Source organism: Pseudomonas sp. RIT357, assembly GCF_000632245.1.
Lineage (GTDB): Bacteria > Pseudomonadota > Gammaproteobacteria > Pseudomonadales > Pseudomonadaceae > Aquipseudomonas > Aquipseudomonas sivasensis.
Window position 1 is genome coordinate 341,228 of the sequence record NZ_JFYX01000023.1, and the last position, 101,648, is coordinate 442,875.

General features: G+C 61.5%; 82 protein-coding genes and 1 pseudogene (1 of these 83 cut by a window edge). 36 read left to right on the top strand and 47 right to left on the bottom strand.

Annotated features, from left to right (window positions below):
• Window positions 1-207 carry the 3' portion of a chemotaxis protein CheV gene (locus BW43_RS11035; RefSeq protein WP_032887940.1) on the top strand. It extends 729 nt beyond the left edge of the window, so the window shows 207 of its 936 coding nt (coding positions 730-936); the start codon falls outside the window, past its left edge; it ends in the stop codon at window positions 205-207.
• A 39-nt stretch (window positions 208-246) separates the two neighbouring features.
• Window positions 247-1,053, top strand: coding sequence for an MOSC domain-containing protein (locus BW43_RS11030; protein WP_032887942.1), 807 nt, complete (start codon window positions 247-249; stop codon window positions 1,051-1,053).
• Window positions 1,054-1,118: 65 nt separating this feature from the next.
• On the opposite strand, the gene BW43_RS11025 is transcribed toward BW43_RS11030, so the two are convergent.
• The 8 genes from BW43_RS11025 to BW43_RS10990 form a co-directional block, all read right to left on the bottom strand.
• Window positions 1,119-1,403 (bottom strand): pyrimidine/purine nucleoside phosphorylase, encoded by a 285-nt coding sequence (locus tag BW43_RS11025; RefSeq protein WP_032887944.1) that lies wholly within the window; start codon window positions 1,401-1,403, stop codon window positions 1,119-1,121.
• Between the two features lie 64 nt (window positions 1,404-1,467).
• Entirely contained in the window at window positions 1,468-2,010 is a 543-nt protein-coding gene (locus tag BW43_RS11020) for an exonuclease domain-containing protein (RefSeq protein ID WP_032887946.1), read from the bottom strand.
• 73 nt (window positions 2,011-2,083) lie between these two features.
• A complete protein-coding gene (locus BW43_RS11015; protein WP_032887948.1) occupies window positions 2,084-3,967 on the bottom strand; it encodes an acetyl/propionyl/methylcrotonyl-CoA carboxylase subunit alpha in 1,884 nt (627 codons plus the stop codon).
• 524 nt (window positions 3,968-4,491) lie between these two features.
• Window positions 4,492-5,253 carry an enoyl-CoA hydratase/isomerase family protein gene (locus BW43_RS11010; RefSeq protein WP_032887950.1) on the bottom strand — a complete coding sequence of 254 codons (762 nt, stop codon included), beginning with the start codon at window positions 5,251-5,253 and terminating at the stop codon, window positions 4,492-4,494.
• A complete protein-coding gene (gene atuD / locus BW43_RS11005; protein ID WP_032887952.1) occupies window positions 5,250-6,407 on the bottom strand; it encodes a citronellyl-CoA dehydrogenase in 1,158 nt (385 codons plus the stop codon). The genes BW43_RS11010 and atuD overlap by 4 nt, the downstream gene beginning before the upstream one ends.
• A 16-nt stretch (window positions 6,408-6,423) precedes the next feature.
• Complete coding sequence (gene atuC / locus BW43_RS11000) at window positions 6,424-8,040, bottom strand: geranyl-CoA carboxylase subunit beta (protein ID WP_032887954.1); 1,617 nt, start codon at window positions 8,038-8,040, stop codon at window positions 6,424-6,426.
• A 3-nt stretch (window positions 8,041-8,043) separates the two neighbouring features.
• A complete protein-coding gene (locus tag BW43_RS10995; RefSeq protein ID WP_032887956.1) occupies window positions 8,044-8,916 on the bottom strand; it encodes an SDR family oxidoreductase in 873 nt (290 codons plus the stop codon).
• A gap of 13 nt (window positions 8,917-8,929) precedes the next feature.
• Complete coding sequence (locus BW43_RS10990; protein WP_032887958.1) at window positions 8,930-10,708, bottom strand: acyclic terpene utilization AtuA family protein; 1,779 nt, start codon at window positions 10,706-10,708, stop codon at window positions 8,930-8,932.
• 153 nt (window positions 10,709-10,861) lie between these two features.
• Between BW43_RS10990 and BW43_RS10985 the strand changes: the two genes are divergently transcribed.
• The 3 genes from BW43_RS10985 to BW43_RS10975 all read left to right on the top strand — a co-directional run bounded on the left by BW43_RS10985 (window position 10,862) and on the right by BW43_RS10975 (window position 13,449).
• A complete protein-coding gene (locus BW43_RS10985; RefSeq protein WP_032887960.1) occupies window positions 10,862-11,485 on the top strand; it encodes a TetR/AcrR family transcriptional regulator in 624 nt (207 codons plus the stop codon).
• A 93-nt stretch (window positions 11,486-11,578) separates the two neighbouring features.
• Window positions 11,579-12,367, top strand: a complete 789-nt coding sequence (locus BW43_RS10980; protein ID WP_032887962.1) for an ABC transporter substrate-binding protein — start codon at window positions 11,579-11,581, stop codon at window positions 12,365-12,367.
• A gap of 68 nt (window positions 12,368-12,435) precedes the next feature.
• Window positions 12,436-13,449, top strand: coding sequence for a GNAT family N-acetyltransferase (locus tag BW43_RS10975; protein WP_032887964.1), 1,014 nt, complete (start codon window positions 12,436-12,438; stop codon window positions 13,447-13,449).
• 49 nt (window positions 13,450-13,498) lie between these two features.
• On the opposite strand, the gene BW43_RS10970 is transcribed toward BW43_RS10975, so the two are convergent.
• On the bottom strand, window positions 13,499-14,050 hold the full coding sequence (locus BW43_RS10970) for an RNA polymerase factor sigma-70 (protein ID WP_005789991.1): 552 nt from the start codon (window positions 14,048-14,050) through the stop codon (window positions 13,499-13,501).
• 299 nt (window positions 14,051-14,349) lie between these two features.
• On the opposite strand from BW43_RS10970, the gene BW43_RS10965 reads away from it, so the two are divergent.
• Window positions 14,350-15,102, top strand: a complete 753-nt coding sequence (locus tag BW43_RS10965; protein WP_032887966.1) for a thioesterase II family protein — start codon at window positions 14,350-14,352, stop codon at window positions 15,100-15,102.
• A gap of 51 nt (window positions 15,103-15,153) precedes the next feature.
• On the top strand, window positions 15,154-28,065 hold the full coding sequence (locus tag BW43_RS10960) for a non-ribosomal peptide synthetase (RefSeq protein WP_032887968.1): 12,912 nt from the start codon (window positions 15,154-15,156) through the stop codon (window positions 28,063-28,065).
• 336 nt (window positions 28,066-28,401) lie between these two features.
• Here the strand turns inward: BW43_RS10960 and dsbG are convergent, their stop codons facing one another.
• The 3 genes from dsbG to dsbD are packed head-to-tail and all read right to left on the bottom strand — an operon-like array spanning window position 28,402 to window position 31,717.
• Window positions 28,402-29,163 (bottom strand): thiol:disulfide interchange protein DsbG, encoded by a 762-nt coding sequence (dsbG, locus tag BW43_RS10955; RefSeq protein WP_032887970.1) that lies wholly within the window; start codon window positions 29,161-29,163, stop codon window positions 28,402-28,404.
• The gene (locus BW43_RS10950) at window positions 29,139-29,990 is read right to left on the bottom strand and encodes a TlpA disulfide reductase family protein (RefSeq protein WP_032887972.1); all 852 of its coding nucleotides are present in this window, start codon (window positions 29,988-29,990) and stop codon (window positions 29,139-29,141) included. Before BW43_RS10950 ends, dsbG begins: the two co-directional genes overlap by 25 nt.
• Window positions 29,990-31,717, bottom strand: a complete 1,728-nt coding sequence (gene dsbD, locus BW43_RS10945) for a protein-disulfide reductase DsbD (RefSeq protein ID WP_032887973.1) — start codon at window positions 31,715-31,717, stop codon at window positions 29,990-29,992. The genes BW43_RS10950 and dsbD overlap by 1 nt, the downstream gene beginning before the upstream one ends.
• A gap of 176 nt (window positions 31,718-31,893) precedes the next feature.
• Between dsbD and BW43_RS10940 the strand changes: the two genes are divergently transcribed.
• From BW43_RS10940 to BW43_RS10920, 5 genes are all read left to right on the top strand, one after another.
• Window positions 31,894-32,574 (top strand): response regulator, encoded by a 681-nt coding sequence (locus tag BW43_RS10940; protein WP_032887975.1) that lies wholly within the window; start codon window positions 31,894-31,896, stop codon window positions 32,572-32,574.
• The gene (locus tag BW43_RS10935) at window positions 32,571-33,893 is read left to right on the top strand and encodes an ATP-binding protein (RefSeq protein WP_032887977.1); all 1,323 of its coding nucleotides are present in this window, start codon (window positions 32,571-32,573) and stop codon (window positions 33,891-33,893) included. The genes BW43_RS10940 and BW43_RS10935 overlap by 4 nt, the downstream gene beginning before the upstream one ends.
• A gap of 120 nt (window positions 33,894-34,013) precedes the next feature.
• Complete coding sequence (locus BW43_RS10930; RefSeq protein WP_032887979.1) at window positions 34,014-34,781, top strand: N-acetylmuramoyl-L-alanine amidase; 768 nt, start codon at window positions 34,014-34,016, stop codon at window positions 34,779-34,781.
• A 161-nt stretch (window positions 34,782-34,942) separates the two neighbouring features.
• Window positions 34,943-36,355 carry an aspartate aminotransferase family protein gene (locus tag BW43_RS10925; RefSeq protein WP_032887981.1) on the top strand — a complete coding sequence of 471 codons (1,413 nt, stop codon included), beginning with the start codon at window positions 34,943-34,945 and terminating at the stop codon, window positions 36,353-36,355.
• Window positions 36,356-36,436: 81 nt separating this feature from the next.
• Entirely contained in the window at window positions 36,437-36,658 is a 222-nt protein-coding gene (locus BW43_RS10920; RefSeq protein ID WP_032887983.1) for an MbtH family protein, read from the top strand.
• 236 nt (window positions 36,659-36,894) lie between these two features.
• On the opposite strand, the gene BW43_RS10915 is transcribed toward BW43_RS10920, so the two are convergent.
• From BW43_RS10915 to minC, 7 genes are all read right to left on the bottom strand, one after another.
• Complete coding sequence (locus BW43_RS10915) at window positions 36,895-39,063, bottom strand: mechanosensitive ion channel family protein (protein ID WP_032887985.1); 2,169 nt, start codon at window positions 39,061-39,063, stop codon at window positions 36,895-36,897.
• 52 nt (window positions 39,064-39,115) lie between these two features.
• Window positions 39,116-39,292, bottom strand: a complete 177-nt coding sequence (locus BW43_RS28990) for a hypothetical protein (RefSeq protein WP_010208820.1) — start codon at window positions 39,290-39,292, stop codon at window positions 39,116-39,118.
• Window positions 39,293-39,498: 206 nt separating this feature from the next.
• Window positions 39,499-40,788: a M18 family aminopeptidase gene (locus tag BW43_RS10910; protein WP_032887987.1), complete on the bottom strand. Its 1,290-nt coding sequence runs from the start codon at window positions 40,786-40,788 to the stop codon at window positions 39,499-39,501.
• A 172-nt stretch (window positions 40,789-40,960) separates the two neighbouring features.
• Window positions 40,961-41,596 (bottom strand): RluA family pseudouridine synthase, encoded by a 636-nt coding sequence (locus BW43_RS10905; protein ID WP_032887988.1) that lies wholly within the window; start codon window positions 41,594-41,596, stop codon window positions 40,961-40,963.
• Between the two features lie 96 nt (window positions 41,597-41,692).
• Window positions 41,693-41,947 carry a cell division topological specificity factor MinE gene (gene minE, locus BW43_RS10900; protein ID WP_003175252.1) on the bottom strand — a complete coding sequence of 85 codons (255 nt, stop codon included), beginning with the start codon at window positions 41,945-41,947 and terminating at the stop codon, window positions 41,693-41,695.
• Between the two features lie 3 nt (window positions 41,948-41,950).
• Complete coding sequence (minD, locus tag BW43_RS10895; RefSeq protein ID WP_017737535.1) at window positions 41,951-42,763, bottom strand: septum site-determining protein MinD; 813 nt, start codon at window positions 42,761-42,763, stop codon at window positions 41,951-41,953.
• A 200-nt stretch (window positions 42,764-42,963) separates the two neighbouring features.
• Window positions 42,964-43,701, bottom strand: a complete 738-nt coding sequence (gene minC, locus BW43_RS10890; RefSeq protein ID WP_032888096.1) for a septum site-determining protein MinC — start codon at window positions 43,699-43,701, stop codon at window positions 42,964-42,966.
• 119 nt (window positions 43,702-43,820) lie between these two features.
• Between minC and BW43_RS10885 the strand changes: the two genes are divergently transcribed.
• Together BW43_RS10885 and BW43_RS10880 are read left to right on the top strand one after the other, a co-directional pair.
• Window positions 43,821-44,756, top strand: a complete 936-nt coding sequence (locus BW43_RS10885; RefSeq protein WP_032887990.1) for a lipid A biosynthesis lauroyl acyltransferase — start codon at window positions 43,821-43,823, stop codon at window positions 44,754-44,756.
• A 30-nt stretch (window positions 44,757-44,786) separates the two neighbouring features.
• A complete protein-coding gene (locus tag BW43_RS10880; RefSeq protein ID WP_032887992.1) occupies window positions 44,787-45,935 on the top strand; it encodes a patatin-like phospholipase family protein in 1,149 nt (382 codons plus the stop codon).
• 109 nt (window positions 45,936-46,044) lie between these two features.
• Here BW43_RS10880 and BW43_RS10875 read toward each other — a convergent pair whose 3' ends face one another.
• The 9 genes from BW43_RS10875 to BW43_RS28825 all read right to left on the bottom strand — a co-directional run bounded on the left by BW43_RS10875 (window position 46,045) and on the right by BW43_RS28825 (window position 53,699).
• Window positions 46,045-46,830, bottom strand: a complete 786-nt coding sequence (locus tag BW43_RS10875; RefSeq protein ID WP_032887994.1) for an outer membrane protein OmpK — start codon at window positions 46,828-46,830, stop codon at window positions 46,045-46,047.
• Entirely contained in the window at window positions 46,827-47,222 is a 396-nt protein-coding gene (locus BW43_RS10870) for a hypothetical protein (protein WP_032887996.1), read from the bottom strand. Before BW43_RS10870 ends, BW43_RS10875 begins: the two co-directional genes overlap by 4 nt.
• A 47-nt stretch (window positions 47,223-47,269) precedes the next feature.
• Window positions 47,270-48,616, bottom strand: a complete 1,347-nt coding sequence (locus BW43_RS10865; protein ID WP_032887997.1) for a nucleobase:cation symporter-2 family protein — start codon at window positions 48,614-48,616, stop codon at window positions 47,270-47,272.
• Window positions 48,617-48,792: 176 nt separating this feature from the next.
• Window positions 48,793-50,076, bottom strand: a complete 1,284-nt coding sequence (locus BW43_RS10860; protein ID WP_032887999.1) for a urate hydroxylase PuuD — start codon at window positions 50,074-50,076, stop codon at window positions 48,793-48,795.
• A gap of 51 nt (window positions 50,077-50,127) precedes the next feature.
• Entirely contained in the window at window positions 50,128-50,631 is a 504-nt protein-coding gene (locus BW43_RS10855; protein ID WP_027603915.1) for an ureidoglycolate lyase, read from the bottom strand.
• Window positions 50,632-50,856: 225 nt separating this feature from the next.
• Window positions 50,857-51,852 carry an allantoicase gene (alc, locus tag BW43_RS10850; RefSeq protein ID WP_032888001.1) on the bottom strand — a complete coding sequence of 332 codons (996 nt, stop codon included), beginning with the start codon at window positions 51,850-51,852 and terminating at the stop codon, window positions 50,857-50,859.
• Window positions 51,853-51,893: 41 nt separating this feature from the next.
• Window positions 51,894-52,409, bottom strand: coding sequence for a 2-oxo-4-hydroxy-4-carboxy-5-ureidoimidazoline decarboxylase (gene uraD, locus BW43_RS10845; RefSeq protein WP_032888003.1), 516 nt, complete (start codon window positions 52,407-52,409; stop codon window positions 51,894-51,896).
• Window positions 52,406-53,332 carry an allantoinase PuuE gene (puuE, locus tag BW43_RS10840; protein WP_032888005.1) on the bottom strand — a complete coding sequence of 309 codons (927 nt, stop codon included), beginning with the start codon at window positions 53,330-53,332 and terminating at the stop codon, window positions 52,406-52,408. Before puuE ends, uraD begins: the two co-directional genes overlap by 4 nt.
• A gap of 148 nt (window positions 53,333-53,480) precedes the next feature.
• Window positions 53,481-53,699 (bottom strand): hypothetical protein, encoded by a 219-nt coding sequence (locus tag BW43_RS28825; protein ID WP_155989972.1) that lies wholly within the window; start codon window positions 53,697-53,699, stop codon window positions 53,481-53,483.
• 14 nt (window positions 53,700-53,713) lie between these two features.
• On the opposite strand from BW43_RS28825, the gene uraH reads away from it, so the two are divergent.
• Together uraH and BW43_RS10830 are read left to right on the top strand one after the other, a co-directional pair.
• Window positions 53,714-54,067: a hydroxyisourate hydrolase gene (uraH, locus tag BW43_RS10835; RefSeq protein ID WP_032888007.1), complete on the top strand. Its 354-nt coding sequence runs from the start codon at window positions 53,714-53,716 to the stop codon at window positions 54,065-54,067.
• Window positions 54,068-54,221: 154 nt separating this feature from the next.
• Window positions 54,222-59,399, top strand: a complete 5,178-nt coding sequence (locus BW43_RS10830) for a dermonecrotic toxin domain-containing protein (RefSeq protein ID WP_032888010.1) — start codon at window positions 54,222-54,224, stop codon at window positions 59,397-59,399.
• On the opposite strand, the gene BW43_RS10825 is transcribed toward BW43_RS10830, so the two are convergent.
• From BW43_RS10825 to BW43_RS10815, 3 genes are all read right to left on the bottom strand, one after another.
• Window positions 59,374-60,015, bottom strand: a complete 642-nt coding sequence (locus BW43_RS10825; RefSeq protein WP_032888012.1) for a LysE family translocator — start codon at window positions 60,013-60,015, stop codon at window positions 59,374-59,376. The two genes, BW43_RS10830 and BW43_RS10825, sit on opposite strands and share 26 nt — an antisense overlap.
• Before the next feature lie 13 nt (window positions 60,016-60,028).
• A complete protein-coding gene (locus BW43_RS10820; protein ID WP_032888014.1) occupies window positions 60,029-61,375 on the bottom strand; it encodes an NCS2 family permease in 1,347 nt (448 codons plus the stop codon).
• A gap of 237 nt (window positions 61,376-61,612) precedes the next feature.
• Entirely contained in the window at window positions 61,613-62,047 is a 435-nt protein-coding gene (locus BW43_RS10815) for a MarR family winged helix-turn-helix transcriptional regulator (RefSeq protein WP_032888098.1), read from the bottom strand.
• A gap of 82 nt (window positions 62,048-62,129) precedes the next feature.
• On the opposite strand from BW43_RS10815, the gene BW43_RS10810 reads away from it, so the two are divergent.
• The gene (locus BW43_RS10810) at window positions 62,130-63,296 is read left to right on the top strand and encodes a PLP-dependent aminotransferase family protein (protein ID WP_032888016.1); all 1,167 of its coding nucleotides are present in this window, start codon (window positions 62,130-62,132) and stop codon (window positions 63,294-63,296) included.
• Between the two features lie 10 nt (window positions 63,297-63,306).
• Window positions 63,307-63,909, top strand: coding sequence for a glutathione S-transferase family protein (locus BW43_RS10805; protein ID WP_032888018.1), 603 nt, complete (start codon window positions 63,307-63,309; stop codon window positions 63,907-63,909).
• 4 nt (window positions 63,910-63,913) lie between these two features.
• On the opposite strand, the gene idi is transcribed toward BW43_RS10805, so the two are convergent.
• Together idi and BW43_RS10800 are read right to left on the bottom strand one after the other, a co-directional pair.
• Window positions 63,914-65,488 (bottom strand): isopentenyl-diphosphate Delta-isomerase, encoded by a 1,575-nt coding sequence (gene idi, locus BW43_RS0127575; RefSeq protein WP_256226540.1) that lies wholly within the window; start codon window positions 65,486-65,488, stop codon window positions 63,914-63,916.
• Between the two features lie 100 nt (window positions 65,489-65,588).
• Window positions 65,589-66,473 (bottom strand): LysR family transcriptional regulator, encoded by an 885-nt coding sequence (locus BW43_RS10800; protein ID WP_032888020.1) that lies wholly within the window; start codon window positions 66,471-66,473, stop codon window positions 65,589-65,591.
• Window positions 66,474-66,598: 125 nt separating this feature from the next.
• Here BW43_RS10800 and BW43_RS10795 point away from each other — a divergent pair, with 125 nt between their 5' ends.
• Genes BW43_RS10795 through BW43_RS10785 form a run of 3 tightly spaced genes read left to right on the top strand, consistent with a single transcriptional unit; the run spans window position 66,599 to window position 69,535 of the window.
• Window positions 66,599-67,891, top strand: a complete 1,293-nt coding sequence (locus BW43_RS10795) for a CitMHS family transporter (protein WP_032888022.1) — start codon at window positions 66,599-66,601, stop codon at window positions 67,889-67,891.
• A gap of 1 nt (window position 67,892) precedes the next feature.
• Window positions 67,893-69,218: an acyclic terpene utilization AtuA family protein gene (locus BW43_RS10790; RefSeq protein WP_032888023.1), complete on the top strand. Its 1,326-nt coding sequence runs from the start codon at window positions 67,893-67,895 to the stop codon at window positions 69,216-69,218.
• Window positions 69,215-69,535 (top strand): hypothetical protein, encoded by a 321-nt coding sequence (locus BW43_RS10785; protein WP_032888025.1) that lies wholly within the window; start codon window positions 69,215-69,217, stop codon window positions 69,533-69,535. Before BW43_RS10790 ends, BW43_RS10785 begins: the two co-directional genes overlap by 4 nt.
• A 110-nt stretch (window positions 69,536-69,645) precedes the next feature.
• On the opposite strand, the gene BW43_RS10780 is transcribed toward BW43_RS10785, so the two are convergent.
• The 5 genes from BW43_RS10780 to BW43_RS10760 all read right to left on the bottom strand — a co-directional run bounded on the left by BW43_RS10780 (window position 69,646) and on the right by BW43_RS10760 (window position 72,428).
• The gene (locus tag BW43_RS10780) at window positions 69,646-70,017 is read right to left on the bottom strand and encodes a glutathione S-transferase N-terminal domain-containing protein (RefSeq protein ID WP_032888027.1); all 372 of its coding nucleotides are present in this window, start codon (window positions 70,015-70,017) and stop codon (window positions 69,646-69,648) included.
• A 101-nt stretch (window positions 70,018-70,118) separates the two neighbouring features.
• Window positions 70,119-70,664 carry a GTP cyclohydrolase I FolE gene (gene folE / locus BW43_RS10775; RefSeq protein ID WP_003442011.1) on the bottom strand — a complete coding sequence of 182 codons (546 nt, stop codon included), beginning with the start codon at window positions 70,662-70,664 and terminating at the stop codon, window positions 70,119-70,121.
• A gap of 78 nt (window positions 70,665-70,742) precedes the next feature.
• Window positions 70,743-71,300: a Smr/MutS family protein gene (locus BW43_RS10770; RefSeq protein WP_032888029.1), complete on the bottom strand. Its 558-nt coding sequence runs from the start codon at window positions 71,298-71,300 to the stop codon at window positions 70,743-70,745.
• Between the two features lie 74 nt (window positions 71,301-71,374).
• Window positions 71,375-71,695, bottom strand: coding sequence for a hypothetical protein (locus BW43_RS10765; protein WP_032888031.1), 321 nt, complete (start codon window positions 71,693-71,695; stop codon window positions 71,375-71,377).
• Window positions 71,696-71,837: 142 nt separating this feature from the next.
• The gene (locus BW43_RS10760) at window positions 71,838-72,428 is read right to left on the bottom strand and encodes a cysteine hydrolase family protein (RefSeq protein ID WP_032888033.1); all 591 of its coding nucleotides are present in this window, start codon (window positions 72,426-72,428) and stop codon (window positions 71,838-71,840) included.
• Window positions 72,429-72,667: 239 nt separating this feature from the next.
• Between BW43_RS10760 and prmB the strand changes: the two genes are divergently transcribed.
• On the top strand, window positions 72,668-73,576 hold the full coding sequence (gene prmB / locus BW43_RS10755; RefSeq protein ID WP_032888035.1) for a 50S ribosomal protein L3 N(5)-glutamine methyltransferase: 909 nt from the start codon (window positions 72,668-72,670) through the stop codon (window positions 73,574-73,576).
• 128 nt (window positions 73,577-73,704) lie between these two features.
• On the opposite strand, the gene BW43_RS10750 is transcribed toward prmB, so the two are convergent.
• Both BW43_RS10750 and BW43_RS10745 read right to left on the bottom strand, forming a co-directional pair.
• Complete coding sequence (locus tag BW43_RS10750) at window positions 73,705-74,511, bottom strand: hypothetical protein (protein ID WP_032888036.1); 807 nt, start codon at window positions 74,509-74,511, stop codon at window positions 73,705-73,707.
• A gap of 99 nt (window positions 74,512-74,610) precedes the next feature.
• Window positions 74,611-75,573 (bottom strand): alpha/beta hydrolase, encoded by a 963-nt coding sequence (locus tag BW43_RS10745; protein WP_032888038.1) that lies wholly within the window; start codon window positions 75,571-75,573, stop codon window positions 74,611-74,613.
• 142 nt (window positions 75,574-75,715) lie between these two features.
• Between BW43_RS10745 and aroC the strand changes: the two genes are divergently transcribed.
• The 4 genes from aroC to BW43_RS10725 all read left to right on the top strand — a co-directional run bounded on the left by aroC (window position 75,716) and on the right by BW43_RS10725 (window position 78,982).
• Window positions 75,716-76,807: a chorismate synthase gene (aroC, locus tag BW43_RS10740; RefSeq protein ID WP_032888040.1), complete on the top strand. Its 1,092-nt coding sequence runs from the start codon at window positions 75,716-75,718 to the stop codon at window positions 76,805-76,807.
• A 4-nt stretch (window positions 76,808-76,811) separates the two neighbouring features.
• Entirely contained in the window at window positions 76,812-77,978 is a 1,167-nt protein-coding gene (locus BW43_RS10735) for an MFS transporter (RefSeq protein ID WP_177326446.1), read from the top strand.
• On the top strand, window positions 77,975-78,505 hold the full coding sequence (locus tag BW43_RS10730; RefSeq protein ID WP_032888044.1) for an acireductone dioxygenase: 531 nt from the start codon (window positions 77,975-77,977) through the stop codon (window positions 78,503-78,505). The genes BW43_RS10735 and BW43_RS10730 overlap by 4 nt, the downstream gene beginning before the upstream one ends.
• Window positions 78,506-78,712: 207 nt before the next feature.
• Complete coding sequence (locus BW43_RS10725) at window positions 78,713-78,982, top strand: response regulator transcription factor (protein WP_032888046.1); 270 nt, start codon at window positions 78,713-78,715, stop codon at window positions 78,980-78,982.
• Between the two features lie 60 nt (window positions 78,983-79,042).
• Here BW43_RS10725 and BW43_RS10720 read toward each other — a convergent pair whose 3' ends face one another.
• On the bottom strand, window positions 79,043-79,321 hold the full coding sequence (locus BW43_RS10720) for a DUF3509 domain-containing protein (protein ID WP_032888048.1): 279 nt from the start codon (window positions 79,319-79,321) through the stop codon (window positions 79,043-79,045).
• Between the two features lie 395 nt (window positions 79,322-79,716).
• On the opposite strand from BW43_RS10720, the gene BW43_RS10715 reads away from it, so the two are divergent.
• From BW43_RS10715 to BW43_RS10695, 5 genes are all read left to right on the top strand, one after another.
• Window positions 79,717-81,543 (top strand): long-chain-acyl-CoA synthetase, encoded by a 1,827-nt coding sequence (locus BW43_RS10715; protein WP_032888049.1) that lies wholly within the window; start codon window positions 79,717-79,719, stop codon window positions 81,541-81,543.
• Between the two features lie 94 nt (window positions 81,544-81,637).
• On the top strand, window positions 81,638-82,153 hold the full coding sequence (locus tag BW43_RS10710; protein ID WP_032888051.1) for an ankyrin repeat domain-containing protein: 516 nt from the start codon (window positions 81,638-81,640) through the stop codon (window positions 82,151-82,153).
• Window positions 82,154-82,194: 41 nt separating this feature from the next.
• The gene (locus BW43_RS10705) at window positions 82,195-82,725 is read left to right on the top strand and encodes a hypothetical protein (protein ID WP_032888053.1); all 531 of its coding nucleotides are present in this window, start codon (window positions 82,195-82,197) and stop codon (window positions 82,723-82,725) included.
• Window positions 82,726-82,792: 67 nt separating this feature from the next.
• A complete protein-coding gene (locus BW43_RS10700; RefSeq protein ID WP_003172956.1) occupies window positions 82,793-82,984 on the top strand; it encodes a PLDc N-terminal domain-containing protein in 192 nt (63 codons plus the stop codon).
• 339 nt (window positions 82,985-83,323) lie between these two features.
• Window positions 83,324-85,411 (top strand): LTA synthase family protein, encoded by a 2,088-nt coding sequence (locus BW43_RS10695; protein WP_032888055.1) that lies wholly within the window; start codon window positions 83,324-83,326, stop codon window positions 85,409-85,411.
• Window positions 85,412-85,463: 52 nt separating this feature from the next.
• Here BW43_RS10695 and BW43_RS28415 read toward each other — a convergent pair whose 3' ends face one another.
• Window positions 85,464-85,616 carry a DUF3309 family protein gene (locus BW43_RS28415; protein ID WP_015885095.1) on the bottom strand — a complete coding sequence of 51 codons (153 nt, stop codon included), beginning with the start codon at window positions 85,614-85,616 and terminating at the stop codon, window positions 85,464-85,466.
• A 330-nt stretch (window positions 85,617-85,946) separates the two neighbouring features.
• Here BW43_RS28415 and BW43_RS10685 point away from each other — a divergent pair, with 330 nt between their 5' ends.
• Window positions 85,947-86,762: an SDR family oxidoreductase gene (locus BW43_RS10685; RefSeq protein WP_032888057.1), complete on the top strand. Its 816-nt coding sequence runs from the start codon at window positions 85,947-85,949 to the stop codon at window positions 86,760-86,762.
• A gap of 127 nt (window positions 86,763-86,889) precedes the next feature.
• Complete coding sequence (gene csrA, locus BW43_RS10680) at window positions 86,890-87,087, top strand: carbon storage regulator CsrA (RefSeq protein WP_032888058.1); 198 nt, start codon at window positions 86,890-86,892, stop codon at window positions 87,085-87,087.
• A 7-nt stretch (window positions 87,088-87,094) separates the two neighbouring features.
• Here the strand turns inward: csrA and BW43_RS10675 are convergent, their stop codons facing one another.
• From BW43_RS10675 to BW43_RS10660, 4 genes are all read right to left on the bottom strand, one after another.
• Entirely contained in the window at window positions 87,095-87,322 is a 228-nt protein-coding gene (locus BW43_RS10675) for a YheU family protein (protein WP_003192759.1), read from the bottom strand.
• Between the two features lie 66 nt (window positions 87,323-87,388).
• Entirely contained in the window at window positions 87,389-88,582 is a 1,194-nt protein-coding gene (locus tag BW43_RS10670) for an osmoprotectant NAGGN system M42 family peptidase (RefSeq protein WP_032888060.1), read from the bottom strand.
• Window positions 88,583-88,775: 193 nt separating this feature from the next.
• Window positions 88,776-90,524 carry an N-acetylglutaminylglutamine synthetase gene (ngg, locus tag BW43_RS10665; protein ID WP_032888062.1) on the bottom strand — a complete coding sequence of 583 codons (1,749 nt, stop codon included), beginning with the start codon at window positions 90,522-90,524 and terminating at the stop codon, window positions 88,776-88,778.
• 3 nt (window positions 90,525-90,527) lie between these two features.
• Window positions 90,528-92,300 carry an N-acetylglutaminylglutamine amidotransferase gene (locus tag BW43_RS10660; RefSeq protein ID WP_032888064.1) on the bottom strand — a complete coding sequence of 591 codons (1,773 nt, stop codon included), beginning with the start codon at window positions 92,298-92,300 and terminating at the stop codon, window positions 90,528-90,530.
• 236 nt (window positions 92,301-92,536) lie between these two features.
• On the opposite strand from BW43_RS10660, the pseudogene BW43_RS29610 reads away from it, so the two are divergent.
• Window positions 92,537-92,758, top strand: a pseudogene (locus tag BW43_RS29610) (NEL-type E3 ubiquitin ligase domain-containing protein); the annotation flags it as partial.
• Between the two features lie 31 nt (window positions 92,759-92,789).
• Here BW43_RS29610 and mnmC read toward each other — a convergent pair.
• Window positions 92,790-94,787, bottom strand: a complete 1,998-nt coding sequence (gene mnmC, locus BW43_RS10655) for a bifunctional tRNA (5-methylaminomethyl-2-thiouridine)(34)-methyltransferase MnmD/FAD-dependent 5-carboxymethylaminomethyl-2-thiouridine(34) oxidoreductase MnmC (protein WP_032888066.1) — start codon at window positions 94,785-94,787, stop codon at window positions 92,790-92,792.
• Window positions 94,788-94,995: 208 nt separating this feature from the next.
• Between mnmC and BW43_RS10650 the strand changes: the two genes are divergently transcribed.
• Together BW43_RS10650 and pap are read left to right on the top strand one after the other, a co-directional pair.
• Complete coding sequence (locus BW43_RS10650) at window positions 94,996-99,834, top strand: NEL-type E3 ubiquitin ligase domain-containing protein (protein WP_032888068.1); 4,839 nt, start codon at window positions 94,996-94,998, stop codon at window positions 99,832-99,834.
• Window positions 99,835-99,936: 102 nt separating this feature from the next.
• On the top strand, window positions 99,937-101,451 hold the full coding sequence (gene pap / locus BW43_RS10645) for a polyphosphate:AMP phosphotransferase (RefSeq protein WP_032888070.1): 1,515 nt from the start codon (window positions 99,937-99,939) through the stop codon (window positions 101,449-101,451).
• The last annotated feature ends 197 nt before the right edge of the window (window positions 101,452-101,648 follow it).

Here is a 101,648-nt window from a genome sequence, read left to right on the forward strand (position 1 = left end):
ATGGACGGCTACCGCCTCACCACCGAAATTCGCAACGATCCACGCCTGCGCAAGCTCTACGTGGTGCTGCACACCTCGCTGTCGGGCAGCTTCAACGACTCGATGGTGAAGAAGGTTGGGTGCGACAACTTCCTGTCCAAATTCCAGCCCGACAAACTGGTGGATGTGGTGCGCCAGCGACTGATGCTGGACGAAGCCACCGCTTGACCTTAGGGTTGCATCTTTGCCCCTCAGGAATGCAGGCCCATGCTTCGTCTCAGCGCGTTGTACCGTTACCCCTTGAAGTCCGGCAAGGCCGAAACCTTGCAGCACATCGGCCTGGATAAACTCGGGTTGAATGGGGATCGACGCTGGATGCTGGTGGACGAGGCCAGCGGGCGTTTCCTCACGCAGCGGGCGGTGGCGAAGATGAGCCAACTCTCTGCGCTGTGGAACCGCACGGGCGGCCTGACCTTGAGTTCGCCTGGCTATGCGCCGCTGGACGTGGCGCTGCCCGGCAGCGACGCCGAGTTGCGCGGCGTGACCATCTGGCGCGACACCTTGCGCGTACCGGACGCCGGTGATGAAGCTGCCGCCTGGGTCAGCGACTTTATCGGCAAGCCGACACGGCTGGTGCAGATGCCCTTGGACCGCGCCCGCACCACCCAGGCCGGTTTCGGGCGTGATGATGATCAGGTGGCGTTTGCCGATGGTTATCCGTTGCTGCTGATCGGGCAAGCGTCGCTCGACGACCTCTCGCAAAAAATCGGCCGCCCCATGGAGATGCTCCGCTTTCGCCCGAACCTCGTGATCGAGGGCGGCGAAGCTTTCGCGGAAGATGGCTGGAAGCGTCTGCGCATTGGTGATGTGGAGTTTCGCGCCGTGAAACCCTGCTCACGTTGCATTCTCACCACCATCGACCCGCAAACCGGTGAACGCAGCGCCGACCGTGAACCGTTTGTCACGTTGGAGGCTTATCGCAAGACGGAAGACGGCGCGATGTTCGGCCAGAACCTGGTCAACGATGGTAATGGACGCCTGGAAGTGGGCATGCCAGTGACCATTCTCGAATAGCCTTCGGCGCCCATAAAAAATGCCCGTCTCCCACGAGACGGGCATTTTTTTGACCGGGCGAATGCTTAGCCGCGGTACTCGCACAGGTAAGCAGTATCCACGGCGACCTTCAGTTGGAACTTGCTGTTGGCCGGTACGTGGAACTGGCTGCCGGCGGCGAAGGTTTCCCACTCGCTGGCGTCAGGCAGTTTAACGGTCAGGGCGCCGGAGACTACGTGCATGATTTCACGCTGGGCGGTGCCGAATTCGTATTCACCCGGGGCCATCACGCCGATGGTCGCCGGACCTTCTGCGGTGCCGAAAGCGATCGACTTGACGGTGCCGTCGAAGTACTCGTTGACTTTGAACATGGGCGAATCCTCGGAAAAAGGGTCTGGAAAGGTCGGCCAGTATGCCCAAGGGCAGGGGAGCTGCCTAGACCGGTAAAATCAGCGGCAACAGGCGCGCGGTATTGCGTGCATCTTCCAGCGCCCGATGTTGCTGGCCATGGAACTGCATTCCCGCCAATTGAAGGGCGCCATTGAGGCCCAAGGGCTTGTCCAGGCGCCGGGCCTTGGCGAAGCGCTGCTTGAGGTTCACATGGGGTGTCTTGGCGAGAGCACTCACCAGGCTGTTGCGCTGCCATTCGAGCTCAAGCTGCGCACGGTCATAGTCACCCCAACTCGCCCAGCCTTCCAGGCGCGGTTGATGCTGGCCCAGCCAGCGTTCGAACAGCGGCCACACTTCGGTGATGGGCGCGGCGGTGTCGATATTGGCCTGGGTGATATGGGTCAGCTGGCGGCAAAAGGGCGTCAGCAATGGGCGCCGCAATGGCCGCACAAAGCGCTGGAAGTGGTCCAGTTCGCGGCCCTGGCGGTTAACCAGGCTCGCGCCGATCTCGATGACTTCCATCTCCGTCACGGGCCAGCCGCCTTCATCCGTTGTGGCTTCAAGGTCAATAATCAGCCAATGAGGCATTGTGCAGGTTCCCGTACTCGTCCCTTCCTGATGGGGATAGAGCGTAGCCCGGCCCTGTAGTTCCGCCTAGGGACTATTCGATCTCCAGCAATACCTGCCGATTGCGCACCTGATCGCCTGCCATTACCTGCACGGCCTTGATCACACCGTCGATGCCCGCCGTGAGCGGGTGCTCCATTTTCATGGCTTCAAGCACCAGCAGCAGTTGGCCTTTGCCGACACGCTCACCTGCACGGACCCGCACATCGACAATGGCGCCATCCATCGGCGCCTTGACCGTGCCGCTGCTGGCGTCGGCCTGGCGGCTGGCGACCTGTTGGGTGCGGTTGGTCACGGTCAGGCCAGGTAGCCGTAACTGGTCGCCGTCGAGGTGGTAAGCGATACGGCGCCGGATCCCGTTGAGCACGCGCGTGGCGTAGCGGCCGTCGGTGCTGAGTTGCAGGTCGTCAACGGTGACCGTTTGAAGGTCGCCGTTGACCTCCAGGCGGTATGTCCAGGGGATGCTTGCGTTATTGCGCCATCCCGCCAGACCCAGGGCGTGCTGGTCGGCGCTGTGGTGATAAAACAGCGCGGCGGCCAGGGCAAGCTGTTCTTTTGACGCGGCGGGCGCCGGGATTTCGCGAAAGTGCTCGGCGATAAACCCGGTGCTGAAATGGCCGTCGATAAAGTCCGGTTGCTTGAGCAGATCGGCCAGCAGTTGCTGGTTGGTATTGACGCCCAGCAGCACGGTGTCTTCCACGGCGCGCAGCAGCTTGCGCCTCGCCTCTTCGCGGGTGGCGCCGTGGGCGATGATCTTGGCTTGCATGGCGTCATAGAACGGGCTGATTGTTTGGCCTTCGCTGACGCCATGGTCAATACGTACGCCTGCGGCCGGCTCCCAGCGCAGCACCTCACCGGTTTGCGGCAGGAAGCCTTGGGTCGGGTCTTCGGCGTACAGGCGCACTTCCATGGCATGGCCGCTCAGGGTCACCTCTTTTTGGCTCAATGGCAGTGGGTGGCCGGCGGCGACCAGCAGTTGCCAGGCCACCAAGTCCAGGCCGGTGATCAACTCGGTGACCGGGTGCTCCACTTGCAGGCGCGTGTTCATTTCCAGGAAGTAGAACTGACCGTTGCGGTCGAGCAGAAATTCCACGGTGCCGGCGCCGACGTAATTCACCGCGCGCCCGGCCTTGAGCGCCGCCTCGCCCATGGCCTGGCGCAGTTCCGGGGTCATGACGGGGCAGGGCGCTTCTTCGATGATTTTTTGGTGGCGACGCTGGATCGAGCAGTCGCGTTCGCCGAGGTAGATCAGATTGCCGTGGCTGTCGCCGAACAGTTGGATTTCGACGTGACGCGGGTCGATCAGTGCCTGTTCGAGGATCAGTTCGTCACTGCCGAAGGCGTTCTGCGCTTCGGAGCGGGCGGTGCGCAGTTGTTCCAGCAAGTGCTCGGGTTTGTGCACCAGGCGCATGCCTCGGCCACCGCCGCCGGCGCTGGCCTTGATCATCAACGGGTAGCCGATGCGGTCGGCCTGGTGTTGCAGGGTGGTGTCGTCCTGGGCGCTGCCCTGGTAGCCGGCGATGCAAGGCACTTCGGCTTTCAGCATGGCGAGTTTGGAGAGGCGCTTGCTGCCCATCAGTTCGATGGCTTCGGGGCTGGGGCCGATAAAGGTGATGCCGGCGGCGATGCAGGCGTTGGCGAACTCGGGGTTTTCGGAGAGGAAACCGTAGCCGGGATGGATAGCGTCGGCGCCTGTGCACTTGGCCGCTTGAAGGATGGCAGGGATGTTGAGGTACGACTGCTGCACGGGGGGCGGGCCAATGTGGACGGATTCGTCGGCCATTTGGACGTGCGCGGCATTGGCGTCGGCGTCGCTGTAGACAGCTACGGTGCGGTAGCCCAGGGCTTGGGCGGTGCGCTGGATGCGGCAGGCGATTTCACCGCGGTTGGCGATCAGGATCTTGTTGAACTGCGGCATAGGTGTTTTCCCTGGGACTGAGTACATATCCGTTTCTTCGGTAACGGCAATCTATGGTTCCGCGCTTACAAAGGGTGGCCTTCGCCCCAACACTCGGTACCCGGCCGAGGCTCGGTGTGCCAGCTTGTTTGACTGGGCGATCGCAGTTCGAATGTGGGAGGGGGCTTGCTCCCGATAGCAGTGGTTCAGTTACACATCTGTTGGCTGATACACCGCCATCGGGAGCAAGCCCCCTCCCACATTTGGATCTCCACCTATCAGATAGGTCTCACCCTGCTTTTGACCTGCTTTTGATCTGACCCTTACATCCTTTTTGCTGACGAAGTCAGCGGTCTTTTGATCTTGATCTCAGGCGCCCCGTTAAACACGCTGGCCGCACACCGAGCCTGGGCGAGGTGCCGAGTGTTGGGACAAGAGCCTTTTGCTTGTGTTTGGCTGGGCTGGCCTTCCGGCTCTTCCAAAGTGAGTCGCCGTAAGGGCCAAACCATAGGCAGCCGTTACCCAAATAACGGATATACCCCCAATCAACGAGCCCACTCAGGCCGACGCCTCTGCAAAAAAGCCCGAGTCCCCTCAACCCCCTCCGCCCCGCTGACCGCCTCGGCAAACCACTGCGCCCCGCGATCCAACACAACCCCAATCGGCTCATCCACGCTGGCCAACAACAACGCCTTGGTGCGCGCGTTGGCGCCTGGTGCGCAGCGCAGCACCTGCCCCAGGACTTCATCCAAACGCTCCGCCAACGCCTGCGGATCGCGCTCGGTGAAGTGCACCAGCCCCAGCCGTTCAGCTTCCTGCCCATCAAATCGCGCGGCGGTCAGTGCCAGTCTCCGCGCCTGGGTCAGGCCGATCCGCTTGACCACAAACGGCGCAATCTGCGCCGGCAGCAACCCCAGGCTGGTCTCCGGCAAACCGAACTGCGCCTGGTGATCGGCAATCGCGATGTCGCTCACACAGGCCAAGCCAAACCCGCCGCCGAGCACCGCGCCTTGCAGCACCACGATGACCACTTGCGACACGGCTTCAACCTCTTGCAGCAACGTGCCAAAGGCCCGGTTCAGCGCCTGCAATTGATCGCCTGCGCTGACCAAGTCCTTCACGTCGGCTCCCGCGCAGAAATGCCCGCCGGCGCCGCTCAGAACCACCGCGCGGACTTGGTCGTCGAGTTGGGCCACTACCGCTCGCAGTTCGTTGACCATCTCCAGGCTCATGGCGTTGCGGCATTCGGGCCGATTGAGGGTGATGTGCAGCACGCCGTTATGGGGCTCCAGCAGCAAGGTGCTCATGGTTTTTTCCCCGGTAGCGTGCCCATCAATTTGCAGATGATGCCCAGCATGATTTCGTCGGCACCGCCGCCAATCGATACCAGACGCACATCGCGATAAGCACGGGCTACGGGGTTGTCCCACATAAAACCCATGCCGCCCCAGTATTGCAGGCAACTGTCGCTGACTTCACGGCCCAGGCGTCCGGCCTTGAGTTTGGCCATGGAGGCCAGGCGGGTCACGTCCTGGCCTTTGATGTATTGCTCGGTGGCCTGGTAAACCAGCGCCCGCAGGCATTCGATTTCGGTGGCCAGTTCGGCCAGGCGAAAGTGGATCACCTGGTTGTCGATCAGCGCTTTGCCGAAGGTCTGGCGTTCCTTGCAGTACTCGATGGTGCTGTCGATGCAGTACTCCAGGCCCTTGATCATATTGGCTGCGCCGAACAGGCGTTCTTCCTGGAATTGCAGCATCTGCATCATGAAGCCCGCGCCTTCGTGGCCGATACGGTTGCGCTGGGGGATGCGTACGTTGTCGAAGAACACCTGGGCGGTCTCGGAGCTGTGCATGCCGAGTTTTTCCAGGGGCGGGCTGACGCTGATGCCGGGGGTGTTCATCGGCAGCATGATCAGCGATTTGTTGATGTGCGGCTTGTCGTCCGAGGTGTTGGCCAGCAGGCACATGAAGTCCGCGCTGGGCGAGTTGGTGATCCACATTTTGCTGCCGTTGATCACGTAGTCATCGCCGTCCTTGCGCGCGTAGGTCTTGAGCCCGGCCACGTCGGAGCCGGCGCCGGTTTCCGAGACGCCGATGCAACCGACTTGCTCGCCGCTGATGGCCGGGCGCAGGAATTCGTCGCGCAGTGCATCGCAGCCGAAGCGGGCGAGGGCGGGGGTGCACATATCGGTCTGCACGCCGATGGACATGGGAATGCCGCCGCAGCGAATGGTGCCGAATTCTTCGGCGGCGACGATCGAGTAGCTGTAGTCCAGGCCCATGCCGCCGAATTGTTCGGGTTTGGAAATGCCCAGCAGCCCGAGGTCGCCGGCCTTGCGCAAGATCGCGTGGATGGGAAAGCGCCCGGCTTTTTCCCATTCGTCCACGTAGGGGTTGATCTCGCGATCGACGAAGGCGCGGACGGTGCGGCGCAGTTCCTGATGTTCCTGGGTGAAGATCATTGTTCTTGTTCTCCTGTTAGAAACGCGCCACACCGAAGCTGTTGGGCTGCAATTGCCGCACCTCGGCGTCATGGCAAATATCCAGCAAAAAGCCGAGCAACGTGCGGGTATCCCGGGGATCAATCAGCCCGTCATCCCACAGGTTTGCGCTGCCGTACAGCGCGGTGGATTGGCTGTCGAGCTTCTGCGCGGTGACCTGTTCCAGCATGTCCAGCACTTTGGGGTCGGGCACCAAGCCGTCTTTGAGCTGCTTGGCCTCGGTGACGATGCGCAGCACCTTGCCCGCCTGCGCGCCGCCCATCACCGCCGTGCGGCTGTTGGGCCAGGCGAAGATAAAGCGTGGGTCCAGACCCCGGCCACACATCGCATAGTTGCCCGCACCGTAGGAGCCGCCGACCACCACGGTGAGTTTAGGCACCCGCGCATTGGCCACCGCCTGGATCATCTTCGCGCCGTGCTTGATTACGCCTTGTTGCTCTGACTCGGTGCCGACCATAAAGCCAGTGGTGTTGTGCAAAAACAGCAGCGGCGTGCGGCTCTGGTCGCACAGCTGGATAAACTGCGCAGCCTTGCTCGCGCCTTTGGGCGTGATGGGGCCGTTGTTGCCGATCACACCAATGGCGCGGCCCTGGATATGCAGGTGGCCGCAGACGGTGTGGGCATCGAACTCGCCCTTGAATTCAAGGAATTGGGAACCGTCAGCCAGCCGCGCCAGGATCTCGCGCACGTCGTAGGGTTTTTTCGGGTCATCGGGGATCAGCCCCAACAGTTCCTCGGCGCAGTACAGCGGTTCTTTGTAGGTGCGTTTTGGCGCAGACGGCAGGCGGTCATCCCAGGGCAGCAGGCTGACGATCTCACGCACGATACGCACGCCATCGGCGTCGTTTTCCGCCAGGTATTCGGCGGTGCCGGCCGTTTGCGCGTGCATCTCGGCGCCGCCCAGTTCTTCATCGGTGGCCACTTCGCCCGTCGCCGCCTTGAGCAGCGGCGGCCCGGCCAGGAACAGCTTGGTCTTGCCGCGCACCACCACCACGTAATCCGACAACCCCGGTTGGTACGCGCCACCCGCCGTGGCCGAGCCGTGCACCACGGTGATCTGCGGCAGGCCCATGGCTGACATGCGCGCCTGGTTGGCGAAGCTGCGTGCGCCTTCGACAAAAATCTCGGCGGCATAGTTGAGGTTGGCGCCGCCGCTTTCGGCCAGGGTCACCACCGGCAATTTGTTCTCCAGCGCGATCTGCTGCAGGCGCAGGGATTTTTTCAGCCCGGTAGGAGAAATGGTGCCGCCCTTGATCGCGCTGTTATTGGCCACCACCAACATGCGCACGCCGCTGACGTGGCCGATTCCTGCGATCAACCCACCCCCGGCGGCGCTGCCGTCCTTGTCGTCGTGGAGTTTGTAGCCGGCCAGGCTGGCCAATTCCAGGAACGGCGCACCGGGGTCCAGCAGCAAGTTGAGGCGCTCGCGGGGCAACAATTGGCCCCGTTTGTCGAACTTGGGCTTGGCTTCCTGGGCCTTGCTCAGCAGGTTTTGCTCCAGTTGGCGCAGGTGCTGAATGCTGTCCAGCATGGCCTCACGGTTGCGTGCGAACGCTGCGCTGTGGGCGTCGATCAGGCTTTCAATCACCGGCATGATTTATTTCCCTTCCTTGAGCACGTCCGGCAGGTAAGCGCGGTGAAAACCATTGAACGGTTCGCTCGGCGGCTGGGCCTTGTGCAGCGGCCAGGCACGGCTGCCGAGGCTGGCGGCGCCGTCGATGCGCAGGGTGCTGCCGCTGATAAATGCGGCGGCGGGGCTGAGCAGGAACACAATGGCGGCGCTGACTTCCGATTCGGTGCCGATACGCTTGAGCGGCACGTGTTCACGCAGGGTGGGGATCACCGCCTTGAACGCGCCCTCGTAGGTGTCCATGCCGCTGGAGGCGATCCAGCCCGGCGCCACGGCGTTGACCCGAACCCCGGCGCAGCCCCATTCGAAGGCGGCGGTTTTGGTGAAGTTGTCCATGCCGGCACGGGCGGCGCCGGAGTGGCCCATGCCGGGCATGCCGCCCCACATGTCGGCGAGCATATTGACGATGGCGCCACCGTGTTTGCTCATGGATTGGTTGAACACTTCGCGGGCCATCAGGAAACCGCCCACCAGGTTGGTGCGCAGCACGGTTTCAAAGCCTTTCTGATTGATCGACGCGAGCGGTGATGGGTACTGGCCGCCAGCGTTATTCACCAAACCGTGGACCTGGCCGTGGTCATTCAGGATTTGGCTGACCAGCGTCTTCACCGCCTCTTCATCGCGAATATCGCAGGCGCTGCAATGGGCGATGCCGCCATCTTCGGCAATTTCCGCCGCGACCGCTGCGAGCTTGTCCGGCTTGCGTCCGACCAGGATCACCTGGGCGCCGAGCGCTGCCAGCTCATGGGCGGTGCAGCGGCCAATGCCACTGCCGCCACCGGTGACAATCACGGTGTGACCCTGGAATAGGTCGGCTTTGAAGATCGAGTCGAAGGCCACGGCAACGCTCCTGTTATTGGCATTGATCGGCAATGTGTTGCGGCACCGCAATGGGAATTTCCAGCAGTTGCTGGGCGAAAGCCTTGCCTTGGGGGTCGATGCGCAGGCTGGCAATGCCGCCGCCGCCCAACGCGTTTTCCAGCAGGAAATTCAGGCTGTGGCTGCCGGGCAGATACCAGCGCTCGACGCGGCCGTGCAGCGGGTCGAGCACGTGGCTCATCCAGTCGACGATCACCGCGGGCGTCAGCGCTTCGGCGATCCATGGCAGGTACTCGGGATCACGGGCGATCACGCCGATATTGCTGTGATTGCCCTTGTCACCGGAGCGTGCCACGGCGAGTTTCACGAGGGGCACGCTGGCGTCGGCGCGACCTTGGGGCTTGGGTGGATCCATCGGCGCGGCGGGCAGGGTTGGGGCGTCGGTGATGGGTAGCGCGCAAGCGTGGCGTTCACCTTGGAAGTCGATCAGTAACTCACATGACGACTTGTCGATCAGAAACGAAAACAACCGAATCAACGGATACACCGTCGGGCGACCCCCTACGATTCCGGTCAACCCCGGCGCCATCCCGGTAGCGGCCTGGGCGATCTCGCGCGCGAACAGCACCAGCGCCTGCTTGCTCGGGTGTCGCACCGCCAACTTGACCACCACTTCACGACAGTCATGACGCATCGCATGTGCGCCATAGGTTGCTTCGCTGCCCAGCAGCTCGATATTCACCTCGGTGTACGGCGCCCAGCCGCGTTGGCTGAACAGTTGCGAGGTCTTGTTGATGATCGCCTGGCTGACCCGCTCGGCCTTGGCCACCGCGTCGATCCCGGCAATCAGGCAACTGGCGGTGCAACGCGAGCCATCGGGATACGTGGCGCTGACCTTGTACTGGTCGGTGGGTGGCGAACCCTTGGCGCCGTGCAGGTGCACGCGGTTTTTTCCTTGCTGCTGCAGTTTGACTTGGCTGAAATCGCAGATCACGTCGGGCAACAGATAGGCGCATGGGTCGCCGATTTCATACAGCAACTGTTCGGCCACGCTGAGTTCGCTGATCAACCCGCCGGTGCCGTCGACCTTGGTTACCGTGAACTGGCCGTCGGCGCTGACCTCGACGATGGGGAAACCGACGTGTTCGTAGTCCGGCACATCGCGCCAATCGGTGAAGTTACCGCCGGTGCACTGGGCGCCGCATTCGATGATATGCCCGGCCAGGGCCGCTTGGGCGAGGCGGTCGTAGTCGTGCCAGGACCAGTCGAATTCATGCACCAGCGCTGCGCTGACCACGGCGCTGTCGACCACGCGGCCGGTGATAACGACATCGGCGCCCAGCGCCAAGGCTTGGGTGATGCCCGGTGCGCCAAGGTAAGCGTTGGCGGACACGCACACCGGGGGCAGCGGTGTGCCGCTGAACATATCGGTCGTGCCCGTGAGGTTTTTCAATTGGGGTTGCAGGTCATCGCCCAGCAGAACGGCTATTTTCAGCGGTACCTGGGCTTTATCGCAGGCCGCTTGCAGGGCTGCGGCGCAGGCTTGGGGATTAATGCCGCCAGCGTTGCTGATTACGCGGATGCCCTGGCCCTGGATATCGGCCAGCAGCGGCGTCAGCACCTCGACAAAATCCGTGGCGTAACCGGCCTGAGGGTCTTTCATCCGTGCGCCGGCAAGGATCGACATCGTGACTTCCGCCAGGTAGTCGAACACCAGGTAATCCAGCTTACCGCCGTGCACCAACTGGGCGGCGGCAGTGCAGGTGTCGCCCCAGAAGGCGCTGGCACAGCCGATACGAACCGTCTTGCTCATGAGAAATCCTTCCTCGAATGGCTGCTGGCGAGACTACCAAGCAAGCGCTTGGTTTGTAAACTCCAGTCACAAGTTTTAGCCAAGCGCTTGCTTGGTTGGCGGCCACGGCCTAAATTGCCGGCCAAGACGTCAGTAGAAGTAGAGGAGAGCAGCATGGATGAGCACAAAGCCCTGCGGGTGATGCGCACCATGGTCGATGGCGGCCAATTGACCGATCCCGACAGCGCCCGGGGCAAGTTGCTGCAAACGGCGGCCCACCTGTTTCGCAACAAGGGTTTCGAGCGCACCACCGTGCGTGACCTGGCCAGTGCGGTGGGCATTCAGTCCGGCAGCATCTTTCATCACTTCAAGAGCAAGGACGACATCCTGCGGGCGGTGATGGAGGAAACCATCCACTACAACACGGCGCTGATGCGGGCTTCGCTGGAGGAGGCAACAAACGTGCGCGAACGTGTGCTGGCGCTGATTCGCTGCGAGTTGCAGTCGATCATGGGCGGCAGCGGCGAAGCCATGGCGGTGCTGGTATATGAATGGCGCTCACTGTCGGCGGACGGCCAGGCCCAGGTCCTGGCGCTGCGCGACGTGTATGAAGACCTCTGGCTGCAAGTGCTGGGCGAGGCCAAGGCTGCTGGCTACATCAAGGGCGATGTATTTATCGCGCGCCGCTTCCTCACAGGCGCATTGTCCTGGACGACCACCTGGTTTCGCGCCGAGGGCAGCATGACGCTGGAGCAGTTGGCCCAAGAAGCTTTGTTGATGGTTCTGAAAGCCGACTGAGGCGCAAGCTATTAATTTGCTGGCGGAAAGTTGTCTCGCCAGACAAAAACGCCTAGCTTATCGCCATCAGAGTTTTGAACGGTGTGTGCCTTGATGTTTTCGCCATGGCGGCTGGCTGCAGGACTTACCTTTTGGGCACTGGGCACTGCGTGGTGGATGCCGGCGTCGGCTGCGCAATTGGTGCGCATCGGCGCGGCGCATTTCCCTCCTTATACGGTGCGCCCGGAGCAGGGCGCCGACACGGGATTGCTGCCGCAACTGGTGGAGGCCCTGAACGCCTCGCAAACCGACTACCAATTTGTGCTGGTGCCGACTTCCATTCCTCGACGTTTCCGCGATTTCGAGCAGGGCCGGATCGACATGGCCATCTTCGAAAACCCCGCGTGGGGCTGGCAGAAAATTCCCCATACCAGCGTCGACATGGGGCTGGAGGACGCGGAAATCTTCGTCGCCCAGCGTGAACCCGGTCGCGGCCAGGACTATTTCGCCGACCTTGCGGGCAAACGCCTGGCGGTGTTCAGCGGTTATCACTACGCCTTCGCCAGCTTCAACCCCGACCCCAAGAACATGGCCGAGCACTTCAACGCCACCTTGACCTATTCCCACGACAGCAACCTGCTGATGGTTGCGCGCGGGCGTGCGGACATTGCCTTGGTGACCCGTTCGTACCTGAGTGACTTCATGGTGCGCAATGCGGATATGGCCGCGCAGTTCCTGGTGTCTGAGCGTATCGATCAGGTCTATCACCATTACGCCTTGCTGCGGCCGAAGGCGCCGATCACGGGCCAGGCTTTTTCCGCGTTGCTCAAGCGTCTGCGCGATGACGGCGAGATGCTGAAGATTTTCGAGCCGTACCGCATCGACGTGATGCCGGTACCTTGATCGGCTAAATTTCCTCTCCCGGCTCACGTCACTTCTTTATCTGTCGACGGTTACCGTGAGCCCCTCCCATGTCCAATCTGAATGACCTGTCGGTCCTGCCGTTACCGGCCGGGCCTGCCTTGAATGCTGATGAAACCGAAAGCCACCTGAGCCTGACCCTGGAAGGCCAGCCGCTGGCGCTTTTGCGCCTGGAGCGTGGCGATGACCTGCAGGTGCATTTGCAGACGCCCGCCGAGGTGCCTTCCCCCCGCGCCTTGTGGGCTGCCTGCTACTGGTTGTTTACCAAGGAGCCGACTCGGCAACGTCTGACCTGGCACCTTGAGCATGCGCCCGAAGACGCCTTGCGCAGTGGTTTGCTGGTGGCTAGCGAGATCGCCGGGCAATACCGATGTGAGCGCACCCTGTTCTGGCAATTGCCCCAGCCGTGGTTGGGACTCTCGCCCAGTGGCAGCTACCCGCAGCAGATGATCATCAGTGCCGGCAAGCGCCACCCCGTCCGTGCGCCGAAGCCTCGGGGTGAGGTTTACCGGCGTTATGACGCACGTCTTGGGGCCTGGATTTCCCTGCGCACCGTTGAGGTCGATGTGGATTTGGCGCGCTTCAATCGCTGGCAGAACAGCACGCGCGTGGCGAGTTTCTGGCAGGAAACCGGCAGCCTGGAGCAGCACCGGGAATACCTGGATAAGCTCGCCGCCGATCCGCACACCCTCACGCTGATCGGCTGTTTTGATGACGAACCCTTTGCCTATTTCGAAGCCTACTGGGCCAAGGAAGACCGTATCGCACCGTTCTACGATGCCGCTGACTACGACCGTGGCATCCACATGCTGGTGGGGGAGGAACATCATCGCGGTCCGCACAAGGTCGCCAGTTGGCTATCGGCGCTGGTGCACTACCTGTTCCTGGATGACCCTCGCACCCAACGTGTGGTGGCAGAACCGCGCGCCGATAACGCGAAGATGATCGGCCATATGCACAACCAGTGTTTCCACTGTGAAAAGGAGTTCGATTTCCCGCACAAGCGCGCGGCGCTGATGATTCTGGGGCGGGAGCGGTTTTTTGAGCGGTGCGGGCTGGTGTGAACGGTGGGGGCGGGCGTGCTCGCCCCCATTATGGGCAGATCCGTGTCGATCAGACGCGTCGTGCAAACGTATCGCTATGGCTGCCCGACACCTTGCGGCAGTGCACCAGCGCATCGCGAATCATGAAGTTCACAAGCGTTGGTGACACCCCCAACTCCTTGGCGATGTCCTTTTGCGGCACGCCGTGCAGACGGTACATCTCGAACGCGTAACGGGTGCGCTGGGGCAGCTCAGTCAGGGCGTCGGCGATGTTTTCCAGGGTGTTGAAATTGATGTGGGAGGTTTCCGGTGAAGCGCCGTGAATAACCACATTCAAGCCTTCCTCTTCCGTCCCGGAGTATTTGAGCTCCAGGGCCTGCTTACGGTAGTGATCGATGGCCAGGTTACGGACGATCTGGAACAGGTAACTCAATTGGGCCTTGAACGAGGATGTGATCGTCGGCGCCGATTGCAGGCGGAAGTAGGCATCCTGCACGACGTCTTCGGCGCGGGAGCGGCAGCCGGTAATTCGTGCTGCGATCTTCACCAGAATCAGTCGGTTGTCGACGAATGCCTGGAGAAGTGGTGAGTCGCACCTGCCTGTGGATACTTGTTCCGTCATGGAAATCACCTTGAAAAATAGGTTGGGGGAGGGCGTCCTTGCTGAGGCCTCCTACACATCGGGCAACAAATTAGGCTGAATGATAATGATTGTCAAATGAGAAGACGAACTAATCTTATGCTTTCTTGTTCGGCGTGAACCACGTCTCGCTCATGCCCGGCGACTAATTATTTGCCGGTGCCGTCCGTTCTTCTGGGTGAAAGGTCCGTTAGTCAGGCGGCCAAGGATCAGCACCCGCAGGAGGACGAGATGGGTTTTTATCGTGCATACAGCGTGTTTCAGTTTGGGGTCTTCGAGCGATGAGCGCGCCGACCCGACTGCGCCTGTTCTGCCTGCCCTATTCAGGCGCCAGCGCCATGGTCTATGCACGTTGGCGCCGGGTGTTGCCCGAGTGGCTGCAGGTATGCCCGCTGGAATTACCCGGTCGTGGCATGCGCATGGACGAGCCCTTGCAGCGCGATATCAAGGCCTTGGCTGCGCAACTGGCGGACGAAATCTGCCACGACTTGAGCGGCCCCTACGCGTTGTTCGGCCACAGCCTCGGCGGCCTGCTCGCCTTTGAATTGGCCCATGCGTTAAACGCACGCAACGTCCCTGCGCCGCTGGCGCTGTTCGCTTCCGGCACTGCCGGCCCGGCGCGTCGCGATGTCAGCGAATACGCCATCGAAAAGACTGATGAGCAACTGATCGCCCGTCTGCGCGAACTGCAGGGCACCGCCGAAGCGGCCCTGGCCAACCCCGAATTGATGCAACTGATGCTGCCGATCCTGCGCGCTGACTTCCTGCTGTGCGGCAGCTTCACCTACGGCGAGCGTGAGCCGCTGGGCATGCCGATCCATGTATTCGGTGGCAAGCAGGACAGCGTACGCGCCGACCAATTGCTCGACTGGCAACTCGATGCCGCCAGCGGCTTTTCCCTCGATATGTTCGACGGCCACCACTTCTTCCTCATGCAGCACGAAAGCACCGTATTGCGCTGCCTGCGGCGCTACGCCGACGAACACCTGGCCCGCTGGCGCAATGGCGCGGCGCGGCAGCTGGTCGCCGGCTGATAGCTACTCAATTTCCGAATTTCCCGTAAGCCGATTTCAGGCAGGAACCCCATGATGGACGCCTTCGAACTTCCCCGCACCCTGGTCCAGTCCCTTCAACGTCGCGCCGCGCAGACCCCGGACCAGGTGGCTCTGCGCTTCCTCGCCGAGTCCGCCGAGCACAGCGTTGTGCTCAGTTATCGCGACCTCGACCAACGCGCCCGCACCATTGCCAGCGCCCTGCAGGCCAATGCCGCGCTGGGCGACCGCGCAGTGCTGTTGTTCCCCAGCGGTCCGGATTACGTCGCGGCGTTTTTTGGCTGCCTGTACGCCGGGGTGATCGCAGTGCCGGCCTACCCGCCGGAGTCCACCCGCCGTCATCACCAAGAGCGTTTGCTGTCGATCATCAGCGACGCCGAACCGCGCCTGCTGCTGACCATTGCCAGTCTTGCCGATGGCCTGGCACAGATCGAAAATGCGCCGCCGGTGTTGAGTGTCGATACCCTCGATGCGCCAGTGGCCGATGCCTGGATCGCCCCTGACCTACAGCCCGACGACATCGCGTTCCTGCAATACACCTCCGGCTCCACAGCGCTGCCCAAAGGCGTGCAAGTCAGCCACGGCAATCTGGTGGCCAACGAAGTGCTGATCCGCCGTGGCTTTGGCATCGACCTCAACCCCGACGACGTGATTGTCAGCTGGCTACCGCTGTACCACGACATGGGTCTGATCGGCGGCCTGTTGCAACCGATCTTCAGTGGCGTGCCGTGCGTGCTGATGTCGCCTGCGTACTTCCTTGGCCGGCCATTGCGCTGGCTGGAAGCGATCAGCCAATACGGCGGCACCATCAGCGGCGGCCCGGATTTCGCCTACCGCCTATGCAGCGAACGGGTCAGTGAGTCAGCCCTGGAACGCCTGGACCTGAGCACGTGGCGCGTGGCCTATTCCGGCTCCGAGCCGATCCGGCTCGACACCCTGGACCGCTTCGCCGAGAAATTCGCCGCCTGTGGTTTTAGCTCAGACAATTTCTTTGCGTCCTACGGCCTCGCCGAGGCGACGCTGTTTGTCGCTGGCGGCACCCGGGGTCAGGGCATCCCGGCGCTGCGCGTCGACGAGACGGCGCTGGCCGCCAACCGCGCCGAACCGGGGCAGGGCAGTGCGATCATGAGTTGCGGCACCAGCCAGCCGGAACACGCGGTGCTGATCGTCGATCCCCACACCTTGAGTGAGCTGCCCGACAACCGCGTCGGCGAACTCTGGGCCACCGGTCCGAGCATCGCCCACGGCTACTGGCGCAACCCCGAAGCCACAGCCAAGACCTTCGTCCAGCATGCCGGGCGGACCTGGCTGCGCACCGGCGACCTGGGCTTTATTCGCTTTGGTGAGGTGTACATCACCGGCCGCCTGAAAGACCTGTTGATCGTGCGCGGTCATAACCTCTACCCGCAAGACATCGAGCAGACTATCGAGCGCGAAGTGGAAGTGGTGCGCAAAGGCCGGGTTGCGGCGTTTGCGGTGAATGACCAGGGCCTGGAAGGCATCGGCATCGCCGCTGAAATCAGCCGCAGCGTGCAGAAAATCCTGCCGCCCGAGGCGTTGATCAAAGCCATCCGCCAAGCCGTGGCCGAAGCCTACCAAGAAGCGCCGAGTGTGGTGGTGTTGCTCAACCCCGGCGCATTGCCCAAGACCTCCAGCGGCAAGGTGCAGCGTGCGGCCTGCGCGCTGCGTCACGCCGACGGCAGCCTCGACAGCTATGCGCAGTTCCCCGATCTGCAAGGGCTGGCGGGCGATGCTGCGCTGGAATCCGAACTGCAACAGCAGATCGCGGCGATCTGGTGCGAACAGTTGCAGGTCGCGACCGTTGCTGCCGACGATCACTTCTTCCTGCTCGGCGGTAACTCCATCACCGCTACCCAAGTGGTCGCACGTCTGCGAGAAACCCTCGGCCTGGAGCTGAACCTGCGCATGCTGTTCGAGGCGCCGACCCTGTCGACGTTTGCCGCCAATGTTGCGCAATTGCAGCAGGACGGCGGCGTGGCCCAAGGTGCAATTCATGCCTTGTCACGCCAGGACGAACTGCCTCAGTCCCTGGCCCAGAATCGGCTGTGGATCACCTGGCAACTGGACCCTCAGAGCAGCGCCTACACCATTCCCGGCGGCTTGCGCCTGCGTGGCGAGCTGGACGAAGACGCAGTGCGCCTGAGTTTCCAGCACCTGATCCAGCGCCACGAAGCCCTGCGCACCCGCTTCTACGAGCGCAACGGCCAGGCCTTCCAGCGTGTTGACGCCAACGTGGCGTTCGACCTGCAAGTCATCGACCTTAGCGACTTGCCCGCTGCCGAGCGCGAAACCCGCGCGCAGCAGATCCGCGAAGACGAAGCACGCACTCAATTTGATCTGGAAAAAGGCCCGCTGCTGTGGGTGACACTGGTGCGCCTGGACGACGAAGACCATCAACTGCTGGTGACGCTGCATCACATCATTGCCGATGGTTGGTCGCTCAACATCCTTATCGACGAGTTCTCGCGCCTCTACGCCGCGGCCTCCCAGGGACAATCCCTGGAACTGCCGGCCCTGGCCCTGCAATACGCCGACTACGGCAGTTGGCAACGTCAATGGCTGGCCGAAGGTGAAGGTCAGCGCCAACTGGCGTACTGGAAAAACCAACTGGGGGACGAGCACCCGACCCTGAGCCTGGCCACTGACCATCCGCGCTCCGCGCAGCACATCCGCAGTGCTTCGCGCCATAGCGTGCGCCTGAGCGCCGGCCTCAGCGAAGCGATTCGCCAGACCGCCCAGGCCAATGAGTCCACGCCATTCATGCTGTTGCTGGCGGCGTTCCAGACCTTGCTCTATCGCTACAGCGGCCAGCGCGATATCCGCATCGGCGTGCCCAATGCCAACCGCCCGCGCCAGGAAACCCAAGGCCTGATCGGCTTTTTCATCAACACCCTGGTGCTGCGCGCCGAACTGGACGGGCGCCTGCCGTTCAACCAGCTATTGGCCGCCACCCGCGAGACCGCACTGGGTGCCCAAGCCCATCAGGACCTGCCCTTCGAGCAACTGCTGGAAGCCTTCCCTCAGGCCCGCGAGCAGGGCTTGTTCCAGGTCATGTTCAACCACCAGCAACGCGACCTCAGCGCCTTGCGCCGCCTGCCGGGCATGCTCGCCGATGAGCTGCCGTGGCACAGCCGCGAAGCCAAGTTCGACCTGCAACTGCATACCGAAGAAGACCGCAACGGCCGCCTGAGCCTGGCGTTCGACTACGCCGATGAGGTGTTTGAAGGCGCAACCATCCAGCGCCTCGCCGAGCACTTCATCAACCTGCTGCACGCCATCTGCGAGCAACCCCAGCAAGCCCTCGGCGACCTGCGTTTGCTGCAAGCGGACGAACAGCAACCGTGGAGCCAAGCGCCGTGTGCGCCCGCCCAGCAATGGTTGCCCGAGCTGCTCAATCAGCAGACTTCGGACAACACCGCGTTGGTCTGGCAGGACGGCAGCCTGACCTTCGCCCAACTGCATGCCCAAGCCAACCGCCTGGCCCATTACCTGCGCGACAAAGGCGTGGGCCCGGACGTGTGCGTGGCTATCGCCGCCGAGCGTTCGCCACAACTGCTGATCGGCCTGCTGGCGATCATCAAGGCCGGTGGCGCCTACGTGCCGCTGGACCCGGATTACCCCGCTGAGCGCCTGGCCTACATGCTCAAGGACAGTGGCGTGCAACTGCTGCTGACCCAGACCGCAGTGTTGGAAAAACTGCCGAGCGCTGACGGCGTGTGTGTCATCGCCATGGACAGCCTGCATCTGGAAAGCTGGCCGACCCAGGCGCCGGGCCTGCACCTGCACGGCGATAACCTCGCCTACGTGATCTACACCTCCGGTTCCACCGGCCAGCCCAAAGGCGTCGGCAATACCCATGGGGCCCTGGCCGAGCGCTTGCAGTGGATGCAGGCCACTTACCAACTGAACGACACCGACGTGCTGATGCAAAAGGCACCGATCAGTTTCGACGTGTCGGTGTGGGAATGCTTCTGGCCGTTAATCACCGGCTGCCGCCTGGTGCTGGCCGGCCCTGGCGAACATCGCGACCCGCACCGCATCGCGCAGTTGGTGCAGGAACATGGCGTGACCACCCTGCACTTTGTGCCGCCGCTGTTGCAGTTGTTCATCGACGAGCCGCTGGTACCCGAATGCACCAGCCTGCGTCGCCTGTTCTCCGGCGGTGAGGCGTTACCAGCCGAGCTGCGCAACCGCGTCTTGGCTCAGTTGCCGGCGGTGCAGTTGCACAACCGCTATGGCCCGACCGAGACCGCGATCAACGTCACCCACTGGCACTGCACCGCTGAAGATGGCGAGCGCTCGCCGATTGGCCGACCGCTGGGCAATGTGATCTGCCGCGTATTGGACGATCACCTCAACCTGTTGCCAGCCGGTGTGCCGGGCGAACTGTGCATCGGTGGCATCGGCCTGGCGCGGGGGTATCTGGGGCGTGCCGGTTTGACCGCCGAACGGTTTATCGCCGACCCGCTGGGCGAGGCGGGCGCGCGCCTGTATCGCACTGGCGACCGTGTGCGCTGGAATGCTGACGGCGTGCTCGAATACCTGGGGCGTCTCGATCAGCAGGTCAAGCTGCGCGGCTTCCGCGTGGAGCCTGAAGAAATCGAAGCGCGCCTGCTGGCGCTGGACGGTATCGCCCAGGCCGTTGTGCTGGTGCGCAATGCCACACTGATCGGCTACTACACCGCAAGCAGAGCGCTGGACGAACAGGACGTGAAAGCCGCCCTGGCAGCCGAGCTGCCCGAGTACATGGTGCCTGCGCAACTGATGCGCCTGGACGCCATGCCCCTGAGCCCCAGCGGCAAGCTGGACCGCCGCGCATTGCCGGAGCCGGTGTGGCAAACCCGCGAACACATTGAACCCGAAACCCCGTTGCAACAGCAGATCGCCGCAATCTGGCGCGAAGTGCTCGGCCTGCCGCAAATCGGCCTGAGCGATGACTTCTTCGCCCTTGGCGGCCACTCATTGCTGGCCACGCAAATCATCTCCCGCACCCGCCAGGCCTGTGACGTTGAGCTGCCGCTGCGTACCTTGTTTGAAGCCAGTGAACTGGGCGCGTTTGCCGAGCAAGTCGGCCTGATCCAGGCCTCGGGCCAGCGCAACCAGCAAACCGCGATTGCCAAAGTTGACCGCAGCCAACCGGTGCCGCTGTCCTATTCCCAGCAGCGCATGTGGTTCCTCTGGCAGATGGAGCCGGACAGCCCGGCCTACAACGTCGGTGGCATGGCGCGCCTGCGGGGAGTGCTGGATGTGGGGCGTTTCGAGGCGGCGTTGCAGGCCTTGATTATGCGCCACGAAACCCTGCGCACCACGTTCCCCAGTGTCGACGGCGTGGCCTATCAAAAGGTCTCGCCGCAGACCGGCGTGCGCATGGACTGGCAGGATATTTCGGCGCTGAATGAAACCGAGCGCGAGCAGCGCTTGCAGCAGTTGGCCGATCACGAGGCCCACACGCCGTTCAACCTGGAAACCGGCCCGTTGCTGCGCGCGTGCCTGGTCAAGGCCGGCGAGCAGGAACACTACTTGGTGCTGACCCTGCACCACATCGTCACTGAAGGCTGGGCCATGGACATCTTTGCCCGTGAACTCAGCGCGCTGTACGAAGCCTTTATCGACGAGCGTCTGTCGCCACTGTCGCCGTTGCCGGTGCAATACCTCGACTACAGCGTGTGGCAGCGTCAGTGGCTGGAGTCCGGCGAGCGTCAACGCCAGTTGGATTACTGGACCGCGCAACTGGGCACCGAACACCCCTTGCTGGAACTGCCCGGCGACCGCCCACGACCACCGGTACAAAGCCACCAGGGCGAGCTGTACCGCTTCGATCTGAGCGACGCGTTGGCCGCCCGCGTGCGCGCCTTCAATGCTGAACGCGGCCTCACGCTGTTCATGACCATGACAGCGACCCTGGCCGTGTTGCTCTACCGCTACAGCGGCCAGACCGACCTGCGCATCGGCGCCCCCGTGGCCAACCGTATTCGCCCGGAAAGCGAAGGGCTGATCGGCGCATTCCTCAATACCCAGGTGCTGCGTTGCCAGCTCAATGGTCAGATGAATGTCGGCGAGTTGTTCGAGCAAGTACGCCACACCGTGATCGAGGGCCAATCCCACCAGGACCTGCCGTTCGACCATCTGGTGGAAGCCCTGCAACCTCCGCGCAGCGCCGCGTACAACCCGTTGTTCCAGGTGATGTGCAACGTGCAGCGCTGGGAATTCCAGCAGAGCCGTCAACTGGCCGGCATGACCGTCGAATACCTGGCCAACGATGCTCGCGCGACCAAGTTCGACCTCAACCTGGAAGTGACCGACCTCGACCATCGCCTGGGTTGCTGCCTGACTTACAGCACTGATCTGTTCGACGAACCGCGCATTGCGCGCATGGCTGAACATTGGCGCAACCTGCTGGAAGCGTTGATTGCAGACCCCGATCAACGCCTCAGCGAACTGCCGCTGCTAACCGCCACCGAACAACGCGCATTGCAGGACAGCCTGGGCGTCGAGGCCGGTTTGCATCGTCTCGACCAGTGCATTCATCAGCTGTTCAGCCAGCAGGCGCAAATGCGTGCGCAGGCTCCGGCGCTGACCTTTGCCGGCGTAACCCTCACTTACGCGGAACTCAATGCACGCGCCAATCGCCTGGCCTGGATGCTGCGCGAACGCGGCGTCGGCCCGCAGGTGCGGGTCGGCTTGGCGCTGCCACGCTCCCTGGAAATGGTCATTGGCCTGCTGGCGATCCTTAAGGCCGGCGGCGCCTATGTACCGCTGGACCCGGAATACCCGCTGGACCGCCTGCACTACATGATCGAAGACAGCGGCATCGGCCTGTTGCTCAGCGACGCGGCGATGTTCGAAGCCCTGGGTGAACTGCCGGCCTCGGTGGCGTGCTGGTGCCTGGAAGACGACTCGCCAGTGCTGGCGAATTACCCGGCCGATGAGCTGCCATTTATCAGCCTGCCGCAACACCAGGCGTACCTGATCTACACCTCCGGCTCCACCGGCAAACCGAAAGGTGTGGTGGTGTCCCACGGCGAAATCGCCATGCATTGCCAGGCTGTGATCGAGCGTTTCGGCATGCGCCCGGACGACTGCGAGCTGCATTTCTATTCGATCAACTTCGACGCCGCCACCGAGCGTTTGCTGGTGCCGTTGCTCAGCGGCGCGCAGGTGGTTTTGCGGGCCCAAGGCCAATGGGATGCGGAGGAAATCTGTGGGCTGATCCGCACCCATCGCATCAATATCCTCGGCTTCACCCCAAGCTATGGCAGCCAGTTGGCGCAGTGGCTGGCGACTCAACACCAGACCCTGCCCGTGCGCATGTGCATCACCGGCGGTGAAGCCCTGACCGGCGAACACCTGCAGCGCATTCGCGCAGCCTTCCAGCCAGAGGTGTTCTTCAACGCCTATGGCCCGACTGAAACCGTAGTGATGCCTTTGGCCAGCCTGGCGCCGGAGCACTTGGAGGAGGGCGCCGGCAGCGTGCCGATCGGCAGCATTATCGGCGACCGTGTGGCCTACATTCTCGACGCCGACCTGGCCTTGGTGCCCCAAGGCGCGACCGGCGAGTTGTATGTCGGCGGCGCGGGCCTGGCCCAGGGTTACCACGAGCGCCCGGGCATGACGGCGGAGCGTTTTGTCGCCGACCCGTTTGCCGCCAATGGTGGCCGCCTGTATCGCACCGGCGACCTAGTGCGCCAACGCGCCGATGGTCTGGTGGAGTACCTGGGGCGTATCGACCATCAAGTGAAAATCCGTGGTTTCCGTATAGAACTGGGCGAGATCGAAACCCGCCTGCTGGAGCACGAAGCTGTGCGCGAAGCGGTGGTGCTGGCGCTGGATTCGCCGAGCGGCAAACAGCTCGTGGCGTACCTGGTCAGCGACGCAGAGCACGGCCCATTGCGCGAGGCGCTGAAGGCGCATCTCAAGGCGCAACTGCCGGACTACATGGTGCCTGCGCACCTGATCGTGCTCGACAGCATGCCGTTGACCGCCAACGGCAAGCTCGACCGCCGTGCCTTGCCGCAACCGGACCCCGAGGCCAATCGCCAACAGTACGTAGCCCCGCGCAACGAACTGGAAAGCACCTTGGCCGCGATCTGGTGCGCGGTGTTGAACGTGCAGCAAGTCGGCCTGGACGATAATTTCTTTGAACTGGGCGGCGACTCCATCCTGTCGATCCAGGTGGTCAGCCGTGCGCGGCAGGCAGGAATTCATTTCAGCCCCCGCGACCTGTTCCAGCACCAGACGGTGCAAACCCTGGCCTCTGTGGCCACGCGCTCCGAGCAGGTCACGGCGGAGCAGGGCGTACTCACTGGCAGCTCGGGCCTCACGCCGATCCAGCATTGGTTCTTTGACACCGACATCCCGGCGCGTCAGCACTGGAATCAGGCGTTGGTCCTCAAGCCGCTGCAATTGCTCGAACCCCATCGCCTGGAGCAAGCGCTGCTGGCGGTGCTGGAACACCACGACGCCCTGCGCCTTAGCTTCACGCGGCGCAACGCGCAATGGCATGCCGAACATTTGACCGTGCCCCAGGGCGGCGTGCTGATGCAGGCGCAAGTGCGCGATATGGCCCAGTGCACCGCGTTGTTCACCGACACCCAACGCAGCCTCGACCTTGAACACGGCCCGCTGCTGCGCGCCTTGCTGGTGGATGGCCCCGAAGGCCAGCAACGCCTGCTGATCGCGATTCATCACCTGGTGGTGGACGGCGTGTCGTGGCGTGTGTTGCTCGAAGACCTGCAGAACGTGTATCGCCAACTGAGCGAGGGCGAGTCCGTCAGCCTGCCGGCCAAGACCAGCGCCTTGCGTGACTGGGCCGCGCGCTTGCAGGCTTATGCCAGCAGCGAATCCCTGCGTGAAGAATTGAGCGTGTGGCAGGACCACTTAGCGGGCCCGACGGTGGCGTTGCCGGTGGACCGTGCACAGGGCACGTTGCGCAATCGCGATGCCGACACGGTCAGCGTGCGCCTGGATGCCGAACACACCCGTCAGTTGTTGCAACAAGCCCCAAGCGCATACCGCACCCAAGTCAATGACCTGCTGCTGACCGCCTTGGCCCGCGTGCTGTGCCGCTGGAGCGGGCATGACTCGGCGCTGATCCAACTGGAAGGCCATGGCCGCGAAACCCTGTTCGATGAGATCGACCTGACCCGCAGTGTCGGCTGGTTCACCAGTGCCTATCCACTGCGCCTGACGCCCGTGCAAATCGAAGAAGCGGCCGGGCAGGGCGCCTCGATCAAGGCGATCAAGGAGCAACTGCGGGCGGTACCCCACAAAGGGTTGGGCTATGGCGTGCTGCGCTACCTGGCGGACGACCTGTGCAAGCAGGCCATGGCCGCGCTGCCAACCGCCGACATCACCTTCAACTACCTCGGCCAGTTCGACCAGAGCTTCGGCAGCGAGGCGCTGTTCCACCCGCTGGATGAGTCGGCGGGCCTGGCCCATGACCCGGATGCGCCGCTGCCCAACGCCCTGAGCGTCGACAGCCAGGTGTATGGCGGTGAGCTGGTGCTGCGCTGGACCTTCAGCCGTGAGCGCCACGATGCAGACACCATCCGCGAGTTGGCCGAGGCCTACGTCGCCGAGCTGTACAGCTTGATCGCCCATTGCCTCAAGGATGATGCCGGTGGTCTCACGCCGTCCGACTTCCCCCTGGCACAACTGACCCAGCCGCAACTCGACAGCTTGCCGGTCCCGGCCAGTGTCATCGAAGACGTGTACCCGCTGACTCCGATGCAAGAGGGCCTGTTGCTTCACACTTTGCTGGAGCCGGGCACCGGTCTGTACTACATGCAGGACCGCTACCGCATCAACAGTGCCCTGGACCCTGAGCGTTTCGCCCAGGCCTGGCAAGCGGTGATCGCCCGTCATGAAGCCTTGCGTGCCTCGTTCTGCTGGAACGTTGGCGAAGACATGCTGCAAGTGATCCACAAACCCGGCAGCACGCCGATTGAATACCTGGACTGGAGCAACGATCCCGAGGCTGAGCAAGAGCCGCGTCTGCAAGCGTTGCTCAAGGCCGAGCGTGAAGCCGGCTTCGATCTGCTCAACCAGGCGCCGTTCCACCTGCGCCTGATCCGCGTCGGCGAAGCACGCTACTGGTTCATGATGAGCAACCACCACATCCTTATCGATGCGTGGTGCCGTTCGCTGCTGATGAATGACTTTTTCGAGATCTACATGGCCCTGGGCGAAGGCCACGACGCGCAGTTGGCCACGGCGCCGCGTTATCGCGACTACATCGCCTGGCTGCAACGTCAGAACCTGAATGAAGCGCGCGAGTGGTGGCAACAGAACCTGCAAGGCTTTGAGCGCACCACGCCGATCCCGAGCGACCGCCCGTTCCTGCGCGAACATGCGGGCCACAGCGGCGGCATGGTGGTGGGCGACTGCTACACCCGTCTTGATGCCCGCGATGGCGCGCAACTGCGTGAACTGGCACAGGCCCACCAACTCACCGTCAACACCTTTGCCCAGGCGGCATGGGCCCTGGTGCTGCGCCGCTTGAGCGGCGATCGCGACGTGCTGTTCGGCGTTACCGTGGCCGGGCGTCCGGTGGAAATGCCGGAGATGCAACGCACCGTCGGCCTGTTTATCAACAGCATCGCGCTGCGGGTAAAGCTGCCGGAAGACGGTCAACGTTGCAGCGTGCGTCAGTGGTTGAGCGGCTTGCTCGACAGCAACATGCAATTGCGCGAGTACGAATACCTGCCACTGGTGACCATCCAGGAACACAGCGAATTGCCTAAAGGCCAACCGCTGTTCGACAGCCTTTTCGTGTTCGAAAACGCCCCGGTGGAAACCTCGGTGCTGGACCGTGCACAAAGCTTGAATGCCACCTCGGATTCCGGCCGCACCCACACTAACTTCCCGCTGACCGCCGTGTGCTACCCCGGCGATGACCTGGGCTTGCACCTGTCTTACGACCAGCGTTACTTCGACGAAACCACCGTGCAAAACATGCTCGGCGAGTTCAAGCGCCTGCTGTTGGCGCTGGTGCAGGGGTTCCATGGCGACATGGCCGACCTGCCGTTGATTGGCGAACAGGAGCGTGAATTCCTGGTTGAAGGCTGCAACCAGAGCGCACACACCTATCCGCTGGACCGTAGCTATATCGAGCTGTTCGAAGCGCAAGTGAGCGAGCATCCGCAGCGGATCGCCGCCAGTTACCTGGAACAGCAGTGGACCTATGACGAACTCAACCGCCGCAGCAACGGCTTGGGCCATGCATTGATCGCGGCGGGTGTCGGCCTGGATCAACCGGTGGCCTTGCTGGCCGAGCGTAACCTCGACCTGCTGGGCATGATCATCGGCAGCTTCAAGGCCGGTGCGGGTTACCTGCCGCTGGACCCGGGCCTGCCAAGCCAGCGCTTGAGCCGCATCATCGACATGAGCCGTACGCCGTTGCTGGTGTGCACCGAAGCGTGCCGCGAGCAGGCCATTGAGTTGCTCGACGGTTTTGACTGCCAGTTGCTGGTGTGGGAAGAAGTGCCGGCTCGTGGTGAGAACCCAGGCATCTACAGTGGCCCGGACAACCTCGCCTATGTGATCTACACCTCGGGCTCCACGGGCTTGCCCAAAGGCGTGATGGTCGAGCAGCGCGGCATGCTCAATAACCAACTGAGCAAACTGCCGTACTTGGACCTGAGCGCGGCGGACGTGATCGCGCAAACCGCGTCGCAAAGTTTCGACATTTCCGTATGGCAATTCCTCGCCGCGCCGCTGTTCGGTGCGCGGGTGGACATCGTGCCGAACACCATCGCCCACGATCCCCAAGGTTTGCTGGCCCACGTTGAGGCACAAGGCATTACCGTGCTGGAGAGCGTACCGTCGCTGATCCAGGGCATGCTGGCCCAGGACCGCATCAGCCTCGACGGCCTGCGCTGGATGCTGCCCACCGGTGAGGCGATGCCGCCGGAACTGGCGCACCAATGGTTGCTGCGTTACCCGCAGATCGGTTTGGTGAACGCTTATGGCCCTGCGGAATGCTCGGATGACGTGGCGTTCTTCCGCGTTGATTTGGCATCGACCCGTGGCACCTATCTGCCGATCGGCACGCCGACTGACAACAACCGCCTGTACCTGCTGGATGGCGCGCTGGAGTTGGTGCCCCAAGGGGCTGTCGGCGAGTTATGTGTAGCCGGCACGGGGGTGGGGCGTGGTTATGTCAGCGATCCGTTGCGCACCGCTCAAGTGTTTGTGCCGAACCCGTTCGGCGCACCGGGCGAGCGCTTGTATCGCACGGGCGACCTGGCGCGTCGGCGCAGCGATGGTGTCTTGGAGTACGTCGGGCGTATCGACCATCAAGTGAAGATTCGCGGCTACCGAATCGAACTGGGTGAAATCGAAGCGCGCCTGCACGAGCAACCGCAAGTGCGCGATGCAGCGGTGGGCGTGCAGGAAGGCGTCAACGGCAAGCATCTGGTGGGTTATCTGGTGGCCGCTGATGAAACCCTCAACCCAAGCGAGCGCCTGGACCGCATCAAGCAACGCCTGCGCGCCGAGCTGCCGGAATACATGGTCCCGCTGCACTGGCTATGGCTCGACCGCCTGCCGCTCAACGCCAACGGCAAACTCGACCGCAAGGCCTTGCCGGAACTGGAAATCGGCCAGTTGCACAGCCAGGATTACCTGGCACCGCGAAACGAACTGGAAACCACCTTGGCCGCGATCTGGGCCGAGGTGCTGAAAGTCGAAAGGGTAGGGGTACAGGACAACTTCTTCGAACTGGGCGGGCACTCGTTGCTGGCCACGCAGATTGCCTCACGGGTGCAGAAGACCTTGCAGCGCGATGTGCCACTGCGGGCGATGTTCGAGTGCAGCACGGTAGCGGAGTTGGCCGAGTACATCGAGGGGCTGGCGGCCAATGAGATCAGCGCGGAGAAGGTGGATCGGTTGAGTGATTTGATGGCGGAGTTGGAGGGGCTTTAATCTTCGCTGGGTTTGAGGGCCTCATCGGTATCTACACAACTTTCAGTGGTCTGTGCCCCAACACTTGGCACCTCGCTTAGGCTCGGTGTGCCCGAACGAAGGCTCTGGAGCCGACCGGAGTTGGGTCTGGTGTACTGGGTTAAAAATGTGGGAGGGGGCTTGCCCCCGATGAGGGAGTGTCAGTTGATGCATCTTTGGCTGACCCACTGCTATCGGGGGCAAGCCCCCTCCCACACTTGAATGTATTCACCAATAGAAATGTGTGAACCCAAACCACTGTGGGAGGGACGGTGCGACGATTCGACTTGCCCCCGATGGCGTCAGACCAGGCGCCGCTTACTTCGGCCCCATGATCTTCACCAACTTATCCGGCGACGGCGCACCCTGCTGTTGCTGCAGCCCACCCTTTTCATCCAGGTAGAAAATCGCCGGGGTGGCAGACAGTTCCAGTTCATCCATCAACTTCATATTGGCATCGAGCTTGGCTTCGATATCGGCCGGGATTTTCGGCAGTGCCTGCAATTTGCTGCTCTTGCCGGCGGCTTCGTGTTCTTCCAGGGCTTTTTGCGGGTCTTTGGCGGCGAACAGGGCGGCCGATTTCGCGGCGCTGTCTTCGCGGATGATGCCGACCATGATGTGGCGCAACTGCACCTTGCCGGCTTTGACCCACGGCCGGGCCTGTTCCCAGAACATGTTGCAGTACGGGCAATTGGGGTCGCTGAAGAGGTAGACGATACGCGGTGCGTTTTTGTCGCCGTCCTGGATCCAGCTGCTTTTTTCCATCTTGGCCCAGACTTCCTTGGCCATCGGCGCGTACACCAGTTTTTCCAGCGGCGCGGTGCTCAGGTCATCGCCCTGGGCGTCGTACAGGTTGCCGGCGATCACGTGTTTGCCGTCGGCGGTCAGGTACAGCGCCATGCCGCGATTCTGGTATTGCGCGGCATAGCCGGTGAGGCCGCTGGGGGCGTCGAACTTGCCGATGATCTTGGCGCCCTTGGCTTCGATCTGTTTGATCGGTGCCGGCCAGTCATCGGCGTGGGCCAGGTTGGCTGCCAGCGTCAGTGGTAAGAGGCTCAACAGGTGGCGGAGGCTTCGCATGTCGGTTTCCTTGTGGCAGCAGGGGCGGTGTCGAAGGGTTCCATGGCACGGGCCAGGCTGGCCTGGGACAACTCGCCCAAGTGGCTGTTGATGAGGCGTCCATCAGCTTGGTAGAACAAGGTGGTCGGCAGGGCCATGGAGCCCACGGCCTGGCCGAGGCGACCGCTGGCGTCAAACAGCACGTTGTCCAGGTTCAGGCCTTGAGTGGCCAGGTAGGTGCTGACGCTTTGCATGCTTTCGGCTTGGTTGACGAACAGGAAGGTCACGTCAGGGCGCATGCGCTGGGCGCTTTCCAGCACCGGCATTTCCCGGCGGCATGGCGGGCACCAGGTGGCCCACAGGTTGATGACCAGCGGTCCGCCCTGGTAGTCCGCCAGTTGCACCACTTCGCCACTGGCGTTGCGCAAGGTGATGTCTGGCAGGCGTGTGCCTTTTTCATACACGCTCAAGGACAGGCTGGTCATGCCCCAGAACAGCAGACCGGTGATGACCCCGGCGCTCAACGGCTTGCGCAGCGCCGGTCGCCGCCAGCCGTAGAGCACTGCGCCGATGAGCAGGGCGATGATGCCTGGCCAGGCGAGAAAGCCGCCGTCGCGCAGGTCGACCATCTGCAGCCAGTCGCTGCTGTAGTAACTCCAGTACATCAGCACAAAGCTGACGCGGGCCGCGAGCATGCCCAGCAGAAACAGGCTGAACAGCACTGACTCCGGGTTTTCACCACCACGCTTGGCCACGCGCCAGCCCACCAGGGTGGCGAGAATCAACGCGCTGATCAGCAGGATGTGATTCAGCGCGATGGCGAAGGTGCCGATGGTCAGGGTCAGCATCAGAGGGCGTCCCGGGTTTGCGTCCAGCGTTGCAGGAAGGCATCGGCATTCACTTCGCCGGTGATGCGTTGTGCGCGGCGCTCTTCACCGTCGGGGCCGATCCAGACAAAGCTCGGTGGCCCCGGCACCTTGTAGCGGCCCAGCAGTTCGCGGCTGGCGGCATTGTCGGCGGTGACGTCCAGGCGCAGCAGGCGCACGTCTTTCAGGGCGTCGAGAACTGCGGGTTTGCCGAACACCTGTTTTTCCATGATCTTGCACGACACGCACCAGTCGGCGTAGTAATCCACCAGCACCCATTGGCCCTGGGCCTTGGCGCTGTCGAGTTGGTTTTGCAGCACGGCGGGGTCATTGATGGTCATGAAGGCGTCATGGGCGGAGGGCGCCCCGGCGACCTTCGCGCCGCTGTACACCTTCAGCGGTTGCCACAGATCGTCGCTGCCACCGGCCGCACCCACCACCAGCACCGCGCCCCACAGGCCCAGCACCAGGGAGCCGGCGCCGAATACCTTGGCCGCCAGGCCGTACTCGCGGGCGAGGGTCCAACCGCAGTAGGCCATCACCAGGGCCAATGCACCCCACAGGCCGACCCACAGGCTTTCGCCAACTACCGGGCGAATCATTAGCACGGCGGTGCCCAGGAACAGGAAGCCGAAGATGCCCTTGAGCACGTTCATCCAAGTGCCCGGCTTGGGCAGGAAGCGGTTGCCGACGGTCACCAGCAGCAACAACGGGATGCCGATGCCGATGCCCATGGCGAACAGGATCAAACCACCGTGCAGGGCGTTGCCGCTTTGGGCGATATACAGCAGGGCGCCAGCCAGGGGCGCGGTCATGCACGGACCGACCAGCAGGCCGGACAGCGCGCCAAGCACACCGGCACCGATCAGGCTGCCACCGCTTTGCTGGCGGCTGACGTTGTCCAGTCGGTCGCGCAGGAAGGCGGGCAGTTGCAGTTCAAAGAAGCCGAACATCGGCAGGGCGAGCAGCACAAACAGAGCGGCGAAACTGCCCAATATCCACGGCGTTTGCAGCAGGGCGGCGAGGTTGGCGCCGAGCAACGCAGCCAGTACGCCCAGCGCGGCATACACCAGCGCCATGCACACTACGTAGCTGCTGGCCAAGGCAAAACCACGGCGAGGGCTGGCGCCGCTGCCCACCACCAGACCGGCGAGGATCGGCAGCATCGGCAACGAACACGGTGCAAACGCCAACAGCAGGCCCAGGCCGAAGAACACCAGCAGGCTCCAACCCAGGCTGCGCTGTTGCAGGCCGCTGGCCAGGCTCTGGTCCTGGGCTTGAGCGGTGGCCGCTACGGCAGGATTGCCACCCAGGTCCACGGTGATCGACTGCGGTGGGTAGCACAGGCCAGCATCGGCGCAGCCCTGCCAGCCCAGCTTGATCTGGCCGGTGGCGCCAGCAGGGAGCTTCACTTCCAGGCCCTGGCGGTACACTTCCTGCTCGCCGAAGAACTCATCGCTATGGGCTTCACCTTGCGGCAGTGCCGGCTGTGCGGTCAGGCCCTCGAACTTCATGCGCTGCTTGTACAGGTAATAACCGTCGGCAATCTGCCAATACAGCTGGGTCTCGCCACTTTCAAGACGTTCGGAGGTAAAGGTGAAAGCTTTGCCCACCGGGAGGAAATCGGGTTTGGTCTCAAACGGGTTGCCCGACGCGGCTTGGGCCAACCCGGCGAACAACACCAGCAGAAAGGTAAAAAGATGCCGCATGGTCAAGCCTTAGTCCGATACAAGTGAGGCACACAATGTGTGGCGTTGATTAACCGATGATTAACCGGCGCTATTCTAAAGTGTAGGGATTATCTGAGCTTGCCTCTTTTCACGGCATAATCTGCGCTTAATCCGCTGCACCTTTAATCTCTCCCATCTTTTATGAAGGGTTCACCATGCACGTACTGGTCTGTGAAGACGACGAACTGATCGCCAGCGGCATCGTGGCCGGCCTCACCGCCCAGGGTTTTACCGTCGAGCGCGTGGCTACGGCCGCGGCTGCTCGGGCGATGCTCAAAGCGGCGACTTTCGACATCATGGTGCTCGACCTCGGCCTGCCCGACGAAGACGGCCTCAAGCTGTTGCAGCAACTGCGCAGCCAGGGCCTGGAGATTCCGGTGCTGATCCTCACCGCGCGGGACTCGGTGACCAACCGCGTCGACGGCCTGCAAGCCGGCGCCGATGACTACCTGCTCAAACCCTTCGACTTGCGCGAATTAGCTGCCCGCCTGCAAACCCTGCTGCGCCGGATGGCAGGGCGCAGCGTCAACTTGATCGAACACGGCCGGTTGACCTATGACCCCAGCAGCCGTGAAACGCTGTTGGGTGGCCAGCCGGTGGATTTGTCCCGGCGTGAGCAGGCGCTGTTGCAGGCCCTGCTGCACAACAAGGGCCGTGTGCTGTCCAGTGAGCAGCTCAAGGACAGCGTCTACGGCTTTAACGATGAGCTGGAAAGCAACGCACTCAACGTGCATATCCACCACCTGCGGCGCAAATTGGGCAACGGCATTGTCGAGACCGTGCGTGGTCTGGGCTATCGCCTGGGCCCGGCGGATGATGGAGAGAACGTTTCGTGAAGAGCCTGCGCCTGCGCCTGACGTTCAAGCTCGGCGCCGCATTCGTGTTGATCTGGGCCCTGGCAGCGGCCTGGATGCTCAACGACCTGCGCAACCAGATGATGTTCTCTCTCGACCAGCGCCTGGTAGCGTCGGCGCGCATGGTGGCGGGGCTGACCGAGCAGATGCCGGGCCTGGCCAGTGTCAGCGGCGGCGCGCATTTCAGTGCCGAGCAACTGCATGTGCCGGGCGGCATGGCCTGCCAGGTCAGCTCCTTGCGCGGGGAAATCCTCGCGCGCAGCCACACCACGCCGGATCAGGGCCTGGAGTCCCAACGCAGCGGTTTTCGCGACCAGGAGATCGACGGCGTGGGCTGGCGCAGCTTTACCCTGTCCCGTGGCGATCTGCTGATCACCACCGCCGACCGCCAAGTGGAGCGCGAGGCGTTGAATATGTCGATCCTGCTGGCGGCATCGGTGCCGGTGGGCGTGGCCATGCTCGGTTGCCTGTGCCTGCTGTGGTTGGGCATCGGCCAGAGCCTGCTGCCGCTCAACCGTATGCGCGATGCGCTGATGCGGCGCAGTGCGGACTCTCTCGAACCCCTTCAGATCCACCCGCTGCCCAGCGAACTCAAACCGCTGCTCGACACCCAGAACCAACTGTTGCAGCGTATCGCCAAGACCATTGAGCGCGAACGTCGCCTCACTGGCGACGCGGCCCACGAACTGCGCAGCCCGCTGACGGCGATCAAGACCCACCTGCAAGTGGCGCGCATGACCGAAGGCGTGGCGCGCGACCAGTCCCTGGCCCATGCCGAGGAGGGCGCCGATCGCCTGCATCGCACCCTGGAACAATTGCTGTTGCTGGCGCGAGTGGAAGGCAGCCTGTCGTTTGACGATGGCGTGCAGTCCAGTGCCGAAGACGTCGCACGGCTGGCGATCCAGGATGCCAATGCTGGCGATAACTCACGCATCGACCTGATCCTGCCGGACAACCTTTCCAGCGCTCCGGTGGAAATGCCCGTTGGCCTGGCGGTTGCCGCCCTGCGCAACCTGCTGGACAACGCCTTGCGCCACACCCCGGCGGACACTCGCGTGGAACTCAGTCTGTTCACCCAGGCAGGCAACGTGGTGTTTCGCGTGCGTGACCACGGCAAGCAGATTTCCAGCGAAGACCTGCAGTACTTGACCCAACGCTTCTGGCGTAATGGCAACAGCGAAGGCTGCGGCCTGGGCTTGGCAATCGTGCAAGCGATTGTGCAGCGCTGTTCCTGCTCGTTGACGTTCGACAGCCAGGCGGATGGCCTGCGCGTCGAGCTGGGTATGCCGTTGCGGCGCTGATCTTTTTTCATCTGCCAAATAGTTACCGCCCTCTTGAAGTTCAGCGCTTCAGGATGGCGGTAATTTTTTTGCACTTGAACGGGCCGAAGGACTCGGCCTGTACTGAAAAGGACAGTTCTTATGTTAGTCATCGATACCACTTTTCCTGCCAAAGGCTTCAATGAACGCAACGGTGAAACCGTGCGGCAGTTGATCCTGCATTACACCGCAGCTCCCTTCACATCCTCCTTGCAGACGCTGACGCAGGAGGGGGTCAGCGCTCACTATCTTTTGCCCGACCCGGATGAGCCTGGTTACCGCGCTGCCGGGTATGACGAACTGCGCGCGTTTCGCCTGGTGGATGAAACCAAGTCTGCGTGGCATGCAGGTGCGAGCCAATGGGCAGGGTGGGACAACCTCAATAGCCGCTCCATTGGCATCGAGATCGTCAACCTGGCACGGGACGATGCGGGTGTCTTTACCTTTCCTGAGTACTCGCACGAACAGATTGAAGTGTTGAGTGCATTGGTGCGCGACATCCTCGGACGCTACCCGCAGATCGGCCCGACCGACATTCTCGGGCATTCGGACGTGGCCTATTGGCGCAAGAGTGATCCAGGGCCTCGACTGCCTTGGCGGTGCTTGTACGACGCCGGTGTAGGTGCCTGGTTCGATGAGGCGGCGCGGGCGATGTATCAACGCCGATTTTGTGTAGGGCTGCCGCCGGAAGTGGAAGTGGAGCGTGCGTTTCAGCGATATGGGTATAAACCGGCGCAGAATCGACAGGCGTTTGAGCAGCGCACGCGGGCGTTTCAGATGCACTTTCGGCCGGGGGATTATCGTGGCGTATTGGATGCCGAGACGTGCGCGATCCTGTATGCCTTGAATGAGAAATATCGAGGACTTTGACGCAAAGCACCGTTCAACGGCATCAGTTAACGATCACCAGCCCTAAATCCCTCAGCCGCTGATGCGTTTCCAGAACAGGAAATCCGTGCGCATGCCCTTGGGCCAGACGCCAACGGATTGGCAGTTTGGTCACCATCATCAGCGTATTGAGGGATAGAGAGATGTCTGTCGCTACCAGCCGTATCGAAAGCGCCCCAGTGCATGTCTGCCCGGCGCCTGTGGAAACGCTCTACCAGTTCGACGAAACACCGCTGCTGGCCCGTCAGCGCCAGCAGGAATCCAATGCGCGCAGTTATCCGCGGCGTATCCCTTTGGCGCTCAAACGCGCCAAGGGCATCTACGTGGAAGACGTGGAAGGCCGCCAGTTCATCGACTGCCTGGCCGGGGCCGGCACCCTGGCGCTGGGGCATAACCACCCGGTGGTGATCGAAGCTATCCAGCAAGTGCTGAGTGATGAGCTGCCGTTGCACACCCTCGACCTGACTACGCCGGTCAAGGATCAATTCGTGCAGGACTTGTTCGGTCTGTTGCCGGCCGAGTTGGCGCGGGAAGCCAAGATCCAGTTTTGCGGGCCCACTGGCACTGATGCGGTGGAAGCCGCGCTGAAACTGGTCCGTACCGCCACCGGGCGCTGCACCGTGCTGTCGTTCCAGGGCGGTTATCACGGCATGAGCCAAGGCGCTTTGAGCCTGATGGGCAGCCTGGGGCCGAAGAAGCCCTTGGGGGCGTTGCTTGGCAATGGCGTGCAGTTCCTGCCGTATCCCTACGATTACCGCTGCCCGTTTGGTCTGGGCGGTGCGGAAGGTGTGCGGGTCAACCTGCACTACCTGGAAAACCTGCTTAACGACCCGGAAGCTGGCGTGTTGCTGCCGGCGGCGGTGATTGTTGAAGTGGTGCAGGGTGAAGGCGGCGTAATCCCGGCCGACCTCGACTGGCTGCGCGGCCTGCGACGCATCACCGAGCAGGCGGGTGTGGCGTTGATTGTCGACGAAATCCAGAGCGGTTTTGGCCGCACCGGCAAGATGTTCGCCTTCGAACACGCGGGCATCATTCCGGATGTGGTGGTGATGTCCAAGGCCATCGGCGGCAGCTTGCCGTTGGCGGTGGTGGTGTACCGCGACTGGCTCGACACCTGGCTGCCGGGCGCCCATGCCGGCACGTTCCGTGGCAATCAAATGGCTATGGCGGCGGGTTCGGCGGTGATGCGCTACCTCAAGGAACACGACCTGCCCGGCCACGCAACAGTTATGGGCGAGCGCCTCGGCGAACACCTGCGCATCCTGCAACGCGACTTCCCGCAGTTGGGGGATATTCGCGGTCGCGGGCTGATGCTCGGTGTGGAACTGGTCGACCCGGACGGCACCCTCGATACCCAGGGCCACCCTCCGGTGCACCGCCAACTGGCGCCGCTGGTACAGCGCGAGTGCCTCAAGCGCGGGCTGATCCTGGAACTGGGTGGTCGCCATGGCAGCGTGGTGCGCTTCCTGCCGCCGCTGGTGATCACCGCCGCTGAAGTCGACCGTGTGGCCGAGATCTTCGGGCGTGCCCTGGCAGCCGCCGTGGACAGCCTCTAATTTTTCGACGGCTTGGTACGTTTCTACAGATATCAGTGCTGCGCGTGGTGCGCAGCCAGCTTTTTGCGATGGAGAACAGCAATGACCTCAGTATTTGACCGCGACGACATCCTGTTTCAGGTAGTGGTCAACCATGAAGAACAGTATTCCATCTGGCCAGACTACAAGGTCGTGCCGGAAGGCTGGCGCACCGTGGGCAAGAGCGGCATGAAGAAAGAGTGCCTGGCCTACATCGAAGAAACCTGGACTGATATGCGCCCGTTGAGCTTGCGCCAGAAGATGGATGGAGCAGCGCTCGTTTAAACATGGCGGTTTGTGTCTGGTAATCAGGCTCTATGGGGTGAGCGCGCTTATTGTGGCAAGCGGGCCTGGTGCGGTGAGCGGGCTTGCCCCGCGCTGGGCTGCAAAGCAGCCCCACTCCAGCCACTGAGTTGTATCAGATACACCGCATTCCACCCGTTCAGGACCGCTTCGCGCTCCAGCGCGCGGCAAGCCCGCTCACCACAACAAGCCGCTCGGCAAAGGTGGGCGCGACGACTTCAAGCGTCCTTCTCTTTCTCCAACCCACCCGAAGCTCCCGTCACCACCTGCACACTCAATCGAGGTGTTGCCAGATCCAACCCGGCCTCGTCCAGATGTCGTTTCAGCGACAGGTTGAACGCCCGTGACACTTCCCATTGCTTGATCGGCGCCGTCTTGAACCGGGCGCGCAGGATCGCGCTGCCTGACTCAAAGCTTTCCACCCCCTGGATCTCCAGCGGCGACCAGATATTGCGGCGCTGCAGCGGGTCATTGCGCATTTTCTGGCCGACATCACGGATCAGCTTGATCGCGTTATCAATGTCCATGTTGTACGGAATTGCCACCCGGAAGATCGCGTAGCCGAACTCTCGCGAGTAGTTCTTGATGCTCTTGATCTCGCTGAACGGAATGGTGTGCACAATCCCGTCGATGTCGCGCAGGCGCACGGTGCGGATGGTCAGGCCCTCGACGGTGCCGAGGTGGCCGCCTACATCCACGTAGTCATCAATCGCCAGGGAATCTTCGATGATGATGAACAGGCCGGTGATCAAGTCCGCCACCAGCGACTGCGCACCAAAACCGATGGCCAGGCCGATCACACCGGCACCCGCCAGCAGCGGTGTGACGTTCATGCCCATATTCGCCAGGGCGACGATGGCGGCAATGATGAAGATCGTCACGAACAGCACGTTGCGGATCAACGGCATCATGGTCTGCGCCCGCGCATTGGCCAGGCCTTTGCGCGAGCGGGTGAGGGCGTGGTGGATCGCTGTGTCGCTGAGGATCCAGATCAGCCAGGCGAACAGCAGCGTACCGGCCAGGCCGAACAGTTTGACCGCGATTTCATGCCCCTCGCCTTCGGCAAAGCCAATCAGCGACAGGCCCCAGACCCGCAGGCCCAGCTCGATAAACACCAGCCATACCGCCAGGTGGGCCAGGGTGTAGATGAAGCTTTTCAGGCGCTCGGAGTACAGCGCATGGCGCTTGTGCCCGCGTTGCGGCTTGAGAGCATGGCGGCGTACCAGACCGTTGATGACCATGCACAACACCAGCAACACCGTGCACAGCAGCGATTGGCGCAGGGCGGTGCTGGTGTCGCCGGCAGAGACGAACGTGGCAAACAGCGAAATGCCCACCAGCAGCAAGGCCGGGAGGTACCAGAACGAACCGATGATCGAGAGGGTGTCGCTGAGGGCGCGACGGGTGAGGCGGCGCGACAGCGGTTGGTTGCGTATCAGGTGGGCGATCGGGCGGCGAAACCGCAGGATAAACACGCCGGTGGACAACGCCGCCATCACATTGGCGACGGTTGCGGCGGTGTGAGACAGGTGTTGGCCGAGCGCGGTTACCAGGCGTGGGTCGCTCAGGGCTTCACCAAAAGCGGCAAAGCTGCCGATCCACCACAGCGGACGAAAGGCCTGGTGCCGCAGGATATACAGCGCACGATGGCGGTGCGGGCCGTCGAGCAAAGAGAACGCGATCACGCAGATGGCTGAGAAACAGGTACCGACCACCAGCGCGTAAGCCAACACCATCGCCAGGGATTTACCCAGGGAAGAGGGCAGTGCGTAGCTCATGTACACGGTGATCACCAGCGCGATCAGCCACGGCCCCAGTTTGCGCAGGGCAAAGCGCACCATGTCCCAAGTGCGCGGGTGTTGCGGCAGTTCTTCAGGCAGGCCGAACCGTTCGCGGACGCGGTGGCTGAGCCATATCAGCACGTAGGCCAGCAGGCTCCACACCGCGAGAATAAGCGCAAAGCCAAAAATGATTGGCAGCCATTCGTTGGCTGGCAGCATCAAGGCGTCGAGTTCGTCCTTGGCCTGGTCGATCTCATCGGACCAACGCCCCAGCGGGCTGTCGTTGCCGGAGAACTGTTGCTCCAGGGTCGACAGCGTGCTGCCGATCAGCCCAAGCACGCCCTGTTCGGCGGCCGGCTGGGCTTTTTGTGTGGCGGCGCGGAGTTTTTTCAGATCGCTCAGCAGTTGGGTGCGCTGCTGGTCGTTTTCCAGGGTCTTGATCACCTCGTCCAGCGATTGGCCGAGGGGCACTTCTGCCTGGGGCTGGGACTTGTTAGTGCTGCCGAGCAGTCCGGGCAAACCGACTGCTTGGGCAGAAGTCAGCGGCAGCAGGGTGAACAGGGCGATCAGCAGGTAGCAGGGCAGGGCAAACAGACGGGAAAGCACGAGGCGGTCAACCTTGGAAACGACGGGTTGAGCGAGTGTACGAGTGCACGCGTCATTCGGCCAGTTTGGCGAGGATCTTGTACACCACGGTGCCCAGGATCAGCAGCATACCGATCCACATGCCGAACACGCCGAGGGGCTTGTCGCGAAAGTTGAAGCCGACCGCGAGCATGATCATGCCGATCAGAATAGGGATAAGCATGGCGTGGAAGGAGGACATGGAGATCATGGTGCGACGGCCTTGTCGGAGTGGGAATACTGACAAGTCTAGGTCGGATTGCTGGAAGTGCAGGTGATATAGGTCAGGTGTACGTAAACCAAATGTGGGAGGGGGCTTGCCCTCGATAGCGGTCTGTCAGTCAGCTTGTTTTTAGCTGACCCACCGCATCGGGGGCAAGCCCCCTCCCACATTTCTGGCTGTATTCAGCCTTTGGATCAAGGCAGGTCGCGACTGGCGTAGAACGCGCCCAACACCTTCACCAGATGCGCCAGGTCATGGCTGCCGCACAGTTCACGAATGGAGTGCATGGCAAACGTCGGCAGGCCGATGTCCACGGTACGCACGCCCAGGTGGCTGGCGGTGATCGGGCCGATGGTCGAGCCGCAGCCCATGTCGCTGCGCACCACAAAGCTCTGTACCGGCACTTCTTCGGCCATGCACAGGTGGCGGAAGAACCCGGCGGTTTCGCTGTTGGTCGCGTAGCGCTGGTTGCTGTTGACCTTGATTACCGGGCCGGCATTGAGCTTGGGGCCGTGGTTGGCGTCGTGCTTGTCGGCGTAGTTCGGGTGCACACCGTGGGCATTGTCCGCCGATACCAACAGGGATTTCTGAATGGTACGTACGAATTCATCACCTTCCGGTAACAGGCGTCGCAGGGTCTGTTCCAGCATTGGGCCATCGGCACCGCAGGCCGAGCAGGAACCGACTTCTTCGTGGTCGTTGCACACCAGTACGCAGGTTTCGTCGGTCTCGCTGGTGAGCAGGGCTTGCAGGCCGGCGTAGCACGACAATAGGTTGTCGAGGCGCGCGCCGGCGATGAAGTCGCCATTGAGGCCAATTACAGCTGCACTCTGGGTGTCGTAGAAGCTCAGCTCGTAATCGAGCACCACATCAGCGTTCAACCCGTGCTCGCGCGCCAGTTGCTCGGTGAGCACGGCTCGGAAGTCCACGCGCTCGTCACCGGCAAACTGCGCGAGGATCGGTGGCAGTTCGGTCTGGGCGTTGATTGCCCAGCCCTGGTTGGCTTCGCGGTTCAGGTGAATGGCCAGGTTCGGGATGATGGCGATGGGCAGCTTGAAGTCGATCAGTTGGCTTTCGACTTTGCCGTCGCGGCGGAACGTCACGCGGCCTGCCAGGGACAAGTCGCGGTCAAACCACGGCGCCAGCAAGGCGCCGCCGTAGACTTCCACGCCCAACTGCCAGAAGCCCTGGCGTTGCAGCTCGGGCTGGGGCTTGACCCGCAGGCACGGGCTGTCGGTATGGGCGCCAACCAGGCGAATCCCGCCCTGCAGCGGCGAGTGACGGCCGAGCTTGAAGGCGATGATCGAGGAGTCGTTGCGGGTCACGTAGTAGCGACCGTTGGCTTCGGTGGCCCAGGTTTCGCGCTCGTCGAGACGCTGGTAACCGGCCGCTTCCAGGCGCTGGGCCAGGGCGGCAGTGGCATGAAAAGGAGTAGGGGAGGCCTTGAGGAAGTCGATCAGGCCTTGATTCAACGCTTCGCGCATAAATAGCTCCAGACAGCAATGCGCGGAGTTTACCGTTCGGTGACGGGAAGTGCACAGTACAAATGTGGGAGGGGGCTTGCCCCCGATTGCAGTGGGTCAGTCAACAATACAGTGACTGATTCTCCGCCATCGGGGGCAAGCCCCCTCCCACATTTGTTCTGTGTTCACAGCTTTAGAAGGGCGCTGGGCACTCGAAGCGCAAACGCTCGCCACTCTGCGGATGAGTAAAGCTCAGCATGCTTGCGTGCAAGCACAGGCGCGGCCACGCAGCCAGGGCTTGCTCATGGGCATACAGGCCGTCGCCGAGCAATGGATGACCGATCGACAGCATGTGCACGCGCAACTGGTGTGAGCGCCCGGTGATCGGCGTCAGCTCCACACGGCACCAGTCGCCGCAACGTTCCAGCACCTTCCAGAAGGTCATCGCGTGTTTGCCGAACTCGTGATCCACCACATGCCGTGGTTTGGTAGGCGGGTCGTAGCGCAAGGGCAGATCAATGCTGCCGCTGTCGAGTTCCGGCTGGCCCCAGGCCAATGCGGTGTAGGCCTTCTCGGTTTCACGGTCGTGAAACTGGCGGGACAGTTCGCGATGGGTATCGGCATCCCGGGCGAGCAGGATGATCCCCGAGGTTTCCCAGTCCAGGCGATGGACAATGCGGGCTTCGGGGTAGCCGTTTTCCTGCAGGCGGGTGATCAGGCAGTCCTTGTTGTCGTCGGCGCGGCCAGGCACCGAGAGCAGCAGGGTCGGCTTGTTCACCACCAGGACAGCGTCGTCCTGATGCAGGATATGGATATTGGACAGCGGCATTAAACAGCCTCGTAACAAACGCCAACGGCGGCTCGCCCACCCGGTTCCCACTATGGGATCAAGGTGTGCGAGCCGCCGTGGCGGCCGCCTGTTCGATCAACGATCAGGCAGGGTGATATTGAGTTCCAGAATCGAGCAGCTGCCGTCATTTTCCAGAGCGACATGCACGTCATCGTTGCCGATGTTGACGTACTTGCGGATCACCTCGACCAGTTCCTTCTGCAAGGCTGGCAGGTAGTCCGGGGTGCTGCGTTGGCCGCGTTCGTGCGCCACGATGATCTGTAGACGCTCTTTCGCGACCGACGCGGTGCTTGGCTTTTTGTTGGCGCGAAAGAAGTCGAGAAATTTCATTGTTTAGTTGCCTCCAAAGATACGCTCGAAGAATCCCTTCTTCTTAACATCGAGGAAGCGATGTTCCACGGTCTTGCCCAGCAAGCGATCAACCGCATCGCTGTACGCCTGGCCGGCGTCGCTCTGGTCGTCAAGAATAACCGGGACACCCTGGTTGGAAGCCTTCAGGACGGCCTGGGATTCCGGGATCACGCCCAGCAGGGTCACCGCGAGGATGTCCTTGACGTCCTCAACACCGAGCATTTCGCCGTTGCTGACGCGCTCAGGGTTGTAGCGGGTGAGCAGCAGGTGCTCCTTGATCGGGTCTTCACCTTTCTCTGCGCGCTGGGACTTGCTGGCCAGCAGGCCGAGCATGCGGTCCGAGTCACGTACGGAGGACACTTCCGGGTTGGTTACCACGATGGCTTCATCGGCGAAGTACATCGCCAAATGAGCACCGGTTTCGATGCCGGCCGGGGAGTCGCAGACGACGTATTCGAAGGTTTCCTTCAGTTCAGCGAGGACTTTGCCTACGCCTTCTTTGGTCAACGCATCTTTGTCACGGGTCTGGCTGGCGGCCAGTACGTACAGGTTCTCAAGGCGCTTGTCCTTGATCAGGGCCTGTTGCAGGTTGGCTTCGCCGTTCACCACGTTGACGAAGTCGTACACCACACGGCGTTCGCAGCCCATGATCAGGTCGAGGTTACGCAAACCGACGTCGAAGTCGACGATGACTGTCTTGTGGCCGCGCAGAGCGAGGCCGGTACCGATAGCGGCGCTGGTGGTGGTCTTACCCACACCACCCTTGCCGGATGTAACCACGAGAATCTTGGCCAAGGTGTTTCACCCCTAAGGAAAAAGGACTTTTCAGTCCCTGAAAAACATCTCTTGGAACTCGCTGCAGGCGGACGGTCTTTGTAGGAAAAAGACGGGTTAGCGTAGGAAAAACGCCAACCTTCAGATGTTCCTACACAAGTATTGCCGGTTTCGCTGTGCTATCAGAGTCTAGAGATGCTTGGAAAATGCGGCAGTATCCGTTAAAGACGGATGATGTTCAACACATCGCCCGACAGGCTGACCTGCACCCCGGCCCCCCACAGCGGATCACGGCGCAAATCTTCGGAAACCTTGTACTGGCCTGCGATGGACACTAGCTCAGCGGTCAACTGCTGGCAAAAAATACGGGCCTTGGTATCACCCTTGATGCCGGCGAGGGCACGTCCGCGCATCGGGCCGTATACATGGATGTTGCCATCGGCGAGAAGTTCCGCGCCGGGACTGACCGAGGAGATGACAACCAAGTCGCCGCCCTGGGCGTAAATTTGCTGCCCACCGCGTACGGGAGAGGTGATGATCTTTGTAGGCTTTATCGTCGGCTCTGGTGGTTTTTCCGGTTTTTTCTTCTCTTCACCGACCAATGGTTCGAGCGGACGCTCGCGTGCGCCGGACGGTGGCAATACTGGCAGTTCAATGGCGATGGCCGCGGCAATGTCTTCGATACGGCTGGCACGAATGGCGAGAGTGCGCAGGCCATGGGAGCGGCACACGCGCATCAGGCCGGGCAGATCAACAGCGCCCTGGCCGGCAGGCAGTTTGTCCAGGGCCAGCACCAGCGGGGCGTTGTTAAAGAAGTTTGGCGCCAGGGCGACCTTGGCGGCGAGCTGGCGGTCCAGGGCGTCGAGGTCGTTACGGGCGAGTTCCAGCACGGTGATGGCGAGCATGCTGCCTTTCAGCTGGAACACGGGATCTTGGTCTAGCGGTTCGGTTTGGCTCATGGTCGGCATAAAGCGGCTTGTCACGAAAAGTGTCGAGACTTATAACGAGAACATCCACTGGCCGCAAGCCGGGTCGAACCGTTGTAGAATGCGCGGCCCTGTCTTTACCGGAATCTGTAATGGATCGCCCGCGTTTTCGAGCTGCATTTTTTCACCCGCGTTTCTGGCTGCTATGGCTTGGGCTCGGCCTGCTGTGGCTGGTCACCCAATTGCCATACCGCGCGCTGCTGGCCATTGGTCGGTTACTGGGCGCGGGTATGTACCGTGTGGCCAGCGAGCGTCGCCGCATCGCCGCGCGTAACCTGGAACTGTGCTTCCCGGAAAAAACCGCTAAAGAGCGTAAGCAGTTGCTCAAGGAAAACTTTGCCTCCACGGGCATCGCCTTCTTTGAAATGGCCATGAGTTGGTGGTGGTCGCGCCAGCGCCTGTCGCGTCTGGCCCATGTCGAAGGCCTGGAGCATCTCAAGCAGGCCCAACTCGATGGCAAGGGCGTGATCCTCATGGCCCTGCATTTCACCACCCTGGAAATCGGCGCGGCGCTGTTGGGCCAAAAGCACACCATTGATGGGATGTACCGCGAGCACGGCAATCCGTTGTTCGACTTTATCCAGCGCCGTGGCCGCGAGCGCCACAACCTTGATTCCCTGGCCATCGAGCGCGAAGACGTACGCGGCATGCTTAAGCTGCTGCGCGCTGGCCGCGCCATCTGGTACGCACCGGACCAGGACTATGGCGCCAAGCAAAGTATTTTCGTACCGCTGTTCGGCATCCAGGCCGCCACCGTCACCGCCACCAGCAAGTTTGCCCGCCTGGGCAAGGCGCTGGTGGTGCCGTTCACCCAGGAGCGCCTGGCCGACGGCAGTGGTTACCGCCTGGTGATCCATCCGCCGTTGACCGACTTTCCCGGCGAAAGCGATGAGGTGGACTGCCTGCGCATCAACCAGTGGGTCGAAACCTCTGTACGCGAATGCCCCGAGCAATACCTGTGGACCCACCGCCGCTTCAAGAGCCGGCCACCGGGCGAACCCAAGTTGTACGAAAAAAGCCGCCGATAAGGCGAGATTTTCCCCACACGGAGTGATGCGATGCGCCCAGCTGAACCGGTAACAGGCTTGATTCTTTCCGGCGGCGGGGCGCGAGCGGCGTATCAGGTGGGTGTTTTGGCGGCGATTGCCGAGCTGTTGCCACCAGGGGCGCCCAACCCGTTTCCGGTGATCGTCGGCACCTCGGCCGGGGCGATCAATGCGGTGACACTGGCCAGTGGCGCGATGGATTTCACGGCGGCGATCCAGCGTCTTACTGCCTTTTGGCAGGGCTTTCGCAGCCATCTGGTGTTGCGCAGTGATTGGCCGGGGGTTATTCGCCAGGCGAGTCGTTTCCTCATCCACAGCCTGTTGGGCCTGGGCGCGCAAGTGCCGGTAGCGTTGCTTAATAGCTCTCCGCTGCGGGACTTGTTGCAAGAGCGCCTGAACCTGGGCGGCATCGACGAAGCCATCCGAAACAAGCATTTGCACGCGGTGGCGGTCACCGCGTTCGGCTATGAATCCGGGCAGGCGGTGACCTTCTATCAAGGTGGCGGCACCATTGATGCTTGGTTGCGCCATCGGCGTATCGGCGTCCCGACGCAACTGACGGTTGAGCACCTGCTGGCCAGTTCAGCGATCCCTTTGCTGTTTGCCCCGGTGAAACTCGACCAGGAATATTTCGGTGACGGTGCGGTGCGCCAATCAGCCCCGATCAGCCCGGCGCTGCACCTGGGGGCGACCCGCGTGCTGGTGGTGGGCGTCAGCGGCAACCCGCGGGGCAACGAGCCGTCGGTGCAGCGCACCTACACCGGTCAGGAACCGACCCTGGCCCAGATCGGTGGGCATATGCTCAACAGCACGTTCATCGACAGCCTGGAAAGTGATATCGAATTGCTGGAGCGTCTGAACCAGTTCAGCCATCACCAGCCAGCCGACAGCGCGGCCCGAGGCCTGGCACCGGTGGAAGTGCTGGTGATTGCGCCAAGCCAGCCGATCGATGAAATCGCGGCAAGGCATCGGCAGGAATTGCCGGCGGCGTTGCGGTTGTTCTTGCGTGGGCCGGGGGCGACCAAAACGAGCGGGGCGGGGGTGCTGAGTTACTTGCTGTTCGAGGCGGGGTATTGCAGCGAGTTGATTGAGTTGGGCAGAAAAGATGCGCTGGCCAAGCGTGAGGAGATCATGCGGTTCCTGGGCCTGCCGCCTATCTGAATGTGGGAGGGGGCTTGCTCCCGATAGCAGTGTGTCAGTCAACAAATAGAGTGGCTGACACTTCGCTATCGGGAGCAAGCCCCCTCCCACATTTGTATTGCATTGGCTTTTAGAAGTGATACTTGACCAGGAAGCTCGCCGTGTCCTGGGTGGTCTTGAATGCACCCGAATCTTCGATCCCGTACTTGTTCTTCCAGTAGTCGTACTCAAAACCCACATACAACTGCTTATCGCCCCAATGCAGCGCTTTACCCAGGTCGTATTTAACCTGCGGGTTGAAGTGCAGGTTGGCGTGGTAAGTGCCACGGGCGTTTTTGTCGTTATCCACCACCCAATCCATAAAGCCGTCGATCAGGATGTCGGAGCTGCCGACGGGAATGGTGTAGGCCCACACCGGAGTGATCTGCCAAACGCCATCACCCGCGCGATTGCCTTCGGTCTGGCGTTGATAGAAGTTCAGTTGGAAGTAGTCGAAACCAGGGATGTTCAAGTCGAACGCCGGGCCGAGCAGGTACGACTCGTTATCGCCTTCGCCGAACTCGTAAGTGAAGGCCAGCAGCACATCCTTGATCGGTCCGAAGGACAGGTCTTTGTCGAGGATTTTACCGAATGACAACCGTGGGCTGATCTCGCCGTAGTAGGTGCTTGGGCCGACGTTGCCGTCTTCCTTGCCGTTGTAGAAGATGCGGTCGACGAACACAAAGTTGTCGCCGTACTTCCACGCGTCGGCGTGTTCGAAGGTGACGGTTTGCTGGATCTGCGGGTTGACGGTAAAGCTCTTGCCCCACAGGTACGTCAGGCTGTTGTTCTGCCACTGCAACAAGTCACCGGCCACGGCCTGACCACCCGCAAGCAGGGATCCTGCCAGCATCAGGCCTTTGAACATAGGTTTCATTCGGTTGCTCCCGAGTTAAGGTTTTGTGGTTTTTCTTCTACGCAGGCGCTCTGGTGTGGCGCCTTTTGGTTCGCTGCAAAAATCGTCTGTTTGGTCAGCTTTAGTGCTTTTAGCAAGAGCTGCGCCAAGGTGTTTGAAACGCCAAAAAATCCCCGTCGGCTGCAATAAATGCAGTCGAATACAGAGGCGTTTGGCGCACCGTGGCAGCAGACATTAGGCCGGGATAAGTTGGCCTTGCAGTCAGCTTTTACATTCGCTGTTTTTTTTTGAGTCGATTCGAGCGGGCGCGGAGAATACTGGCTCCCAAGCCTTGGCTCAAGTGCGCTCTTACAGAGCGTGTCGGGCATAAATGGGGCACGGCTGATGGCCGCCCCCAGGTGGAGGGTGTGCATGGTGGGGTTCCTTGTTCGTTATTGTTTTTGTTGTTGTAACGAAGGAATCAATGCGTATGAGCGACGGCAGGGCGTTCTGAACCGCCGAGGATGTTGAACAGGATATTCAGTGACAACGCGCTGAGGGTGGCCATGGCGATGCCACTGTGGGTAATCGGGCTCATCCACAACGGCAGTTGGGCGAAGAACTCCGGGCGCACCACGGGGATCAGGCCCATGCCGATGCTCACCGCTACCAGCAACTGGTTACGGCGGTCGGCGATGTCAGCTTCCTGAAGGATCTTGATGCCGGTGGCTGCGACCATGCCGAACATGGCAATCGCCGCACCGCCGAGCACTGCCGGTGGAATCGAAGCCACCAGGTACGCCGCTTTGGGCAACAGGCTGAGCACAATCAGGAACGCGCCGGCCATGATCGTCACCGAGCGGCAACGCACGCCGGTCATCTGCACCAGGCCGATGTTCTGGGCGAATGAGGAGTGGGTAAAGGTGTTGAAGAACCCGGCGAAGAACGACGCGCCGGCATCACACAGCAAGCCCCGACGCAGCATTTTAGGGGACACTTCCTGACCGGTGATCTTGCCCAGGGCGAGGAACATCCCGGTGGATTCGACAAAGATAATCACCACGACCAGGCACATCGACAGGATCGGCGCCAACTCGAACTTCGGCATGCCGAAGTGCAGCGGTGTCACCACCTGCACCCACGGCGCCTGGGCCAGGCCGCTGAGGTCGACCATGCCAATGATGCCGCACAAGCCGTAGCCAAGCCCCATACCGATCAGCACCGAAATGTTCACCCAGAAACCGCGCATGAAGCGGTTGATCAGCAGGATGGTAGCCAGTACCAGCGCGGCAATCGCCAGGTAGATCGGCGAGCCAAATGTGGCTGCCGCGCTGCCGCCGCCGGCCCAGTTCACGGCCACGGGGAATAGCGAAAGGCCGATGGCGGTGATCACGGTGCCAGTCACCAACGGAGGGAAAAAGCGCACCACCTTGGACATGAAGGGCGCGATGATCATCCCGAAGAACCCGGCCGCGATGGTCGCGCCGAAGATACCCTGCAAGCCGATACCCGGCATGCCGGCCATGGCGACCATGCTGCCGACGGCGGCAAAACTGGCGCCCATCATCACCGGCATACGAATGCCCACCGGGCCGATGCCGAATGACTGGATCATGGTGGCGATACCGGCCACCAGCAGGTCGGCGTTGATCAGGAAAGCGATTTCTTCACGGCTTAAGCCCGCGGCCTGGCCAATGATGAGGGGTACGGCGACGGCGCCGCCGTACATCAGCAAGACGTGTTGCAGGCCTACCAGAATCAGTTGCAAGAGGGGCAGCCGCTCCATGGCAGGGGCGGCAGGAATCTGCGGTTCGACTAACTCGGTCATGCAACACCTCGGATCTTTTTTATTTTTGTGTTGTGTGGAACGCAATCTCTAAATCACTACAAGTCCCCTGTGGGATGGGGGCTTGCCCCCGATTGCGGTGGTTCAGTCACTGATGTTTTGAATGACACACGGCTATCAGGGGCAAGCCCCTCCCACATTGGAACTGTGTGAATCTGTCAGTTGGTACGCGCCCCCTGGTTGATCCAGGTGCCAATCAAATCCCGCTCCTGCTGGGTCATCTGGGTGATGTTGCCCAGCGGCATGATCTGGCTCGCCACGGCCTGCGCCTGAATGCGTGCTGCCTGTTGCTGGATCTGCGCGGGGGTATCGAACATCACCCCAGCCGGAGCGGTGCTGAACAGCGGGCTGGTGGGCTTGGCCGAATGGCATACGGCGCAACGTTCCTGGATCACCCCATGCACCTTGTCGAAATCAATCGTCGCCTGGGCGGGTGCCGGCTCGGCGGCGGGAGCTGCTGGAGCCGCGGGTTTCAAACCACCACCCAACGCCGTTTCAGGCAGTGGCTGGTATTCGATGGCCGCAGGTGCCTTGGCAATCGGCTCTGCCGGTTTTGGCCCCGTGACGTATGCCAGGCTGATCATCGCCAACGCGCCGACCGGTAAGGTCCATGCATACTTCTGGCTGTTGTGACGGGTGTTGAAGTAGTGCCGTACCAACACCGCCGCCACCGCGATACCCGCCAGGATCAGCCAGTTGTATTGGCTGCCGTAGGTGCTCGGGAAGTGGTTGCTGATCATGATGAACAGCACCGGCAAGGTGAAGTAGTTGTTATGGCGTGAACGCAGCAATCCCTTGGCCGGCAGGGCCGGATCAGGCGTGCGGTTCTCGGCGATGGCCGCCACCAGCGCGCGCTGCGCCGGCATGATGATGCGGAACACGTTGCCCACCATGATGGTGCCGATCACCGCACCGACGTGCAGGTAGGCGCCACGGCCGCTGAACACTTTGCTGAAGCCATAGGCCGCCGCAATCAACAGCACAAACAGGATGAAACCGAGCAGGGCAGGGCGTTTGCCCAGGGCCGAGTCGCAGAGGAAGGAGTAGATGAACCAGCCGGCGAACAGTGAGCCAATGCCCAGCAATACGCCCTCGGTGCCGCTGAGGCTACTGCCAGGTGCGAGCAGGTACAGCGTCGGGTTGAGGTAGAACACCACGCACAGCAGCGCGACGCCCGACATCCAGGTGAAATAGGCTTCCCATTTGAACCAGTGCAGGTTGTCCGGCATGGTCGGCGGGGCCAGTTTGTATTTTTCCAGGTGGTAGATACCGCCACCGTGGATCGCCCACAAGTCACCGGCGAGGCCGCTCTTGGGGTTGACGCGGTTGAGGTTGTTTTCCAGCCAGACAAAGTAGAACGAAGCGCCGATCCAGGCGACGCCAGTGATCATGTGAACCCAGCGCACGCTAAGGTTCAGCCATTCCAACAGATGTGCTTCCACAGTCTTTACCTCTCGCCTGTCACCCTTGTTGTCGGGTGATCCGGCCTTCTCTTATTGGTGGGGGGCGAGGATCAACCGCTCATCCTCTTTGAAAAAATGCTCATCGCAGTTATTGCCTGTGCCACTGCGATCAACCACCAGGAAGTCATCCCGCTTTTCGATCGTCAGCACCGGGTGGTGCCAGACGCCGCGATGGTAATTAATGCCCTGCCTGCCGTTGGTGACGAAGGCGCGGACCAAGCCCGATACAGGTGCATCGCCAAGTGGCGCGACCACGATCAGAAAGGGGTTGCCGAGCAGCGGTATGAAAGCCTGGCTGCCCAGCGGGTGTCTTTCCAGCATGCACACGGTCAGCGGCATATCCAGCGCGTCGGCGCGGAAGATGCTGATGATGGCGTTGTCTTCAGGCTGTGCGGTTTCTACCGTTGCCAGCTTGTGAAAGCGCATGGTCGACCCGTTGTTGATCATGAAGTGATCGCTGCCGTCGGTTTCGATAACGTCTCCGAAGGGGGCGAAGGCTTCTTTGGTCAGGGGTTCGATCATCAGTGTGCGCATGGCTGTCTTCTTATCCGGATTCTGTGTTGGTTATGCGGTTGCTTGTGGGCGTGATGAACGTGTGTGGTGAGCGGGCTGGCCCCGCGCTGGGCTGCTAAGCGGCCCCAACAAGATCACTGCGTTTCTTCTGTGAAAACGCGGTGTCTGCTTCCAGGGTCGCTTCGCGCCCCAACGCGGGGCAAGCCCGCTCACCACAACAAGCTCCTTTGCCACAGGATTCAGCGTTTACTTGGCGACTTTACCCAGTACACGCAGGCGGCTCACGCCCCCATCCGGGAACACGTTCAGGCGGATGTGGGTGATCGGGCCCAGTGCCTTGATCTGCTCGGCGAAGGTGTGTTCGGCGTGCATTTCCAACTTCTGCGCCGGTAGCAGTTCGCGCCAGAACAGCGATTGGGTTTCGATCTGGCTGTCGGTGCCGCCTTTCACGAAGGCGCCTTGGATCGAGCAGGTGTCCGGGTAGTTGCCCTTGAAGTGCAGGGTGTCGACGATGATCTTCTCGATCTCGCCCGGGTGGCCCAATGCGACGATCACCCAGTCATTGCCTGGTGTACGACGACGAGCGGTTTCCCAGCCATCGCCCATGTTGATGCCACGACCTGGGTTGAGAATGTTGCTCATGCGGCCGAAGTGTTCATCGGAGCACGCCAGTGCGCGGCCGCCGTTCAGGGCAGACGCCAGGTCGACCTGTTCGTTGTCGCCCACCGACGACCAGTCGCGGAACGGAATACCGTACACACGCAGACGGGCTACGCCGCCGTCCGGGTAGATATTGAAACGCAGGTGGCTGAACGCCTGATCGTTGCTGATCTCGTGGTAGTGGTGGCTGTTGCCTTGCAACTCGACGGCCGACAGCACTTCGGTCCACTGGGTGTTGTCATCCGGGTCGCCCGAGGCCAGGAAGCAGGCTTCCAGGGACGCCGACGGCGGGAAGTTGCCGGTGAAGAATGAAGTGTCGATGTCCACGCCCTTGATCGAACCCGGTACGCCCAGGCGGATCACTGCGCTGTCGTAGCCTTCGAAGCGCTTGCGGCGTGACTCCCAGCCGTCCATCCACTTGCCGTTGTCATCGAAAACGCCCTCCTTCCACACGGCCGGGGTCGGCTGGAACAGGCGGTTGGCGTCAGCGAACCAGTCATCGGTCACCGAAAGGATCTTGGTGCCCAGACGGGCGTCGGCCAGGTTGACGAACTTCTCGAAAGGTACGGCGTAAGCTTTCATTCTTCTTGTCTGCCTTATATAGAGTGGCTGGGGATGGTCGTTTAGAGGGTCAGTAAACGGAACAACGCGATCTTGTTGATCTCGGCCAGGGCGCATTTGAATTCGGCGTCCGCCGAGTTGTGAATGCGCGTCTCGAATGCGGCCAGGATCTGGTGCCGGTTGCTGCCTTTCACCGCCATGATGAAGGGAAACTTGAACGTGGCTTTGTAGGCATCGTTCAGCTCGGTGAAGCGCGAGAACTCTTCGGCCGTGCATTGGTGAATCCCCGCGCCAGCTTGCTCATCAGTGCTGGCTTGGGTGAGTTGGCCCTGGACGGCAGCTTTGCCGGCCAGGTCCGGGTGGGCGTTGATCAGGGCCAGTTGACTGGTGTGATCAGCGCTCAACAGGATGTCGCTCATGCGCTGGTGCAGGGTTTCGATCTGGTCGATCGAAGGGTCCTGGCCCAGGTCGAAGGCCTTTTCGGCCACCCATGGCGAGTGTTCGTAGATATCGGCAAAGGCGGCGACAAACTCATCGCGGCTCAAGGTCGATGGCTTCAGGGTCTTGAATGCAGTCATTTGGCCGCTCCCGTGTACGGGTGGGTTTCATGCCAGTGACGGGCGATATCGACGCGGCGGGTGAACCACACGTGTTCATGGCCCTTGGCGTATTCGATAAAGCGCTTCAGCGCAGCCAGGCGCGCCGGGCGGCCAATCAAACGGCAATGCAGGCCGATGGACAACATCTTCGGTGCCTCGGCGCCTTCGGCGTACAGCACGTCGAACGCATCCTTCAGGTATTCGAAAAAGTCATCGCCCTTGTTGAAACCTTGCACCTGGGTGAAGCGCATGTCGTTGGTGTCCAAGGTGTAGGGGATCACCAGGTGCGGCTTGCCGGTGGGGTTGTTCGGTTCCCAGTAGGGCAGGTCGTCGTCGTAGGTGTCGCAGTCGTACAGGAAACCGCCTTCTTCCATCACCAGGCGACGGGTGTTCGGGCCGGTGCGGCCGGTGTACCAGCCCAGCGGGCGTTCGCCGGTCAGTTCGGTAAGGATGCGGATGGCTTCGAGCATATGCTCGCGCTCCTGGGCCTCGTCCATGTACTGGTAGTCGATCCAGCGGTAGCCGTGGCTGCAGATCTCATGGCCGGCCTCGACCATGGCGCGAATCACGTCCGGGTGGCGTTGGGCGGCCATGGCCACGGCGAAGATGGTCAGCGGGATATCGAATTCTTTGAACAGCTTGAGGATGCGCCACACGCCGGCACGGCTGCCGTATTCGTACAGCGACTCCATGCTCATGTTGCGTGCGCCTTGCAGCGGTTGGGCCGAGACCATTTCCGATAGGAAGGCTTCGGACTCTTTGTCGCCGTGCAAAATATTGCGCTCGCCGCCTTCTTCGTAATTGAGTACGAAAGACAACGCGATGCGTGCCTTGCCCGGCCAGTGGGGGTGAGGAGGGTTACTGCCGTAACCGATCAGGTCGCGTGGGTAGTCAGCGCTCACTGCAGTCTTCCTTCTTGTTCGTGGTAGCAAGTGCGTGGCGACCGGCAGAAAAACCTGGTGGCGTCACAGCGATGAGCTGATTGTATACAACTTGATGGTCACTTTGTAAGCCTGTATTTCTGCATTTTTTCCAGGCGGTTGCCACCGATTAGCTTTGCAAGAAACTTGCCTGGTTGGTCAGTAAATGGATGAAAGGGCGTTTAAAAGCAAGGCTTGCTGATAATTTGCAGTGAGGATAGCTGCGCAAAGTGGTGAGTAAAACTTTGTAATTTTTATTGTGTACAATTTTTATTAAAAGTGTCTTAATCAGCGCATCGCCGGATTTTGCATGCCCTGTAAAGGTGCGGCCTATTTTCACTCTACTCAAGGGAGCTCCGTTCCATGGGACGACTGACCACACACGTACTCGATGCCGCCCACGGCTGCCCCGGCAGCGCCATCCAGGTTGAACTGTACCGCGTCGAAGGCACGCAGTTGGAGCTGGTCGCCAGCGCCCTGACCAACAGCGACGGTCGTTGCGATGCACCGCTGCTGCAAGGCGATGACTACCGCACGGGTGTTTACCAGCTGCAATTCAGCGCCGGCGATTACTACCGCGCCCGTGGCGTGCAGTTGCCGGAGCCGGCCTTCCTTGATGTCGTCGTACTGCGTTTTGGTATCAGTGCCGAACAGGATCACTACCACGTGCCTCTGCTGATTTCGCCTTACAGCTACTCTACCTATCGCGGTAGCTGAGTCGTCACCTCGCTTCACACCCCCAAAGCTCTTCGTTGGTTTCGCCCGCGCACACTGCGGGCTTTTTTTTGCGCGCAGAAACGTTCAATTATCTAGCGCCTTATTGGCGTGATTGCTCAATAGGCTAGGTGTTTTCCTCGACGAAGACACTGCCGTGACCTCACTTACCGACCCTGATGACGACGCGCTACAGGCCCTGCGTACCCAGCTCACGCTGCGTATCAACAGCAGCCTCCATCCCAGTCGACTGGTCAATCGACTCGCGCTGGCGGACTTGGGCTGCGCCGAAGCGGCGAGTACCCTCAGCCGTCTTATCAGCGCTGCGCCCCGGGTGCTGCGGGTGGTTCGTGCCGAGCTGCGCAAAGCATTCGAACTGGACCCGGACCGCCTGCTCTTTACCGAACCCAAGCCGCCCGCCGTCGCGCAGAAAACCGACAGCCTGACCGACCGCGCCTTGCGCCTGATGGTGTTGCCGTCGGTGTCGATCAACCTCAATCAGTTCACCGCCCTGAGCGACAAGGACGACCCGAACCGCCGCTTCACGTTCACGCCCCTGGAGGCGCTGCGCCGGGTGATCGGCCTCAACCTGTTTGACCGGCTCGCCCAGGCGCACAACGGTTATTGGCAGGGGTTGGCTGCCGGCACCTGGCTGACGCGTCAGGAGCGTTGGGTGCAGGTGCATCAGCAACTGTTCGCCCACCAGGCCTTCATCGCCCGTCAATTGGACGAGCTGTCGAGCGCCGGGCGGGTCATGGTCCAGGCGTTGGTGGATGCGCCGACGGTGGAGGCGCGCCAGCGTGCGGGCGAGCGTTGGGCCAGTGTGCAAGCGTGCGAGTTGATGTGGCCTGGCGCCGGGCCGCGGTTGATGCCGATCCCTGGCGCCCTGCATATTTATCGTGAGGGCGACCCGATGGGCATGCCCCATGTGATGTATCTGCCGGGCGTGCAGCGCAACTTTTATGAGTACCCCTCGTTCGCCCAATTGCAGTGCGCCCTGGTGGCGCTGATCAACGGCGCGCTGTTCGACGACCTGTGGCAATGCCTGCCCCTGCGACGTCGGCACGAGGTGTGTGAGCCGGCCTCGACCACTGCCGCGGGTCGTGGCGTACGGTTGTCGGGCGATGCATTGGCCTACAGCGCGCAGGCGGTACTGGACGCGCAATGGGAAAACGAACTGGCCTGCGCTGTGTCGATCAACCTCAAACAGGTGTTTTCCGCCACGCCCCAGCCTGCGGTGACGAACGCCACACGCTTTCTCGCCTACATTGAACGGGCACGCCGGCACTGGGTCGGTAAACCACGGCTGGAGCGGTTGCGCCGTGAGCTGCTGGACTGGGACCAGCATCGACGACGCCAGGAAATCATCTTCGCCAGCACCGCGTCGAGCCTGGCGATTAACACGGCACTGCGCCAGGTCAAGCGTTACGAAAAGGGCCTGATGGCGCTGCTCGATCACAGCGACCCGGTGGTGGACACGCCGGCCTGGCTGGAATATGTGGCGCTTGAAGCACAACTCAAGGCCCACGAGGACACCCTGGCCGCACAGGTGCAGGACGCGCAACTGCGGCTGTTCGAGGCGGCGTACTGGGGGGAACGCCCCAGCGGCCAACTCAAGCGCGCGAGCGCTTATATCCTCGGCCTGAAGGACCTGTTGCGCGTTGAAGTTCAACTGCAGCACCGGCTCAAGCGTCTGCGCGCGCCCCATCGGGACCTGCTGCTCGAAGTATTGGAGGCACCGCTGGCCAGCAAGCGCGAGGGCAGTCTTACCCGTGTGCTGTCGGTGCGGGTGGGCGATGACTGGCCGCTGCACAGCGTGTTTGCGGTTACGCGCCAGGCTGCGCTGGATGCTCCCGAGCGGCGAGAACCGGTGGTGCTGTGTGCACTCGGGCGCGAGGGCGGTGTGGCTGGGTTTTCCAGCCTGGGGGAGTTGTCCCGCAGCGTCGAGGCCAGCCTCGGCAGTCGCGATACGTCGCTGTTATGGGGTTACGTCGAGCGGCAACAGCGTCAAGCCGTACGCGCACGAGTTGCCGCGCGCACGCTGAAAGTGAGCTATCACGCCATCGACGGCAACCCCCTGCTGCTGGCACTCAAAAGGCTTCTCAAGAGCTATGTCCTGCTGCAGCACAGCGCGAATATTTTCAACGGAATTGAAGATCCTCAACTCAGCCGCCAATTGCTCGCGGTCGAGCTGCATGAGCACCTGCTTGCCCCGGCCAACCAGGCGTTGATCCAAGCACGCGACCATGTTGATCTGGTCCGCAAAGCCGCAGAAGCGAAAAAAAAGCTGCCACCTTGGCTGACTGACGCGACGGCGGCGCAGGTCAACCGCTTCAAGCGTGTGCAAGGTCGTTACCTGAGCAGCGTATTTGCCTATGAAGAGCGCCTCCAGCAGCGCTTGCCCGATGTGCACGCTTTTGCCCGCGACCTGCTGATCGCGCGTTTGCGGGAAGACGGCCTGTACCCGGAGTTGAACATCGACACGCCATTTATCGAAATGCCCGATCAGGTCGATGGCAGGTTTTGTGGCTGGGAAAGCACCTGCACGGTGGGCGATCGCAACGAAGCCCTTACTCCCAGCGCGACGCGCACGCAGTTCAGTCTGCTGCAACTGGCGCTGCACAACCTGGACCCGAAGATGCGGCCCACCTATTGGCGCTTCCGGCACGCCACCTATCTGCAACCGGCATGGAAGCAACGCCTGAGCGTCAGCTACTTGGTCAATATGGTGTCCTCGCTGGACATCGGCGGCCAGTACGAGGCGTTGATCCAGCGCACGTTCCACTCGCCTGATCCGCGTGAGCACGGGCGCGTCCCGCCACTGTTGAGGCGCGCGTTGGGGGCGGGTATCGACGCCGACCGCTATTCGGCGCTCAGGCAGGGGGTAAGCGAGCAGGGGCTGAGTCTGTTCAATACGGCGATCGGCGCCCGCGCCCCCGAAGATCTGCGCAGAAACGGCCATCACGTGCAGCTCTATGTGGTGCATCTGGCCGGCCACACCCTCCTGCATGATCGCTACATCGCCGGGATCGTGGTCATCCATGACCAGATTTCCCAGGCCTGTGTGGTGTATTGGCCCACCGCGCCGCAGGCAGGCAGCCTTAGCGAATATGCCAGCCTGCAATTGGCGCGCGAGCATCTCAATGGCATGAGTTCGTTGCCCGCGAATGTCACGGCGTTGGCCCGGCACGTCGCGCCCGGTTGGGCGTTCGAAGCGATCGACCACCACGGCCGCAAACCGAGCAAGGGGTCACGGTTACCCGGCCCGTTGGATTTCGTGCCGACTTTCGTCATGTTGCAAGGGCTGTGGCACGTCGCCGAGTTCGTGCGTTCATTCAAGGTCAGGCACCTGGAACCCACGGCGCTTGTCGAGCTGATTGAGCAACAAATCCGTGAGCAGATCGACAGTGATCAGACGAACTGGCTGGTACTGGTGCCGACTGCACACTGGGACGCTCGCGCCCTGTTGTATCAGGCGCGGGTGCTTGAGCAGCAGCGCCGGGCGCAGGCCATCAGCAACTCCGGCAAGACCTTGGAGAAACACCGAGAGCAGCGACTGGAGGAGCGCAGCGATAGCCGTCGGCGTGCCTTGTTGTCGCTTGCCGTGCCGTTCTTCGGCCTGGGTAACCAGTTGTATGAATTGCTGCTGATGTCGCGGCGTTATCACCGCGAGGGCGACCCTCGGGACGCGGTGGCGGTGGCATTTGGTGCGGTGTTCCTGGCAGTTGACCTGCTGCTGATCTTTGTCCCTGGGCCCAAACTCAAACCGGGGAACCTGGCCCGTCCGGGGCTGCGCTCGATAGGCACGGGTCTGCACCGCCTGCATCGCGCAGCGTTCTCGGAGTTTGGCCAGGTCGCGCACGTGCCCAAGTTGCCCGGCGCGGGTACGGCGCTCAAACCCCTGGAACGCTTTCGCGTCCAGGGCCTGCCCCAAGGCGCGATCGCCTTGAAGGGGGCGGGTGAAAAAGGTGTCTACGTGAAGCGCGGCGAGCATTTCGTGGTGGACGGAACGCATCACTACCCGGTGTACCGCCGCGAGGGTGAAGGTTTTTTCCGCCTGAAGAGCAAGGACGCGGCGGGGCAGGATGAATTAATCCTGACGCTGCACGAACCCGGCGAGTGGCTGCTGGGGGCGGACGCGCCGGTCGCCGGTCCGAGCTCGGCAGTACTCAACCCGTGGCGCGCGGCTGCTACGCAGTCGGATTGGCAACCACCGGTGGTACCCACTGCGACCCGGGAACGGATTCACCGCTCAAGCGTGGCGTCCCGTCATTGGTTCGATTGGCGCCTGCATGGCGCCGATGATGTGGGCGTCGGGTCCTCGGTGAACGGCGTGTTTCATGTGCACATGGATCCTCCGGGATTCCCTTACGATGCCATCTATGTCGGGAGCCGCTATGACACGCCGACGCAATCGGCTATTGGCTACTACCGGTTGTTGCATCAGGGTGAGCACGTGCCCGTGAGCGACATGGCCTTTATTTCCAGGAACGAGCCGCTGGTGTCCAGGGCTCGCGTTGATATCGAACACTGGACCAGCAGCGGCCTTGATGAACAGCCGATTCCTGTGTCGCGTACGTCAACGGGCGAATGGCAGCTGCATGCGCCGCTGTTCGATGGGCCATTGGAGCCGTCGGTCGAAAGGGCGTTCCCGACGCTGACGAGCAGCAGCCGAACCTTTGCGGTGGCAAGGCTGATCGAGTTGGCGGACTCATCCCGTTCAGTCACCGCCAGCCATCTGCTTAACGTGCGCGCAACGCTGGACAGCTGGTTAACCCCAAGCCCCGTGCAACTTGGCCAGACCGATGACCTGCTGCGCATGTTGCGACCCACCGAACGGTACGGCGGCTATACCTATATCGGTTTCGAAGGCCGGGCGCCGGGCTTCACACGCGTTGACTTCACGCCCACCATCGCGCTTGACGAGGTGCTCAAGGCCGGCGGCGCGCAGCATTCGGCTCAGAGGCAGATTGCCCAGGGCGCAGCCACCCGCGCGACGCTGGAGCAGCAGGGCTTCAGGGTGCAGGAGTGGAGTGTAAAGCGCGGCACGGTCCGCAGTCCCGAGTGGCTGGTGACCCACCCCCAGTCAAACGCGCTGTACTACATCACCTTCCAGTGGTTGGATCGCGGCAGCATCTTGCTCAGGTCAAAGCTCACCCACGCATGGTTCAATCAAGCCATCAAACAACATCGGACTTCCGCCATGGCCGCGTCGGTCCGGGAGGCGCTGAGCGAACAGCGCCTCGTGCGGATGATGGCCGGCATTCAATGGCCGAGGCATGGCAATCGCCCGCCCACGGTGTATTTCGTCAAAGTGAGCCCGCGCGAGCGTTGACCAGTGAAATAACGCCGGCACCACCGAACAGGCTCGCGCTGATGCGGTTGAACCAGCTCTGGCCCGCGCCGCTGCGCAGGTACCGCGCGGCGCCATGGGCGCCGAGGCCGTAGGCGAGCTTGCAGGCCAGGTCGAGCAGAGTCCACGTGGCGATCATGATCAGCAGTTGCGGGAGGAAGGCGTGCTGGCTGCTGAGAAATTGCGGCAGGAAGGCGGCGAAAAACAGGATGTCCTTGGGGTTGCTGGCCCCCAGCACAAAGGCCCGGCCAAACAGCGCGCGAAAGCGCGGCACTGGCGCAGCCTGGGGCACTGTCGCGCCCTGGGAAGGCTGGCGCGATTGCTGCCAGCTCTGCCACGCCAGGTAGAACAGGTACAGCGCGCCGACGATCTTCAGCGCGTTGAACACCTTTTCCGACGCAAGCAGCAATGCGCCCAGGCCCAGCGCCGAAGCGCTCAGCAGACAGATCGAGGCAAACACCCCGCCCAGAAACGCCGGGTACGAGCGGCGCAGGCCGTAGTTGAGGCTGTTGCTGATCATCAGCAACGACAGCGGCCCCGGGATCAGGATCACTACCAGCGCAGCGCCGCTGAACAGCAGCCAGGTTTCCAGACTCATTGCTTGCTCCTTGTTATAGAAAGACGAACTTGGCGATAAAAATCACGCACAGCACCCAAAGGCTGGCGGAAATCTCGCGGTATTTTCCGGTGCCGGCCTTGAGCGCCACGTAGGTGATAAAGCCCAAGGCGATGCCGTCGGCCACCGAAAATGTCAGCGGCATCATGATCGCGGTGACGATCGCCGGAATGCTGTCGGTGGCCTCATCCCAATTGATGTGCGCCATGCTCGCCATCATCAGCATCGCCACGTAGATCAGCGCACCGGCGGTTGCGTAGGCCGGAATCATACCGGCCAGCGGCGCGAAGAACATCGCCGCCACGAAGAGGACGCCCACGGTCACGGCAGTCAGCCCGGTGCGACCACCTGCGGCCACCCCGGCGGCGCTTTCCACGTAGCTGGTTACCGGTGGCACACCGACCATGGCGCCGAACACGCTGGAGGCGCTGTCGGCCTTGAGGGCGCGGGACAGATTGTCGATCTTGCCGTCAGCCTTCACCAGCCCGGCCCGTTGCGCAACGCCCATCAGCGTGCCGGCGGTGTCGAACATGTGCACAAACAGGAAGGCGAACACCACGCTGATCATGCTCACATTGAACACACCCTTGATGTCCATCGCCATCCAGGTCGGCGCCAGGCTCGGCGGGGTGGAGAGGATGCCGTTGTAGTGCACCAGGCCCAGTCCCCAGCCGGCCAGGGTTACGGCGATGATGCTGATGAGAATCGCGCCGAACACACGGTGGTAGCTGAGGATCGCGATGAGCAGGAAGCACACGGCCGCCAACAGCGGCGCCGGCTCATGCAGCGAGCCGAGCTTGATCAGCGTGGCCGGGCTTTCGACGATGATGCCTGCGGTTTTCAGGCCGATCACACCGAGAAACAGGCCGACCCCGGCGCCCATGGCATGGCGCAGGCTGACCGGGATGCTGTTGAGCAGCCATTCCCGCACGCGGGAGAGGGTCAGGCCCATAAACAGCACCCCGGAGATAAACACCGCACCCAGCGCGGTTTCCCAGGTGTAGCCCATAGTGCCGACCACGGTGTAGGTGAAAAACGCATTCAAACCCATGCCGGGCGCCAGCCCAACCGGCCAGTTGGCGTACAGGCCCATCAGCAGACAACCGAGTGCGGCGGCGATGCAGGTAGCAACGAACGCCGCGCCGTGATCGATGCCGGCGTCGGCCATGATGTTGGGGTTGACGAAGATGATGTAGGCCATGGTGATGAAGGTGGTGAGGCCGGCGATCAGCTCGGTCTTCACTGTGGTGCCATGCAGGCGCAGCTTGAACAGGCGTTCCAGCCAGCCGTTCGATGAGGGGGCAAGGTCCAGCGTCGGGGCTTCGGATTTGCGGCTATCCACAGCGAGTACTCCTCAAGAGTTTTATTGTTATTTCCAGCGCCGGTCACATGAGTGGGCAACAGCGCTTTGAGGTACTGGCGGGCTTTGTTGACCAATAGGTCAAGAACTCGCACGAAGCGAATTATGCTTTTGTATACAAAGAAAGCAAATAATGTTTTCTATTTTGTGTGCGAAAGAGATGAAAGGCAACTCGTGAGGCAAGCGGGCTCGCCACAACCGGCCTGTTCGCCACAGGGATTACGGCTGACCAGACAGTGCCTGGTTCACCGCCAACCATCCATTCACAGCCTCTTCCCCAGCTTCATTGAACGCTCGTTGCAACAGCTTCACCTGTTCACGGCGCAATGACTGCTCAAAACGCAGCCCTTCCTCGGTCAATTCCAGCAAGCGTTTGCGCTTGTCGGTCTCGGACGCGACGCTGTCGACCAAGTGCATTTCCTGCAATTGGCGCAGCGGAATGTTCAGCGCCTGTTTGCTCACACCGAGCAACTCCAGCAGCTCTTTCACGCTCAAGGCCGGGTAGCGCGAGATAAAAAACACGATGCGCTGGTGCACTCGACTCAGGCCTCGACGTTCGAGCATTTCGTCAGCCTTGGCGGTAAATGCCTGGTAGCCGAAGAAGAACGCTTCCATGGCCTGTTGCTGGCTGTTTTGGTTTTTAAGGTCAAGCATGTTGACGTATCCGCTCAAGCTGTCGTAATTTCGGTCAACCAGTTTGACGTATTTCCCACAGCCTTCGCTAGCGGTGACCTCCATGGCCTTCTCCGAACGTGTTACGCGCCTTAAAAGCTCCTTGATCCGTGAAATCCTCGCCGCAGCCCAGCGTCCGGAAGTGATGTCGTTCGCCGGTGGCCTGCCGGCCGAAGCCATGCTGCCTGCGCTGAACTGGGATGACATGCCGCTCAATATCGGCCAATACGGCATGAGCGAAGGCGAACCACAATTACGTGAATTACTGGCCGCCGAGGCGCGGGCACTGGGCGTGCCGTGCGAGGCCAGCCAGGTCATGGTGGTCAGTGGCTCCCAGCAAACCCTGGATCTGGCGGCCAAGCTGTATATCGACAAAGGCACGCAGGTTCTGCTGGAAGGCCCGACGTACCTCGCGGCGTTGCAGATCTTCCAACTGTTCGGCGCCGAATGCCTCACTGTCCAGTTGGAAGCCGACGGGCCGAACTTCAGCGCATTGCGCGCCAGCCTCGAACGCCATCGCCCGGCGTTTATCTACCTGATCCCCACGTTCCAGAACCCGTCGGCCGTGCGCTACAGCGAGGCCAAGCGCGAGGCGGTCGCCGCGTTGCTCGATGAGTTCGGTGTGACCCTGATCGAAGACGAGCCTTATCGCGAACTGACCTTCGACGGCGGCAGTGCGCGCCCCATCGTCAGTCGCCTGCAAAAGGCCAGTTGGATCTACACCGGCACCGTGTCCAAAACATTGTTGCCTGGCCTGCGGGTCGGCTACCTGATCGCCAGCCCGGACTTGTTCCCGCACCTGCTCAAGCTCAAGCAATCGGCGGACCTGCACACCAACCGCGTAGGCCAATGGCAGGCGATGCAATGGATCGGCAGCGAAAAATACCAACAACACCTGGTGGAACTGCGCAGTTTTTACCGCCAGCGCCGCGATGCATTCCAGGCCGCGCTGGAGCGCCATTTTGGCGATCTTGCCGACTGGCAAGTGCCTCAGGGCGGATTATTCTTCTGGCTGACCTTGAAACAGCCGCTGGATACCCGCACCTTATTGGCCCAAGCGCTGGGCCAGAACGTTGCGTTCATGCCCGGTGAACCGTTCTTTTCCGAGCCGGACCAACACCTCGGCTCGTTGCGACTCAACTTCAGCCATATCGACCCGGCCCGCCTGGACGAAGGTCTCAAGCGCCTGGCCGCGGTGGTCCGTCAAGCACAGCACGCGCAAGCGGCATAAGGGGAGCCCCATGTATAAGGTTTATGGCGATTACAAGTCGGGCAACTGCTACAAGATCAAACTGATGCTTAACCTCTTGGGCGTCCCGTACCAATGGGTGGATGTGGACATCCTCAAGGGTGACACCGAAACCCCCGAATTCCTGGCCAAGAACCCCAACGGCAAAATCCCTGTGCTGGAACTGGAAGACGGTACTTGCTTGTGGGAATCCAACGCGATCCTCAACTTCCTCGCCGACGGCAGCGAGTTCTTGCCGATCGAACCGCGTTTGCGCACGCAAGTGTTGCAATGGCAGTTCTTCGAGCAGTACAGCCACGAGCCCTACATTGCGGTAGCGCGGTTTATTCAGCTTTACCTGAACATGCCAGAGGATCGCCTTGAGGAATACAAAACCACCCACAAAGGCGGCTACAAGGCATTGCGGGTGATGGAGCGGCAACTGCAAACCACGCCCTATCTGGTGGGCGAGCAGTATTCGATTGCCGATATCGCGCTGTATGCCTACACCCATGTGGCCCATGAAGGTGGTTTTGATTTAGCGCCGTACCCGGCTGTGCAGGCCTGGTTGAAGCGCGTGGCCAGCCACCCCAAGCACGTGGCAATGCTGGACTGACAGGCTATGGATGTGGGGGCGATGGCTGCTCGGGCGCAAGCGCGGTGAAAGGCAATTGGCGCGCAGCGAGTGTGTAAAGCCATCGCAGGCCTGTGTCAGAGCGCTGGGATAATCGAGTCAGGCCCATGATCCAGGCCACTTCTGCGCGGGATACCTTCGAGGGGGCCTCCGGGTGTGCCTGGACGTTGCGCAGTGTCAGCAACGCCAGGCCGATGGTCCAGACCATGAACCGACGAATACCTGGATGCCTGGCTGGGATCAGCAACGCAAACTGCAGCGCTCGCTGTAAGTGAGCGTTGGCGGTGCCAACCATTTGCCCTACAACTTGGACATGCTTGGGATCACGGACTCCGGCCTGCAAAACGCAAGGCTGCAGATGATATTCGGCCAGTAGATCCTGCGGCAGCCAACACACCCCACGGCAGCGATCCTCCCACTGATCCTTGAGAATATTGGTCAACTGCAACCCGGTGCCGAATGAACGTGCCAGGTGTTTCAGGGTTTCGCGTTGCGTTGACAGTTGCGGCTCAAAGTCGATGAAAAACTCGGTTAGTGTCTCTCCGACAACGCCCGCTACGTAATAGCAGTAGCGGTCCAACTCCGTGCGTGTAGCCAATCCCTGTAGACCGGCCTTGTCCTGAAACTCGGCCATCCCTGTGGTCATTATGTTCAGACAATCAAGGATCGCCCTTCGCTTGGCCGGATTGAGCGTGTCGTTAACGGCCAATATCAAAGGCATATGTCTGATCAGCTCGCGCTCGGCTGCAAGGGTTTGCTCCGTCAGGTGCTGAGTCAATTCATCGCTCAAGCATTTTGCGTCCCCCTGGCCACTGATCACCTCAAAATACCGACGTTGGTAATAGCGTTTTTGAGCGGACGTGAGACCGGGTTCGTCTTCTATGGTGTCTGCCATTCGGCACAGCAGATAGGCATTAGCTACTGCCGGGCGAAGTTCGGCCGGCAATTGAGGAATGGTCAAAGCAAACGTGCGCGATACCTGGGGAAGGATTTCATCCTGGTACGCGAAAGGCGCGTGGGGATTTTCCATCATGGCCTGCAGTCGCCAGTCTTCCAGCCGACAGGCCGGGTGAGCGAGGATGACGTTGAACCAGGCGGTCAACGCTTCGGGCGCGGTGTCGACCCACTGCTGCAAGGCCGGGATTTCTATCCAGCGCCATTCAGAGGCCTCGGTTGGGTTGGCCTGCGGTTCGCCATCAAACGTGCCGATATAAATATGATCGAACTCATGCTCGATCAAATTCCCTGGGACGCGGGCCTGGTAGGTCAGCGTCATAACCTCACGCAAAGGGCAGGCCAAACCCATCTCTTCACCGAGCCGTCGATGGGCGGCGTGTTCAGTCTCTTCGCCGGGGCGCGGATGCCCGCAGCACGTATTCGTCCATAGGTTCGCGGAGTGATATTTGCCGGCAGCGCGCCGTTGCAGGAGCAGCCGACCTTTGTGGTCGAATATGAAAATGGAAAACGCTCGGTGCAGCAGCCCTTCACGGTGCACCTGCAGCTTTAAACCAGTACCGATTTGACGATCGTTCCCGTCCACCAGTATCAGTGTTTCTTCCATGTCTTAAATCTCGTGTTGTGCGCCGGTGGGGGGCCGATTCAGTTTGCTGAAACGCGCCAGTGCCGGCAGGGAAAATACACGCCATAGCCGTGATAGTGCATCAGCCGGGCAGTGTCTGGCTCAGGAGCTCAAAACACCGCTGGGCCGCCGGGCTCAGCCCCATCCCGCTTCGACTGATCAACCCGATCTCCCTGTTCACTCCGGGATGATCGATGTTGATGCGTTTCAACCCTTCCAGACTGTCCGCCGCCGACTCCGGCAGCACACTGATTCCCAGCCCCTGGCGCACCAACGCCAGCACCGTCGACATGTAGTTGGCCTCCATGCCGGCGTTCAGCGTCAGCCGTGTTTCATCAAACAGCGCATCCACGTGCTCACGCACACTGCTGTCGCGCCCGGTGAGGATGATCGGCTGGTCTGCCAATTGCTCCAGGGTCAACTGGCGATGGTGGGCGAGAGGATGATCCAGCGGTACAAACGCACACAACCGATCATTCAGCACCGGCAGAAAATCCAGTCCATGGCTGAGTCGTGCACGTACGCCGATGCCAAAATCCACTTCCCCTGCGCGCACCTGGGCATGAATGCGGTGGGCGACCAGGTCATGCAACCGTACTTCGATGCCGGCGAAGCGTTCGCGAAACAGGCGCAAGGCCGGCGGCAGGGCGCCAGCGCACACTGAGGGCAGGGCGGCGATGGTGACCACCCCTCGGCGCAGGGCGGCGAGGTCGCGCGAGCCGGTGACAATGTTGTCCAGGTCCAGCAGCAATTTTTCCATGGGGCCACGTGCCTCCTGGCCGGCAGCGGTGATGCTGACATGGCGCGGGCTGCGGTCGAGCAGGGTGACACCCAGCCAATCTTCCAATTGCTGAACCTGAACCGTGAGTGCCGAAGGCGACAGATGCAGCTCATTGGCCGCCTTGGTAAAGCTGCCGGTACGGGCGACTGCGAGGAAGGCTTGAATATGCTGGATGCTATTTTTCATAGGCGCGGCTTCATTTTGTTTTTCCGAACATACGGTGGTGAATATTCCAATTTACAAAGAGTAACGCGCTTCCAATACTCCAGGGAAAACAATAACCGGCCAAAAAGGCCGCTCTGGAGTAACCCATGCTCGCAACCCTGGGTGTCATTACCATCCTGTGCCTGCTCGCTGCCGTCATGAGCAAACGCCTCTCACCACTGGTGGCCCTGATCGCCTTGCCGATCATCGCCGCGCTGCTCGGCGGGTTCGGCCTGCAAACCAGTGCCTTCATCATTACGGGGATCAAGAACGTCGCCCCGGTGGTGGGCATGTTTGTGTTTGCGATTCTATTTTTCGGGATCATGACCGATGCCGGCATGCTCGACCCCATCATTGATCGCATCCTGCGTACGGTCGGGACGCGTCCAACACGCATCGTCGTCGGTACCGCGACCCTGGCCCTGCTGGTGCATCTGGACGGTTCCGGCGCGGTAACGTTTTTGGTCACGGTGCCCGCGATGCTGCCGCTGTACACGCGGCTGGGGATCGACAAACGCATCCTCGCCTGTGTGTGCGCTATGGCCGCCGGCGTCAACTTTTTGCCCTGGACCGGCCCGGTGCTGCGCTCTTCGGCAGCGTTGCATGTGCCCGTGGCGGACCTGTTCCAACCGCTGATCCCGGTGCAGATCGTCGGCCTGATCTTTGTCTTCGCCTGTGCCTGGTGGCTCGGCCATCGTGAAGAAAAACGCCTGGGCCTGGGCGCTGGCTCCAGCGTGGATGCGATGCCGCAACGGGTGCTCAGCGACGACGACATCAAGCTGCGTCGGCCGCGCCTGTTCTGGGTCAACCTGATCCTCACTGTGCTGGTGATGGTGGTGATGATTGCCGGTTGGGTCGACCCGGTGGTGATGTTCATGCTCGGCACCGTGGTGGCGCTGTGCATCAACTACCCGAATGTCGACGCCCAGCGTGCCCGCATCGACGCCCATGCGAAAACCGCCCTGACCATGGCCAGCATCCTGCTCGCCGCCGGGGTGTTCACCGGCATCATGCAAGGCACCGGCATGCTCAAGGCGATTGCCGAAGTGGCGGTGGCGCAGATTCCGGCCGGCCACGGAAAGCTGATCCCGGCAGTCGTGGGCTTTCTGTCGATGCCGCTGAGCATGTTGTTTGACCCCGATTCCTACTATTTCGGCGTGATGCCGGTGATCGCCGAAGTCGGCAAGGCCTTGGGCGTCGACCCGCTGCAAGTGGCCCAAGCCTCGTTGCTGGGCGTGCACACCACCGGTTTCCCGGTCAGCCCGCTGACTCCTGCGACCTTCCTGTTGGTGGGCCTGTGCAAGATCGAACTGGCCGATCACCAGCGCTTTACCATCCCTTTTCTGTTTGCCGCGTCAGTGTTGATGACCCTGACTGCGTTGCTCCTGGGAGTGATCTGAGATGAAAACCTTGCGTATCGGTTCCGGCGCCGGCTACTCCGGCGACCGTATCGAACCTGCCGTGGAACTGGCCGAACACGGTGACCTGGATTACCTCGTGTTCGAATGCCTGGCCGAACGCACCATCGCCTTGGCGCAACAGGCCCGTATCAGCGATCCACAGGGTGGCTACGATCCGTTGCTGAGTGAGCGCATGCGCCGCGTGTTGCCGTTTGTTGGAAGGCAGACCGCGCGTCGTCGCTTGCGCGTGATCACCAATATGGGCGCGGCCAACCCGGTGTCGGCGGCGCTTGAAGTGCGGCGGATTGCCAGTGAATTGGGGTTGAGCCTCAACGTTGTAGCTGTGGTGGGTGACGACGTGTTGTCAGTGCTGCAGCCCGATCACGTGCTCGATAACGGACAGACCGTTGGCTCACTGGGTGAGCGGTTGATTTCCGCGAATGCCTACCTGGGTGTCGACGGTATTATTGATGCGTTGCACGCCGAGGCGGACGTGGTGATTACCGGGCGCGTGGCAGATCCGTCGTTGTTCCTGGCCCCGCAGATGTTTGAGTTCGGTTGGACGGCGGACGATTGGCTGCGCCTGGGCCGTGGCACATTGGTCGGGCATTTGCTGGAGTGTGCAGGGCAGGTCAGCGGTGGTTATTTTGCCGATCCTGGTTTCAAGGATGTGGACGATTTGGCGCGCCTGGGTTTCCCGTTGGCCGAGATCGATGCTGACGGTGAGGCCGTGATCACCAAGGTTGCGGGCTCCGGTGGGCGGGTCAGCCGCGCGACGTGTACCGAACAACTGATCTACGAAGTGCATGATCCGGCGGCGTACCTGACGCCGGACGTGACGGCGGATTTTTCCCAGGTGGGGTTCGTCGAAGAGGGGGTTGATCGCGTGCGTGCCCAAGGGGCCAATGGCCGTGCGCGACCCGAGCAACTGAAGGTCAGCGTCGGTTATCTCGACGGCTGGATCGGTGAGGGGCAGATGTCCTACGGCGGCCCGGGTGCAGTCGCACGGGCGCAACTGGCGCGGGATGTCGTACTCAAGCGTTTGGAACTGATGGGTGTGAAGATGCAAGACCTACGCGCCGAACTGATTGGCATGGACTCGCTCCACGGTCCACGCAGCAGCGTAGAGCCCTGGGAAGTGCGTCTGCGCGTGGCGGCGCGTTGTGAAGACCGAGGGGACGCGGTGCGCGTCGGTAATGAAGTGGAAACCCTTTACACCAACGGCCCGTCCGGCGGCGGCGGTGCCAGTAAAAGCGTACGGCAAGTGGTGGCGGTGGCCTCGTTGCTGCTGCCCCGAGACGCGGTCAGCCCGAGGATCGAAGCATGAAACTGCACACGCTGGCCCATTCCCGCACCGGGGATAAGGGCGACACCTCAAACGTCTCAATCATTGCCTATCGCGCCGAGGATTATCCGTTGCTGCGTGAGCAGCTCACGGCCGAGCGTGTGGCTGCGTACTTCGCCGGGCTGTTGGAGCCGGGTGCGGCACCGGTTCGACGCTATGAATTGCCGAACGTGCAGGCGTTGAACTTTGTGCTGCCGGGGATCCTGCGTGGCGGGGTGACTCGCTCGCTGGCGCTGGATGCGCACGGCAAGTGCCTGGGCTCGGCGCTGCTGGATCTGGAATTGATAACACTGGACTGAATGTGGGAGGGGGCTTGCCCCCCGATAGCGGAGTGTCAGTCGGCTAATCCAGTGACTGACACTCCCTCATCGGGGGCAAGCCCCCTCCCACATTAGTTTTGCGATGTTTGTCAGATCGCGGCAAACCGCTTATCGAGGTAATCGATGATCACCTTGGAGTCATACATCCAAGTGGTCTGGCCGTTTTCTTCGATGCGCAGGCACGGCACCTTGATCTTGCCGCCTTGCTCCAGCAGGGTCTGGCGGTCCTGCTCGTTGTTCTTCGCATCCTTCAGCGCCACCGGCACATTCAGGCGGTGCAGGGTGCGGCGGGTCTTCACACAGAACGGGCAGGCGTGGAATTGATACAGGGTCAGGTCCTTGGCCGCTGCGTTCACCTGCGCCTGTTGTTCGGCAGGGCGCTGCTTTTTGCGCGGACGGGTAAGTAAGTCGCCGGCGATGATGACGTGGCCGAGGCCCACTCGAAGTGCTTTGACGAACATGGCTGAAACCTCTTGCCCATGAAGAAGGGGCCGCAGCTTACCTTAATTCTGCAGGCGAAAAAAAACCGGCGATGAACGCCGGTCTTTTTCTGCGCAGCCTATTACTTGATCAGGCTGAGGAACTCGCTGCGAGTGGCCGCGTTTTCGCGGAACTCACCCAGCATCACAGACGTGATCATCGACGAATTCTGTTTCTCCACACCGCGCATCATCATGCACATGTGCTTAGCTTCGATCACCACCGCCACGCCCAGGGCGCCGGTCACTTGCATCACGGCATCAGCGATCTGGCGGCTGAGGTTTTCCTGGATCTGCAGGCGGCGCGCATACATGTCGACAATCCGCGCGACCTTGGACAGGCCCAGCACTTTGCCACTCGGGATGTACGCGACGTGGGCCTTGCCGATAAACGGCAGCAGGTGGTGTTCGCACAGCGAGTACAACTCGATGTCCTTGACCAGCACCATTTCGCTGTTGTCGGAGCTGAACAAGGCACCGTTGGTGACTTCTTCCAGCGTCTGCTCATAACCGCGGCAGAGGTACTGCATCGCCTTGGCGGCACGTTTTGGCGTGTCGAGCAGGCCCTCGCGGGAGACGTCCTCGCCGAGTTGGCCGAGGATCGCGGTGTAATTCTGTTCCAGGGACATGAAACTACCTGTGGGATTTTCGCAAAGCGCAAGGTTACGGTGGCGGACACATCGCTGCAAGCCTGACGATGTCACTTGTTACTCGTCACGGCCTTCCATCATCGTACGCTTGAGCATCACATACACCGCCCCCGCACCGCCGTGGCGGGCCTGGCAGGAGGTGAAGCCCAGCACCTGAGCGTGTTGGCGCAGCCAGGTGTTGACGTGGCTTTTGATCATCGGTCGCTTACCGTCCAGCCGCACGGCTTTGCCGTGGGTGACGCGTACACAGCGGATTTCGAATTTGGTGGCTTCAGCGAGAAAGGCCCACAGGGTTTCCCGGGCTTTCTCCACGGTCATGCCGTGCAGGTCGAGGCTACCTTCGAAGGGGATCTGGCCGACCTTGAGCTTGCGCATCTGGCTTTCCTGCACGCCATCGCGGGCCCACATCAACTCGTCTTCGGGGCCGACGTCGATCACGAATTGGTCCGACAGGCCATCCACGGTGGTGGCGTCGGTGCGCACGGTCGCGGCCTGGCGCAGTTTGGCGATTTGCGCCCGATCAGCCTTGGGTTTGCCGGTATCGGCGCGGTCGTGCTTGATCGGCTTGACGCCGCGCAGCTCGTTTTTGAACAGGGAAAAATCGTCGTCTTGCATGTCGGCCTCCGCGAAGGGCGGGCAGTTTACCTAATTCGCGGCGGCCGGGCGCAGGAAACGCTATCCAAGCGCCATCAGTCGTGTTTTTTCATCAGGTGTGCAGCGATATTCAGTGATAACGGCTGGCGCATTTTCCGACGGCTACGACGCCACAACCACACGCCCAGCCACAGCACCAGCACGCCGATGCCCAGCAGGAGGGCAGAGCCACCGGGGCTGGCATTCAGTTCGCCAAGGGCCGGTGAATGACCAAACAAGCCGGCGCCACCAGCGCCCGCAAGCAACAAACCTACAATCGCCAGCAACGCGGCAATGCCGGCCACCAGACGCAGACGCCAGTTACTCGGGCCCTTTGGTCGCAAGCGACGAGCGTCAAATCCATCGGATATCTTCATTCCGACCTTTCCTCCAGGGTATCGGCCCTTCGACCGGAAGATACGCAGCTTGTTCCTGTACCCGAGGCAAATGCGCCAAATCAAAAGGCTTAGCGGATGAGCGGGGCAATAAACATTGCCGCGCCGCTCATCAGAAGGGCGATCAGATCAGATCTTTGGTCAGCGCAAGGGTGGCGAAGTTGTCGGCCATGATGGCCATTTCGGTTTGCTGTACGTGCTCGGCACTCAGGATGCCGCCTTTGTAAGGCAGGTCGCGGGTGGCGCAGGCGTCTTCCACCAGGGTGCAGCGAAAGCCCAGGTTCTTGGCCGCGCGCACGGTGGTGCTGACGCTGGAATGGCTCATGAAACCGCAGACGATCAGGTCCAGGGAACCGAGGTCTTGCAGGTGCTTTTCCAGGCCGGTGCCATGAAAGGCGCTGGGCAGAAGCTTGCCGATAATGGTTTCGTCGCCTTGAGGCTCAAGGCCGGGAATGAACTCACCGCGTTCGCCCTGAGGGTCGAACAGGCCACCGACGGTACCCAGGTGGCGCACATGCACGATCGGACGGCCAGCGTTGCGCGCTGAGGTCACAAGTTGCTTGATATGGTCGACCGCCGCGTCCATGCCCGAGAGGGCGAGTGGACCGCTGAGGTATTCCTTCTGGGCGTCGATGATCACGAGGGTCGCATGGTTCAGGTTGGCTGCTGCGTAACCGCGACCGCTGAGTTGAAACATCGTCTTTGGAACGGACATTCTGGGGCTCCTGTGAGGGGGGCTTTTGCGACATTGTCCACTGGCTGAGCGGTTCTGTGAATCGCTACCATCGTAAGGTACGCCGTTGCTGGCGTGCAGCCATGTCAAGAGGCGGGCTTGTTTAACACAATGCTGGCAAATTGGATGAAATCCGATGGGTGGCGCCAAGTTTTCGTACATCGTCGGTACAGGCGAAGGCTGTTAGAATCGCCAGTCGTTTTTTCCAGGAGTCTGCCCCCGTGATCACTTCCCGCCTGCGCACCTTGCGCGACCATATCCGTTGGGCTGTCAGCCGTTTCCATGGGGAAGACCTGTTTTTCGGCCATGGCACCGACAACGCCTGGGATGAAGCCCGGCAATTGGTGCTCGGCGCCTTGAGCCTGCCGTGGGAAATTGCCGACAGTTACCTGGACTGCAACCTGGAAGAAGAGGAAGTCTCCCATGTGCAACGCCTGCTTCACCGCCGTATCCATGAGCGCGTGCCGACCGCCTACCTGCTGGGTGAGGCCTGGTTCTGCGGCATGTCGTTTATCGTCGACAAGCGTGTGTTGATCCCGCGTTCCCCCATCGGCGAACTGATCGAAAACCGCTTCGAACCGTGGCTGGCCCAACCGCCGGCGCGCATCCTCGATCTGTGCACCGGCTCAGGTTGCATCGGCATCGCCTGCGCCTACGAGTTCCAGGACGCCGAGGTCGTGTTGGGTGACTTGTCCTTCGAAGCATTGGAAGTGGCCAACCAGAACATCGAGCGTCACGGCATCGACGAGCGCGTATACACCGTGCAGGGTGATGGTTTCGACGGCCTGCCAGGCCAGCGTTTCGACCTGATCGTGTCAAACCCGCCGTATGTGGACGCTGAAGACTTCGCCGACATGCCGGACGAATACCAGCATGAGCCGGAGTTGGGACTGGCCTGTGGCGATGACGGTTTGAACCTGGTGCGCCGGATGCTCGCCGAAGCGGCGGACCATCTGACCGAGAAGGGTTTGCTGATCGTAGAAGTGGGCAACAGCCAGGTGCACGTTGAGGCGTTGTACCCAGAGGTGGACTTTGCTTGGCTGGAGTTCCAGCGGGGCGGGCACGGGGTGTTCATGCTCACGGCCGAGCAGTGCCGGGCGCATCAGGCCGTCTTTGCCGCCAGGGTCTGAGTGGGTCATGCGGTCAGTGTGGGAGGGGGCTTGCCCCCGATGGTAGTGTCTCAGTCAACACATTCATGACTGAATACACCGCTGTTGGGGGCAAGCCCCCTCCCACATTTTTATTGCAGTGCAACCTATTAGCGGTGTGTCGCAATCCAGATCAACAGCCCTGCCTGGAACACCGTAAACGCCACCAGACAGGTGATGGTGAAACGTAGCCCGCTGTCCTCGCGCTTGAACTTGGTGACTTTTTCCTCTTCCTTGCGCAGCTTCACTTCCTGTTCCAACAGGTTCTGTTCGGCCTGTTGCAGCATCTGCGCGGCTTCGAGGATCTCGACGAACTGCACCTTCTCAGTGTTCCAACTGTCCAGCACATCACCGACCTTGCCTGGCTGTACGTTGCCTTTGAGGTGCTGCACATCGGCATACGCCACATCAAAACCCTGAATGCGCAAGAAGTGGTCGCGGCGCAGGCGCGTGGCTTCGTTGAGTGCGTCCTTGTTGGCCAGGTCGACGCCGTCGACGCGGTAGTGCGACCACTTCTTCTTAGCCCAGGCAGCGCCTTGAGCCACGAGGAAACGGCCGATGCCCCGGTTGGCCGGCTCGATTTCCAGGCTGTTGCCCGGACCGAAATGCACGCGATGGGTGTCGTGGTCGACCCAGATATCCAAGTGGTTTTGTTCGCGACGCACACGCTGGCCGGGCAACTGAATGACCATGCGCAACAGGCTGTGTTGCTTGTCATTGCGCTCGGCATAGCCGAACTGCACGAACCGCAACGGCCGCAGGCCAGTGGCGCGGTCGGTGGCCAGGGGGGCCAGGCGCAGCATCTTGAAATGTTCGGCCTGGACATCCGCCCACGGCAGAGGCGCCGCGTCGACGGCCTCGGTTTTTTCAGCCGGGGTATCGGCGGTCGGTTCTGGTGTTGCTTCAGTGGTTGTCATGCGGCGCGATCCTGTCCAAGCCCAGCCAGCCGACAGTCTTTTTGCTGTCGACTCTTGGCTTATCGGCCGTTTTTACGAGGACTGGAGGCAAATTGTCGCTTAACGGGGTTGAAGTCCGGCGATAAAGCGCACCACGCGGTTGCCCAGCTCTGCGGCGAGGGGTAATTGCGGGTCATTGTAGGAGGCCAATTGCTGCTTCACGTCATTGGGCACGATGCGCATGACGTGGTTCATGCCTTCGATCACCGTCAGCTCGGCATCAGGCTTGGCCCTTTTCAGTTGCTGGGCGTCACCGACACCGACCTGTATATCGTTGGTGCCCTGGACGATCAGTGCCGGCATGCGCAGTTTGGCAAAGGCCGCGGACGGATCGGCGCGGAACAGGCTGATCAGGTAAGGCTGCACACTGGGTCGGAAAATAGCCTCCAGCGGGCCAGGTACATCGGCATCCACCTGACCGGCCTTGAGGTGATCGAGGATTTCATTACTGCGCAGCAGCAGGGCAGGGGGCAAGTGATCGGCCAGTTGCTGGCGGATGACCTGGTCCACCGGACGAGCGCTACCTGACAGGGAGATCACACCGGCCGGGTCGAGTTGCGGGGCGGCGAGGGCGGCGACCAGCGCGCCTTCGCTGTGGCCCAGCACAATCAGCGGGCCCATGCGTTTGTCGGCCTTGAGCATGTTGCCCCAGGCCACTGCGTCGGCCACGTAGGCGTCGAGGGTCAGGTTACGCTCGTCAGGTGTGGCGGCGAGGCTTGCGGCCACACCGCGCTTGTCGTAGCGCACGCTGGCGATGTTGTGTCGTGCCAGCACCCACGCCAGGCGCTTGAGACTGTCGTTGCGCGCGCCGTCGGCACTGTTGCCGTTGCGGTCGGTGGGACCGGAGCCCGCGATAATCAGCACCACGGGCACCGGATGGTCGGATTGGGGCAGCAGCAGCGAACCAAACAGCTCGCCGCTGCCGGTGTCCAGGCTGATGGGCCGTTGCAGTACGACGGGGGACGCGGCGTGGGCCACGGCGGTAAACAGGGTGAGGGTAAACAGCAAAACTCGCAGCATCATCGCGCCATCATTGGTGAAGTGTCGGTTGGACCTGTGCCGACCGGTAAGGTTTCGAGGATGAACTAGTCGGTTGGCCCGCGTATACTGGCGCGCTTGGTTATCACCCCCGAGTGATTACAACTGATTTCACGGAGCGCCCTGCATGTCCGGCAATACCTTCGGCAAGCTGTTCACTGTCACCACCGCAGGCGAAAGCCACGGCCCGGCGTTGGTCGCCATTGTCGACGGCTGCCCGCCCGGCCTGGAACTGTCCCTGGAGGACCTGCAGCGCGACCTCGACCGCCGCAAACCCGGCACCAGTCGCCACACCACCCAGCGCCAGGAGCCCGACGAAGTCGAGATCCTCTCCGGCGTCTTCGAAGGTCGTACCACCGGTTGCGCCATCGGCCTGCTGATCCGTAACACCGACCAGAAGTCCAAAGACTATTCGGCGATCAAGGACCTGTTCCGACCGGCCCACGCCGACTACACCTATCACCACAAATACGGCGAACGCGACTACCGTGGCGGTGGCCGCAGTTCCGCGCGCGAAACCGCCATGCGCGTGGCCGCTGGCGCCATCGCCAAGAAATACCTGGCCACCCAGGGCATCGTGATCCGTGGCTACATGAGCCAGTTGGGCCCGATTGAAATCCCGTTCAAGACCTGGGACAGCGTGGATGACAACGCTTTCTTCTGTCCTGACCCGGATAAAGTGCCGGAACTGGAAGCCTATATGGACCAGTTGCGCCGCGACCAGGACTCCGTCGGCGCCAAGATCACTGTGGTCGCCGAGGGCGTCAAGCCAGGCCTGGGCGAGCCGATCTTCGACCGTCTGGATGCAGAACTGGCCCATGCACTGATGAGCATCAACGCCGTAAAAGGCGTGGAAATCGGCGCAGGCTTCGCGTGTGTGTCCCAGCGCGGCACCGAGCACCGCGATGAGATGACCCCACAAGGTTTCCTCAGCAACAATGCCGGTGGCATCCTTGGGGGCATTTCTTCCGGTCAGCCAATCGTTGCGCACCTGGCGCTCAAGGCCACGTCGAGCATCACCACCCCAGGCCGCTCGATTGACGTAAACGGTAACCCGGTGGATGTGATCACCAAGGGCCGCCACGACCCGTGCGTTGGCATCCGGGCTACGCCCATTGCCGAGGCAATGATGGCCATCGTGTTAATGGACCACCTGCTGCGCAACCGTGGGCAAAATGCTGAGGTGCAGGTGAGCACTCCGGTACTGGGCCAGCTGTGACGGGCTGGTTGTGACAGCGCTCCCTTATTGGCGCCTCTCCAGCTTCTACCTGTTCTACTTCGCCCTGCTGGGGGCGACGGCGCCGTTCCTGGCGCTGTACTTCGATCACTTGGGCTTTTCCAGCGCGCGTATCGGCGAGCTGGTGGCCATCCCCATGCTGATGCGCTGCGTGGCACCCAACCTGTGGGGCTGGCTGGGCGACTATACCGGCCGCCGCCTGGCCATCGTGCGTTTTGGCGCAGTGTGCACCTTGGTCAGCTTTTCGCTGATTTTCGTCAGCAAGACCTATGCCTGGCTGGCTTTGGTGATGGCCCTGCATGCGTTCTTCTGGCACGCGGTGCTGCCGCAGTTTGAAGTGATCACGCTCGCGCATCTGCAAAAACAGACGTCACGCTACAGTCAGGTACGTTTGTGGGGCTCCATCGGCTTTATCCTCACCGTGGTGATCATGGGCCGGCTGTTCGACTGGCTGAGCCTGGATATCTACCCGGTGGTGGTCGTGGTGATCATGGCCGGGATTATTGGCGCCAGCCTGTGGGTGCCGAATGCGCAGCCTGCCAGCCAGGGTAATCGCCTTGCCGGTGAGGGTTTCCTCAAGCAACTGCGTAGCCCAGGCGTGTTGGCCTTTTACGCCTGTGTCGCGCTGATGCAGATGAGCCATGGGCCGTATTACACCTTTCTCACGCTCCACCTTGAGCACTTGGGCTACAGCCGTGGCGTGATCGGCATGCTGTGGGCCTTGGGAGTAGTGGCCGAAGTGCTGATGTTCCTGGCCATGAGCCGCATCCTCACGCGCTTCTCGGTACGTCGGGTGTTGCTGGCCAGTTTCCTATTGGCGGCGCTGCGCTGGTTACTGCTGGGCTCGTTTGCCGAATTTCTTTGGGTGCTGCTATTGGCGCAGGTCATGCACGCGGCTACCTTCGGCAGCTTTCATGCAGCGGCGATTGCCTTTGTGCAACGCAGCTTCGGCGATAAACAACAAGGCCAGGGCCAGGCGCTGTACGCCGCTTTGGCCGGCACCGGCGGTGCGCTGGGCGCGCTGTATTCCGGTTATAGCTGGAACCTGTTGGGGCCGACCTTCACCTTTAGTATTGCCAGCGTCGCCGCCCTGGCCGCGGCCGTTATCATGGGTCTTCGATTGCACGAACAGAACCAAGGAACCCTTCAATGAGTTATGTCGCTGTCTACCACGTCGCTTCACCGTATACGCCGAACAAGGTCTTGACCCATGCCGAAGACATCGCCGCGACCCTGGCCGAGCACGGTGTGCGGTTCGAGCGCTGGCAGCCCAGCCCGATCGAGAAGGGCGCCAGCGAGGCTGAAATGATTGCCGCCTATCAGCCGCAGATCGACGCGCTGGGCGACGTCTCGGTGGCAGTATTCAGTGTCACAAGCGACCACCCGCAGAAGGACGAGCTGCGGGCTCGGTTCCTCTCTGAGCGCCGTTACAGCGAAGATGAAGTGCGTTTTTTCATCGCTGGCCAGGGCCTTTTCAGCCTGCACATAGGCGACTACGTATATGCCGTGCGCTGTGAGAAAAACGACCTGCTGGCGATCCCGGCCGGCATGGCGCACTGGTTTGATATGGGCGAGAACCCCCACTTGGTCACACTGCACTTAGCTAAAACGGTGCAAGGGGCGGTCCCGGCATTCACCGGCGATGATATTGCCAGCCGTTTCCCAGGTTTGGATGATTGAAACCAGGCAGCTGGAATGTTCAACCCCGCCAAGTTGGAAATTGTTGTGGGAAGAGGCTTAGTTGCTTGTAGGGCTTGGCTGTTTATCGCGGCCAATGCGCACTGAAACCATTCGTTATGTAACTCTTTGCGGCACCAGTTGTATCACCTGTCAATAGGAGGAATCCGAAGGGTGATAGGAGATCAGCCAAAAAGAAGGAGAAATGTAATGAATGGGCCAGAGGAGCCGTGTCCGCCACCGTATTTCGTGCCCAACGCGCTCAGGAGGCGCCTGAGCTTGTCCGGCAAGCCGCTGACCCCAGCGGAATTGGAGATCTTACGCTGGGCTTCCGAGGGCAAGACGGTCTGGGAAATCAGTCAGATCCGTGCGACGTCCGAGGCTACCGTCAAATTTCACCTGCGCAATATCTACGGAAAATTGGAAGTCACCAACCGTGTACAGGCGATGAACGAGGCCGCGCGCCAAGGCCTGTGCTGACCTCAACGAAAAAGGGCCGCGACGCTCAACGGCGTCGCGGCCCTTTTTTATGTGCAGTACTTAAGCCGAATGGTAAGTCGGCAGGGCAAAGCGGTTCTGGCTTTGCAGCATCGAAATTTGCGGCAGGTCACTGGCTTGTTCGGCCAGGTCGCGGCGAATGGCACTGATCACCCAAGTAAGTTGGTCGGCAGTGTGCAACTGCTGGTAGGAGATCGAACGCTTGACCTGTTTGCCCTCACCATTGCGCAGTGTCAGCAGGATGCCGCCGTCTGGACGTGGCTGGGTGGTGACGTCGTAGTTGGAGAATACTGAAGCGAATTTATCTTGGATCAGGCTCATGTCTATCAGCTCCGTTGGCTCAATTTGGCAAGCATGAAGTGATAGGTGCAGTGATTGTGCCAGCTCCTGATTTATTAAAATATCCCTGTAAATCAATGGCTTATAAAAAATTGAGATTTTCAGATTCGTGCAAATTGCATGAAGGGCCATCATGCATCCTGCATTTTGCGCTACTTGGCGCGGTCGGAAGGGCGTGCCGCTATCCATAAAGACTCCCTTTGCGGGGCTAAATTCCCTTTTTCAGTCGTCGTCTGCTGGGATACAAAACTTTTCAAATCCCGCGTGTACAGTCGAAGAAGGGCTGACGTATTTTCCTTCAATGCACTCGGCCTCCTTCTTACGGAGATATGGGTGCTTTTGGATCATACGAACAATAAGAAAAAGGATGTTCCACCATGAGCCACCCGCAGAACGACATGATCACCTGGGGCAAGCTGTTGCGTAAGGTGCCCTCCATTGTTCGTGCCCTGCCACGCGTAGTGCGTGGCATGCGTGCCGCCAATGTCACCGACCCCGCGCAGCCTTGCGGATTGGGCTGGCACTTTGAGCAAGCCACCCTGCGCAATCCGGATGGCAACGCTTTGTTGTATGGCAATCAGGTGCTCAGCTATACCGAAGCCAACCAGCGTGCCAACCGTATCGCCCATCACCTGCACGCCCAGGGCATCGGCAAGGGTGACGTGGTGGCTCTGTTTGTTGAAAATCGCCCCGAATTACTTTTGAACGTGCTCGCCGTGGCCAAGCTGGGTGGCATCTGCGCGATGCTCAACACTGCGCAAACCCAGGCGGCGCTGGTGCACAGCCTGAACCTGGTGAGCCCAGTGGCCATTATTGTCGGTGCGGAACTGGTGGCCTCCTATGAAACCGTGCGTGATCAGGTCGCGATCAAGGCTGATCGAACCTGGTTCGTCGCCGATCAGCAATCCACCGAGGTGCCCGACGGTTATATCGACCTGATGGCGGTCAGTGCCGAGTGCCCGCTGGACAATCCGGCCAGCACCGCGCAGGTCTTCTTCAATGACCCGTGCTTCTATATCTACACCTCCGGCACCACCGGCCTGCCTAAGGCCGGGATCATGAAGCATGGCCGCTGGACCAAGACGGCCGTCAGCTTCGGCAGTATCGCCCTGGACATGGGGCCGGATGACGTCCTCTATTGCACCTTGCCGCTCTACCACGCCACCGGATTGTGCGTGTGCTGGGGCTCTGCAATTGTCGGCGCGTCAGGCTTTGCCATCCGCCGCAAGTTCAGCGCCAGCCAGTTCTGGGACGATGCGCGCAGATTCAAGGCAACCACCCTCGGTTATGTCGGCGAGTTGTGCCGTTACCTGCTCGACCAGCCGCCCAGTGAAAACGACCGTGATAACCGCGTCACCAAGATGGTCGGCAACGGCCTGCGCCCTGGCGTGTGGGCGCAGTTCAAGGCGCGCTACGGCGTTGAGCATATCTGTGAGCTGTACGCGGCCAGCGACGGCAATATCGGCTTTACCAACGTATTGAATTTCGACAACACCATCGGCTTTTGCCTGCAGCATTGGGCTCTGGTGGACTATGACCACGAAGGCGGCGAGCCGCTGCGCGGCAGCGATGGCTTTATGCGTAAGGTGCCCTCGGGCGGGCAGGGGCTGTTGCTGGCGAGGATCGATGAAAAATCGCCCTTCGACGGCTACACCGATCCGGAAAAAAATCGCCGGGTGGTGCTCACTGACGTGTTTGAAAAGGGCGATCGCTACTTCAATACCGGCGATTTGTTGCGCAGCATCGGCTTCGGCCATGCGCAATTTGTCGATCGCCTTGGGGACACTTACCGCTGGAAGGGTGAAAACGTCTCCACCACCGAGGTCGAGAATGTCCTGCTGCAACACCCCCAGATCGCCGAAGTGGTGGCGTATGGCGTTGAGATCGAGAACACCAACGGGCGCGCGGGCATGGTCGCCATCACCCCAAGCGAGTCCCTGGCCGCGCTGGACATGCGCGAGCTGCTGCAATTCGCCCACGGCCAGTTGCCAGCCTATGCGGTGCCATTGTTCCTGCGGATCAAGGTCAAGATGGAAACCACCGGTACCTTCAAGTACCAGAAGGTCAAGCTCAAGGAGGAGGCTTTCGATCCGGACAAGGCCGGCAATGACCCGGTGTATGCCTGGCTGCCGGGTTCGGACTGCTATGTGCCGGTCACCGGGCAATTGCTCGCGCAGATCCAGGGCGGTCAGTTCCGCTATTGATTGTGGCTATGGGGGCTTTTGACAAAAAAGCCATGACAGGTGGGAACTCCCTCGCGACACTGGCGCCTATTCAGTACCAGATAAGGAGCCCCACATGTCCGACCAGCCTAAACAAATGACCGAAGACGAAGCCGCCGAATTTGCCGAGCAAGTCTTCGACGTGGCCCGCCGCGGCGACGCGGCCATGCTTGCCGCGCTGTTGGCCAAAGGCTTGCCGGCCAATTTCCGCAACCACAATGGCGACACCCTGCTGATGCTCTCGGCCTACCACGGCCACGCCGAGGCGGTGAAAGTGCTCCTGGAATTCAAGGCCGATCCACTGATCGCGAACGACAAGAACCAACTGCCGATTGCCGGTGCAGCCTTCAAGGGCAACCTGCCGGTGGTCAAGGCGCTGATCGAGGGTGGGACGCCGGTAGAAGCCGCGTCCTCAGACGGTCGCACCGCGCTGATGATGGCGGCGATGTTCAACCGCGTTGACATGGTCGATTACCTGCTTGGTCAGGGCGCCAACCCCAAGGCCACAGATGCCCAGGGCGCGACGGCGCTGGCAGCGGCCCAGACCATGGGCGCGGTGGATACGGCGGCGCAGTTGCAGAAACTGGTGTAGGCTTTGCGCCCTCAAAAACCAGCCCGTTACAGGATCGCCCCATGAAAACCGCCCTCGTCGAACTTATCAGCAAAATCAGCGCCGGGGTCATGGGCGAGGACGAGGTCGCGCGCATCGCTGATGAGGCTGCCCAGGCCTACGCCGATCCTGCTGCATTTCTGGCAGCCAACCCAGACATCAACTACGACGACACCTTCCCGATTCCTTTGGGGGAGTGGGTGGTGGTCGGCAGCCTGCCAGAGACCGTGCTGTTCCAGGCCGACACCTATGGCGATCTGTTTGCGCAGATCGTCGCCTCGTTCGGTCCGGGTGTCGCGTTCAACCTCAAGCCCAAGCAACTGGCCAAGGCTGACGGCCTCACCGCGCTGAACCGCATTCAGATCCAGATGAGCGCCCTGAGCCCGGAGGATGGCGGCTATGTGCTGCTTGATTTCAGCCTGCCCTTGGATGACGAAATCCAGACCGTATTGGTGTTTGGCAACGACCTGCCTCGGGTGCTTGAGCTGTGCGCCGAAGTCGGCATCAAGGCGGAGCCGTCCCTGGAAGCGCTGAAGGTGGCGGTCCACGTCTGAAATAAAACGGAACCCCTGCCAGGGCTGACTATCCTACAAGTGCATGCCCTCACTTAGGAGCGACACCATGGGTTCCACATTTAATGGCTTGATTGGGCTGATCATCCTCGCGCTGGATATCTGGGCGATCATCAATGTGTTTAAAAGCGGCGCGAGCACTGGCGCCAAGGTGTTGTGGATCCTGTTGATCCTGCTGCTGCCGGTACTGGGCCTGATCATCTGGGCGATTGCCGGGCCACGGGGTAACGTGCGGATTTAATCGCTTCACTCCGTCTGGAGTGGGCACAGTAAATGTGGGAGGGAGCTTCTCCCGATAGCGGTGTATCAGCCACTCATCTGGCACTGACACATCGCGATCGGGAGCCAGTCCCCTCCCACATTTCGTTTCAGGATGCCTGTGTGATTTTTGTATCGAAATATTCGCTGTACAGAATTTTCACAACCCATCCAAGACAATTCTCCGGCTTTTTCTGCCTGCTATTAAAGGCGGTGCAGCGGTGCACGTTCAGTAATTAATAGCCTTGCTGTGATTGATCGGGCACCATTCGCGCCACCGCGATATTTCGTCACTTAAACTTCCAATGGGTCCTGAAACGACATGGCAAACCCGGACGCCCTGAGTCAGCAGCGAGCTTCTAATCGCCTGCTGCAACCGACCGTCAAATCCCATCTGGCATACACGCTGCTCTGCGCACTGGTCATGATGGTGATGTTCTCCCTGCTGCGCCTGGCGCTGCTGGTGTACAACCGCGAGATGATCCTCGACACCCCGGCCTCGACCTTCCTGGAAGCGTTCGCCAACGGCCTGCGTTTTGACATACGCCTGGTGGTGTATCTGCTGATCCCGCTGCTGCTGGCACTGTTCAGCGTACGGGCCATGGCCGCGCGTGGGTTCTTCCGTTTCTGGCTGACCATTGCGTCCAGCATCGCCCTGTTCCTGGGCTTGATGGAGATGGACTTCTACCGCGAGTTCCACCAGCGCCTCAACGGCCTGGTTTTCCAGTACGTGAAGGAAGACCCGAAAACCGTGATGAGCATGCTCTGGTACGGTTTTCCGGTGGTGCGCTACCTGCTGGCCTGGGCCGTAGGCACGCTGATCCTGAGCATCGCCTTCAAAGGCGCTGATCGCGCGACGCGCCCACGCGGCCCATTCAGCGGTGGCAGTATCGGCACCCGCCAGGTCGCGCCGTGGTACAGCCGCATCGCGGTGTTCGTGGTCTGCCTGCTGATCGCTGTGGTTGCCGCCCGTGGCACTCTGCGTCAGGGCCCGCCGCTGCGCTGGGGCGACGTGTACACCACCGATTCCAACTTCGCCAACCAGTTGGGCCTCAATGGCACCTTGTCGCTGATCGCGGCGGCCAAGGCTCGGTTCGGTGAAGACCGCGCCAATATCTGGAAGGCCACTCTGGATCAGCCGTTGGCGACCCAGACCGTGCGCGACATGCTGGTATTGCCCCAAGAGAAACTGGTCGATACCGACACCGCCGCCGTGCGCCGTGACTACATGCCGCCAGCCGAGAAGACCCTGCCGATCAAGAACGTCGTGGTCATCCTGATGGAAAGCTTCGCCGGTCACTCGGTAGGCGCATTGGGTCGTCCGGGCAACATCACGCCATCCTTCGACAAACTGTCCAAGGAAGGCCTGCTGTTCGACCGCTTCTTCTCCAACGGCACTCACACCCACCAGGGTATGTTCGCCACCATGGCCTGCTTCCCGAACCTGCCAGGCTTTGAATACCTGATGCAGACACCGGAAGGCAGCCACAAGCTGTCGGGCCTGCCGCAGTTGCTCAGCGCGCGTCAGTTTGACGACGTGTATGTCTACAACGGCGACTTCGCCTGGGACAACCAGTCGGGCTTCTTCAGCAACCAGGGCATGACCAACTTCATTGGCCGCAACGACTTCGTCGACCCTGTGTTCTCTGATCCGACGTGGGGCGTGTCCGACCAGGACATGTTCAACCGTGGCCTGCAAGAGTTGAAAGCCCGCGAAGGCGGCAAGCCGTTCTACGCACTGCTGCAAACCCTGTCCAACCACACGCCGTACGCATTGCCGACGCCATTGCCGGTCGAGAAAGTCACTGACCGTGGCAGCCTCAACGAGCATTTGACGGCCATGCGTTACTCCGACTGGGCCCTGGGCCAGTTCTTTGAAAAGGCCCGCAAGGAGCCGTACTTCAAGGAAACCCTGTTTGTAATCGTGGGCGACCACGGCTTCGGCAACGAACAGCAGATCACCGAGATGGACTTGGGCCGCTTCAACGTGCCGATGCTGATGATTGCACCGGGCATGCAGGAGAAGTTCGGCGAGCGTGACCACACCGTGGGCACCCAGATCGACATCGTGCCGACCATTATGGGCCGCCTCGGTGGCGACACCCTGCACCAATGCTGGGGTCGTGATCTGCTGAATCTGCCGGAAGGCGACAAAGGCTTTGGCGTGATCAAGCCTTCGGGCAGCGACCAGACCGTGGCCTTGGTCACCGCAGACCGCATCCTTGTTCTGCCTAAGGAGATGCCACCGAAGTTGTGGGAATACGAACTGGGCGCTAACCCGACCGGTAAGGTGATTCCTGAATCGCCGGACGAGGCTGCGTTGAAGCAGAAACTTGAGTCTTTCCTGCAGACGGCCACCAAGAGCCTGTTGGATAACACCGCCGGCGTAGTTGACGGCAAGCCGGACTAACTAACCGGCAATAAAAAAGAGGCCTTTTCAGGCCTCTTTTTTTATGCGGTTTTTATATCCGGCCGAGCAACAACAACACCAGCAGGACAACCAGAACAACACCCAGGATACCCGACGGGCCATAGCCCCAGTTGCGGGAGTGCGGGAAGACTGGCAGACCACCGACCAGCAGCAGGATCAGGATGATGATTAGAATGAGGCTCATGGTTTTATTTCCTTATAGGCCTTGTGCAAGGACTGATGATTTAACGTTACGACCGCAGGTTTAATTACGAACGCCTTAACAACTCCGACTCCTGCGCTTCGCATAAAATTCCGTGTTTTTTTAAAGCATTTTGCAAACACGCTTATTTCTTTTAATGTGCTCGCAGCTGCGTCGTACTAGTTGAAAAAGATTGAACTTAGGCTGTGCGCAGGCATCCGACCCGGCCCGCGGTTTGCCTGGGGCATTCATCAATCTGATGGTGCGTGGGTGCAGGAAAAACCTTCGCTACACTGCCGATCACTTCTTCTGTGAACCACAAGGCAGCTTCCTATGCAAAATCGCATGATGATCACTGGCGCCGGGTCCGGCCTGGGTCGTGAAATCGCTCTGCGCTGGGCCCGCGAGGGTTGGCAATTGGCCTTGTCGGATGTCAGCGAGCCAGGCTTGCAGGAAACCCTCAAGCTCGTGCGCGAGGCCGGGGGCGATGGTTTTACCCAACGTTGCGACGTGCGCGACTACAGCCAGCTCACCGCGTTTGCCCAGGCGTGCGAAGTGAAGCTGGGGGGCATCGATGTGATCGTCAATAACGCTGGCGTCGCCTCTGGTGGTTTCTTTGCCGAACTGTCCCTGGAGGATTGGGACTGGCAGATTGCGATCAATCTGATGGGCGTGGTCAAAGGCTGCAAAGCGTTCCTGCCGCTGCTGGAAAAGAGCAAGGGCCGCATCATCAACATCGCCTCTATGGCGGCGCTGATGCAAGGGCCGGCCATGAGCAACTACAACGTAGCCAAGGCCGGTGTGGTGGCGCTGTCGGAAAGCCTGCTGGTGGAGCTCAAGCAGCAGGAAGTCGGCGTGCATGTGGTATGCCCGTCGTTCTTCCAGACCAACCTGCTGGACTCGTTCCGTGGGCCGACGCCGGCGATGAAGGCCCAGGTGGGCAAGTTGTTGGAGAGTTCGCCGATCTCGGCGGCGGATATTGCCGATTACATCTATCAGCGTGTCGCCGAAGGGGAATTCATGATCTTGCCCCACGAGCAGGGCCGGATGGCCTGGGCGTTGAAGCAGAAGAATCCGCAATTGCTCTACGACGAAATGACTACCATGGCCGACAAGATGCGCGCCAAGGCACAGGCTGTTAAAGGCTAATCAGGTGTTGGTCTGTCAGGCAAATTACCTACTGGTGTAGGTGTTGCCTGATTTAGCTGCGCGCCATTGTTGCATCAACCTTCTGCGCGCATGGTCGAGGTCCTGTCACTCCAAAAGGACAAACGCCATGCTGGTCTTAAGCCGCGCTGTAGGCGAAATCATCTCCATCGGTGATGAGATCACCGTGCGCATCCTGGAACTGAACGGCGACCAAGTGAAATTCGGCATTGCCGCACCAGCGGGGATCAATGTGCACCGCGCCGAGGTGCATCAGAAAGTGCTCGAACGCCAAGCCACTCAACCCCAACCCGCCACCAACCCCTAGAACACCCTCAGTCGAACAGATGCTTGGGCACATCGTGCTTGAGCATCAACTGGCATTGCTCGCTTTCCGGGTCGAACACGATCAGGGCCTGGCCCTTGGTCAGCGCTTGGCGCACGCGCAGCACGCGGGTTTCCAGGGGCGTGTCGTCGCCATTGTCGGTGCCGTCGCGGGTCACGAAGTCTTCGATCAGGCGGGTCAGGGTGTCGACTTCAAGAGCGTCGTAGGGAATCAGCATACAAGCCTCAGATAGAGAATCCCGGCGATGCTACTGTGCCGGGACCCGGGTTGCCAGCAGTGGCTGTTACTCGCCTGAGGACTTGTTGCCCACCAGACTGTCCACCGACGGCACGCGCGTGTCGCTCTCCATCTGCGTTTCATGCTCGATTTGATGACTGAAGCGGTCCAGTGAACCCTGGGCCGGCTGCGCGTCGCTGGCAAAGACCGGCGGGCTGAGGATGTACGCGCCGAGCAAGCGGCTCAGCGCCGCCAGGCTGTCGATATGGGTGCGCTCGTAGCCGTGGGTCGCGTCGCAACCAAACGCCAGCAGCGCTGTACGGATATCGTGCCCGGCCGTCACCGCCGAGTGTGCATCGCTGAAGTAATAACGGAACAGATCGCGGCGCACTGGCAGGTCATTTTCCGATGCAAGGCGCAGCAGGTGACGGGACAGGTGATAGTCGTACGGCCCGCCGGAATCCTGCATCGCTACACTCACCGCATGTTCGCTGGAGTGCTGGCCGGGGGCGACCGGGGCGATGTCGATGCCGACAAACTCACTCACATCCCACGGCAGGGCTGCCGCCGCACCGCTGCCGGTTTCTTCCGTGATGGTGAACAGCGGATGGCAGTCGATCAGCAACGGCTCGCCGCTGTCGACGATGGCCTTGAGCGCGGCGAGCAGGGCGGCGACGCCCGCTTTATCGTCCAGGTGGCGTGCGCTGATATGCCCGCTCTCGGTGAACTCGGGCAGCGGGTCAAAGGCAACGTAGTCACCGACGCTGATCCCCAGGGAGTCGCAGTCGGCGCGGGTTGCGCAGTAAGCATCCAGGCGCAGCTCTACGTGGTCCCAGCTCACCGGCATTTCGTCCACGGCGGTGTTGAACGCATGCCCGGAGGCCATCAGCGGCAACACGCTGCCGCGAATCACACCGTTGTCGGTGAACAGGCTGACGCGGCTGCCTTCGGCAAAACGGCTGGACCAGCAGCCTACTGGCGCCAGGGTCAGGCGGCCGTTGTCCTTGATCGCACGCACGGCGGCGCCAATGGTGTCCAAGTGCGCCGACACAGCACGGTCGGGGCTGTTTTTCTGGCCCTTGAGGGTTGCGCGGATGGTGCCGCGGCGGGTCATTTCAAACGGGATACCCAGCTCTTCGAGGCGCTCGGCGACGTAGCGCACGATGGTGTCGGTAAAGCCGGTAGGGCTGGGAATGGCGAGCATTTCCAACAGCACTTTTTGCAGGTAGTTGAGATCCGGTTCGGGGATGGTTCGGCTCATAAAGACTCCTGATGAAATAAGGGCAACCCGTGGGGCTGTAGTGGCGAGCGGGCTTTTTGTGGTGAGCGGGCTTGACCTGCGCTGGGCTGCGAAGCAGCCCCTAGTCCAGGCAACGCGCGCTTCGAGTCAACACTCATTGGCAGGTTTTGGGGCTGGTTCGCAGCCCCGCGCGGCAAGCCCGCTCACCACAGGGTTATTGAGCCGTCGGCTGGCTATGGGGAAATAATAGGTCCACAAACTTCTCTGCCGTTGGTTGCGGTTCATGGTTGGCCAGGCCGGCCCGCTCGTTGGCTTCGATAAACACGTACTCAGGTTGATCGGCAGCGGGGACCATCAGGTCCAGACCGACCATGGGAATGTCGAGGGCACGGGCGGCGCGCACGGCGGCGTCGACCAGGGTCGGGTGCAGGATCGCGGTGACGTCTTCCAGGCAACCGCCGGTGTGCAGGTTGGCGGTGCGGCGCACGGCGAGTGTCTGGCCACGGGGCAGGACACTGCTGTAGTCATAACCGGCGGCGTGCAGGGTGCGTTCGGTTTCCGCGTCCAGCGGGATTTTGCTCTCGCCGTCGGTCGCCGCTTGACGTCGTCGGCTCTGCGCTTCAATCAGCGCGCCGATGGAGTGCTGGCCGTCACCGGTGACTTCAGCAGGGCGGCGGATAGCGGCGGCGACCACCTCGAAACCGATCACCAGGATGCGCAAATCCAGCCCTTCATGAAAACTTTCCAGCAGCACGCGGCTGTCAAATTGGCGCGCAGCCTCGATGGCCTGCTGCACTTCTTCGATACTGTGCAGATCCACCGCCACGCCCTGGCCTTGCTCGCCATCCAGGGGCTTGACGACGATGCGCTGGTGTTCATCGAGGAATTCCAGATTGTCATCAGCACTGCCCGCTAATTGTTGCGACGGCAGCTTCAAACCGGCGGCTTTAAGCGCCTTGTGGGTCAGGCTCTTGTCCTGGCACAACGTCATGCTGATCGCGCTGGTCAGGTCGCTCAAAGACTCACGACAACGCACGCGCCGCCCGCCGTGGCTGAGGGTGAACAAACCGGCGTCGGCGTCATCCACCTGCACATCAATACCGCGCCGGTGTGCTTCTTCGACAATGATCCGCGCATAGGGATTGAACCCCGCCTGCGGACCAGGGCCGAGGAACAGCGGCTGGTTGATGCCGTTCTTGCGTTTGATCGCAAACGTGGTCAGCGCGCGGAACCCGAGCTTGGCATAGAGGCTCTTGGCCTGGCGGTTGTTGTGCAGCACCGACAGGTCGAGGTAGCTCAGGCCCCGGCTCATAAAGTGTTCCACCAAGTGGCGTACCAACACCTCGCCCACACCGGGGCGCGTGCACTGCGGGTCGACCGCCAGGCACCACAGGCTGCAGCCGTTTTCCGGGTCGTGAAAAGCCTTTTGATGGTTGAGGCCCATCACGCTGCCGATCACTGCGCCGCTGTCTTCGTCCTCGGCCAGCCAGTACACCGGGCCGCCTTGATGGCGCGGCGTCAGGCGCTCGGCGTCAACCGGCAACATGCCACGGCACTGGTACAACTGGTTGACCGCCAACCAGTCGGCCTCGGTCTGCACGCGGCGAATACGAAAGCCGCGAAACACCCGGGTGGCGGGGCGGTAGTCAGTGAACCACAGGCGCAAAGTGTCCGAGGGATCGAGGAACAACTGCTGCGGATCAATCCCGAGGATCTGCTGCGGCGCGGCCACATACAGCGCGATGTCGCGTTCGCCGGGTTGTTCGTTGAGCAGTTCCCCCGCCAGGCTCGCCGGGTCCGGAAACGTATGGCCGATCAATAGCCGGCCCCAGCCGCAATGCACGGCAATGGGCTCGGCGGCCAGCGGGCTGCCATCTTCGGCGAGTCGGGCTTGCAGGCGCTCGTAGGTTGGCGCCTGGCCCTTCAGCAAGCGTTGGCTGTAAGCCGCTGCGTGGGGTTTCATCAATCAGATTCCTTGTTCGCTGAGCCACAGGTTCAGCGCTGCCAATTGCCACAGCTTGGAGCCGCGCAACGGGGTCAATTGGCCTTGGGGGTCGGTCAGCAAGCGGTCAAGCATGGCCGGGTTGAACAGGCCGCGATCCTGGCTCGGGTCCAGCAGCAATTCACGCACCCAGTTGAGAGTGTCGCCTTGCAGATGCTTGAGGCCGGGCACCGGGAAGTAACCTTTCTTGCGGTCGATGACTTCGCTCGGGATCACCCGGCGTGCCGCCTCCTTGAGCACTTGCTTGCCGCCGTCGGGCAACTTGAACTTGCCCGGGACGCGTGCCGACAGTTCCACCAGTCGGTAATCCAGGAACGGCGTGCGCGCTTCGAGGCCCCAGGCCATGGTCATGTTGTCGACGCGTTTGACCGGGTCGTCCACCAGCATCACCGTGCTGTCCAGGCGCAAAGCCTTGTCCACCGCCGCATCGGCGCCGGGCATGGCGAAATGTTCGCGTACGAAGTCGCCGGCGGCGTCGTTGGCGGTCAGCCATTTGGGCGCGACGGTGGCGGCATAGTCGTCGTAGCTGCGGTCGAAGAACGCCTCGCGGTAGGCGGCATACGGGTCGCTGGCGCCGTCGACATGCGGGTACCAGTGGTAACCGGCGAACAGTTCGTCGGCGCCCTGGCCGCTCTGCACCACTTTGCAATGCTTGGCCACTTCCCGCGACAGCAGGTAGAAGGCGATACAGTCGTGGCTGACCATCGGTTCACTCATGGCGCGGAAGGCGGCCGGGAGTTGATCGATGATCTCGCTTTCGGCGATGCGCAATTGGTGATGACGGGTGCCGTAGTGCTTGGCGATCAGGTCGGAGTATTGGAACTCGTTGCCTGCCTCGCCACCGGCGTCTTCAAAACCGATGGAGAAGGTGGACAGATCCTGCACGCCGACTTCGCGCAGCAGGCCAACGAGCATGCTTGAATCCACACCGCCGGAGAGCAATACGCCGACATCCACGGCAGCACGTTGACGGATCGCCACGGCTTCGCGGGTGCTGTCGAGTACGCGGTCGGTCCAGTCTTCCAGCGTGAGGTTTTTCTCGTCCTCATGGGGACCGTATGGCAGCGTCCACCAGGTTTTCTGTTCGGTGTTGCCATTGGCGTCGATGCGCATCCAGCTCGCTGGCGGCAGTTTTTCGATGCCTGCCAGCAAGGTGCGCGGCGCCGGCACCACGGCGTGGAAGTTCAGGTAGTGATTGAGCGCTACCGGATCGAGGATCGGGTTGATATCGCCGCCCTTGAGCAGCGCCGGCAATGCTGAGGCAAAGCGCAGGCGTTGACCGGTGCGCGACAGGTACAGGGGTTTTACGCCGAGACGGTCACGGGCGATGAACAGGCGCTGGGCGTCGCGTTCCCAGATGGCGAAGGCGAACATGCCATTGAGCTTGGGCAGCAGCGCTTCGCCCCAGGCGTGGTAACCCTTGAGCAGCACTTCGGTGTCACCACCGGAATAGAAGGCGTAGCCAAGGGCTTCCAGCTCTTCACGCAATTCCGGAAAGTTATAAATCGCGCCGTTGAACGCCAGGGACAGGCCCAATTGGGCGTCGACCATCGGTTGGGCGGAGCCGTCCGACAGGTCCATGATTTTCAGGCGTCGATGGCCCAGGGCAATCGGCCCTTGGGCATGGAAGCCCCACGCGTCAGGGCCGCGTGGCGCCAAGTGATGGGTGATTCGCTCCACCGCTGCCAGGTCGGCAGGTTGGTGATCGAAACGTAACTCGCCAGCTAATCCGCACATAAATTCCTTACCGGTTTTTCCGTTGGGGAGAGAAAAGGTCACCGCGCACAAATGGCGGGTACCCAGAAACTGACCGGGGTGCATCGGCGGAGTTTTAGATCAATCTGTTATAAGGCAAAAGGCCGTAGGTCGCGCATCAGCCAGGCGCCTACGCAAAACCGCAGCGCAGCAAGCGGGGTTTTTATACCGCTTTTGTCCGACATCGCCGGTTTAGCGTGGGCGTGGGCATGGGCTAAGTGGAAGCCGACATCACCCGCCTCAACGAGCAGAAAGCCCGCCAATTGTGGCTGGACGAGCGCTTGCCGCGCGATTCGCGCAGCACCTCCACCTGGCAGGGACTTAGGGATGAACCGGGTTCGGATGGCCTGTTCAAGCTGCTATCGGAGCTGGGTGGCACGGCGGACTCCATGAATGCCCGTGAAGACATGACGCACAGGGTCCGGCGCGTGCTGCAGGCGGCCGTCGATGACACGCGCTTGCGCGCGGCGATCAGCGCGCGGGCGTGTTCACGTTGCTGCGCACCAGCGCGCGCACCGCGAAGCGATTGGGGTGACACGCCTCGGCCACGCTGCGCGGCAGTGGCAGCGGTTCGTCGTGCAGCCAGGCGGCGAGCAGCTCGCCGCATAGCGGTGCGGTAATCAACCCGCGCGAACCGTGGCCGCTGTTGACGTACAGGCCGTCGAGCCACGGGCACGGCGCCTGCGGCACGTGGCGGGCGTCCTTGCGCAGCGCGGCGTAGGTGTCGGCGAACGTCGCGCTGTCTGCCAGCGGGCCGACAATCGGCAGGTAGTCGGGGCTGGTGCAGCGGAAGGCGGCGCGACCCTCAAGGTCCTCGGCCGGGAGGGCGTCGGCGTGCAGGCGCTGTACCAGGTCTGGGGAGATCTCGTGCAGCAGCGCCAGGTTGCCCGCGTGCTCGGCGGCGGTGGGCGTGAGGTCCTGGCTTTTGAAATCAAAGCTGGCGCCCAGGGTATGTTCGCCCAGGCGAGCCGGTGCCACGTAGCCTTCGGCGCACACCACGCTGCTCAGCGCTGCGCTGGCGGCGGTTTGCGGCAGGCGCGTGATCTGCCCGCGGATGCGTTTGAGTGGCAGCTCCGCACAGGCGGCAAACCGCGTGACCTCGGCGGCGCCCGCCAGCACCACCACCGGCGCGCTGGCCAGCAGGGTTTCACCGTCCCAGGCCTGCCAGTGGTCGTCGACTTTGCGCAGTTGCAGTACGTCACGATGGGTCAGCAACTCAACACCCGGTTGTGTGGCTTGCCACTGGCACAGTGCGGGCGGATGCACCCAGCCACCTTCAGGGAAAAACAGCCCGCCGGTTTGCAACGCGATGCCGGCCCGGACCTGGGCCTGATCCTTGTCCAGCAGATGCAGCAGGTCCGGAGCAAACGCCTGCGCCAATTGCGCCTGGCGTTCGGCTTCCTTGGCATTGAAGGCCAGTTGCAGCACGCCGCAGCCGTCCCAATCCACCCCGCGTTGCAGCTGTTCCAACAGGCGCCGGGTGTGCCCGAAGCCACTGACGATCATCTGGGACAACGCTGTGCCGTGGGCCGATAGCTTGAGGTACAGCACGCCTTGCGGGTTGCCCGATGCCTCTTCGGCCAAGCCGGCGTGGCGTTCCAGCAGGCTGACCTGCCAGCCGCGCGCCGCCAGGCTGGCCGCGCTGGCGCAACCGGCGAGGCCGCCGCCGATCACCAGGGCGCGGCGCTCGCCGTTAAATGCAGGTGGTCGCGCGAACCAGGGTTTGATGGCAGCCGGCGCGGGTGTCTCCGCTGGCCAGCCAAGGAACTCGCCGCGCAGGATTTCCCACTTGTGGCCAATCCCCGGCGTGCGCTTCATCTTGAACCCGGCGGCGTTGATCAGGCGCCGCACCCAGCCGGTGCTGGTGAAGGTGCTGATGGTCGAGCCCGGCGCGGCCAGGCGTGCCAGCTCGGCAAACAGCTCGGCGGTCCACATGTCGGGGTTTTTCGCCGGGGCGAAACCGTCGAGAAACCACGCGTCGATCTGCGCATCCAGTTGCGGTAGCTGTTCCAGAGCATCACCGATCAACAGGGTCAGGGTGACGCGGCCATTGTCCAGCACCAGACGCTGGAAGCCCTGGTGGATGGCGACATACTGCGCCAGCAACTGCTCGGCCCAGGGCTTGAGTTCTGGCCACAGGGCCAGAGCACGTTGCAGGTCGGCGTGGCTCAGGGGGTACTTCTCCACGCTGACAAAGTGCAGGCGGGCGCCGGGCACGGCGTGCTGATCAAACAACTGCCAGGCACACAGGAAATTCAACCCGGTACCAAAGCCGGTCTCGCCAATCACCAATCGTCCGCCCACGGGAAGCGCGGCAAAGCGCTGTTGCAGGTGGTTCTGTTCAAGGAACACATAACTGGTTTCGTCCAGGCCCGACTGATCGGAGAAGTACACGTCGTCGAAGACCCGCGAACGCGGGCGTCCCTGGTCGTCCCAGTCAAGTTGGGCATGTGGCGATACGGGGTTCATGGGCAACTCGGCAAAGGCAAGGCGGCCATTCTAGCCGATCGTGGCGGTGGCGACCGATCCGCGCTGGGCGGGGGTGGTAGCCCGCTGATACTTGCATGCAAAAAATGCCCGAATTGGTCCGGGTAACGATCAACTATCTGCGTAAATTCAAAGGCTTGCGTCGGGGTATGGTGAATGACTGATTAATGGGCAATAAGGGATATTGCAGATGCCGGACCAGGATGATTTGACCAAGACATGCACCCAATTGACACAGCGCCAGTTGCAAGCCGCGCTGCTGGAAATCACCAGCGACCTGCCCAAGGCCGAGGTCCTGCAAAAGCGCCTGCCGGGCTGGATGATAAACGCGCCCAAAGGTGTACTGGAGGCACTGGAACGGGACGCGGCGCAGATTGATGAGGCCAGGGCCGCAGTCGCCGGACGCCTGCTCCCATTACGCTCCCTGGATGAGTTTTGCAGTGCGCAATTGAAGGCTTACTGCCAGAAGCACTGGCAGGTCACGATTGAACCGCAGAAGGACCTGTTCGTGCGGGCCTTCTATGAATACCAGAAAGAAGTCCTGCCGCTGGATTATGTCAGGACCATCAAGCTGGAACAGCAGACCCTGCTGCACATGGCCCTGCAGAACTTTACCGAGGACGAGACGCAAGAGGCGCATTTTCCACAGCAGTCGCGGCTGCAATTCGGCTCAGCCTCACGCGGGGTGATCCCCGTCTCCGTGCAGGCATTTGCCAAGGGCTGTCGCGACCTTGATGTAGGCGGCTTGTATCAGCAGCACATCAGTGACGTGTTCAACCTTGACGCTGGCGCGCCGGGCGATGACGCCTACCTCAATGGTGTAGCGCTCGACATCGGTTGGATGAAAACCCTGGATGTGAAAATCGACGCGCACATTGCCTGCATGCGTGGCGATATCACCCGCGAGACCTATGACCTGTTATGCACACTGCTGGATCGGAAGATGGATCCTGAGCAGGCCAGGGGCCTGTTGTTTCAAGGGCGCCAGGTCATCTGGCAGGGCTTGAATGTGCTGGATTGCTGCCTGTGGAGCGTGCTGGTGTTTTCCGGCTGGCCAATTGCCGATTACCCGCAGGAGCCCTGTGTGGTGTACATGCCCAATGAGCCGGGGCGACCGTTTTTTGAGTACCCATCGCTCAACGACTTCAAGGTCTACTTGGACTTGAAGCTGGAAGTCAGCACCTACCGCACGTTCTTTGCGCGTTACCTGGGCGAAATAGACCGAGTCGGTTTTTTCAGCCGTTTTGACCAGCACCGTACCTTGGGCGTCTTGGAGGCCAGGGCCATCACCACTAGCCTGGCGCAGCACTTTTTTGCGACCTATGCGGGCAAACTGCAAATCGACGCCCGCACCCTGGCGGTCCCGGTGGTGGATGTCGACGAGCAGGTGCGCAAACAGCGTCTGCAGGAGTATCTGGACGCCGGGCTGACGTTGCTCAACCTTGCTGGTTTTATAGTCCCGGCATTGGGCCTGTTGATGACCAGCGTGGCGGTGGGACAGATGCTCGGCGAGGTGTACGACGGTATCGAGGACTGGCGCCGTGGCGACAAGGAGGAGGCGCTCGGACAGTTGGTGGCCGTGGCGCAGGACATCACGTCAATGGTGTTGTTCGCCGCGGGGGCCAAGGTGGTGGGCAAGGTCTTCAAGCGCACCCGACAAAGCTATGCCGGTTACTTTAAAACGTTGGAAGCGGTGCGTTCGAGGGATGGGCAGCCACGGTTGTGGCGGCCTGACATCGGACAGTATTCCCACGATCATCACCTGATCGACGACGTGGCTGCCGACGCGCAAGGCCTCTACCAGGTGGGCGCTCGCTCATACGTCAAAGTCGGCGACAATCTGCATCAGGTGACCTATGAGCCGCAGCAGGGACTGTGGCGGGCCAGCCACCGTACGCGGCAAACGGCCTATCGTCCGGTGATGCTGCACAACGGTGAGGGGGCCTGGCGTTTTTCATTCGAAGATCCCGAGGAGTGGGAAGACCAGGACTATTTGTTTTCCCGCCTGGAGCCGAGCAGTCGTCACCCCGCATTGGACTCGCGCAAGCTGAGGCTGGTTAACGACATCATCGACAAGCCCCACCGCTGGGGGTATCACCTGGCGCAGGAATGCCTGCCCTTTGGGGCGCGCTTTCGTGATCTGTATGAGCGTTTCCGGTTGGAGCAGTCGATTCGCGACCTGGTCTGGCTGTTGGAACGCGGGGGGTACCGCAATGGGCAAAGTGCGACCGCGCAAATGCACGCGTTGCCGCTGCTGCCGGGTTGGCCCCAAGGTCGTTATTTCGAGGTGCTGGATGCTCAAGGTGGCGTCACGGCGCGTTATCCCGCCGCCGGCCCGTTTGAGGCGTCTCAGGCATTGCGCCTCAGCGAGCAGGCCGTGGGTGAAGGGCAGGTGTTTGACGTGTTGCTGTCAGGCCTGGATACGCAACAAAAGGTCGGACTGTTGGGTGAAGGCGTGTCCGCCAATGAGGAGCACGCGGCGTTGGCGCGTCAATTGCTCGCACAGCTCAAGGCTGATCGAAGACCGTTGTTTGAACAGTTGTATCAGGCCTACGACGGGCCAGTGCCCGAGGAGTGGGCGCCGCTGCGTCAGGCCTGCCCGCAACTGCCCACCCGCGTGATGCGCGAGCTGATGGCCCAGGCGTCCTCCGTTGAGCGTCAAGCCCTGCGCGACAATCAGCGGGTGCCAATGGCCCTGGCAGAAGCGGTGCGCTTGAGCGCGGAGACACAGCGCCTGGATCGTGCTTTGGCCGGTTTCGAGCAGCCGGAGTTGGCCGGTCTCGACACCCAGTGTGTGGCGGTGCGCATGCTGGCGCGCGTCGAAGGTTGGGATAGCGCGTTGCAACTGGAATTGCGCCAGGATTCGCCCACCGGGTCACTGTTGGCCCTGGGCGCGAGGGAGGGCGCGAGCGTACGTCGAGTGGTGGTCAGTTCGGCGGCGGGCTTTGCGCCATTCGATGCCAACGGCGTCAGTATGGGGCCGACCCAGGCCGGTTCCGACGGGCTGTTCGAGGCGATTATACAAACGCTCTCGGACACCCAGCGCAGCGCCCTGGAACTCCCGCTGAACCCGAGCGAAGGTGGATGGAGGCTGCGCCGCAGGGTGGCGGCCCGCGCGCAGAGCGAGCGTGTGGTGGCGGGCGAAGCGTTTTCCGACAAGGCTGGCGAGCCACTGGAACAGGAGGTCTCCTGCCGCATGGCGGACTCTCCGACCAGCCCGCTGCCGCTCGCTTCGCCTCTGGTGCGCAAGGTGCGCAAAATCTATCCGCTGTTCAGTGACGTACAGGCAGCAGAGTTGTTGCGCAGCCTGGGGACGGATGCCCTGGCCCAAGCCAAGGCCGTTGCCCGTCTGCAGGCTGACCTGGAACGCCTGCGCACGGTCCTCAAACACTGGAAGAGCAACGTCGGCGACCTGGCGGCGCAGCCGGGCATGGGGGATGTCCGCGAGAGCCGCCAGCAAGTGGCCGAGCGGATTGAAGCCTGCTGGCGCCGCCAGAGCTTTGTCCTCGACGATCAACAAGTGCCCGTGCCGGGGCTGACATTGGATGGCATGCGCGTGGGCGCATTGCCGAACCTGCCCCCCGAAATCCGCTTTGACCATGTTCGGCAACTGTCCCTGAAAAACATGCGTCTGGGCGATGATGTGGCGTATTTCCTCAAGTGCTTCAAGGGGCTGCGGCGCCTCAACCTGGACCGCAACCGCCTGAGCCGGCTCCCGGAATACCTCTCGCGGATGCCCGAACTGAACAGTTTGTCCTTGCCCCACAATCAACTGGCGCTGACGACGTATACCCAGCGAAAACTGGCTGATATGCACACGCTGCGTTTGTTGGACCTGAGCCACAACCCCATCGAGGCGCATCTGGACGTGAGTAACATGCGCGATTTGCAAACCCTGTTACTGCAGGACGCCAGGCTGGTGGACCTGCCCGTCGGGATCGCACGCCTGGCCCATCTGGAACAGGTCGACCTGCGCAGCAACTGGATCACGGTATTGCCCGACTGGTTGTTTGCGTCGACACGCAGGTACAGCCAGGCGATCAATCTGGGTGGCAACCCATTGTCCTCGACGACAATGACGGCGCTGATTCGCTACCGCGATGCAGTGGGCATTGGCATGGGCTATGTGGAGGACGATCAGTCACGTTTCACCGAGTTGAAGGCCAGGCGGACCTGGCTGCCGGACGAGGTAGCGGCCGCCGATGCCGGCAAGCGGGCGATATGGGCCAACCTGCGCGACGATCCGGAATCGGTGCCGCTGATGACGTTGTTGGCGCAACTCTCCGGCGCCGCCGACAGCCGTTACGTGCGTGAGGACATGACCCGGCGTGTCTGGGAGGTCCTGCAGGCGACCCATGACAGCGTCGAGTTACGCGAGCAGGTGTTTCAACTGGTGGCCCATCCGGCGAACTGTGTCGATGGCGCGACAGAGATTTTCAGCCAGGTCGAAGTGCTCAAGGCCGTGGCGAACGCCACGCGCCAGGCCGGCCGTGGGCAAGGCAACTCCGGGGTGCTGCTGACCCTGGGGCGCGGCTTGTTTCGCCTCAGTGAGCTGGAAAAGATTGCGGCCACTTACGCCGCCGAACATGCCAGCGAAGACCCGCTGGAGGTCAGCCTGGCGTATCGGGTCGGTTTGGCGAAGATCCTGCAGTTGCCGGGGCAACCCAAACACATGCGCTACGGGTCATTGGCTGACTTGACCAGCGAGAACCTGGAGCGGGCGCATGAGCAAGTCCTCATTGCCGAGCTGTCGCCGGTATTTTTGCGGTTTATTGCCCAACTCTCGTTCTGGAAGGCCCATCTCAAACAGCAGTTTCCCGAGACGTTCAGGCGCGCTGCCGAGCCGTTTGACAGTCAACAGCAGGTGCTCTTCGAGAACAGTCAGAACCTCACCGATGGTGAATACCTGGCACAAATGGAAGGCCTGCGCGCGCCGCGCAGGCAGGCGATCAACGAGGTGATGGAGCGGCTGACCCAGCAGATGATGAAGTATCAGGACCTGGATATCTGCCATCTACCTGAAGACTAGCCGGCAGGGTTGCTGATTGATCCATGGCAAGCGCTATTCAATTGCTTGCCCGTGGTGCAGCCCAATCCGCTAGTCTTGATTGATCTTGGAAGGGAGTTGCCCATGTTCGAATCCGCAGAAATTGGTCACGCCGTCGACAAAGACACCTACGACGCCGAAGTACCGGCCCTGCGTGAAGCGTTGTTGGAAGTGCAGTACGAGCTGCAACAGCAAAAGCGCTTCCCGGTGATCATCCTGATTAATGGCGTCGAAGGTGCTGGCAAAGGCGAGACCGTCAAGCTGCTCAATGAGTGGATGGACCCGCGCCTGATCGAAGTCCGTACCTTCGATCAGCAAACCGATGAGGAACTGGCCCGCCCGCCGGCCTGGCGGTACTGGCGGCAGTTGCCCGCCAAGGGCCGCATGGGTGTCTTTTTCGGCAACTGGTACAGCCAGATGCTGCAAGGCCGCGTACATGGGCAGATCAAGGACGCGCGTCTCGATCAGGCCATCGCCGGTGCCGAGCGCCTGGAAAAAATGCTCTGTGATGAAGGTGCGCTGATCTTCAAATTCTGGTTTCACCTTTCCAAGAAACAGATGAAGGCGCGGCTAAAGGCCTTGGCCGACGACCCACTGCACAGTTGGCGCATCAGCCCGCTGGACTGGCAGCAATCACAGACCTACGACAAGTTCGTGCACTTTGGCGAGCGGGTGCTGCGTCGCACCAGTCGCGACTACGCGCCGTGGCATGTGATCGAAGGTGTCGACAGCAATTACCGCAGCCTCACCGTGGGCAAGCTACTGCTCGAAGGCATGCAAACCGCGTTGAAACTGCCCAAAGGCAAGGCCAGCGGCATGAACCCCGCGCCGCTGATACCGTCGGTGGACAAGAAGGGGCTGCTCGACAGCCTCGACTTGAGCCAGCATCTGGACAAGGACGATTACGAAGAACAACTGATCACCGAACAGGCGCGCTTCTCCGGCCTGATGCGTGACAAACGCATGCGCAAGCACGCCTTGATCACGGTGTTCGAAGGCAATGATGCGGCGGGCAAGGGCGGCGCGATTCGCCGGGTTGCAGCGGCGCTGGACCCACGCCAATACCATATCGTGCCGATTGCCGCGCCCAGTGAGGACGAACGCGCCCAACCGTACCTATGGCGGTTCTGGCAGAAGATCCCGGCGCGCGGCATGTTCACCGTGTTCGACCGCTCGTGGTACGGCCGCGTGCTGGTGGAGCGAGTCGAAGGTTTCTGCTCTGCGGCGGACTGGATGCGCGCCTATGGCGAGATCAATGATTTTGAAGAACAACTGCGTGATGCGGGCGTGATCGTGGTCAAGTTCTGGCTGGCGATTGACAAGGACACGCAGCTGGAACGCTTTCAGGCCCGTGAGGAAATCCCTTTCAAACGCTTCAAAATCACCGAAGACGACTGGCGCAACCGCGACAAATGGGACGACTACCGCGCGGCGGTGGGCGATATGGTTGACCGTACCAGCACCGAAATCTCGCCCTGGACCCTGGTGGAGGCCAATGACAAGCGCTGGGCGCGGGTCAAGGTGCTTCGCACGATTAACCTTGCTTTAGAAGAAGCGTTCGCCAAGTCCGACAAGCACGATAAAAAGAAGAAGAAATAACTACGCGGTTTGCGCGCCGTGCTGGTTGGGGAGCGCAGACTTTTTTTGGTGAGCTGGCGTTGTGTGGTGCGTTTGCTTTTTGTGGTGAGCAGGCTTTGTATGGTGGGTTCGCTTTTTGTAGTGAGCAGGCTTGCCCTGCGCTGGGGCGCGAAGCGGCCCCAATCCAGTCGCCGCGTTTCTCCAGGCAGAACCCAATG

What these genes read in the sequence shown, in the direction of transcription:
- BW43_RS11030 (WP_032887942.1), top strand. Translation starts at nt 247, where the DNA reads ATGCTTCGTCTCAGCGCGTTGTACCGTTACCCCTTGAAGTCCGGCAAG.
- BW43_RS11025 (WP_032887944.1), bottom strand. Translation starts at nt 1,403, where the DNA reads ATGTTCAAAGTCAACGAGTACTTCGACGGCACCGTCAAGTCGATCGCT.
- BW43_RS11020 (WP_032887946.1), bottom strand. Translation starts at nt 2,010, where the DNA reads ATGCCTCATTGGCTGATTATTGACCTTGAAGCCACAACGGATGAAGGC.
- BW43_RS11015 (WP_032887948.1), bottom strand. Translation starts at nt 3,967, where the DNA reads ATGCCGCAGTTCAACAAGATCCTGATCGCCAACCGCGGTGAAATCGCC.
- BW43_RS11010 (WP_032887950.1), bottom strand. Translation starts at nt 5,253, where the DNA reads ATGAGCACCTTGCTGCTGGAGCCCCATAACGGCGTGCTGCACATCACC.
- atuD (WP_032887952.1), bottom strand. Translation starts at nt 6,407, where the DNA reads ATGATCTTCACCCAGGAACATCAGGAACTGCGCCGCACCGTCCGCGCC.
- atuC (WP_032887954.1), bottom strand. Translation starts at nt 8,040, where the DNA reads ATGCCGGTGATTGAAAGCCTGATCGACGCCCACAGCGCAGCGTTCGCA.
- BW43_RS10990 (WP_032887958.1), bottom strand. Translation starts at nt 10,708, where the DNA reads ATGAGCAAGACGGTTCGTATCGGCTGTGCCAGCGCCTTCTGGGGCGAC.
- BW43_RS10985 (WP_032887960.1), top strand. Translation starts at nt 10,862, where the DNA reads ATGGATGAGCACAAAGCCCTGCGGGTGATGCGCACCATGGTCGATGGC.
- BW43_RS10980 (WP_032887962.1), top strand. Translation starts at nt 11,579, where the DNA reads ATGTTTTCGCCATGGCGGCTGGCTGCAGGACTTACCTTTTGGGCACTG.
- BW43_RS10975 (WP_032887964.1), top strand. Translation starts at nt 12,436, where the DNA reads ATGTCCAATCTGAATGACCTGTCGGTCCTGCCGTTACCGGCCGGGCCT.
- BW43_RS10970 (WP_005789991.1), bottom strand. Translation starts at nt 14,050, where the DNA reads ATGACGGAACAAGTATCCACAGGCAGGTGCGACTCACCACTTCTCCAG.
- BW43_RS10965 (WP_032887966.1), top strand. Translation starts at nt 14,350, where the DNA reads ATGAGCGCGCCGACCCGACTGCGCCTGTTCTGCCTGCCCTATTCAGGC.
- BW43_RS10960 (WP_032887968.1), top strand. Translation starts at nt 15,154, where the DNA reads ATGATGGACGCCTTCGAACTTCCCCGCACCCTGGTCCAGTCCCTTCAA.
- dsbG (WP_032887970.1), bottom strand. Translation starts at nt 29,163, where the DNA reads ATGCGAAGCCTCCGCCACCTGTTGAGCCTCTTACCACTGACGCTGGCA.
- BW43_RS10950 (WP_032887972.1), bottom strand. Translation starts at nt 29,990, where the DNA reads ATGCTGACCCTGACCATCGGCACCTTCGCCATCGCGCTGAATCACATC.
- dsbD (WP_032887973.1), bottom strand. Translation starts at nt 31,717, where the DNA reads ATGCGGCATCTTTTTACCTTTCTGCTGGTGTTGTTCGCCGGGTTGGCC.
- BW43_RS10940 (WP_032887975.1), top strand. Translation starts at nt 31,894, where the DNA reads ATGCACGTACTGGTCTGTGAAGACGACGAACTGATCGCCAGCGGCATC.
- BW43_RS10930 (WP_032887979.1), top strand. Translation starts at nt 34,014, where the DNA reads ATGTTAGTCATCGATACCACTTTTCCTGCCAAAGGCTTCAATGAACGC.
- BW43_RS10925 (WP_032887981.1), top strand. Translation starts at nt 34,943, where the DNA reads ATGTCTGTCGCTACCAGCCGTATCGAAAGCGCCCCAGTGCATGTCTGC.
- BW43_RS10920 (WP_032887983.1), top strand. Translation starts at nt 36,437, where the DNA reads ATGACCTCAGTATTTGACCGCGACGACATCCTGTTTCAGGTAGTGGTC.
- BW43_RS28990 (WP_010208820.1), bottom strand. Translation starts at nt 39,292, where the DNA reads ATGATCTCCATGTCCTCCTTCCACGCCATGCTTATCCCTATTCTGATC.
- BW43_RS10910 (WP_032887987.1), bottom strand. Translation starts at nt 40,788, where the DNA reads ATGCGCGAAGCGTTGAATCAAGGCCTGATCGACTTCCTCAAGGCCTCC.
- BW43_RS10905 (WP_032887988.1), bottom strand. Translation starts at nt 41,596, where the DNA reads ATGCCGCTGTCCAATATCCATATCCTGCATCAGGACGACGCTGTCCTG.
- minE (WP_003175252.1), bottom strand. Translation starts at nt 41,947, where the DNA reads ATGAAATTTCTCGACTTCTTTCGCGCCAACAAAAAGCCAAGCACCGCG.
- minC (WP_032888096.1), bottom strand. Translation starts at nt 43,701, where the DNA reads ATGAGCCAAACCGAACCGCTAGACCAAGATCCCGTGTTCCAGCTGAAA.
- BW43_RS10885 (WP_032887990.1), top strand. Translation starts at nt 43,821, where the DNA reads ATGGATCGCCCGCGTTTTCGAGCTGCATTTTTTCACCCGCGTTTCTGG.
- BW43_RS10880 (WP_032887992.1), top strand. Translation starts at nt 44,787, where the DNA reads ATGCGCCCAGCTGAACCGGTAACAGGCTTGATTCTTTCCGGCGGCGGG.
- BW43_RS10875 (WP_032887994.1), bottom strand. Translation starts at nt 46,830, where the DNA reads ATGAAACCTATGTTCAAAGGCCTGATGCTGGCAGGATCCCTGCTTGCG.
- BW43_RS10870 (WP_032887996.1), bottom strand. Translation starts at nt 47,222, where the DNA reads ATGCACACCCTCCACCTGGGGGCGGCCATCAGCCGTGCCCCATTTATG.
- BW43_RS10865 (WP_032887997.1), bottom strand. Translation starts at nt 48,616, where the DNA reads ATGACCGAGTTAGTCGAACCGCAGATTCCTGCCGCCCCTGCCATGGAG.
- BW43_RS10855 (WP_027603915.1), bottom strand. Translation starts at nt 50,631, where the DNA reads ATGCGCACACTGATGATCGAACCCCTGACCAAAGAAGCCTTCGCCCCC.
- alc (WP_032888001.1), bottom strand. Translation starts at nt 51,852, where the DNA reads ATGAAAGCTTACGCCGTACCTTTCGAGAAGTTCGTCAACCTGGCCGAC.
- uraD (WP_032888003.1), bottom strand. Translation starts at nt 52,409, where the DNA reads ATGACTGCATTCAAGACCCTGAAGCCATCGACCTTGAGCCGCGATGAG.
- uraH (WP_032888007.1), top strand. Translation starts at nt 53,714, where the DNA reads ATGGGACGACTGACCACACACGTACTCGATGCCGCCCACGGCTGCCCC.
- BW43_RS10825 (WP_032888012.1), bottom strand. Translation starts at nt 60,015, where the DNA reads ATGAGTCTGGAAACCTGGCTGCTGTTCAGCGGCGCTGCGCTGGTAGTG.
- BW43_RS10815 (WP_032888098.1), bottom strand. Translation starts at nt 62,047, where the DNA reads ATGCTTGACCTTAAAAACCAAAACAGCCAGCAACAGGCCATGGAAGCG.
- BW43_RS10810 (WP_032888016.1), top strand. Translation starts at nt 62,130, where the DNA reads ATGGCCTTCTCCGAACGTGTTACGCGCCTTAAAAGCTCCTTGATCCGT.
- BW43_RS10805 (WP_032888018.1), top strand. Translation starts at nt 63,307, where the DNA reads ATGTATAAGGTTTATGGCGATTACAAGTCGGGCAACTGCTACAAGATC.
- idi (WP_256226540.1), bottom strand. Translation starts at nt 65,488, where the DNA reads ATGGAAGAAACACTGATACTGGTGGACGGGAACGATCGTCAAATCGGT.
- BW43_RS10800 (WP_032888020.1), bottom strand. Translation starts at nt 66,473, where the DNA reads ATGAAAAATAGCATCCAGCATATTCAAGCCTTCCTCGCAGTCGCCCGT.
- BW43_RS10795 (WP_032888022.1), top strand. Translation starts at nt 66,599, where the DNA reads ATGCTCGCAACCCTGGGTGTCATTACCATCCTGTGCCTGCTCGCTGCC.
- BW43_RS10790 (WP_032888023.1), top strand. Translation starts at nt 67,893, where the DNA reads ATGAAAACCTTGCGTATCGGTTCCGGCGCCGGCTACTCCGGCGACCGT.
- BW43_RS10785 (WP_032888025.1), top strand. Translation starts at nt 69,215, where the DNA reads ATGAAACTGCACACGCTGGCCCATTCCCGCACCGGGGATAAGGGCGAC.
- BW43_RS10780 (WP_032888027.1), bottom strand. Translation starts at nt 70,017, where the DNA reads ATGTTCGTCAAAGCACTTCGAGTGGGCCTCGGCCACGTCATCATCGCC.
- folE (WP_003442011.1), bottom strand. Translation starts at nt 70,664, where the DNA reads ATGTCCCTGGAACAGAATTACACCGCGATCCTCGGCCAACTCGGCGAG.
- BW43_RS10770 (WP_032888029.1), bottom strand. Translation starts at nt 71,300, where the DNA reads ATGCAAGACGACGATTTTTCCCTGTTCAAAAACGAGCTGCGCGGCGTC.
- BW43_RS10765 (WP_032888031.1), bottom strand. Translation starts at nt 71,695, where the DNA reads ATGAAGATATCCGATGGATTTGACGCTCGTCGCTTGCGACCAAAGGGC.
- BW43_RS10760 (WP_032888033.1), bottom strand. Translation starts at nt 72,428, where the DNA reads ATGTCCGTTCCAAAGACGATGTTTCAACTCAGCGGTCGCGGTTACGCA.
- BW43_RS10750 (WP_032888036.1), bottom strand. Translation starts at nt 74,511, where the DNA reads ATGACAACCACTGAAGCAACACCAGAACCGACCGCCGATACCCCGGCT.
- BW43_RS10745 (WP_032888038.1), bottom strand. Translation starts at nt 75,573, where the DNA reads ATGATGCTGCGAGTTTTGCTGTTTACCCTCACCCTGTTTACCGCCGTG.
- aroC (WP_032888040.1), top strand. Translation starts at nt 75,716, where the DNA reads ATGTCCGGCAATACCTTCGGCAAGCTGTTCACTGTCACCACCGCAGGC.
- BW43_RS10730 (WP_032888044.1), top strand. Translation starts at nt 77,975, where the DNA reads ATGAGTTATGTCGCTGTCTACCACGTCGCTTCACCGTATACGCCGAAC.
- BW43_RS10725 (WP_032888046.1), top strand. Translation starts at nt 78,713, where the DNA reads ATGAATGGGCCAGAGGAGCCGTGTCCGCCACCGTATTTCGTGCCCAAC.
- BW43_RS10720 (WP_032888048.1), bottom strand. Translation starts at nt 79,321, where the DNA reads ATGAGCCTGATCCAAGATAAATTCGCTTCAGTATTCTCCAACTACGAC.
- BW43_RS10715 (WP_032888049.1), top strand. Translation starts at nt 79,717, where the DNA reads ATGAGCCACCCGCAGAACGACATGATCACCTGGGGCAAGCTGTTGCGT.
- BW43_RS10710 (WP_032888051.1), top strand. Translation starts at nt 81,638, where the DNA reads ATGTCCGACCAGCCTAAACAAATGACCGAAGACGAAGCCGCCGAATTT.
- BW43_RS10705 (WP_032888053.1), top strand. Translation starts at nt 82,195, where the DNA reads ATGAAAACCGCCCTCGTCGAACTTATCAGCAAAATCAGCGCCGGGGTC.
- BW43_RS10700 (WP_003172956.1), top strand. Translation starts at nt 82,793, where the DNA reads ATGGGTTCCACATTTAATGGCTTGATTGGGCTGATCATCCTCGCGCTG.
- BW43_RS10695 (WP_032888055.1), top strand. Translation starts at nt 83,324, where the DNA reads ATGGCAAACCCGGACGCCCTGAGTCAGCAGCGAGCTTCTAATCGCCTG.
- BW43_RS28415 (WP_015885095.1), bottom strand. Translation starts at nt 85,616, where the DNA reads ATGAGCCTCATTCTAATCATCATCCTGATCCTGCTGCTGGTCGGTGGT.
- BW43_RS10685 (WP_032888057.1), top strand. Translation starts at nt 85,947, where the DNA reads ATGCAAAATCGCATGATGATCACTGGCGCCGGGTCCGGCCTGGGTCGT.
- csrA (WP_032888058.1), top strand. Translation starts at nt 86,890, where the DNA reads ATGCTGGTCTTAAGCCGCGCTGTAGGCGAAATCATCTCCATCGGTGAT.
- BW43_RS10675 (WP_003192759.1), bottom strand. Translation starts at nt 87,322, where the DNA reads ATGCTGATTCCCTACGACGCTCTTGAAGTCGACACCCTGACCCGCCTG.
- BW43_RS10670 (WP_032888060.1), bottom strand. Translation starts at nt 88,582, where the DNA reads ATGAGCCGAACCATCCCCGAACCGGATCTCAACTACCTGCAAAAAGTG.
- ngg (WP_032888062.1), bottom strand. Translation starts at nt 90,524, where the DNA reads ATGAAACCCCACGCAGCGGCTTACAGCCAACGCTTGCTGAAGGGCCAG.
- BW43_RS10660 (WP_032888064.1), bottom strand. Translation starts at nt 92,300, where the DNA reads ATGTGCGGATTAGCTGGCGAGTTACGTTTCGATCACCAACCTGCCGAC.
- mnmC (WP_032888066.1), bottom strand. Translation starts at nt 94,787, where the DNA reads ATGAACCCCGTATCGCCACATGCCCAACTTGACTGGGACGACCAGGGA.
- BW43_RS10650 (WP_032888068.1), top strand. Translation starts at nt 94,996, where the DNA reads ATGCCGGACCAGGATGATTTGACCAAGACATGCACCCAATTGACACAG.
- pap (WP_032888070.1), top strand. Translation starts at nt 99,937, where the DNA reads ATGTTCGAATCCGCAGAAATTGGTCACGCCGTCGACAAAGACACCTAC.